The organism is Photobacterium arenosum (assembly GCF_014841115.1).
Taxonomy (GTDB): Bacteria; Pseudomonadota; Gammaproteobacteria; order Enterobacterales; family Vibrionaceae; genus Photobacterium; species Photobacterium arenosum.
On the sequence record NZ_JACYTP010000011.1, the window covers coordinates 57,672 to 173,014 of the forward strand.

At 46.4% G+C, this 115,343-nt stretch carries 74 protein-coding genes and 1 pseudogene (2 of these 75 cut by a window edge); 36 read left to right on the forward strand and 39 right to left on the reverse strand.

Annotated elements, in window-relative coordinates:
* Positions 1-1,151, forward strand: partial view of a GNAT family N-acetyltransferase gene (locus tag IFO68_RS16065; protein WP_192016855.1) — the 3' portion only. Its footprint begins 76 nt before the window's first position; the window shows 1,151 of its 1,227 coding nt (coding positions 77-1,227); its start codon lies beyond the left edge, outside the window; it ends in the stop codon at positions 1,149-1,151.
* Here the strand turns inward: IFO68_RS16065 and IFO68_RS16070 are convergent.
* Positions 1,081-2,619 carry a chondroitinase-B domain-containing protein gene (locus IFO68_RS16070; protein WP_192016856.1) on the reverse strand — a complete coding sequence of 513 codons (1,539 nt, stop codon included), beginning with the start codon at positions 2,617-2,619 and terminating at the stop codon, positions 1,081-1,083. The two genes, IFO68_RS16065 and IFO68_RS16070, sit on opposite strands and share 71 nt — an antisense overlap.
* Positions 2,620-3,143: 524 nt before the next feature.
* On the opposite strand from IFO68_RS16070, the gene IFO68_RS16075 reads away from it, so the two are divergent.
* The 3 genes from IFO68_RS16075 (at position 3,144) to IFO68_RS16085 (ending at position 7,323) form a co-directional block, all read left to right on the forward strand.
* The gene (locus IFO68_RS16075) at positions 3,144-4,103 is read left to right on the forward strand and encodes a polysaccharide deacetylase family protein (RefSeq protein WP_192016857.1); all 960 of its coding nucleotides are present in this window, start codon (positions 3,144-3,146) and stop codon (positions 4,101-4,103) included.
* An 11-nt stretch (positions 4,104-4,114) separates the two neighbouring features.
* Positions 4,115-5,581: an oligosaccharide flippase family protein gene (locus IFO68_RS16080; protein WP_192016858.1), complete on the forward strand. Its 1,467-nt coding sequence runs from the start codon at positions 4,115-4,117 to the stop codon at positions 5,579-5,581.
* 401 nt (positions 5,582-5,982) lie between these two features.
* On the forward strand, positions 5,983-7,323 hold the full coding sequence (locus IFO68_RS16085; RefSeq protein WP_192016859.1) for a putative O-glycosylation ligase, exosortase A system-associated: 1,341 nt from the start codon (positions 5,983-5,985) through the stop codon (positions 7,321-7,323).
* A gap of 56 nt (positions 7,324-7,379) precedes the next feature.
* On the opposite strand, the gene IFO68_RS16090 is transcribed toward IFO68_RS16085, so the two are convergent.
* From IFO68_RS16090 to IFO68_RS16125, 8 genes are read right to left on the reverse strand one after another with little or no spacing between them, the layout of a single operon-like run.
* Positions 7,380-8,543 (reverse strand): glycosyltransferase family 4 protein, encoded by a 1,164-nt coding sequence (locus IFO68_RS16090; protein WP_192016860.1) that lies wholly within the window; start codon positions 8,541-8,543, stop codon positions 7,380-7,382.
* Entirely contained in the window at positions 8,540-9,730 is a 1,191-nt protein-coding gene (locus IFO68_RS16095) for a glycosyltransferase family 4 protein (protein ID WP_192016861.1), read from the reverse strand. Before IFO68_RS16095 ends, IFO68_RS16090 begins: the two co-directional genes overlap by 4 nt.
* The gene (locus tag IFO68_RS16100; protein WP_192016862.1) at positions 9,730-11,613 is read right to left on the reverse strand and encodes an XrtA/PEP-CTERM system amidotransferase; all 1,884 of its coding nucleotides are present in this window, start codon (positions 11,611-11,613) and stop codon (positions 9,730-9,732) included. Before IFO68_RS16100 ends, IFO68_RS16095 begins: the two co-directional genes overlap by 1 nt.
* 25 nt (positions 11,614-11,638) lie before the next feature.
* Entirely contained in the window at positions 11,639-13,084 is a 1,446-nt protein-coding gene (gene xrtA, locus IFO68_RS16105) for an exosortase A (RefSeq protein WP_192016863.1), read from the reverse strand.
* Positions 13,077-14,336 (reverse strand): TIGR03087 family PEP-CTERM/XrtA system glycosyltransferase, encoded by a 1,260-nt coding sequence (locus IFO68_RS16110; protein WP_192016864.1) that lies wholly within the window; start codon positions 14,334-14,336, stop codon positions 13,077-13,079. Before IFO68_RS16110 ends, xrtA begins: the two co-directional genes overlap by 8 nt.
* Positions 14,337-14,355: 19 nt before the next feature.
* Entirely contained in the window at positions 14,356-15,399 is a 1,044-nt protein-coding gene (locus IFO68_RS16115; RefSeq protein WP_192016865.1) for a FemAB family XrtA/PEP-CTERM system-associated protein, read from the reverse strand.
* Entirely contained in the window at positions 15,332-16,267 is a 936-nt protein-coding gene (locus IFO68_RS16120; RefSeq protein ID WP_192016866.1) for an XrtA system polysaccharide deacetylase, read from the reverse strand. Before IFO68_RS16120 ends, IFO68_RS16115 begins: the two co-directional genes overlap by 68 nt.
* A 1-nt stretch (position 16,268) precedes the next feature.
* Complete coding sequence (locus IFO68_RS16125) at positions 16,269-17,669, reverse strand: TIGR03013 family XrtA/PEP-CTERM system glycosyltransferase (RefSeq protein WP_192016867.1); 1,401 nt, start codon at positions 17,667-17,669, stop codon at positions 16,269-16,271.
* 210 nt (positions 17,670-17,879) lie between these two features.
* On the opposite strand from IFO68_RS16125, the gene IFO68_RS16130 reads away from it, so the two are divergent.
* From IFO68_RS16130 to IFO68_RS16160, 7 genes are all read left to right on the forward strand, one after another.
* Positions 17,880-18,524 (forward strand): XrtA/PEP-CTERM system exopolysaccharide export protein, encoded by a 645-nt coding sequence (locus IFO68_RS16130; protein ID WP_218385412.1) that lies wholly within the window; start codon positions 17,880-17,882, stop codon positions 18,522-18,524.
* 11 nt (positions 18,525-18,535) lie between these two features.
* Positions 18,536-20,092, forward strand: a complete 1,557-nt coding sequence (locus IFO68_RS16135) for an XrtA system polysaccharide chain length determinant (protein WP_192016868.1) — start codon at positions 18,536-18,538, stop codon at positions 20,090-20,092.
* The gene (locus IFO68_RS16140) at positions 20,089-21,090 is read left to right on the forward strand and encodes an XrtA-associated tyrosine autokinase (RefSeq protein ID WP_192016869.1); all 1,002 of its coding nucleotides are present in this window, start codon (positions 20,089-20,091) and stop codon (positions 21,088-21,090) included. Before IFO68_RS16135 ends, IFO68_RS16140 begins: the two co-directional genes overlap by 4 nt.
* Positions 21,065-22,519 carry a TIGR03016 family PEP-CTERM system-associated outer membrane protein gene (locus IFO68_RS16145; RefSeq protein WP_192016870.1) on the forward strand — a complete coding sequence of 485 codons (1,455 nt, stop codon included), beginning with the start codon at positions 21,065-21,067 and terminating at the stop codon, positions 22,517-22,519. Before IFO68_RS16140 ends, IFO68_RS16145 begins: the two co-directional genes overlap by 26 nt.
* A 2-nt stretch (positions 22,520-22,521) precedes the next feature.
* Positions 22,522-23,688, forward strand: a complete 1,167-nt coding sequence (locus tag IFO68_RS16150) for an XrtA/PEP-CTERM system-associated ATPase (RefSeq protein ID WP_192016871.1) — start codon at positions 22,522-22,524, stop codon at positions 23,686-23,688.
* 926 nt (positions 23,689-24,614) lie between these two features.
* The gene (locus tag IFO68_RS16155; RefSeq protein ID WP_192016872.1) at positions 24,615-25,055 is read left to right on the forward strand and encodes an immunity 22 family protein; all 441 of its coding nucleotides are present in this window, start codon (positions 24,615-24,617) and stop codon (positions 25,053-25,055) included.
* A 106-nt stretch (positions 25,056-25,161) separates the two neighbouring features.
* The gene (locus IFO68_RS16160; protein WP_192016873.1) at positions 25,162-26,388 is read left to right on the forward strand and encodes a Shedu anti-phage system protein SduA domain-containing protein; all 1,227 of its coding nucleotides are present in this window, start codon (positions 25,162-25,164) and stop codon (positions 26,386-26,388) included.
* Positions 26,389-26,646: 258 nt separating this feature from the next.
* Here the strand turns inward: IFO68_RS16160 and IFO68_RS16165 are convergent.
* Positions 26,647-26,979, reverse strand: a pseudogene (locus IFO68_RS16165) (transposase); the annotation flags it as partial.
* Positions 26,937-27,359: a transposase gene (locus IFO68_RS16170; RefSeq protein ID WP_192016875.1), complete on the reverse strand. Its 423-nt coding sequence runs from the start codon at positions 27,357-27,359 to the stop codon at positions 26,937-26,939. The gene IFO68_RS16170 and the pseudogene IFO68_RS16165, both read right to left, overlap by 43 nt.
* A 424-nt stretch (positions 27,360-27,783) precedes the next feature.
* On the opposite strand from IFO68_RS16170, the gene IFO68_RS16175 reads away from it, so the two are divergent.
* Positions 27,784-28,260: a hypothetical protein gene (locus tag IFO68_RS16175; RefSeq protein WP_192016876.1), complete on the forward strand. Its 477-nt coding sequence runs from the start codon at positions 27,784-27,786 to the stop codon at positions 28,258-28,260.
* Positions 28,261-29,212: 952 nt separating this feature from the next.
* Here IFO68_RS16175 and prsR read toward each other — a convergent pair.
* Positions 29,213-30,559, reverse strand: coding sequence for a PEP-CTERM-box response regulator transcription factor (gene prsR / locus IFO68_RS16180; RefSeq protein ID WP_192016877.1), 1,347 nt, complete (start codon positions 30,557-30,559; stop codon positions 29,213-29,215).
* A 38-nt stretch (positions 30,560-30,597) separates the two neighbouring features.
* The gene (gene prsK, locus IFO68_RS16185; RefSeq protein WP_192016878.1) at positions 30,598-32,637 is read right to left on the reverse strand and encodes an XrtA/PEP-CTERM system histidine kinase PrsK; all 2,040 of its coding nucleotides are present in this window, start codon (positions 32,635-32,637) and stop codon (positions 30,598-30,600) included.
* A gap of 629 nt (positions 32,638-33,266) precedes the next feature.
* On the opposite strand from prsK, the gene IFO68_RS16190 reads away from it, so the two are divergent.
* Positions 33,267-35,066 (forward strand): lysophospholipid acyltransferase family protein, encoded by a 1,800-nt coding sequence (locus IFO68_RS16190; protein ID WP_192016879.1) that lies wholly within the window; start codon positions 33,267-33,269, stop codon positions 35,064-35,066.
* Here the strand turns inward: IFO68_RS16190 and IFO68_RS16195 are convergent, their stop codons facing one another.
* From IFO68_RS16195 to IFO68_RS16245, 11 genes are all read right to left on the reverse strand, one after another.
* On the reverse strand, positions 35,067-35,516 hold the full coding sequence (locus IFO68_RS16195; protein ID WP_027251613.1) for an META domain-containing protein: 450 nt from the start codon (positions 35,514-35,516) through the stop codon (positions 35,067-35,069).
* Positions 35,517-35,572: 56 nt separating this feature from the next.
* On the reverse strand, positions 35,573-35,863 hold the full coding sequence (locus IFO68_RS16200) for a cysteine-rich CWC family protein (protein WP_375713901.1): 291 nt from the start codon (positions 35,861-35,863) through the stop codon (positions 35,573-35,575).
* 116 nt (positions 35,864-35,979) lie between these two features.
* A complete protein-coding gene (ovoA, locus tag IFO68_RS16205) occupies positions 35,980-38,094 on the reverse strand; it encodes a 5-histidylcysteine sulfoxide synthase (protein WP_192016881.1) in 2,115 nt (704 codons plus the stop codon).
* Between the two features lie 168 nt (positions 38,095-38,262).
* A complete protein-coding gene (locus IFO68_RS16210) occupies positions 38,263-38,574 on the reverse strand; it encodes a hypothetical protein (RefSeq protein WP_192016882.1) in 312 nt (103 codons plus the stop codon).
* A gap of 364 nt (positions 38,575-38,938) precedes the next feature.
* A complete protein-coding gene (locus IFO68_RS16215; protein ID WP_192016883.1) occupies positions 38,939-39,481 on the reverse strand; it encodes a GNAT family N-acetyltransferase in 543 nt (180 codons plus the stop codon).
* A 96-nt stretch (positions 39,482-39,577) separates the two neighbouring features.
* On the reverse strand, positions 39,578-40,402 hold the full coding sequence (locus tag IFO68_RS16220; RefSeq protein WP_192016884.1) for a sterol desaturase family protein: 825 nt from the start codon (positions 40,400-40,402) through the stop codon (positions 39,578-39,580).
* Positions 40,390-40,833, reverse strand: a complete 444-nt coding sequence (locus tag IFO68_RS16225) for an SRPBCC family protein (protein WP_192016885.1) — start codon at positions 40,831-40,833, stop codon at positions 40,390-40,392. Before IFO68_RS16225 ends, IFO68_RS16220 begins: the two co-directional genes overlap by 13 nt.
* A gap of 907 nt (positions 40,834-41,740) precedes the next feature.
* Positions 41,741-42,304 carry a hypothetical protein gene (locus tag IFO68_RS16230; protein ID WP_225445291.1) on the reverse strand — a complete coding sequence of 188 codons (564 nt, stop codon included), beginning with the start codon at positions 42,302-42,304 and terminating at the stop codon, positions 41,741-41,743.
* A 165-nt stretch (positions 42,305-42,469) separates the two neighbouring features.
* Positions 42,470-43,342, reverse strand: coding sequence for an NAD(P)-dependent oxidoreductase (locus tag IFO68_RS16235; RefSeq protein WP_192016886.1), 873 nt, complete (start codon positions 43,340-43,342; stop codon positions 42,470-42,472).
* A gap of 135 nt (positions 43,343-43,477) precedes the next feature.
* Entirely contained in the window at positions 43,478-43,777 is a 300-nt protein-coding gene (locus IFO68_RS16240) for a DUF406 family protein (RefSeq protein WP_192016887.1), read from the reverse strand.
* Between the two features lie 207 nt (positions 43,778-43,984).
* Positions 43,985-45,526 (reverse strand): methyl-accepting chemotaxis protein, encoded by a 1,542-nt coding sequence (locus IFO68_RS16245; protein ID WP_192016930.1) that lies wholly within the window; start codon positions 45,524-45,526, stop codon positions 43,985-43,987.
* A 400-nt stretch (positions 45,527-45,926) separates the two neighbouring features.
* Here IFO68_RS16245 and IFO68_RS16250 point away from each other — a divergent pair, with 400 nt between their 5' ends.
* The 3 genes from IFO68_RS16250 (at position 45,927) to IFO68_RS16260 (ending at position 47,768) form a co-directional block, all read left to right on the forward strand.
* A complete protein-coding gene (locus IFO68_RS16250; RefSeq protein ID WP_225445286.1) occupies positions 45,927-46,145 on the forward strand; it encodes a hypothetical protein in 219 nt (72 codons plus the stop codon).
* 94 nt (positions 46,146-46,239) lie between these two features.
* Entirely contained in the window at positions 46,240-46,845 is a 606-nt protein-coding gene (locus IFO68_RS16255) for a TetR/AcrR family transcriptional regulator (protein WP_192016889.1), read from the forward strand.
* Positions 46,846-46,898: 53 nt separating this feature from the next.
* A complete protein-coding gene (locus IFO68_RS16260) occupies positions 46,899-47,768 on the forward strand; it encodes an alpha/beta fold hydrolase (RefSeq protein WP_192016890.1) in 870 nt (289 codons plus the stop codon).
* On the opposite strand, the gene IFO68_RS16265 is transcribed toward IFO68_RS16260, so the two are convergent.
* Positions 47,765-48,520, reverse strand: coding sequence for a 1-acylglycerol-3-phosphate O-acyltransferase (locus tag IFO68_RS16265; RefSeq protein WP_192016891.1), 756 nt, complete (start codon positions 48,518-48,520; stop codon positions 47,765-47,767). The two genes, IFO68_RS16260 and IFO68_RS16265, sit on opposite strands and share 4 nt — an antisense overlap.
* 330 nt (positions 48,521-48,850) lie before the next feature.
* Between IFO68_RS16265 and IFO68_RS16270 the strand changes: the two genes are divergently transcribed.
* Together IFO68_RS16270 and IFO68_RS16275 are read left to right on the forward strand one after the other, a co-directional pair.
* Positions 48,851-49,399 (forward strand): NlpC/P60 family protein, encoded by a 549-nt coding sequence (locus tag IFO68_RS16270; RefSeq protein ID WP_419555449.1) that lies wholly within the window; start codon positions 48,851-48,853, stop codon positions 49,397-49,399.
* 129 nt (positions 49,400-49,528) lie between these two features.
* Positions 49,529-50,047: an aminoacyl-tRNA deacylase gene (locus IFO68_RS16275; RefSeq protein ID WP_192016892.1), complete on the forward strand. Its 519-nt coding sequence runs from the start codon at positions 49,529-49,531 to the stop codon at positions 50,045-50,047.
* A gap of 72 nt (positions 50,048-50,119) precedes the next feature.
* Here IFO68_RS16275 and IFO68_RS16280 read toward each other — a convergent pair whose 3' ends face one another.
* The 3 genes from IFO68_RS16280 to IFO68_RS16290 all read right to left on the reverse strand — a co-directional run bounded on the left by IFO68_RS16280 (position 50,120) and on the right by IFO68_RS16290 (position 53,600).
* A complete protein-coding gene (locus IFO68_RS16280; protein ID WP_192016893.1) occupies positions 50,120-52,108 on the reverse strand; it encodes a flavohemoglobin expression-modulating QEGLA motif protein in 1,989 nt (662 codons plus the stop codon).
* Complete coding sequence (gene gshB, locus IFO68_RS16285; RefSeq protein WP_192016894.1) at positions 52,092-53,120, reverse strand: glutathione synthase; 1,029 nt, start codon at positions 53,118-53,120, stop codon at positions 52,092-52,094. The genes IFO68_RS16280 and gshB overlap by 17 nt, the downstream gene beginning before the upstream one ends.
* Before the next feature lie 111 nt (positions 53,121-53,231).
* Positions 53,232-53,600, reverse strand: a complete 369-nt coding sequence (locus IFO68_RS16290) for a MaoP family protein (RefSeq protein WP_375713902.1) — start codon at positions 53,598-53,600, stop codon at positions 53,232-53,234.
* A gap of 161 nt (positions 53,601-53,761) precedes the next feature.
* Here IFO68_RS16290 and hdfR point away from each other — a divergent pair, with 161 nt between their 5' ends.
* Together hdfR and IFO68_RS16300 are read left to right on the forward strand one after the other, a co-directional pair.
* Complete coding sequence (gene hdfR, locus IFO68_RS16295; protein ID WP_161458713.1) at positions 53,762-54,622, forward strand: HTH-type transcriptional regulator HdfR; 861 nt, start codon at positions 53,762-53,764, stop codon at positions 54,620-54,622.
* 276 nt (positions 54,623-54,898) lie between these two features.
* Positions 54,899-55,063, forward strand: a complete 165-nt coding sequence (locus tag IFO68_RS16300) for a hypothetical protein (protein WP_162836569.1) — start codon at positions 54,899-54,901, stop codon at positions 55,061-55,063.
* 138 nt (positions 55,064-55,201) lie between these two features.
* Here the strand turns inward: IFO68_RS16300 and yjjG are convergent, their stop codons facing one another.
* From yjjG to IFO68_RS16315, 3 genes are all read right to left on the reverse strand, one after another.
* The gene (gene yjjG / locus IFO68_RS16305; protein WP_192016895.1) at positions 55,202-55,876 is read right to left on the reverse strand and encodes a pyrimidine 5'-nucleotidase; all 675 of its coding nucleotides are present in this window, start codon (positions 55,874-55,876) and stop codon (positions 55,202-55,204) included.
* Positions 55,877-55,980: 104 nt separating this feature from the next.
* Positions 55,981-56,286, reverse strand: a complete 306-nt coding sequence (locus IFO68_RS16310; protein ID WP_192016896.1) for a hypothetical protein — start codon at positions 56,284-56,286, stop codon at positions 55,981-55,983.
* A 117-nt stretch (positions 56,287-56,403) separates the two neighbouring features.
* Positions 56,404-57,309 carry a chemotaxis protein gene (locus IFO68_RS16315; protein WP_192016897.1) on the reverse strand — a complete coding sequence of 302 codons (906 nt, stop codon included), beginning with the start codon at positions 57,307-57,309 and terminating at the stop codon, positions 56,404-56,406.
* Positions 57,310-57,613: 304 nt separating this feature from the next.
* Here IFO68_RS16315 and IFO68_RS16320 point away from each other — a divergent pair, with 304 nt between their 5' ends.
* A complete protein-coding gene (locus tag IFO68_RS16320; protein ID WP_192016898.1) occupies positions 57,614-57,790 on the forward strand; it encodes a hypothetical protein in 177 nt (58 codons plus the stop codon).
* 85 nt (positions 57,791-57,875) lie between these two features.
* Here the strand turns inward: IFO68_RS16320 and IFO68_RS16325 are convergent, their stop codons facing one another.
* Positions 57,876-58,862 carry a TauD/TfdA family dioxygenase gene (locus IFO68_RS16325; RefSeq protein WP_192016899.1) on the reverse strand — a complete coding sequence of 329 codons (987 nt, stop codon included), beginning with the start codon at positions 58,860-58,862 and terminating at the stop codon, positions 57,876-57,878.
* Positions 58,863-59,503: 641 nt separating this feature from the next.
* On the opposite strand from IFO68_RS16325, the gene IFO68_RS16330 reads away from it, so the two are divergent.
* The 7 genes from IFO68_RS16330 (at position 59,504) to trpS (ending at position 98,513) form a co-directional block, all read left to right on the forward strand.
* Positions 59,504-60,499, forward strand: a complete 996-nt coding sequence (locus IFO68_RS16330; protein ID WP_192016900.1) for a class I SAM-dependent methyltransferase — start codon at positions 59,504-59,506, stop codon at positions 60,497-60,499.
* Between the two features lie 3 nt (positions 60,500-60,502).
* A complete protein-coding gene (locus IFO68_RS16335; protein WP_192016901.1) occupies positions 60,503-61,552 on the forward strand; it encodes a pyridoxal phosphate-dependent aminotransferase in 1,050 nt (349 codons plus the stop codon).
* A gap of 114 nt (positions 61,553-61,666) precedes the next feature.
* Entirely contained in the window at positions 61,667-78,514 is a 16,848-nt protein-coding gene (locus IFO68_RS16340; protein WP_192016902.1) for a non-ribosomal peptide synthetase, read from the forward strand.
* Positions 78,515-78,516: 2 nt separating this feature from the next.
* Positions 78,517-85,146 carry a non-ribosomal peptide synthetase gene (locus IFO68_RS16345; protein WP_192016903.1) on the forward strand — a complete coding sequence of 2,210 codons (6,630 nt, stop codon included), beginning with the start codon at positions 78,517-78,519 and terminating at the stop codon, positions 85,144-85,146.
* Between the two features lie 3 nt (positions 85,147-85,149).
* Positions 85,150-96,204 (forward strand): non-ribosomal peptide synthetase, encoded by an 11,055-nt coding sequence (locus tag IFO68_RS16350; RefSeq protein WP_192016904.1) that lies wholly within the window; start codon positions 85,150-85,152, stop codon positions 96,202-96,204.
* A 98-nt stretch (positions 96,205-96,302) separates the two neighbouring features.
* The gene (locus IFO68_RS16355) at positions 96,303-97,046 is read left to right on the forward strand and encodes a thioesterase II family protein (RefSeq protein ID WP_192016905.1); all 744 of its coding nucleotides are present in this window, start codon (positions 96,303-96,305) and stop codon (positions 97,044-97,046) included.
* Between the two features lie 468 nt (positions 97,047-97,514).
* On the forward strand, positions 97,515-98,513 hold the full coding sequence (gene trpS, locus IFO68_RS16360) for a tryptophan--tRNA ligase (protein ID WP_192016906.1): 999 nt from the start codon (positions 97,515-97,517) through the stop codon (positions 98,511-98,513).
* A gap of 78 nt (positions 98,514-98,591) precedes the next feature.
* Here the strand turns inward: trpS and IFO68_RS16365 are convergent, their stop codons facing one another.
* The 3 genes from IFO68_RS16365 to IFO68_RS16375 all read right to left on the reverse strand — a co-directional run bounded on the left by IFO68_RS16365 (position 98,592) and on the right by IFO68_RS16375 (position 100,583).
* Complete coding sequence (locus IFO68_RS16365; protein ID WP_192016907.1) at positions 98,592-99,161, reverse strand: YceI family protein; 570 nt, start codon at positions 99,159-99,161, stop codon at positions 98,592-98,594.
* Entirely contained in the window at positions 99,158-99,700 is a 543-nt protein-coding gene (locus IFO68_RS16370; RefSeq protein ID WP_192016908.1) for a cytochrome b, read from the reverse strand. Before IFO68_RS16370 ends, IFO68_RS16365 begins: the two co-directional genes overlap by 4 nt.
* Before the next feature lie 178 nt (positions 99,701-99,878).
* Positions 99,879-100,583, reverse strand: a complete 705-nt coding sequence (locus tag IFO68_RS16375; protein ID WP_225445287.1) for an HAD family hydrolase — start codon at positions 100,581-100,583, stop codon at positions 99,879-99,881.
* Between the two features lie 289 nt (positions 100,584-100,872).
* Here IFO68_RS16375 and IFO68_RS16380 point away from each other — a divergent pair, with 289 nt between their 5' ends.
* A complete protein-coding gene (locus IFO68_RS16380; RefSeq protein ID WP_192016910.1) occupies positions 100,873-101,667 on the forward strand; it encodes an EAL domain-containing protein in 795 nt (264 codons plus the stop codon).
* Between the two features lie 78 nt (positions 101,668-101,745).
* On the opposite strand, the gene IFO68_RS16385 is transcribed toward IFO68_RS16380, so the two are convergent.
* The 4 genes from IFO68_RS16385 to IFO68_RS16400 form a co-directional block, all read right to left on the reverse strand.
* Positions 101,746-103,131 (reverse strand): class II fumarate hydratase, encoded by a 1,386-nt coding sequence (locus tag IFO68_RS16385; protein ID WP_192016911.1) that lies wholly within the window; start codon positions 103,129-103,131, stop codon positions 101,746-101,748.
* Positions 103,132-103,143: 12 nt separating this feature from the next.
* Positions 103,144-103,521 (reverse strand): hypothetical protein, encoded by a 378-nt coding sequence (locus tag IFO68_RS16390; protein WP_027251583.1) that lies wholly within the window; start codon positions 103,519-103,521, stop codon positions 103,144-103,146.
* A gap of 96 nt (positions 103,522-103,617) precedes the next feature.
* Positions 103,618-105,594, reverse strand: a complete 1,977-nt coding sequence (locus tag IFO68_RS16395; RefSeq protein WP_225445294.1) for a glycogen debranching protein — start codon at positions 105,592-105,594, stop codon at positions 103,618-103,620.
* An 83-nt stretch (positions 105,595-105,677) separates the two neighbouring features.
* Positions 105,678-106,916 (reverse strand): maltoporin, encoded by a 1,239-nt coding sequence (locus IFO68_RS16400; RefSeq protein WP_192016933.1) that lies wholly within the window; start codon positions 106,914-106,916, stop codon positions 105,678-105,680.
* Positions 106,917-107,529: 613 nt separating this feature from the next.
* Between IFO68_RS16400 and IFO68_RS16405 the strand changes: the two genes are divergently transcribed.
* The 7 genes from IFO68_RS16405 to IFO68_RS16435 form a co-directional block, all read left to right on the forward strand.
* Complete coding sequence (locus tag IFO68_RS16405; protein ID WP_192016913.1) at positions 107,530-107,925, forward strand: rhodanese-like domain-containing protein; 396 nt, start codon at positions 107,530-107,532, stop codon at positions 107,923-107,925.
* 20 nt (positions 107,926-107,945) lie between these two features.
* Positions 107,946-108,593: a ferric reductase-like transmembrane domain-containing protein gene (locus IFO68_RS16410; RefSeq protein WP_192016914.1), complete on the forward strand. Its 648-nt coding sequence runs from the start codon at positions 107,946-107,948 to the stop codon at positions 108,591-108,593.
* Positions 108,590-109,444 (forward strand): TolB family protein, encoded by an 855-nt coding sequence (locus IFO68_RS16415; protein ID WP_192016915.1) that lies wholly within the window; start codon positions 108,590-108,592, stop codon positions 109,442-109,444. The genes IFO68_RS16410 and IFO68_RS16415 overlap by 4 nt, the downstream gene beginning before the upstream one ends.
* The gene (locus IFO68_RS16420; RefSeq protein WP_192016916.1) at positions 109,441-110,523 is read left to right on the forward strand and encodes a hypothetical protein; all 1,083 of its coding nucleotides are present in this window, start codon (positions 109,441-109,443) and stop codon (positions 110,521-110,523) included. Before IFO68_RS16415 ends, IFO68_RS16420 begins: the two co-directional genes overlap by 4 nt.
* Positions 110,524-110,748: 225 nt before the next feature.
* Positions 110,749-113,166 carry a FlgD immunoglobulin-like domain containing protein gene (locus IFO68_RS16425; protein WP_192016917.1) on the forward strand — a complete coding sequence of 806 codons (2,418 nt, stop codon included), beginning with the start codon at positions 110,749-110,751 and terminating at the stop codon, positions 113,164-113,166.
* 37 nt (positions 113,167-113,203) lie between these two features.
* Complete coding sequence (locus IFO68_RS16430; protein WP_192016918.1) at positions 113,204-113,617, forward strand: hypothetical protein; 414 nt, start codon at positions 113,204-113,206, stop codon at positions 113,615-113,617.
* Positions 113,614-115,343, forward strand: partial view of an RHS repeat-associated core domain-containing protein gene (locus IFO68_RS16435; RefSeq protein WP_192016919.1) — the start only. Its footprint extends 1,834 nt past the window's final position; the window shows 1,730 of its 3,564 coding nt (coding positions 1-1,730); it begins with the start codon at positions 113,614-113,616; its stop codon lies off the right edge, out of view. Before IFO68_RS16430 ends, IFO68_RS16435 begins: the two co-directional genes overlap by 4 nt.

Consider the following 115,343-nt stretch of genomic DNA (forward strand, 5'->3'; position numbering starts at 1 on the left):
GTGCGCTTGAGGAGCAGGCTGAACCGAACCTGTTTTTGTCCTGGCTCTGGATAGGGACATGGCTGGATTGTTTTGTGGACAACTGTTGTGTTGTTCTTGCCCGGCAAGAGGACAAAATTGTCGGCCTGGGCATTATCGTGATTAAAGAGAAAAAGATTGCTGGTTTGTCCTATGGCAGACAGTTTTGCCTTCACCGGACAGGTATTCCTTCACAGGATCAAATCTGGATTGAATATAACGATTTTCTGATGGACAAGACGCTGGCCAATACCGTTCGTCCGTTAATGACAGCCTGTGTGATGTCGCAAATGAACGGGACAGATCTCTTTGAGATTGGCGCCAGTCTGGACGTGGATTTTGTCAGTAACGGACCACAGTCTGTGGCGGCGCATTGTGGTAGCGAAAGGGCAGATAAGCAGGCCGTTTTATCCGGGCTGGCACTTGCAGAAAAACGGGCATTTGCAGAAAAAGAGGTGGTGTGGGAGTCGGTCGGCTTTGCGCTGGATTTTGGCCCGCTGAAGGACAAGCAGCAGACGCTTGATAGCTTTTTGTCGCGAAATGCCAGGTATCAGATAAAGCGCAGCCTGAATAAGTACAATGCGCTGGGCGAAGTGAAAATCACCACGGCTTCTTCTGTCACTCAGGGACTTGAGCTTTTCAATCATGCGGCTGAATATCACCTGAGCCGTTGGGGCAGCAAATCAGAACAAAGTGGTTTTGCAAATCCTGGTTTTCTGCATTTTCACCATGAGCTGATTCGCCGCGGGCTGCCTCAGGGGCGGATTGCCATTCACCACCTGCAGGCCGGGGAAGACGATCTGGGGGTAATTTATAATTTTCACCATGCCAACTGGGTACTGTTCTATTTAAGTGCGCTGAATTATGGCTCGGGCGATAATCACCTGAAACCCGGTTTGGTTGCGCACTATCTGCTGATCCAGGATGCCTGGGAAAATGGGGCGCTGGGGTACGATTTCATGGGCGGGATTGCCCGTTACAAAAAAACCTTCGCCAACCGTGAGTGCCGGTTGGCGATCAGTCAGTTCCGCTATCCGCATTTTACCTATTCAGTGAAGAAAGCTATTCGTGCTTTGAAGCGTCGTGCCCTGAAGCGTCGGGTGTTGTCCGAAAGCAGTTCTGACTGTCCTTAAAGGCGCCGGCAAAGGTGTCTTGCACATTGATCGGGTTGCCACAAAAGTCCGAGATACTGTCCCCTTTGGCCGTCACGGGATACTCAGTGGCACTGCGGGTTAATTTGGCTTTGATAGCATCGTCTTTGGGCGAGAAGTTACCTATTGCTGGCGAGGTAAACCAATCATCCAGTTTTTGTTTTTCGGTCAGATAGTCAGGGGAAAGAATCAGATTGTGGGAGGCCGACGCTTTACCCTGGTCGCGTTCCCGTATTTTGCCGCTCACAATGTTATTAATCAGCTCGGCGCTGGACTGCGCAAACCGGACGTCGATGCCCGAGGTATGATAGAGAATGTTGTTGTTGACCAGTGAATTACTGGATTTATTAATGTAAAGACCCACGTCATTGCAGTGCAGGACGATATTGTTACGTACTGTATGGCTATCCCCTTCGAAAGTCAGCTGTCCCCGCCGATTCTCCTGCTCCATACCGCCGCCACCTAATGACAGGCCAATCTGATAACCATCATATTTCCGGCTGGTGCTGTTACAGATAACCAGGTTGTTTTCTATGATGCCTTGCTCGTTGCCGCCTTTCATGAAAGCGCCATAGCTGACCTGATTGCCGCCGGACTTGATGAAATCACGAATGATGTTGCGATCGATACTCCAGGCATTGCCATGGTCAAGATTAATGGGAGTGACAGATCTCGAGGTGTCTCTTGGCTGAGTATTGTAAAAGTGATTACGACGAATGATGCCGTTATCAGGAAACTTGTTTGCCATCCGGTTGACTTTGATGGCGGCGTTGAAATCGATGAAGACATTGTTCTGCACCAGGCTGTGATCGGCATCGCCAACAATGTGCAGCGCATGATCGCAATCGGAAGGGGTGGGACAAACACCTTTAAAGGTCAGCCCTGATACCGTCCAGTAGGGCTGATTAATCACAATGCCTTCCAGCCCGTCGAGCTGCAGCAGAACGGTACCCGGCTCTTCTGCCCTCAATACTACGGGACGCGATGCAGAGGGTGTAATCTGGCTGATATTAAGGCGCTTGCTGCTGAAAAAGTAGGTGCCTTTTTTCACGACTATGTCCTGGCCGGGTAACACATCTTCCAGTGCTTTTTCAAAGCTTTGTTCATCAGATACCCAGAGGGTACCGAGCGAAGCGGGCTTGATCGGTTCTGGCTCAGGGCCTGATGATGACCAGTCAGGCCCGACTGATGGCCAGTATTTTGTATCAAATTCGCGCCAGAAATAGGAAGGACTGGCGAGGTTGCTGGCCACACTGGCAACGGCCTGATTGACAGGTGCCAGGCTTGGAAACTCTTGTTCAATGTGACTGACTGACTGGCGCAAAGCGGCGGGCAGGGTCTGACTTTGTTCGCTCCAGTGTTTAACCAGATACACACCGGCAACAAGGAGGATCACGTGAGCGAGAACACCGATTGTCGCGAGATATGTTTTTATTCCTTTCGAAATCATCAGTCAGCTCCCGGCTATTATCTGCTTTAAAAGTGTGATTAACGTCAAACAATATTCAAGATCGAGTATAGGTAAGAATGTTGACATCGGGTGAAGCAAGTACCACAAATTCGCCATAGTTAGTCGGTAATACAAGACTGAATGTGGGTAGAGATTGGGTTGCAGCACTGAGATCAGGATTGCAGAAAAACCGAAAATGTAAGTAGTTAGCCAGGCTGCCTGAGGCGAAACCCAGATAGCTGTTTTGAAATTATTCAGGCGGCAGATAAGACAATTTTATGATCTGGCATGGTGGCTCTGTGCTTCATGTGCCATTTTTAACATAGGTATGCCAAGTGACTCAGGCTGCAAGTTACTGAAGTTGATTGTAACGAGCCCCGGAGACTGTCTGGGGAAAGCACGGTTAGCAGAACCCCTAATTATCAGCGTACTGCATCAGCGAAATGCCGCTTTCGGATAAAGCGTTCGGTGAGTTCAGAAATGGTGGCGTTGCAGGCTGGCATTGCAGCGAATCAGGAGAAAAGATGGACGTTAAACTACTGGTAGTGATCCATGCTGAGGAAGAATTTGACTGGGATCAGGGATTTAATAGCCGCAATACTGCCGTTACGCACCATCATGCCCTGATCCCTTTTATGGGGGAACTGATTGAGACTGGCGCTAAGATCACCTTGGCCATGGACTATCCGTTTGTTGAAAGTGCCGGAGGCAGGGAAGTGATAGCCCACTACCAAAGCAACGCAGCGCAGTGTGTTGAATTTGCCGCGCATTTGCACCCCTGGGTGAATCCGCCCAATGTCTCTCATGATCAGTCTGTGACCGACTTTGAGTCTTATCCCTGTAATCTGGCACCGGATCTTGAGTATGAAAAAATAAGCAGGCTGACAGAAAAAATACAGGCGGTGTCAGGGGTATCTCCGGTTACGTATTTGGCGGGACGATACGGTTTTGGCCCTGTTACCAGTGAACATTTGCGCACATTGGGTTATCAGGTCGATCTCAGTATCAGTGCTTACTGTGATTTCAGCCATCAGCAAGGGCCTGATTTCAGTGAATATACCAATGCCCTTTTTGTTGAAAATGCGATTCGGCATATTCCGCATACCAGTTCTTGGCTATCCGTTTCCAAGCGGGTTGCAAAAAAGGCCAATCAGTGTCCGGCCTGGTGCCGCACCTTCAATAGCAAACACCTTACCCGTTTCATTGCAAAGGCTCTTCGTATAAGCAGGCACCGTTTGTCGCCGGAAGGCAATGATCTCTCCCAGCTTCAGGCCATCACGCAAGCTCAGATGGCAATAGGGCAAGACGTGTTTGTACTGTCTTTTCACTCCCCCAGTCTGGTGGCCGGAATGACACCTTATGTGCCCACCACCAAAGATTGCGAGCGACTAAAATACACCACACGGCGCTATATTGAGTGGTTTCTGCGGGAGCTGAACGGTGAAATTGTCCTGGCGAAAGACATGGCAGTCAGCCAGGGATAAGGCAGAAACTTATGGCAGATCAGTATTCCCAGGCGATTTTTTCGGGTGCTAAGTGGTCTATGATCACTATTTGGTATAACCGCTGTATCGGGCTGATCAGCACCCTGGTGCTTGTGCGTTTACTGTCGCCGGAAGATTATGGTATCGCCGGGTTCACTATGTTTTTTGTGTATTTTTTCATCGCACTATCAACGGTGGGGACCAAAAGATATGTGCTGATGGAAGATATGACTGATGAAAATAAATTGCACAGTATTTGGTCTTTGAATCTGCTGTTTCGTATCGTGTCCGCGTTTTTTTTATTTCTGTCGGCAGACTGGGTAGCTGTTTACACCAGTGAGCCAGAGATAGCAGTGGTCATTCGTGTTGTCAGTATTATTCCCGTTATTCTTGCTTTTCATAATGTCGGTATGGATCTGTTCGAAAAAAACTTCAATTTTAAAATGGAAACCATGATGCTAATGGTAGCGAAAACACTCGGCAGTGTGTGTACCATAGCGGTTGCGTTAATTATCGGTAATTACTGGGCTTTAATTGCCGGTGTTATATTGATGGCCGTGATTGAAGTGATCACCAGCTATATTCTTTGTCCTTTTCGGCCCCGCTGGTGCACACAGTACTGGAAAGAACAGTGGGTTATATCTAAATGGCTGTATCTGGTTTCTGTGTCTGGTTATATGCGATCCAGGGTAGATATGCTGCTCTTGGGTAATATTCTTAACAGCCGCAACGTCGGTTTTTATAATATGGGGCAGGAGTTTTCCTGGCTGCCTTTTACTGACTTTCTGGCCCCGATGAATCACGGAGCATTTTCCGTGTTTTCAAAACTGAAAGATCAGGACAGCTTACTGAAAGAAAGATTGTATTCGCAAATGGCATTGTTAATGTTTCTTGCTATGCCTGTGTCTTTTGGGGTATGCGCCATTGCGGAGGATTTTGTCTATGTCGTTCTCGGAGAAAAATGGATTGACGTTATTCCAGTCATGCAGAATTTGTCATTCTTAATGATTGTGATGACTATGTATATGTTAATACAAACGGTATTGATCTTAAAATCCAGGATGCCGCTGTTATTTAAGTGCGATTGTCTGGCAATTTTGTTAGTGATTGGCAGTTTTTATGGTAGCGGCTACGACGATCCTGACAGCCTGTCTTTTGTTCGCTTACTGGTTGGCGGTATATTTCTGGTGTGTGTGACAACTGTGTTCTTGCTTGTGATCAGGCTGCAGGCCAGCCGTTTATTACCCGTTATTTTTGTGCCGTTTTCTGTTTCAGTATTGATGTATTTCAGCGTTATTGCTGTGGTATCTGAAATAGACAGTCATTTCTGGGCTTTACTCCTGGGTATAGTAACAGGTGTATTCGTGTATTCGGTTTCTATGCTGGCATTATTGCCGGTTTCAATCAGAGTGATTCCGGAGTATCGAAGTATACAAGCTAAAATAGGAAAAATAATCAGAACCCCTATGTTTGATTAACGTCAGTGAGGGTAGAAGAGCGGATGGATTTTCTCTATAGCGATTGAGAGTGACTTAATTAGTTGCATAATAATCTACTGCAACTGTTAAGATCTGTTCGGGTCACTGATGACAAATTATTCATAGTCAAAATTTTGTTGGTTCGTTAATCAGGAACTATAGTGAAAGGAGTGGTTAAAAAAGTCACAATATCTGTTAAATATGCCAGCTGGAAGCCCAGACGATCTGAGCTTTTCACACGCTCAGATAAGGAGTTGAACAGTGGAATCAATCCTTTTCTCGATGGGTCTGTTTGTCTTGGTATATCTTTGTGTACGCTCAATAAGGCAGGACAAAGAATACAAAGAATACTTAGCAAAACAGCAAAAAAATTCTAAGCATCGACGTTAGGGAGCTGGAAAATGAGAGATGTCGTCTTAATCAGCGTTTTCCTGATCCTGGCTTGTTTTGCTCTGAGACGCTCTTACATCGCAGTGTCACTTTGGTTGTGGTCGGGCTTATTTGTGCCGGCCTATTGGGTTTACGGGTTTGCCAAGCCGATCAGTTACAACAGTGTGTTTGCCTTGCTGACGCTGATTACTTACCTTTTTTCCAGGAAGAAGCCCGCGGTTATATTTGACGGGGTTGTCTTCATTGCTATTTTGTTTTGGCTTCATACCGGTTTAACCACCTACAACACCATTATTTTTCCTGAACTGGTTTGGCCGGAATGGGAGAAATTTTCCAAGATCTTCCTGTTGTTCATCATGATTGCATTAATCATCCGGCAAAAGCATGAGTTCGAAATGCTGTTGTGGGGGATATTGATGTCAGTGGGCTTCTTTGGTGCCGTGGAAGGGCTGAAGTTCCTGGCCAGTTTAGGCGGACATAAAATCCAGGGGCCAACTGGTCACTTGATTTCAGACAATAACCACCTTGCCGCTGCTTTATGTATGGTGATTCCTTTATGTATCTATCAGTTAAAGTCCGTCCAGGAAAGGTGGATCCGTTTAGGGCTGATAGGTATGTTAGTGCTGTGTGTGTTGTCTGTGCTGGGCACTTATTCCAGAGGAGGCGTGCTTGCTCTGGCTGTGATTGGCTGTTACTTCTGGTTCAGAAGTAACAAAAAAGTTCTGACATTATTTGGCGTGGCAATTATCGTTTCAGTTTCTGTCTTGCTGTTACCGGACAAGTGGTATGACAGGATGGAAACGATAGAAACGGCGACTCAGGATTCTTCTTTCACTAACCGGCTGACTTCGTGGAAAATCCACACTTTGATGGCGCTGGAACGGCCGGTGTTGGGAGCCGGATTTAAAGCCACCTATTTTCAGCCGGTGTGGGACAGGCTCGCACTGGATATCTATAAAATAGATATTATTGAAACGCCGCCCCCCGGAGAAGAAAGCTGGGCCGCGCACAGTATTTATTTTCAGGTTTTGGGTGATCACGGCTTTGTCGGGTTCACTCTGTTCATGCTGGTTATTCTGTTGTTGTTTCTGAAAATGCGCTGGGTCATTGTGACACTGGGGCGACCGCCATGGAATGATACTCACCACTGGCAGATTGATCTGGCGCGCATGATGCAGGTGTCTTTGCTGGGCTATTGCACGGCAGGGGCCGCGCTCTCGCTGGCGTATCTTGAACTTTTCTGGGTATTAGCCGCAGCAATGGCGGCCTTAAGTATGCAGGTGAGAGTGATGGTCAGCCAGCAAGCGCGAAGAAAACCGGTTTCTCAGTTACAGGGCATGTCCTCCACTTAATGCTCTGAATATCCGACCAATCAGTTGTGTTACCTGTGGTGTTTTCCCGGCACCACTCAGGGTTTGACAATCAACGACTCAAAAATACCGACGATTTTTTGTGCATTGTCCGGCCAGGTCAGCTGTTGTCTGGCAATGCTGGCCGCCGCATTGTCACTTAACTGCTGGCGGAGTGCTTCGTCGGACAACAAACGCTTAATCTGCTCCAGCATATCGGCTAAATGACCTGCTTTGAACAGCAGGGCATTGTCGCCATCTGTCAGCAGCTCTTTTATGTTGTCGCTATCGGGCGCGACAATGGCTTTGCCACATGCCAGGTATTCGATCAGCTTGAGCGGTGAACACCAGGGGGTGACGGCCGGCTGCAGGGCGATATCTATCTGAGAGAGCCAGTCCGGTATATGTTGGCGATCAATTAATCCTGTGATGTGAATCTGGTGCTCGGCCCTGAGAGTGCGTGCCTGTTTTCTGAGCTCATCCAGAACCGGGCCGTCACCGACGATCAGGAATTTCACTTCTGGATCGTCAATGTTCCGCTGCCGGTTAAAATCAACGATCAGTGACAAAACGTGCTCTAATTGATGCCATTCGCGGCAGAAGCCGACAAATCCAACCACCAGGCTACCCGAAAATTCAGGTTGTTTCTCCTTGCCGACAACAGGATGAAATAAGCGGCTGTCTATCCCATTGGGAATAACACTGATGGCATGCTCAGGTACGCCTGCGCGCTGAACATAGTCGGCCAGCACATGACTGACCGGCAGAGTATGATCGGCATTACGCCATGTGAACAATTCTGACCAGCGGGCCAGCCAGGTGAGCGACAATCCGCCGTAGGCATTGCGCTCATCGAATAATGGGGCGTTGATCTCTAATACCAGTGGCACATTGAACAGTTGCTTAGCCAGGATCCCGGTGGGAAGAAACAGGTTGTAGCGCTCATAAATGGCATCCGGTTTTTCCCGGTATAAAGTGATGCACAGCTTGGCGAAATCATAAGCACTGTAGCCAAATTCCAGGATTTCACAGCAAAAACGGGGCAGCATCTGGCGCACTTTGCTGACCCAGCCGCCGTTAGCGCCAACGTCGGCCTGATCGGACACAGCCGGTGCGACGACCACCACTTCGTGGCCTTGTTCACGAAGGGCACCAATGATGGCATCAATATGGACATACTGGCCGTCTTTGGAAGCGACCCTGTGGTGATACAGAATTTTCATGATGCGTCCTTAATCAAACGATTAAACAACTGATACTGACCTTCAGAGGTGGCAGACCAGTCGAATTGCTCGGCGTAATGACGAGTGTCAGCGCGGGCAAAAGGCTTGTTCAGCAACTGGCGGATACCCTCGGCGATGGCATTGACATTGCGCTCAACCAATGTGCCTGCCTGGGGTTTACGGACGACTTCAGGTGTCCCCCAGATATTGGTGGCCACAACCGGTGTGCCGCAAGCCATGGCTTCCAGCAGCACATTTGCCCAGCCTTCTCTGTCTGAAGCCAGTGCCAGTAAGTCAGCCGCGCCATAATAGGCGGATAATTCTTCCTGACTGAGCTTGCCCAGAAAGCGTACCCGCTGGGCAACACCCTGTTGTTTGGCCAGGGCGGACAGTGCTTTTGCTTTCGGGCCGGTGCCGGCAATCAGTAACAGGGCATCCGGAATGTGACGCAGGGCTTCGATGACTAAGTGGTGGCCTTTACGCTCTATAAGCAGACCGACGGATAAGATGACAGGTACATTAACCGGCAGGTTCAGTGCCTGCCTGAGTGCGGGTTGCTGGCTTTCGTCGCTGAAACTGAACAGCTCTAGATCGACCCCGTTTCTCAGTGTGCTGACTTTATCCGGTACTGCGCCTAACTCGATCATGCTTTGCCGCAGTGCCTCACACACTGCAAGGTTGTGGTTGCTGACCGATAAAACCTGCTGAATACGTTTTCGGGCTTTGGGGTAGGCGGGGATCAGATTGATGTCTGTCCCTCTTGCCGTCATGGTAAACGGTTTGTTTAAGGTGCTGGCGACCGAAGCAATGGCCACCCCGTCGGGGTAAAAATAGTGGCCATCAATCAGATCAAAGTCGAACCCTTGCTGCATTAAGCGTGCAATCTGTTTGTGCAGGGAATAGGCCAGCGTCGATGGGGTCAGTGACATTCCCAGTTTAGGGATAACCAGATATCTCGGATGATAAATGCGGATGCCATAGCGGCTCTCAGTATAGGGGACAGACGCATAGTCGCTGTATTGTCCAAACACAGGGTGACTGAACGGGAACCAGGGCACAGGTGCTATCACAGTAATGTCTGTCTGCGGGTAATGTTTTTTTAACTGGCGCAGCCGGGTTTCGACAAAAATGCCGTGCCTGGGATTACTCGCGTTCGGGTAGAGTGTTGAAATGGTGAGAATTTTCACTATGCCTGCCTCTCCATAAATTGGGCGAACATCAGTAAACTCCAGAGCACGACACCATGATCGCGCTGGCCGCTTTCGTGCTCAGCCACAATGTTTCGCAGCTGATGCGGATTAAAATAGCCACAGTCCAGCATGACGGGAGATAAGATCTGCGTATGCAGCATCGGCCGGAGCTGGGTACGAAACCAATGGGCCAGCGGCATGCTGAACCCCATTTTAGGGCGATATAAAATATCTTTGGGCAGATAAGGTTCCAGGGCTTTTTTAAAGCAGAATTTGCCTTCCTGTCTGCGGATCAAATCCTGGCTCGGAATTTGAAACGCCCATTCCAGCAGCTGGTGATCGAGCAGGGGGGCACGTACTTCAAGCGAATTGGCCATGCTGGCGCGATCCACCTTGGTCAGAATATCGCCGGGCAGCCAGGTTTTCAGATCGAGGTACTGGATCAATTTCAGCGGATCGTCGGTAGGCGCATTGAGGGCATGCCGGCGAAGAATATCGTTCCCTGTATAGCCATTGAGCTGATGGCGATAGGCCGGACTGAGCAATCGCTGCCTGTCAGCGAACCTGAGTTTTGAGATCGTATTGGCATACGCATCAACACTGTTCATTGCCAGCGACTGGAAGGTCGTTTTGGCCCTGAAGCGCTGTGGCGCCCAGTCGGCTTTGGGGTATATCTGACCCAGCATGCCAAACACCGGTTCACGAATGGAAGAGGGTATCATCCCCCTGACTTTCTGCTCGGCCAGATGAAACCGGTAGCGACGGTAGCCGGCAAAGATTTCGTCTCCCCCGTCGCCGGACAAAGCCACTTTGACCTGTTTCCGGGCCAGCTGGCATACCAGGTAGGTCGGCAGTGCTGAATCGTCTGCAAACGGTTCATCATACAACCGCCCCAGCACCTCCACTAAGCTGACATCTTCTGCGTTGATCTGGCGATCATGATGCCGGGTTTGATACTGCTCAGCAATGCTGCGGGCATAGTGGGTTTCATCGAACTGAGCCTGATCAAACCCTATGGCGCAGGTGTTCACCGGATTGGATTGCAGGCCCGACATCAGGGCCACAATAGCACTGGAATCCACCCCGCCTGACAAGAAGGCCCCGAGAGGCACATCCGACACCATGCGAATTCTGACAGCGTCCAGCAGTTGATCAACCAGTGCCTCCTGCGTATCGTGCCAGCTGAGGACTGTTGCTGGTGCAGAGAGATCCCAGTAGGCACTGGCCGTAATAGCGGCACCCGGCGTCAGTTGAAGATAATGCCCGGCAGGGAGCTTGAATATGTGTTTATAAGCGGTGAACGGGTCTGGAATATAGCCGAACATCAGGTATTCTTCGGCCATTTCGTCGCGCAGAGTGCGGGACACGTCAGGATGTGCTAGCAATACTTTCAGCTCGGAGGCAAAAACCAATTGCCCTTTGGCTGTCAGGCTGTAAAAAAGCGGTTTCTTACCCAGCCTGTCCCGGGCAAGAAAGAGGGTCGAGGTGTTTTTATCCCAGATAGCGAAGGCAAACATGCCACGAAAATGGCTGACGCAGTCTTTCCCCCATTGTTCCCAGGCATGGACTATCACTTCGGTATCACTGACGGTACGAAACTGATGACCCAGATTTTTCAGCTCTTTGATCAGAGCTTTGAAATTGTAAATTTCGCCATTAAAGACAACCGCGACCGTGTTATCTTCGTTAAACAGTGGCTGATGCCCGCCGGACAGGTCGATAATAGACAGACGGCGATGGGCCAGCCCGACAAGATCATCGACGAAATAGCCTTCATCATCCGGGCCTCGATGGTGCTGTATCCGGTTGATGTGCTGCAACAGCCGAGTGTCAATAATGCCTGAATGTTGTACGTTGAAAATACCCGCAATACCGCACATAACCCTCTCCCTGATAATGGTTTCATTACCGCTGGTGGCTGTTTTTTAAGATCACGCTGTGCTTGTTTGTGCCAACATCAATGATGTCTTTTATCTGGTTATCGCTCAGCTCAGTGCTTGCTATTGCAAAGACATCTGAGACGCCTTGCTGCCCGGCCAGGCGATAAGATGCTTTCATCAACTTGATAGCCAGCGGATTACTGCTGCAAAACGCATTCACACAGTACCAATAGATAACCCGCATGCTGTTTCCCTTCGCATTGGATACAGTCATCGACTTGGCATGAATACCGGCGGGTAACGTCACTGATTGGCTATTGTCGACCGACCAGATGTCTTTATTGAACAGCTGATTGGTACTGCTGATTAGCTCGCCATCCCGTTGCCAGATGTTATAGCGGGCGGTATAGAGTTCTGCCTTTCCGTCAGCGGCGCTCTGGCGCTGGCTGCGTTCGGCATGCGGGAATGAGATCCCCCATTCGGTCAGCATGACAGGCTGCGGATTCATGGCGTCAGTTTGCTGGCTGGACAGCAGGGGCTGGCCCTGGTCAAGCTGCTGCTTCCACAAGGCGGTCGCAATAAAAATCAGGGCAACCAAGCCAAGTGCCCCCCATGTTTGGCGAGCTGATAGCGCAGACGGTTGCTGCGGCAATTTGACATATGGGGCTTGCTGATCAGAAAACAGACTGGCGGTAAAAAAGATCACCAGAATGACAACACTGAAAAACAGCCAGCCGTAAACCAGATGATCCGCCCCGGCGGCATATTCCATGTTGCTGAAATACCCAATCATCACAATGCCATAAGCCCGGATACCGTTGGCAATGATCGGGAAGATAAACGAAAAGGCCACAAAGAGTGTGCGCTTGTAGACTTTGGTGAACTGTAAGTAGGCGAATAACGTGCCTAATGCCACGCTGGACATCAGAAAACGGATGCCTGAACAGGCTTCTGCCACGTAAAACCGACCATTGGGAATGGTCAGGTATAAGCCATCCCGGTAGACAGGGATATTGCTGATATTCAGCAGCCAGACTGAAAGATCGGCGGTGATGATCTGCAGTTTGGGAATCAGGCTTTCACCAAAGGGGATGGCAAAGAGTAAATACAGCAAAGGGAACCAAAAACGGCGAATGATGGCGGTGCCCAATACCGCCCACAGCAATAACTGAAGACTCACAATGGCGGCGATATGTTCAAATAACCCGATACTTGCCGCCCGGCCCAATAGCCAAAGAAAGCATGATACGGCAAGTAATGCTACCGCCAGCCAACTGACAGACGGGCGCAATGGCTTAATGACCTTGCGCTCTCGCCATACCAGCCAGAGACAGATTGGCACAACCAGAAAGCAATGCTCATAGGTTTTAGAATTGGCCCAGACATTTACCATATTGCTCAATGACGGCCAGAACAGCCATAACCAGCCGATAACAGGGAGTGCCAGGCGAAACCCGATCCGGTCAGACATGTTTAGCCTCAAGATACGTCAGTACTGGTGATAACTTGGCATCCCAGCTGAAATTGTCTTCAATCCACTGTCTTGACAGTGTGGCCGCACGTACTGGGCGAGCTAATTGTTCGCATACCCAGTCGGTGACATCCTGTGGTTCTTCTGCTACATACAGTGTCTGTTCCGCTACGTTGTCCGCCATTACGCTGTCCTTGGCAGGGTAATTGCCCGGGTAGTGCTCAAGCCCTTCCATACCCTGTGGTGTGGTAAGAACCGGTTTTTCCATCGCCATCGCTTCCAGTATTTTGTTCTGGATACCACGTGCGATTTGCATTGGCGCGATGGCGGCTTTGGCATGCAACAGATACGGACGCACATCATCAACCCGGCCGGTAACAACTATGCCGGGCAGTCGGCTCAGCGCCCTGACGCTGGCCGAAGGCGATGAACCGACGATATAAAACTTACCGTAAGGGTGTTCTTTTAGAACCTTCGGCCAGACTTTGCGGGCAAACCAGGTGACGGCATCCACATTGGCCCAATAGTCCATGGCGCCGGTAAAAACCACATAATTATCGTGCTGCAGCGGATGTTCGGTCACAGGGCTGAAATCGGCCTGCGGAGAGAAATAGCGGCTGTCTATGCCGTTTTCCAGCGTATGAATTTTATTTTGTAAGGCGGGTTCAACCATGGCCGCAAACGACTGCCGCTCTGTTTCAGTGACAAAGCAGCTGACATCAAAATCGGCACAGATCGCTTTTTCAAACTTTGCGAGTGTCCGGTACTCACGCTGGTACAGATAACTGGCAACACCTTGTTTTTTCTGAGCATACTGGCGCCATTTTTCTGAATCCACATCCACGAAATGCATGACTTTGTGCAGCGAGGGACGTGTATTGAGCAGGTACTGAGCCATGCTGCTGGAGAACACCAGGGCACGCTCAATGGGATGCTGATTCAGGGTGTGATTCACCCAGTCGGTCATTGCCGGATGAGAGTAATAGGGCAGCGTAATGGGCTGTCCTTTATACAAAGCCTGTAAGCCTTTGAGGCGGGCCAACGCCGGATGAAGCGTAATGAAACATACATCCCGGCAAAGCGCTTCTACCTTGTGACGATACTGTTGATCATGCCTATCGTCGATAAAACAACCCAGATAGACATCAAAGTGCTGACTGAGAAATTTCAGTAAATGGTAGCTGGCAATTTTATCGCCTTTGTTGGGTGGATATGGAATTCGGTGACAAAGATATAGCACTGCTGGTTTCATTGTCCTGCTCCATTGTCGCTTAGCCAAGGTACTTCGAGATACGTGGTCCGATAAGCTTGCTGATGCCAACAGGCATACTCTGCCAGGCTTTTATGAAATAACGATATTTCGGGTTACTGGGCGACAGATTGGGGGGCCGCTTTGCTTTCACCAGCGCGATACGGTAGTGCAGCGGCTGCTCTTCCATGCCCCAGTGCTTTTTATAGTGGTAGGCGCCTGAGTCAATTTTACTTCTGCCAAAGTCAAACACTTCAGCCCCTTTAGATCGGGCAAGCAGCATCAGCTGGTAGTACATAAAGTCGTTACTTTTTAATTCTCTTGCGGCCTGCGTTCCGCCGCCGTAGTAGGGAAGCACCTGGTTTTTATAGTAAAAACTCAGCACCCCGGAAACAGGAAGCCCGTCAGCATCACGGATAACCAGCGTGTTACAGCGCTGGCCGAAGGTGTGCTGCAGCTTGTTAAACAGCGCGGGATGAAACACAGGCGTACCGAGGTTTCTGACACTCTCTGCGTAAAGATCAAAACATAAGTCCGGGTTATCTTTGTCGTCCCAGCTCAGTTTGTTGTTTATCGCATGGCGGATAACAGCCCTTTGTTTGCGCTTGATGCCAGAGAGAATGGCCTCCGGGTTGTCGGCCAGCGTGTTCCTGAAAGTGGCATGGTGGCAATGACGAAACCAAGTTGTATCACAAGGTTTTTCATCGCGATCCCGCAACTCAATATAATCAACCTCAAGTGAGCAACCCAGCTCGAAGGCCGCCGTTTCTAATAGGTATCTGATGTTTTCATCATCCGATAGCACGCCGCCATAAACACAGAAAGGGGTTGAAATCAGCGCATGACCAAACAGAGCGCTTTTTTGCTCGAATAACGGCAACACCCCAACCAATTTTTCGTGTTGTTGTGCCAGCAAATAGTGCGGTTGATGACCGAACACTTCTTCGATGACATCCAGCCAGCCGGTTAAATGAAAAAAGCTGCCATCCTGGTGCGCATCAACGTAGTGGTCCCAGGCTATGTAGTCGTTCCGGTTCAGCTTGCGGATCGTCAATTCCTGTTTCATCGTCATGTCCATTCAGTTGATAGGCCTGGCTGACAGTGCTCCACTGAAAATCCTGCAGCAAATGGTGAAGCCGTGTTGTCATTTGTTCAAGGTTGAGATAATGCCGGAAGCGCGATTTGAATGATGCCTGAGTCATTCGGGGCTGCTGCGCATCAATTTCCCAAGGATGAAAATAAAAACAGAACGGTTGCTGGTATTGTTCAGTAAAACGCCGGATAAGGTGTTTACTGATTGCATAAGGATACAGCCGGAAATAACCACCACCACCGATTGGCAGATTGGTGCCGAATGCCTGATAGGTTGGAATGGGTATTTCAACCAAACCTTCATTTCGCTGATGAAGAAAGCGTGGCCAGTCAGGGTTGCCATAATGATCGTGCCTGACAGGGTATGTGCTGCTGCTGAAAGTAAAACCAAGGCGATGAAGAATATCGAATGCCCACAGATTAGTGTCGTCAATTGAAAAGCTGGGCGCCCGGTAACCATTGATATATTTACCGGAGAGGTCTTCTATCAAAAACTTACTGCGGCTGACATCCTGGAAAAATTCCTTCTCAGTTTGCTGGTTTGCCTTTACATGATGATAACCATGGCATGCCAGCTCATGACCTTGATCTGCAATGGCTTTTATCAGGGAAGGGCAAGCGTCAGCCACCCAGCCGAGTATAAAAAAGGTCGCTTTAACATCATGTTCAGCGAAAATATCCATTATTTTTCTGGTGTTGTAGTCTACACGCAATGGATAAGATTTCCCCCATTGTTCTTGCTTAATAATGGATGAAAAGGCAGAAACGTGAAAATAATCTTCGACATCAACAGTCATTGCATTGACGAATGAACGGCGAACAGGAGAGTGAGTTTCTTTCATGTCATCGCCCCTTACCAAACAGTACTATTTCAGAGGTTCTGATCAGTATCAATATATCGAGTATTACGCTTTTATGTTTTATGTAATAGAGATCGAACTTAAGCTTCTCAATGGTATCTTCGATATTATCACCATAGGGGTATTTTAACTGGGCCCAGCCTGTTAACCCGGGTTTTACATATAAGCGATGATTATAATAGGGAATTTGCCGTTCAAATTGGCTGGAGAAACTCGGACGTTCAGGACGAGGGCCAACAAAGTTCATATCGCCTTTAAGAATGTTGATCAACTGAGGAAGCTCATCCAGTCGGTATTTCCTGATAACATTGCCAACTCGCGTGATGCGGGGATCCTGACGGCTGGCCATTTGTTCACCTTGCGACTCGGCGTCAATTTTCATACTGCGAAATTTGTAGATTGAGAAGCGCTTCCCTTTCAGCCCGACTCGCTCTTGAGAATAAAGTACCGGGGCGCGGAAACCGTCTTCCCATTTGATCATCACGACGATGGCAATCAGTATGGGCCAGGTGATTAGTAACAGCAGCATGGCAATGGCACAATTAAACAGCCAGTACAGACTTCGCCCAATCTTGTTGCCGGTTGCATGAGGGTTGAAGATCACCCAGGACGGATGAATATGGCTGACGGCGACTTGCCCGGTTTCCCGCTCAATAAAATCAATGATATCTATGACTTGCACCCCTTCCATTTTGCACAGGAAAAGACTGTCGGTGGGCAGGTTACCCCGGCGCTCATCAGCTGCAATAATGATTTCTTTGATATGGTTGGATTGCACGAAGGCTTCCAGCGAGTCCGAAATATCAAGAACGGGTGCCACATTTGATTTTTCGCGATTATCGCCAGGCATAGGCACATAGCCTGTCAGTTCGACATGAACCCGGTCAGATTGTCGTCTCATGCAACGATTGATAAGGCTGGCCCGTTCTCCTGCACCCAGGATGAGCACTTTGAGCCTGCCAAGCATCTGATAGCGGGAACGGATAGCGATAAAGCGTACGATCATCAGGCCCACTAGCGCACTGCCATACATCCACTCACGGGTAAAACCGGCTGGAAAAGGCTGGGGAGTGATCAGGTACAGGCTGGTGGACAGCATGTACGCCAAACTAATGGCTACCAATATTCTGACTGTGATGCCGCTATATGACTCTCTGAGTTTTTCATTGTAAAGCCCAACAGCTAGCAGAGCCAATTGAATAGGAAGTGTATAATAAATGAGATTAAGTACATTTATTATGATCCCTGGATGCGATAAATACTCCGGATTGAAATAAAAAAGAAATAGCTGAGTCCCTGCAAAATTGCCCGAAAGCATTAATATATCTGCAAAAATAAGCACAGCGTTGCTTAAATTTAAATCGTGAAATCTTGAGTAAGTCATAATCACCCTTGTCCCAGGTGTAAATAAATAAAGTGCCCCTTCCTGTATTGAGTATCGGCAAGCATAAAAAATCTGCAAAATAAAAAAATCATATATAGTTAAATTAGTTCAATGACGTTTTTGCCTGCAGTAATTGCAACTTAGTTGGACGCTTCTGAACCTTGGAAAAGGTATGTGAGACACGGACTTATACGCAGGATGGATGCTGATATGACAAGAAGTGGTCACCTATTGAAGTTAACCTGTTTGACGGCTGCCGCTATGGTGCTAGTGACTGGCTGTACGTCAAATTCGTTGCCCTCTTTACCCAAGGCTACCCCTCAGCCTTCTTTGACAAAAAATATCAATCAATACAAATACCTGATAGGCCCAGGAGATACCCTCAACATTTTTGTCTGGGGAAATCCTGAAATATCCGGTGCTTATATTGTCCGTCCGGACGGCATGTTAACAACATCTCTGGTGGACGATATTCCTGCATCGGGGCGTACGCCGACTGAGCTGGCTGGCAGTATTGAGGCCCGCTTGGCGGAATATGTCCGGGATCCCATTGTCAGCGTGATCGTACAAGGTTTTGTCGGGCCTTACAGTGAACAGGTGCGGGTAATTGGGGAAGCTCAACAACCCATGGCCATTAACTACCGGGAAAACATGACGTTACTGGATGTGATGGTTGCCGTTGGCGGACTAACGGATTTCGCAGACGGCAATGATGCTCGTTTGATCCGCGTGGTTAATGGCCAGCAAAGGGCCTATGGACTGAATCTGGGAAATCTGCTGCGTGATGGTGAGATTGGGGACAACGTAGACATACTCCCTGGTGACATCATTATTATTCCGGAAGCCTGGTTCTAATTGGAGGTTACATGCAGGAACAATTTCAGAACCTGATTGAGTATCTGCACAGTGTGTGGCTACGCCGCAAGTGGATCATCATAGCCACCTGGGTAATCTGCCCCCTTGGGTGGGCTGTGGTCACAATCTGGCCAAACCAATACACAGTTGAAGCCAGAGTGTATGCGGACACACGGTCGATACTGCAACCTCTGCTGAAAGGCCTGGCGATACCGAATGATTCGAATCAGGAATTGAGTCTGATGGTGAAAACCCTGCTGAGCCGGCAGAATCTGGAAACCATTGCCCGCTATACCGATGCAGATCTAAAAGCCACCACCAATGAGGAATATGAAGATATTCTTGCTGAATTGAAGGAAAACATTGAGATCAAATCCGCAGGCAGAGAAAACCTGTTCAGTATCAGCTACAGCGGTACCGATCCGGTTTATGTCAAAAATGTCGTGCAGTCGGCTTTGGATGTATTTGTTGAAAATACCTTAGGTAAAAACCGGCAGGATACGGATAAAGCCAGTGCGTTCATTGCGCGTCAGTTATCTGACTATGAAAAGCGGCTGGCAGATGCTGAGCTAAAGCTGGCTGAATTCAAACGCGAGCATGCCGGCTACTTACCCAGTTCCGAAATGGGTTTCAGAGGCCAGCTGGATGCAGTGAATGGCGATATTGAAGACACCCAGCTTGAGCTGCAGGAAAGCCGGACGCAACTGGAAACGGCCAAGCGCAAGCTGAACGAGGAAATGGCACTGGCGGCCAAAAATCAGGGGGCAATACGCACCGAATATGATGACAGACTGGATGCGCTTCAGGTCAGGCTGGATGGCCTGTTATTCCGCTTTACTGACAAACATCCGGATGTGAAAGAAACCAAGCGTCAGATCGCTGAACTGGAACGGCAAAAGCGTGAATGGCTGGCGCTGTCGACGGATGATGGCAACAGTGATTTCAGAAGCACTGAGTTTTTTCAGAATCTGAAATTGCTGATCAGTCAGTTAGAGAATGAAGTTGCCTCGTTGCAGGTTCGCGAAAAAGCACAAACGGATAAAGCACTGTTCTTGCAAGACAAACTTGTGCGGATGCCAGATGTAGAGGCGCAACTTACAGGGTTAACCCGGAGTTACGACATTACCAAAAACAAATTTGAAGAGCTGCTATCTCGCCGTGAATCTGCGCTGATATCCCAGAAAGTGGGCGCGGCTTCGGATGATATTACTTTCAGGGTTGTCGATCCTCCGCGAGCCCCGCTGAAGCCATCCGGGCCAATTCGTCCATTGTTTTTGGTCTTGGTACTGATTGCAGGTTTGGGGGTGGGGGTTGCACTGGCTTTCCTGACCAGCCAGCTCTATCCGGTTGCCACCTCTGCCAACCAATTGTATCAGCTGACAGGATTACCCGTGCTGGGCGGTGTTTCACCGACAGAGCAATCCGGCCTTGCCGCTGTTGCACGTAAAGAAAAATGGCGTTTTGTCTGGGTGAGTACCGCACTTGTCGTGTGTTTCCTGGGTTTCATGGCGTTGAATGTCGTGACTTCAATTCATACGCTAATCATGCAGGAGATGGGTTGGATATGAGTATTATTCAAAAGGCGATGGAGAAAAAGTCGGCCAGTCTGAGCAAAAAAACGGTGAAGTCGTCATCAGATAATGACATGCCTCAGAGTTCAGAGCTGCTGTCTGGTCAGTCAGTCATTCAGGACTTGGTTCATGAAACCGACTCCGCCAACATTCAGAGCCTGAGTCAGAACGTTGAACAGGAAGCTTTCTTTAAACCCGTTCATCAGCCTGTGATGTCAGACGGATTTCCGCAAGCCTGGCGGCGGCCGGCAACCATAGAGATAGATAGCGAACGGCTCAGAGATTTAGGCATGGTTTCGCATACGGATAAACAGGTCAATCCAGGCATCACCAATGAGTTCAGGGCCATTAAACAGAAATTGTTCCACACTGCTTTCGGCAGCGGGGCTCAGTTTCAGCAAAGAGCCAATCTGTTGATGGTGACCAGTGTCTCGCCGCGGGAAGGCAAAACATTTACGGCTGTGAATCTGGCGTTGAGCATGGCATCCGAGAAAGACAAAACGGTATTGCTGGTTGATGCGAATGTGCTGAAACCAGGGGTTAGTGACATGCTGGGCATACAGGCGCAGGCCGGACTGATTGATTTCTTGCAAGGGAGCGTTACTCACCTGTCAGAAATTATTTACCCCACGTCGATTCCCAATCTGCGCCTGATTCCTGCCGGCAAACCGCACCATCTGAGCAATGAGTTGCTGGCCAGTAACAAAATGGAAAAACTGATGAATGAACTGGCGCATCGGTATCCGGATCGTATGGTGATATTTGATTGCCCGCCACTGCTTGGCATAGTCGAAACCATGACCTTGTCTAAGTTATTGGGACAGGCACTAGTGGTGGTGGAGCAGGACAGATCAAGGTTGGACGATGTAGAAGTCGCGGTGTCTCAACTGAATAAGGATATGGCAATCGGATTTGTAATGAACAAAGCCGTGCGCAATGTATTTGGTCAATACAGACATGGACATGAGTATGGCGCTACAGAGGATCAATCCTAGTTTATATTTGCTGGGAAGCCTTTCACTGTTAGGGCAACCCAGTCAGGCGGCGGATGTGAAGTTAACGCCATACGCAGGAACAGAATTTACTTTTACAGACAACGTAGACAGAACCGCCAGCGAGACGCAAAGCAGTTTCATTACTGAGCTGGATGCCGGCATCGAAGGCACCATAGAAGGTAGCCGGGGATTAATCAGCCTGGATTACGCACTGAGGTATCTGTATTACACCGAGGGCGAACAAAGCGATGAGTTGTATCAGGATTTAGACTTTATTGCATACAAAGGCCTGGGGCGTAGTGGGTTTCAGGTAGATGCCAGTGCATCTATCGATAACATTGCCAGCGACATCGCCACCGATGCGAATGCCGATGTGATCAGCGGGGATACGATTCAGAGCAATGAAGCTGAAGTGGGTCTGAGCTACCAAACCAACCCGTTGAGCTCCATGGACTTGCGTTCGAGAGTTTATACCAACGTCATCAATAACGAGGACGACATAGGTAATTACACGGGCTGGGGCGGGAATATTATTTACGCCAATGGCCGTTCAGTACGGGATGCATTCTGGCGGCTAGGGGCTTTTTATGACTACCGTAAAGGCCGTGACGATGGCATTTCTACCGAATTTACCCGGCTGAATGAAATCATAGGGTTGCAGACCATCAGCGGATTCTCACCATTCTTGCGGCTGAATTATGAGAATTACGACGGTGTGACAGATTCCTCAGAGAATGAAATTTTCAACTGGGGTGGGGGTGTGCGCTATTTTATAGACCGCTATTCCTACGGGGAAGTGAGTTACAACTTCTCAGAAGATGATGTGAACAGTGATTTTTGGGCCGGTGCGATCAACCTTAACCCAACAGACAAAACGCGCTTTTATTTTGAGTACGACAAACGAATAAAAGGGGACAGTTACGCCGCTGAAATCCGAAATCGCACACGGCGTTGGACCAATACCCTGACTTACACGGAATCACCAGACAGCTATGAAAGGGATAGATTTGTCGATGGCGGGCGCATTGATGAAATCTATCTGAGAAAAGAAGCACGCTGGCTGTCTGAACTGACGCTTCGTCGCACACTGTACAGCTTTTCTCTCTATCAGATAGACAGGGAAACGCTGGAGTCGTTGTCTGATCTGACAGACGACAACTCCCGGGGTGTCGAGTTGGATGTGGATCACCAGCTGTCCCGTGTGTTATCCGGCCACATTGGCTATGCCTATGAGCGTTATGACTTTACGTATATTTCAACCGGTGATGAAAGTGATGATTATCATTCGTTCAGCCTGGACACGACGTATTTTTTCCGACCTGAGTTGTTCACTCAAACTGGGGTGGAATATTACACGCGTTCCTCGTCGGACTCGGAAAATGATTACGATGAAACCCGGATTTTCATCGATGTAAGGGTGGAGTTTTAGCTATGTATGAAGCGCATTTTGGATTTACGGATAAACCGTTTAAGTTAAGTCCTGACCCACGTTTTTTCTTTGCAAGTCCTCATCATGAGAAAGCGCTGTCTTATCTGCAATACGGGCTGTCTTTAGAAGAAGGCTTTATTGTGGTCTCAGGCCCGATAGGCACAGGGAAAACCATTCTTGTTCATCGGTTAATGTCCAGTCTGGATGAGTCGGTTACTGCGGTTCAAATTGCCACCACCCGGCTTTCTCCAGATGAACTTGTGAAATTGGTTGCCGCTAAATTCAACGTCCCCACGGAAGGGCTGAGTAAAGCCGACATACTGAAGCGGTTTGAACAGCACCTTTATGGGTTGAGACAGCAAGGCAGGCGCGCAGTGCTGCTGGTCGATGAGGCGCAGAACCTGCCCCCGGAAACAATCGAAGAGCTGAGAATGCTGTCTAATTTTCAGTTCAACGACAAGCCGTTATTGCAGAGCTTTCTGTTAGGCCAGGAAGAACTGAAAGGCATTATCCGGCTGCCTGAAATGGAACAACTACGGCAACGTATTATTGCCTCCAGCCATTTACAGCCACTTACACCCGATCAGGTTAAAAGCTACATGCTGCATCGCTTAGAGTGTGTGAACTGGCGGGGAAATCCAACCCTGAGCGACGGCGTATTTGAAGCTATTACCCGATACACCAAAGGCGTACCGAGAAAAATCAACATTCTTGCCGACAGGATTTTTCTTTATGCCTGCATGGAAGGCCTGACGGCCATCAATACCATCAATGTCGAACATGTTATCGCTGAGATGAGTGAAGAATTACCCGGAGAAGCACCAAGAAGCAAAGCATCAGCCAACTTGAACGGTGATCATCCGCCCATTCAGCCTGACTCGTCACGCGGGTATTCTACGCAGTATAAAAATCATTTTGATGCAGACAGACAGCCTGAAACCACGCACGCCTTCCAGGCACTCAATGATATTGAGAAAGTGCTGGATAATGTGATTGAACGTAAGATAGCCACCATCCGTAAGCTGGATCAGCTGTTGATCAACAAGCGGAAAATGCTGTTACAGTCGGGCGAAGAAGGCATTGATGATGAGCTGATCCTGAATGAGGATTATCCGCCAGGGTTGCGGGAGAAGTATTGGGTGAGGAAGTTGATGGAGTCTTCTGACTAGGGGGATTTCATTCAGCGGGTGCCATTTTTGTGGCTGGGGAATCTGGTGCAGCGGAGGTATGTCGCGCATTTAGTTTCGTGGCTCATTTGACATTGCTTGATGCGCGCCAGGTACTCTTTTGAGGCAAAAAGAGTACCCAGAAATGCCTTTGAGTTCTTTGGTGTGGTCCGGGGCGGTTGTTGGCGCTCCCGGCGCCGACAACCTAAAAATTCGTCCTGACTTTTTCCCTGATTTGTACCATCAATGGACTTTATCAAGCCGTCATTCCCGCGACAGGCGGGAATCCATAAAGCGAGTACGTTTTTGGTGGCTGGGTGGGTATGTCGCGCATTGGGTTCTGTGGCTTATTTGGCATTATTTGATGCGCGCCAGGTACTCTTTTGAGGCAAAAAGAGTACCCAGAAATGCCTTGTTGTTCTTTGGTGTGGTTCGGGCCGGTTGTAGGCGATCCCGGCGCCGACAACCTAAAAATTCGTCGTGAATTTTTCCCTGGGGGAGAGGAAAGCATTGAGCTTCTCATTCTCTGTTTTAACAAATACATCCGATAACTCAGCGAGGTTACTTATAATTCAATGCTTTACCGTCATTCCCGCGCAGGCGGGAATCCATGCGGCAAGTGCAATTCTATGGCTTCTCTGTACTGGGTAAGTGACCGATGTCGCTTTTCTCACAAGCGTATGCGTCGCTGATTTTTGGTGTAAGTCATGAAATACAAAAAAACAAATAATATCAATTGGGTAGCATCAGTTGATTGAGTAAGATACACGACATGATGTCGTGTATCTTACTGATATATTTATCTGGTTAAGTGCAGTTGGTTTAATATAATCAGATGGTTAAGTGTTTTTTTTGATTGAAAGAGTTATACGACAGAGTTATGCGACATGGTGTCGTTGAATAAAATGTTATAGCAAACGAGGAATCGAATGAGATACGGTGGCCCAAACTTCGAAAAAAAAGGATTTGTCTCCATTTGGGTAAGTAAAGTTACGCTAGATGAAATTCCTGACGACTATTTTGAAGAAAGGTTTGGAGAGGACTATGAAGATACTCCTCTTAGTCAGTGGTGTGAGAATTTTGGCTTTGGTTATTACGACCATGATCAAATTGAAGATAATGGTGTAGAAATCGGCGCCGATACTTTAGATAGGATCCTAGGCGAATGTTCTTACTCAAAATCATATGTGGAGCAAGCCGTTTCTAAAGCTAAGGAGAAAGGGTTAGGATCAGCGTCGTGGATTAGAAACTTCTTTGATTTTTCATATTCACCAGAAAGTACAGGAATTGACGAAGATCAATTCATGATTTTTCTGGGGGCCTTTGAGTATGACACAAATTCGGAAAGTAAATATGAGTCACAATTTTAGTCACATCAATGCTATAACAAGGCCAAGCAGCATCGCCCTTTCGGGGCTGGACCTCGCTACGCTCGGCCGCTGTTGGCGACGTTATGCCTATAAGAGGAAAAGAATAATGACATCAAAAGACTGCGTAGATATGAAGCAGTTAGTAATGACATTTTTAGAGATGCATATGAAAGAGTACATTAGTCCTATGTATCACTATGTAAAAGAAAATCCAGAATTAATTAAGACGGTTCCTGGGTTCCTTATGAATCCAAGATCGATATCTGTATATCTTGGGCGCACTCATATAGGTGTTGAGTTTGATGGTCCAGAGTTTATTACTGAGTTAGAGTCAGGTTTGAACATTGAGGTTAAATACTTCGATTACTCTGTAGACGAATGTAATTTAGTAGAGAAAATCATTGGCTTTGAATTTGATTCAACAAGACCAATTTCACTACCGTTACCTCCTTACTCTGAAGATATTATATTCCCGACAAATCGTGGTTTTGATAAGTTGAGAGAGTTGAAATGGAATTTTTCAGCGCAAAATTCAATCATGGGACTAAATGTACCGACCCCGTCGGTAATGAACGATCGCTTCACACGAGTAATAAATGCGTTCTTTTTTGATGCTGATGAATCTGGTTTGATAACTAGGCAAATTAAGTGGCTAGACTTAATCCCTATCGAGTTTGACAGTAGTGACCCCGAAATGGATAGTTTTGGTTTTAATCTAAGTATCTATAAGGATCTAGTGAAGCCTGACGCTCATTATATCTATCCTGCTCCAGATGAATTTAAGTATATACAACTGCCTAAGATCAATAGATTTATTGAACTTTGGGGTAACAAGGATTCAAGCGAAGTAGATATAACAAACTTTATCAGTGAAGAAGAGAATCAGTTCATTCTATCTATGAAATTTGGCGCAACAGCAATTCATTCTGAATTGACATGTGATTGGCAAAGTGAAGACCGTAAATCGATCAGACCTGACTTTTTCGTGGTTCAACCTAATGGGTATGCGGATATTGTCGAGTTCAAGTTACCTCATATACCTAAATCATTTGTGGTCGGCTCAGAAAATCGAGAAACATTTTCTGCATGGCTTAACTCGTACATATCTCAAACTAGGGCTTATGTCTCATTTTTTGACGACCCTAATAATCGCAGGTGGTTCGAAGACAAGTATGGCTTCAAGGTTCATAAGCCAAAGCGTTATCTAGTTGTCGGTCGTCGCCATGATTTCAAATCGGATGTGTGGCGTGAGATTCAGTCAGACTTTAGGGACCTAGAAATAATTACCTTTGATGATCTTATCGACGGTGTGAAAGCACAATTTTACCAATAGGCATAACAAATAAGGATACGTGTCGCGCAGCCGACACTTCTATCCGGGAATTGAACAAGCCCGGACAGCCTTATTAAGCAAATTGGTCGATTGGGATTCGGTGGGGGTTGCGCCCGCGGTTTTCTTCAGGGCGAGCGCAGCCGGGAAGTGATCACGGTGTGTTTCACTTCAATGGGTTACCGCCTGAATTCGGTCTTGCGTTGGCTTTCTCCTTGTTGATGATGCTACGCCATTCTCCTTATTGTGTTTGCCTTTCGGCTATCTCGGTCGGGTGATGCCGACGCAGTGCATTGCTTGCTGGCAGCTTGGGCAGTCCCGTGTTGCTTTCAATGGCTCGGTTTTCACAGACAACTGCCATGTTGGCAAGCCGAGCAACATCAGCTGGATGTTCAGCCGCAGTGTTCGTGCACTGCCATGCAGCAAGCCGTAGTCCCGCACCCGTTGCAACCCTTTCGGCAGCACATGCTGCAAGATCAGCCACGAGAACTGCACGACCGGCAGGGTACGTGTTGCCGGTTGCCGGGTCTGGCTGTCGGTGTAACGGAAGGTCACCTGATGGTCATTGATCCGGAGAATATCCTGGTCGGGCAAAGTCCTTCAGTACCGAGGCCGCGCAACGGTGCGGGGACCGTGAAGGTCAGCATGAAATCCCGTCCTTTATCGAACTGTTCACCTCTGCCAATGCTGGCGGTGACGGCTGCCGCTGTAATTGGCCCAATGCCTGCCACTTTCATAATTTTCTTGGCTTGGCGGCTCCGGGAAACCAGCATATCAAAGCACTGTTCTTGATCTGCAATCCGCTGATTCAGATTGAGTAAGTGTTCAAAACAATCAGAAATGATCGCTCTGGCGAGATCAGGTAGTTGATTATCAGCATCTTCAAGCGCATCAGGTATTGCGCGCTGGAGAGCATGGCGGTCGACAGAGACAATGATGCCGAACTCGGCCAGCATGGCACGGATCTGATTCAACAATGCTGTCCATTCATGGACCCAATGATCACGTGCACGGTGCAGGAGCAATATCGCTTGCTGGTCGGCCGATTTGATCCGCACGAAGCGCGTTGATGGACGGGATGTTGGCAAATGTCGAGAGAACTTTCGATCGCGATATTGTTTTGTGGATCAACATCTTGCCTTGGTGATCCTCACCGTGGATACTGAAGCTATGTTTGGGCAAATTCAATGCCATAGACAGATTGTGACATGGTGACCTCCGGCGATTTCGTGTTCAGACTAACCTAGTGTGGCAGAGCCTGATGAGGGGGAGTCCATGTCATTCGTTATGCATTTCCCCCTGAAAAATGCTCAAGTAGCAAAATGACGACTAATTAGTTATACATAAATGTGGCGTTGTATTTTTATATGGTGTGTTTTAAATCTGAAGGTAATCATCATGTCGCAAGAAATTCTACGAAAGTATCAAGTAGAAAGTACAAAGACTTTAATTCAAGAAATGGGTGACGAAGCAACAAAGCTTTCTTCCTTCCTCAAGGATATCGAAGAGCTGTGCCTGTGGCATGGAAAGTTCTTTGATTCACGTACTGGAGACAACAGCCACAGCCATGCTATCAAATTTGGCAACTATGTCCCTGGTTCGAAAGGTGATTGGGCGTTTTCTATAGAACTCCGCCCAACAGGGTGGTTTGTTACGATGCCTTGCAATGGCCGTAATGGGGTTACAAATGAAATGTTTACTAAGTCGGCGATCCCTAATGTCGTAAACTCGACAAACCATACTAGAGTGAAAAGTGAGTTTTGTGATCGTGTCTTGGTTTGGATTGACGAAGGTTTAAAACAAGGTGTTCTAGCTGCAAATAGTGGACGACTGCCTTTTTATCCTGCTAATAACCCGAAGCTTATAAATGCATAACAAATAAGGATAATTGTCGCGCAGCCGACACTTATCCGGGTGTTGGGCAAGCCTGAAGCTGCATTATTAAGGAAATAGCTTGGCTGGTACCAGAAGGCGGCGATGTGGGCTGTTTTTATCAGGATCAGTAAGCCCTTAAGCTATAAGATGACTAATAAACTCAGTTGGTTAAATGATTTTTTTACCTTAAATGTATTTACAGAACAGGGTAAAAATTCAGGACGAAATTTTAGGTTGTCGGCGCTGGGAGCGCCTACAACCGGCCCGGACAACACCAGAGGACAAAAGGCATTTCTGGTTACTGTTTGTGCCAGCAAAGAGTAACTGGCGCGCGTCAGACAATGATGAGAAAAACACCGAACTCAAGCGCGACAAACTTACTCAGCCTTAAGAATCGCATTCGTTGTATGGATTCCCGCCTGTCGCGGGAATGACGGTTTGATAAAGTCCATTGATGACACAACCCCAGGGTAAAAATTCAGGACGAATTTTTAGGTTGTCGGCGCCGGGAGCGCCTACAACCGCCCCGGACAACACCAGAGAACCCAAAGGCATTTCTGGTTACTGTTTGTGCCAGCAAAGAGTAACTGGCGCGCATCTGACAATGCCAAATAAACCACAGAACCCTATGCGCGACATACCCACCCAGCCACCAAACACGCACTCGCTTTATGGATTCCCGCCTGTCGCGGAAATGACGGCATGAAAATGTAGATTGGTGACACTATCCCAGGGTAAAAATACATGGAAGTATTTTTAGGTTGTCGGCGCAGGGAGCGCCTACAACCGGCCCGGGCAACACCAGAGAAACAAAGGCATTTCTGGTGACTATTTGTGCCAGCAAAGAGTCACTGGCGCGCGTCCGACAATGGCGAGAGAATCACTGAACTCAAGCGCGACATACCACCACGCTCAGACACACCATCACACCCAGACATACGATCACACCGATTCACCCATTCTTCACCGTGTACTTATCCATCAGCGAGTACAGTGTTGGCCGCGTAATCCCCAGTATATTGGCGGTGTTAGACATATTACCGTTACTGAGTGACAGCGCTTTCGCTATTGCCTGTTTTTCAGCTGCTTCTCTGACCTGACGTAAATTTAACGCCATGGGTTCGAGGTCATCTTCTGTAGGCTGAAGTGCCAAATCGAGCGAGCTGATGAATTTGTTGTCCGACATGATCACCGCCGATTTCACCTTGTTTTGCAACTCGCGGATATTACCGGGCCAGTTGTGCTGCAGCATTGCGCGTATGGCGTCGTCGGTGAAACCGCTGATTTTTCGCGGTGATTGCTGATTGGCCTGCTGCAAAAAATAGCGGGCCAGAATGAGAATGTCCTGATCACGATCGCGCAGTGGCGGGTTCTGAATGGTAATTTCACTGATGCGGTAGAACAGATCTTCCCGAAACGTTTTATCTGTCATCATTTGTTCGAGATTCTGGTGGGTGGCGCAGATGATTTTCACATCCACTGGAATTTCCTGACGGCCACCGACACGCTCAATCACTTTCTCTTGCAGGAAGCGGAGTATTTTGGCTTGCAGCGGATAGGGCATGTCGCCGATTTCATCAAGGAACAGCGTGCCGCCGTCGGCACATTCGATTTTGCCTGCCGTGGTTTTGTGCGCGCCGGTAAATGCACCTTTTTCAAATCCGAACAGTTCACTTTCAAGCAGATGTTCCGGAATAGAGGCGCAGTTTATGGCAATAAAAGGCTTATCCGCTCTTGGCCCTTTCGTGTGAATGGCGCGGGCGATCACTTCTTTACCTGTGCCGCTTTCACCAAGGATCAGGGTGGTGATCTCAGTAGGCGCGATGCGCTCTATCATCCGGCACACTTGCTGTATTTGCGGGCTGTTTCCGATGAACCCATTGGCTTCAAGTGAAGACTGGCGCAGATTGATGTTTTCCGATTCCAGTTTAGCCACCACAAATGCCCGGTCGATAATCACGGCCAGGATGTCATCATCTATTGGTTTGTGATAGAAATCGTGCGCGCCCAGTTCAATGGCTTTCAGTGCATTGGCTTTGTCATCATTGCCGGTAATGACGATGATTTTAGTGTCAGGTGCCAGTGCCAGCATTTCCTGCAATATGATAAGCCCTTCTGACGCATTGGCTTCATCTGGCGGGAGTCCGAGGTCTAAGGTAATGACTTTTGGCTCGTAACGTCGCAACGCAGTAATGGCCGATTTTCGGTCAGCGGCCATTACGACCTCGTACTGCGGGAAGCACCATTTCAGCTGCTTTTGAATACCTGGATCATCTTCAATGACAAGTAATGTATCCATATCGCTTTCCTTTCTGGCAAATTCTTTGTCCCGGAGGATTAGGCTGGCACACTGACAGGCAGGTGAATATACAGGGTCGTCCCTTTGTCCGGTTCCGATTCCACGTCTATATATCCGCCTAATTGCTCAATCAGGTTTTTTGCGTCATAGGCACCAATCCCCATGCCTGCGTTGCCTTTGGTGGTATCAAAGGGCTTGAATAATCTGTGCTCGATAAAATCGCTGCTCATGCCGCTGCCGTTGTCAGAGATGGTGATCAGGTAGTAGTGATCTTTGCGTGTCGTCGACACATGCACAAAACCGTTTTCACTGGTGGATTCTTGTGCATTCTGAACCAGATGAGAGAGTATGTTGCTGAAGCGTTCTCTGTCTGTTTTAAGGGTAAACGGCAAGCTGGTTTGTTCAATAAATTGTGGTTCAGGCGCTCGGACGGCACGGGTGTCACAGACTTGTCGTATCAGATCTTCAATGTCTATCTCTTCTTCAGACTGACTTTCAACCCGTTTATTATTGAGCTGGTTCAGCACTTTCGTCAGCCGGTGAGCGGCCGAATCGACAGTATCAAAGGCATCACTGATAAAGTCGGGGTTATCCCGGTGTTTGGTCGCATTTTTACTGAGAAGCTGCAGTTGCGCTAACACGTTTTTCAGATCGTGTACCAGAAAGGCAGACATACGGTTGAAGGTATCGAATTGCTGGCTTTCAGCAAGTTTCTGATTGGTTTCAAAAACAGTGAGATAGACAGAAAGCTGACGGCTGATCGCCTTCATTAAATCACGGTCTTCCCAGTTCACTTTTTCTGTCGACGTGGGTCTGGAAAGCAGGCACACGCCCAGGGTTCCGCTGCTGCTCGACAAGGGCACGATATAAAACAGCTCTGCCACAGTGGAAAGAGCGGTGGCATCTAACCGGAAAGGTGCGGGCTCTTTGTCTTGCCTGGCAGCGTCTATGTCAACAATCCACTGATGTTCAATAGCCGGCAGTGCTGCTGAGCTGAGTAACAGCTGAATATCCCGATGCTGGCTGTCAATATTGTGGCAGGCCCGCACTTTCATGTTCGGGCCGTTTCTGGTCGCCAGTACACCGCTGTGACAGCCAAAAGGGTGAAGCATGGCACGCAGTGCTGTGTCGTATTGTGTGCCTTCCGGGTGTTCCAGCGCCGTGGCAAAACGCATCCATTCTTCACGGTATTCGTATTTGTTGGCAAAGAAATGTTTGGTGATAAAGACCATGATGTTTTTGCGAAACGTATCTGACAGAAAGAGGCTGGCCAGCACCAGTGCGCTTAACGCAAAAAACAGGATCTGAACCGTATCGCTCCAGCTTTCGCCCATGGATTTGATATAAAAACCCGCGAGCGCCATCACCAGCAGATACCCTGCTGCAACGAGTAACAGCGTGCTGTGATAAATGATATCCCGCGAGACGTACACCCGGCTTTGCCAGTGCTTGATGCGCCGGGCTGTCAGCAGGATGAAAGGCAGGGACATCAGGGCTATCCAGCCTCTGCCAAGCCAGAAGCCGGAAGCCAGAATATTGGTGAGAAAGGCATCCGCATAAAGCGCAAAGTGGTACGCGAAATAGACTCCTAACCCCAGACAGATAGGCTTGATGGCCCAGCGTTCGTCTTTACGGGTTCGGCGAAAGCGCAGTTCGACAAACCACAGGCCTATGATTGCCTGACATAAGTGCAGAAAAAGGAAAGTACGCTGGCCAAATACAGGCCAGATGAAGCGTGCCAGCTCAAGCACTATGGTCGCGGCGATGAACAGGCAAAGCCAGCGGGGGGCTTTCTCCCGGAGAATGTCTTTCACCTGCCCGGTGTTGGTTAAACTGCTGGACACCAGCAGACACCAGCCCAGCGTCAGTAAACTCTCAGTCAGCAGCACAGGTAAAATAGAGAGCTGGTAGCGATATTGGATAAATGACGTGATGGCCCAGGCTGCGCCAAGGAGGCAGGTGAGCTGTAACAGCCTTTTGGGCATGCTTTTTTCTTTGGTTGTCAGCAACAGCAAAAAAATGAACAGAAAACCGGTTGCGGCTGACAAGTAGCCAATGTTTCCAAGCAAAGTATCCAAATATGCCTTCCTTTATTCAACGAGGAACCCCAGCGCAAGTAACCGCTGAGTAGTGGCTGAGTAATGCCTGTGTCACCGGGAGTGCAGCCTTTCGCTCAGTAGGACATTTTTGCGATTCCTATTGAGAGAATAGTTCAGAATTGTGCAAAGAGGAGGGGGTCAGTACCTGTTAACGTTATTGTTACTGGGTTGCGGTGGATAGCAGAGGGTGTGAAGGGAAACCTGCGGGGCATGATACAGCCAGTTGATCCAGTCCGTCATGCTGATTGAACAGCGCACTGGCATGAAGGCCAACAGCAGAATGAATAATGGCACAAGGTTAAGTACCAGTATTAGCATGAGTTTTTTCACAACCGCTCATCCTCTTTCCCAGCCACCTCCGTCCTTTGGGGGTTAAATAATCTTTTGAGTTATACAGAGAAAGATAGCGTTATTCCCCTCGCTGCTTTGGCTTAATGTTAAGAACGTCGCTCGTTCAGATTTTTGCCCTGTTGCTTCAGAGCCTGTGAAGCCGGTGCCGGTTCATCAAACTGACGTATTTCTCTCATCATTTTGCCGCAGAACTGACACGTTTGAGTCACACATTCTTTTCATACTCGTACCGAACACCAACTTCGGATGGAGACAGTATGGAAACCGTAAGTCCTTTTCGTTTGCCACGGAAAACCCCGTTTGGGGTCGGTGAGAAACTGACTGAGTGGGCGACAGGGTTGCACAGGCTGAGTCGCTTTTATGCTGACAGACCTGTGGGACAGGATACCGAGTCGTTTCTTCGCTATTCCCTTGACGTGCTGGGAATAGATTTTCATGTTGTAAAAGGGAGTTATCAGAATATCCCCGCGCAGGAGGCTGTCGTGGTGGTGGCTAACCATCCTCTTGGTTGTGCAGAGGGCATTATTCTGGCCCAGATACTGCGAGGGATCCGGCCGGACGTAAAAATTCTGGCTAACCATTACCTCAAGACGGTCCCTGAACTGGACTCACTGTTCATTGGTGTTGATGTATTCGAAGGGGAAAGCGCGCTTCGGGCCAATGTTAAAGCCTTGCGCGAAGCCAACCGCCATTTGAGCGACGGGGGATTGCTGCTGGTATTTCCGGCCGGTGAAGTGTCGGCTTATGACAGGCAATCAAGGCAGCTTCGCGACAAAGAGTGGAGTAAATCGGTCAGCCGTTTAATTCACAAACATAAAGCCACCACAGTGCCTGTGTTTATCGGCGGGCGCAATAGCCGTCATTTCTACATGGCGGGGAAAATTCATCCCATGCTGCGCACCCTGATGCTGGGAAGAGAAATGCTGAATAAGCAGCAATCGCCGGTTCCGATTGCAATCGGCGACAGCATTCGGTTCAGCGAAGTGAAAAATATCAATGACGACCAGCACTTAGTCAATTATCTGAAATTCAATACCTATTTGCTGGGCAGTCAGGCCGGCTTGATACCATCAAGTACCCCCGCTTCTGTTGCGGATACGGCAAAAATGGCCTTTTCAGGTGAGCCCATTGATGCGCCTGTCCCCTTATCCTTACTGAAAAAGGATATCGCTAGCCTCGGCGATGACGAGTGGATGCTGAGCAGCGGCGAGTTTGATGTTTACTGTGCCCGGGCCAGTCAGATCCCGGCGATATTGCAAGAGTTGGGGCGCATCCGCGAAATCAATTTCAGGGCGGTGGGAGAAGGCACAGGAAAAGCGAGCGATCTGGATAGCTTCGATGAGAGCTATCTGCACCTGTTTGTTTGGGATCGTCAGGCTGAAAAAATTGTTGGCGCATACCGGTTGGGACTGACGGATGAACTGATTGCCAAACACGGCCTGGAAGGCCTCTATTCCCGTACGCTGTTCCGTTACGACGAGCGTTTTATCAGCCAGTATGGCGCTTCTATTGAGCTGGGGCGCTCAGTGGTGGCAGAAGAGTATCAGCGCAGTCTGAGTGCGTTATTGTTGCTGTGGAAAGGTATATCGGCATTTGTGTGCCGGCATCCGAAATACACGCATCTGTTCGGCCCGGTCAGCATCAGTGATGAGTACAGCCATGAGGCCAGACAGTTGCTCGCCGCCTGCATGTCTGTGCATCATGCCGATGAAAGCAGCGCACGTTTAGTAGCGCCGACACATCCCTTGTCCAGCAATAACCGGGTGTTCTGGCAGCCAGATATGTTATCGGCACTGGCGGATGTCCAGCTGCTTTCCAGGGTGATTTCACGGATGGATGCAGGAAAAAGCGTACCGGTATTATTGCGGCAGTATCTGGGTTTAAACGGTAAGCTGGTGTGCTTTAATGTCGACCCTGAGTTCAACGATGCGCTGGATGGATTGATCGTCGTGGATTTAACCCAGGTTCCGGAAAAGACCTTAGGTAAGTATATGACGCCCGAGAAAGCCTCTGCGTATCTTGCCCATCATGGCAAGGTTGCGGGCTTAACAGGCTAATCAGGGAGTGGCGGAATCAAGCGGCACGGACAAGTCTTTGGGAACAAAGGTCAGTACGTGCTGCTCTGTCGTCAGTGATAAGGTATCGCTTTCAAGTGCTGTGGTATTCCATTGCTGCAATGCGCTGACGATAACCGCCTCGACCGTGGCAACCTCATTCTGGATACAGGCCATCTTAGTGGATACGAGTGAGGTTATACGGAACTGGTTACCGTTTTTAAGCTCCGCCAGGCCCATGAACTGATTGCAGCCACTGAATCCTGTCGCTTTAAACTGGCTGTCCAGGCTCAGGCTGATGGGGGTGCGCGTTTCTATCTGAGTGATCTCTCTGCCATCAATTTTGGTTAATACCCAGTCTTGCTGCAAATCACTGGCAGTAAATCCTGCTTTTGGCGGAGGGTTGCAACCCAAAAGGCTCAATAAGACCATAAACAGTAGCCACTTTTTCATGTGAGCTTCACTCTCAGGTGTACGGCAATGTCACTCTAATAGTAGCAGTTAACCGTTTACAGCAGTGGCAGACTCGCGAGACAAGCACGGCAAACACACTTACCTTCAGGCAGGCTGCTGGTATCGCGTCTGGCCAGTTCAAAGCACCAGCACTGGCTGTTGCCATCCTCAATCGCGCAATAAGCCGGTTGACCACAACGTTCACAGCTATGTGTGGTTTCAGCCCCCTGGATTTGGGCGATAGTCTGGGTGTGCGCGTCATCGTTCATTAATCGCCACTCGCCGATTTCTTTCATGGTTCGCAGGCAACCACTGCAGATCCCTTCCTGATTTTTACACTTCGCCACGCACGGTGTCTTCACTTACCAGTACTCACTTCAAAAAGCGGCTAGTTTACCCCAGACCAAGTGAAATGTATTGGTCCGGGGTTGGCAGGTGAACAGCAAGACACTCCCGCTTGTGGTTAGCGTTTACGCCAGATGGTCATCTCAGACACAGTATGCTGGAATTTCCGTTTCGTCTCGCGGATTACAAACGGAATTTCTTTGACTGCAATCAGTTCAAAATGCGGGATCAGCGTTTCAGTGAGACCGTCTAAGGTGGTGAAATTCTCGCCATTCACCTTGATTCCGCCCAGCCACATGTCTTTGGGCGTATAGTCTTCCAGCCAGGTGTAGGGCGAAGTAATGACCAGATATCCCCCCGGTACAATCCGTTTGGCAATACTGTTAAGAAAGGCCTTGGGATCGGCCAGTCGGTCAATGAGATTGGAGGCGTAGACCAGATCATACTCGGTAAACTGCGGCTTGAGATTACAGGCATCGCCCTGGCTGAAGTGAATACTGCCTTTCAGGTTCTGGTAACCTAGTTCGTCAAGGGTAATGCTTTTAAACTCCACCAGATCGCCTTCAGTTGGAATGGTATAGCGTTTCTCCCCCTGCTCAAGCAGGGCATACGCTTGCTGAATAAAGCGGGCGGAAAAGTCTATGCCGTCAACGTGGTCAAAGCGTTTTGCCAGTTCAAAGCTGGCTCTGCCGACGGAACAGCCGATATCCAGTGCCCGTTGTGTGCTGTGCAATGAGATTTCCTGCAGGCATTGCTTAACCCCGTTGACACAGAAATTAGGCACAGAGAAATACTCATTACCATAGTGGAATTCCAGATACTGCGCGATTAACTCATTGGTTTCATAAATATTCAGATTGGCCATGCTGGCTGGATCCTGTTCAGAGGCGACATACCGAAATCCCGCATGTTGATAGAAATGGCGACGAAAAGCGTAGCGCGATTCGGGGATAGTCTCATTACCGGTTGAAATCCATGAGCCGCCTTTGATCAGATTGTGCTGGCCGTCAAAGGTAGGGGTCGAAAAGTCATCGTACAACGGGTGAACGTTAAACCCTTGGAAGCCATCAATGGCGGATTCAGTCCATTGCCATACATTACCCACTATGTCGCACAGGCCATTATGTTCAAAGCGGTCAACCGGGCATGATGAGGCATAATAGGCCAGCTCGGTATTTCCCGGCGCTTCTTGCCAGGAAGGGGAAGCCGTATCAAGGCATTGTCTCAGAATATACCACTCAGCTTCGGTGGGCAGCCGGATCGACTGCTGATTTTTGTCGGCTTTCCAGTTACAGAATGCTTTGGCTTCAAGTTGATTCACTTCTACCGGCCAGTTCAGTGGCAGCGGGATTTCCTGTGACAGGTTACGCTGTAACAATGTGCCGTCACGCTCAAGCCAGAATCTGGGCATGGTGGCTTTTGTGTAGGCCAGCCAGGCCAGACCTTCGTCCGTCCAGAATCTTTTTTGCTGATACCCGCCGTCCTTTACAAACTCCAGATACTCCTGGTTCGATACCAGGTATTTACTGGTTTTGAAGTCATGTACTTTATATTGCTGGACACCGTATTCATTGTCCCAGCCATAGGTATCGGCATCTTCGGATTTACCCAGTGTGATCGAACGGCCAGTCATTGCAATCAGTTGATTCGAAGGCGCTGGCCCTGTTTCCTGACAGGCCTCCCAGGCAGAAGACGGCGTCAGGTCAGTAACAGGGAGCTGACGCATGATCACAGAAGAGGTTTCAAGGTGGATGCGTTCATGCTCTATGCCCATCAGAATTACCCACGCAGGATCATTATCAGTAATGGGCAGGGTCAGAGGCATGTCATCAATCATCTGGTTGACTGCGTTTTTTATCTGCTGTCGGTAGGCTTTCACCTCATCAACGCTTGGCCAGTCGTAGTGGGCCTCATTGAGATCGTCCCAGGACATTTCATCAACACCAATAGCAAACATAGACTCAAAGTGAGGGTCTATTCTGTTTTCTATGTATTTGCCGAGCTTTAACTTATTGATATAAAAGACCGCTGTGTGGCCGTAATAAAAAATCAGCGGATGCCGGAGGGGCTCGGCTTTCTTGAAATAGGCAGAGTGGTTGTTAATCAGGGAGAAAAGGGATTCGTAAAGCGCCCAGGTTTCATTAAAGGCTGTTTTTAATTCTTGTCGTTTTTGGTGTTCTGATGTGCCTGTCAGTAATACGCTTCTCGTCGCTGCTGTCGAAAAATCAACCATGACTGTTTACTCTCCTGTAACAGTGATTTCTTATTTATTGTGTTTGATTTTATATTCAAAGTGTCTCTCTTATGTTGCAGTGAGATAAGATCAAGTTCAAGTCTCTGTTTTTTGCACGACAAAAACCAGAAGGCTCCCGTTCGGGAGCCTTCTTCTTAGCGACTGTACTTAGTTTTTACGGGAACCAGTAAATGCATAACGAGATGATTTCTGGCCGTTTTCAGTAGTGGCCTGGAATTTCACTGAGCGAGAAGAGTTCAGCTGCAGTGGGATGAATACGCGACCACGTTCATCGGTGGTGTACGTTTTACGTTGTTGAGGTACGTTAGCAACAGATACAGATGCGTTGGCAGCAGGTTGACCGTTCTCGGTCACAGTGACCCAAGCACCGTTATTCGCATCCGTCACACGAATATCAGCAAGAGCTGATGTCGACATTAGCAGTACAGCGGTTGCAGTGAGTACTTTAAAGCTAGTCATAATATTCACCTCATCTATCAGTGGCAAAGCCATCGATTAGGTTGTGCCTAAGTATCTTAGGGGTATCAATAGTTACAGGGCTCTCATTTTTAGACCTACTTGTTTCCAAAAAATTTCACTCTTGTGATAAGTAAACCCCATTTAGGTTACAACTTCCTGTTTTTTGATTGGATAGTATGCCTGCCCCACTTATTACCCTTATGAATATAGTGATTCATAACTTAATCGTTACTTAACCGTCACCATTATTATAGTAACCAATGTATTTTACGGGTGATAATTTCATTACAGCTTGTTGGTGTGGTTAATTATTCTGTGGAAGTTTTTTGCTTTATGGTAGGAATTTGCTACTGAAGGTGAGGGTCTAAATCTCAATGAGGTTGGGATGAGTGGCTTCGTAGTAGGACAGATCTTCGGTGATTCTGTTGACTCGCGTGGCATCAGGCTTGACGCGGACAAAGGAAAGCCCGGCGCGCTCAAGGACTTTTCCCGGTTTGGGATCGAGGCGCCTGTGCTGACCAGATATTCTGCTGAGCTTCAGATCAAAAAAACCAAAATCGACTAATCGGGAGGCTGCTTCTGTGCAATAACCGTGACCCCAGAATGGAACGCCTAACCAGAATCCTAATTGCGCATTGAGTTGCTTGATATTGTGCAATCCAATGCAGCCGATTAATTGCTCTGTGTCCTTTAACGTTATCGCGAAGATGGCCAGTGTACCATTGCCCCAACCGGCTAATGAGCGACCGATCCACTGACCGGCCATACCAGAATCATACGGGTAGGGCACATTCGTGGTGCCCAAAGCAATTTCAGGTTCACCTGCCAGCTTTTGAATCAGGGTTGCATCGGCAAGCTGTAATGGACGCAGCAACAAACGTTCCGTCGATAAAGTTGGTTGTCTCATCTGAACCTCCCTGCCTGATCAGTGAAAGAGAGGTCATATTAGTTCTGTTTCATTACGATTTATTTTATCTGGATCAAACAAAGGTCAGTTATCTGATCATCGGGTGTTAGCCGGAGGGCCGAACAGGCAGTATAAACGCGATTTCAATGACTGGTTGGGAGCCAGTGCGCGACTGAAAATGTGCTGCCAGTGATGGAAGGTCGCCTGAAGCGGCCGCCAGCCAGTGACGTCTTCACGAACCCCATAGCGTATGATGGTACTGTCGTTTTCTGGTACGAAAGTGCCAAAGAGTTTATCCCAGATAATAAGCACCCCAGCAAAGTTCTTATCTATGTATTCAGGGTTACGGGCATGATGCACACGATGGTGAGACGGGGTATTGAAGATGTGCTCCAGCCACCCGAGTCGTTTGATCACTCTGGTATGGACAAAAAACTGGAAGCCAAGATTCACAGAAACAATCAGAACGACGGTGGCTGGTGGATATCCAATTAAAATTAACGGCAGCCAAAAGATCCACATCCCTGAAACAGGATAAGTCAGGCTTTGTCGGAAGGCTGTGGTGAAGTTCATGTGCTGAGATGAATGATGGACTATGTGTGACGCCCACAACCAGTTGATATGGTGTGATGCCCGGTGAAACCAGTAATAGCAGAAATCTTGCAGCAGAAATGCCAGCGCAACGGTGGCCAGAGACATCTGGATATCGAACAGGCGATACTGATAAAGCCAGAGGAAGAAAGGCATAAGCAATAATGTTGCGATGAGATCGGCACTTTGGTGGAGACCTGCGAGGGTGAGGTTGCACGCCAGTTCTTTCCAGTTGTAGTCTTGGCTGCCTTCCTGCCGTAAACGTCTGTACTCCCATAGCATTGAGATAAAGAACAGCGGACTGATGGCCAGTAATATCAGCACTTCCATTTGCTTTCACCATGCTGGGCAAGATTGGCCAGTGCTTTTCGGATGCTTTTCTCCAGTATGAGTTTGATCAGCCAGCCGGTGCCTTTAATTTTGGGTGAAAAGCTGATGCGATACTGAATGTTACTTGTATCAGCATTCAGGCTGTGCACCTGAATCCATCCGCCATGCTCAACAACGGGGCCGCCGTTGATAATACGATAGTGGAGGTGTTCATTTTCTTTGTAATCTATGATTTTTTCATCAAAGGTAAAGGGGCCGGCGGAGACTCTGCGAATGGCGCCAATGCCGTTAGGTTTAGGTTTACCGCTTCTGATCAGATGGTAAGAACCATCAAAAAAGCGCCCCAGGTTTTGATGATCTGTTAATAACTCAAACAAGACTTTCTTCGGTGCCTGGGCAGATTGTTCTATTGTGATTGTGTGCGCTGGCATGATACGCCCCTGTTAATTTAGTAACATTATGTTAACAGTGAATGAGTATCTGTCAAATGGGAAAATATTGATAGAAAGCTTATTTTTCAATGTGTTCTGAGTGATTCGAGTCTGAATCGAAAGTCACACTGCTCAAGTATGGTGCAGAATCACACGATCTGATGTTGCGAATTTGTATTTAATTGTTAAGGGCTTGATTCACAACACTTTGTAACTCTGATGTGTAATGTATGAGAAAAATGTGAGCATAAACTCACAAAAAAGGTCAAAAATGGTATTGAAAAATGTGTCAGAGACTCTTATATTGATTTTTGTTGATGTGGACTAGATGGTGATAACTCTGAAAAAGCGTTGGAAAACCGAACCTCGAGTGAGGTAACTGAATCTAAGGTTAACGTTCCCCAAACGTCAAAAAGTTCAGTGTCGGATCAGAACATTCAGTAACAATCCATCTCGCTTCATGTTTATTATTCTCCAGAATCTGAGCATAAAGGACACAACAGTTTGGTTGATTATGCCGATCAGTATTCGTCATTGGAGATAGTAACGTTAACGATACTTAAATGTCATTCATCTGTAATGAATCTTTGAGTAAAGTTATACGAATTAGGTAGCAAAGGTTTTTAGTAATACTTGGCTTGTTATCTATGTTTTATCGAGAGGTGAATTATGACAAATAAAAGCCGTAGACAATGGTTCTATTATCAGTCACAGTCTTCTAAGTCGAAACTGAAAAGTAAATGAACGCACCTGGTGCGAAAACGACAAAAAAGATAAAAATCAGATTGATAATATAAAAATTAAGTAAGTGAAGTTAGCCAGAGACACTCATACTGTGTTTCTGGCTTAAATATTTTTATCAGGTGGAAAAATTATTTCAATGCGGAAGGGATAATTATCAATAATGCTATTGATAGATTTTTCCGCCAACGCGTAGCTTTTCCGGAATGGATTTCAATTGAATGCCCCCTAAATAAATATCACCTTTTACTGTGATATTGGGAGGAAGCTCAGTAATTTGGGTATGAGCCAGATAGAGATCGCCTCCAACAGACAGATAAGGAGGCAACCGTGTGATTGGCATGCCAATCAAGCTTAAATCCCCTGGTATCTTAAGGTACGGGTTCAGCCTGGTAATTTGGGTGTGGGCCAGATTGAGATACCCCGCAACTTCCAGTTTTTTGGGCAATGAGACTATGTTGCTATAGGCCAGATTGAGATTCCCATCAACACGAACAACGCCAGGTAAATAATTAATATCACTATTTTCGAGGTTCAGGTGTCCTTTCACATGAAGAGGGTTGGGCAGGGTAATGCTCCGTGAATGTCGCAGCGACACATTACCGTAGCTATCGGTGTAATTAAGCAACTTTATTTCTGAAATGAATTGATTAGCGGCAACACCCTGGCTGGATATCAGGAAAAAGCTCAGAACCGCTAACAGGAAAAATGGTTGGAGTTGCTTCTTCATACTTTTCACGACACATGCATGTAATCATTCTATTCCTGAGGAATTGTAATCAGTACCAGAAGAAAAGACAGCATTAGCTGATGAAATGGGAGTAGTATCACCAAACAGTCAGAATAAAATTATGCGCTGATATTACTATCAACGCATAGTTGAATCAGAGTATTGTTATTTATCAAATTGCTTGATTAATACTGATGTGTCTGCGCGGTTAAAGCCTCTGTCCTGAAGTTTCGCATATTCAGCATCGACCTGACGTGCGAGAGGAAGCGGGACGGACAGTTTATCGGCGGCATCAAAGCAGATAGAAAGATCTTTTCGCATCCAGTCGATGGCAAAACCGAAATCAAATTTATCCTCTGCCATAGTGACAGCGCGGTTTTCCATTTGCCATGAACCCGCCGCGCCATGCTTAAGCACATTGGTCATTTTTTCAATATCTAATCCTGCTGCTTTAGCAAGCGTAATGGCTTCTGATAACCCCTGCAGAATACCGGTAATACAGATTTGGTTCGCCATTTTGGTGATTTGACCGAATCCGACATCACCCATCAGGGTAGAGGCTTTCGCATAAGTGTTGAAAATGGGCTGGGCTGACTGAAACGCTTCTTCGCTGCCACCGACCATTATGGTCAGGCAGCCATTTACAGCGCCGGCTTCACCACCAGAGACGGGCGCATCGATGAATGTGGCAGATGCACTGTTTGCCGCTTCAGCCATCTCACGGGCAACGTCGGCAGAGGCTGTTGTGTGATCAACCAGTAATGTGCCCGGACGGATGGTCGACAGGATCCCCTGCTCTCCACAGTAGACTTCACGGATGTCGTTATCATTACCGACGCAGGTCAGAACAACATCGGCCTCTTGTGCGGCCTCAGCCGGCGTCAACGCAAGCTTACCCGGGTAAGTGTTCAGCCATCTCTCTGCGGTGGTTGTCGTGCGGTTGTACACCACGACATTAAACCCTGCAGTGGCTAAGTGCCCGGCCATAGGGAAACCCATAGTGCCTAATCCGATGAAAGCGATAGTTTTGTTGGTCATTACTGCGCATCCTATTGCATTTTTATCTTGGCATAGTTATCTGGCGGGAATCATATCACAGAGGATCGAGGTGAATGGCAGCAAATAGCCATATCGAGCCGGAATTTTTACTCGATATGGCCTTCAATTGAAGAATTATCGCGGAGCCAGTGAGCGGGACTTGAGGTCGAAAATCAGTTTTTCAGCACTGCATTCAAATTGCAGGCTGGCTGTCATTGCAGTTTCGTCGTCACTGTAGATGGTCTGATATTGCACATTGTGATTCACGCTTTTCGCTAATGTCAGGAAAGGCGCAAACTCTGTCTCTATCATGTCTTTGCCCGGACCATTAAATGAAAGCGTTGAAACATCGTCTCCTTCGCGAATGAGAAAGCCAATTTCAGCCGCGACACCACAAGCTTCACAAGGCTTTTCAGTCTGTTGTAAATCAGCCATAGTGTTTCCTTTACTAAAAAAGATACCGTGAATGAGTGTATCTCCGGACCGCCGATTGCGCCATCGGAGTCGGTGGCGATAGCTTGTTACAGATCAAGGTAAGCGCAAGAAACACTTAAAATACCAGGTAGCGATGAAAGATGGGGGCAATGTCGCTGGGGCTGGGTTTCTGACTGGCCTGACAGCCAGACCAGTCAGATAAAGTGGTTATCTTTCCTCGAAGCGTTCGGCCAGTGCTTCAAAGTCGTCGACTTTCGCCCTGAGTCCGGCGCTCGATTCTTCGACCAGCAGCAACTCTTTAAAGTTTTGTTCTGATGCTGCAGCAATCGAGTGGATGTGTTGGCGGGTATGGTCAGTCAGTTGAACCTGGCCCTCTGCAGCCTGGGCCATTTTACGGATTAACAGACTCATTTCAGCCATATTGGCTTCCATGGTTTTCAGGCTCTCAGAGCCTTCAGCGGCTGTTGAAACACACTGGTTGGTCTGATCACGGTTGCACTCAATCACAGAGCGCCATTCGTTGATTGTATTCAACATGTGCTCGATACTGTTTTGGATCTGTTCTGTTGCCGTCTGAGTTCGTGATGACAAAGCCCGTACTTCATCGGCAACTACAGCAAAACCACGACCATGCTCGCCGGCACGAGCAGCTTCTATAGCAGCATTTAAGGCCAGCAGGTTAGTTTGATCGGCAATGCCGCGAATTTCATCCATCACAGAGCTGACTTTTGCCGCTTCGTTACTTAATTGCAATGTTGTGGCCGTTGCCTGCTCTGCTTGCGCAGACAATGTTTGCAGATTTTGCTGAGTGTGATCTAACTGTACTCGGGTCTGATCACTGTAATTCTGAGTGCTCAGTAACAACTGCTCCGATTGATCGGCATGCTGGTTGACTGTTTGTGCTGAGTCAGTCATGTCATCCAGAGCATTGGCAACATTGCGGATATTGTCGTTCTGATACCGGATCGCCTGATTGACACGTGTGGCTGTTTCACTCAGCTCTTCAGCAAGTTCCTGAAGAGGGTGGGCTGCATCTTTCATTCGGCCTAAAACGGTACGAATTCTTGCTGAGGCCATTTTGAGATGATAATCCGCCACAGAAAAAGCACTGTCGCCGGAAAAAATCAGCCGGCTGATGCTGTCATAGCTTTGTTTGAGGTCACTTAACTGTTGCGGGGTCTGAAACAGTTCCTGACGGAAGAGAAGCAGCAGCACAATAAGCGGAAGCAGCGGCAGAAGTGCGGCGACCGAAAATCCGCCCTGTATCAGGCTATAAATAACCGGCAGCAGGATAGCGCCAGCCAATAAGCCGTAACGCAATGAAACCGGTAGCGAAAGCGACACGCTGGTTTTGCCTTCACTCTGGCGTAATGACTTGTAAGCCTGGCTGGCGGTTTTGACCATGTCGGGGGTGGGTTTTACCCGTACCGATTGGTAACCCACGATTTTACTGTGTTCGTAGATAGGCGTGACGTAAGCGTCGACCCAGTAATAGCCGCCATTCTTGGTCTTGTTCTTGACGATACCCCGCCAGGCGTTACCTTTTTTCAAGTGCATCCACATGTCGCCGAATGCAGCCTTGGGCATATCGGCATGGCGAATAACATTATGCGGTTTACCCAGTAACTCGTCCTCGGTATAACCAGCAACCTGACAGAAACAGGGGTTGCAATAGATGATGTTTCCTTTGAGATCAGTGGCTGAAACGAGTTGCTCGCCTGCCGGGAAGGTGACTTCACCGTCCTTCATGGTGTGAATGGATATAGCGGACACGTATAACCCTTGTTTTATTAAGATTTTTTATCTGCGAATAAGAGCATAGATGCATTGGGTTTATCAATACTTGGATAGTGAAATACGCTATAACCGCACAAAAATTAATGGATAACAATATTAACAATAAGCAGCTGAATGCAGTCTTTAACCATCATCTTGTTCTGTACAGCCAGAAACAGGTGTAATGGCATCGTTGCCGGTTCGGGGTTTACCCTGATCAGCCTGAGGTTACCTTTACGCAGAATTAACTATATTTATAGTGATAAGAATCTTAAATGGTGGTGAGAGGATAATTACTTGTTCAATAGAGCTGTTCTCTTAAAGATGTTGAGAGGGTTTAATTATGGTTCTGTCTGAATGCCGGGAAATGTTGATGAAGCACACATTGGTGGAGGCGCGATTAGTCCACGATTTTCTCAGTACGGGTTGGAGTGTGAATTTCAAAGATGAAGCTGGGAATGATTATCCTCTGACTGATGTGTACGGTATACCCTGCAGTTATGATTCGCTGAAGCAGGCGCAGGATGCTGTTCATGAAGCTGGTGACTGTCCTATTAAAGTTGACAACCTGTTCCATTTTTCAGAGCGTTAACGGCGGTTAAAAGCTGTCTGGTTGGACCTGACTTTTCTTGCATGAAAAAGAACGATCGTGCTTTAATCGTGATAATGTAACGAAAGGAAGTGCAATGAGCAAAGGGCGGGTCACCCGGGAACACATACTGAGAACGGCATTTGATCTGGCCAGCCGTGATGGCTTGGACAGTCTGACTGTCGGGCAGCTGGCTAAGGCATCAGGTATGTCGAAAAGCGGGCTGTTTGCGCATTTCAATTCGAAAGAAAATTTACAGGTCGCTGTTTTGCAGTTTGCAGGTGAATACTTTGCTCAGCATGTTATTCAGCCGGCACGGCTTGCAGACTGGGATTCAGTCGAAGAAAAAATCAGGTTATTACTGCAGAACTGGCTAGCCTGGAACCATTCCTTTCAGGGCAGTTGCATGTTTATCGATGCCTGGAAAGAAGGTCGCTGCAGTGACCACCCTGTTCAGCAGGAGCTGGACATTATTACCCGTCGGTGGATGGACTATTTGTGTCGTCAGGTTGAGCAGGGGAAGGCCAGCGGAGAGTTCCGTACGGATTTAGATACCTGGCAATCCGTATTCCGGCTCTATGGTGCTTACCTCAGTAGTCAGCTCTTTCATTCCTTAGGTCTGGAAGCTGATGGTAACCCACGATTCTGGATGGATGTGGATCTTATTCTTGCCAGTTGCCGGTCAGACAGCAAGCAAGACTAATTTTTTAAATTTCAAAAAAAAGCACGAACGTACTTTTTTATACAGGCCATATCATGAGCAGCAAAATATATTTCAATACTAAGGGAGGCGTGAATGTCAGACGCCGTGCAATCAATGTGGCAACCCGTGCCTATCACCGTATTGCCCCGTCTCATGCCCGCAAAACCGCGCGGAACTTATTGTTAACTCCTGAAAGGTTTTCTGCCAAAGCTCAGGCACCTGAGGGCTTACAAAAAAAAGCGATTGAGACGTCCGAAGGTAAAATAATGACCTATTCCCTTGGAAGTGGCCCTACATGGCTGTTGGGGCATGGATGGTCCGGGTCGGCCAGTCAGTTTTATACTCTGATGGAACGTATTGCGGCCTCAGGCTTTACCGCTCTGGCATTCGATAATCCTGCTCATGGTGCGAGCGATGGTCAGCACGGACATTTGCCCGGGTTTGTTAAAGGGCTGGAAGCCGTACTGGAGCAAGAAGTTGATGAGCTTGCCGGTGTTGTTGCGCACAGCATGGGCTGTACCATGGTGCTTGAGAGCAAGCACGCGAAACTGGCGGGTGTGCCCATGCTGCTGGTCGCTCCGATTCTGAATTACAAAGATAACTTGTACCGTGTTGTTGAGGGATCGGGTTTCTCGCTGCGTTTGTTTCAGGATGTGATCCGCGAAGTTGAGCACCAGTATCAGTATCCGATTGATAGTGTGGATAGTCACCAACGGTTGGCTGGCCATCAGGGACACATAGTGATTGTTCACGATAATAGTGATCGTTTTGCGTTATTTGAACAGTCGCGGAAAGCGAATGCCCTGCCACGGGTCAGTTTGATTGAGACCAGTGGTCTGGGGCATAACCGCATTCTCAAAAGTGAGCCATTACTAAGGGCATTTGACGATTTGAGCAAGAATCAGACGACAGAAACCCATTAACCTGTTTTTGCCACCACTGTCGCAGACTGGGTGTTGAGCGTTGCCACTTCAGCATCCAGTTTCGCTATGTGATTCAGCATCATTTCACGACAGCGCTCAGCTAATTCCCTGGCATCCTGCATAGTCATTTCAGACGTATCAATCGGGTCGAGGTACTCTGCAATCACAGTGCCGTTATCCCGCAGATTCAGGTCAATTTTGTTATGGGTACTGCTGACAACCATAGGCACGATTGGCACACCGGCCTCAATGGCCATTCTGAATGCACCGGTTTTAAAAGGCAGCAAACCACGCCCTTTGCTTCTGGTGCCTTCAGGATACATCCATACCGACAGGTTGCGTTCGTGAATGGTATCGGCGACTTGTTTGATGGTATCGCGGGCTTTAGCTTTGTTCTCTCTGTCTATCAGTATATTGCCGGTGATCCAGTACAAAGGGCCAAAGAAGGGAATCCACAGCAGGCTTTTTTTACCGATTGAGACGGTTCTCGGCCGGACCATGCCGGGCGAGGTAACAAAGTCGAAAACGTTCTGGTGATTAGAGATATAGACGGCGCGACCAACTCCTTTGATCCGCTCTTGCCCCCTTTCAATGATATGCACATTGACTATTTTTCTCAGTATCTTGAACCAGCGGCTGAAAAAATAGACATGCTTTGGATCTCTGGGGCTGAAAAGACAGTACACCAGAGCAAACAAACAGGTGAAAACGATAAAAAGGGCAGCCAGTAACAGGCGAATGAAAGCGAGCACAACAACTCCTTAAAAAACACTAACTACTTTCTTAGATTAATTCAGCAGAGAAATTTAGCAAAAGTGACAGAGCCTTTGATATGCAACAAGTCACAAAATTGAAAAGTTAACCAATTGAAAAGTAATATATAAAAAGTTAACGCGCAGGTGCTGAGAGTCAGGCAGTTTGCGCATCTTGATATCCTTGTGAAGAAGTGAATGATGAACAGACGCATTGGGCGTCGCTGAAGGGTGCTTTAAGATTAACCAGGCAGCGCGCCAGACAGTGCATCAGGCTGTGGCTTCATGCATAATCACTTCTTTGTGGTATTTTTTTGCGCAGAGGTTGATATGGCAGGAACAAGAAGGAGTGTGGGTTATCGCCAGCAACGCCTGGTTTTGATGATCGTAACTATGGCTGTTCTTAGCGTGCTTGCAGGCTGCAGTACCACAACACAAGTACCTGCGGAAACCCGGGAAATCCATGCCGCGGTTAATCAGCCTCCCCAGCCCCCACTTTCCATTGCTATCAAACCACCGACCCCCACGTTTCTTGATGTGTACCAAAGCTGGAAAGGCACGCCTTACCGTTTAGGGGGAAGCTCCAGACGGGGAATTGACTGCTCTGCATTTGTTCAGCTGACCTATTCTGAGGTTTATCGTCAGATGCTGCCTCGCACTACCGCAGAGCAGTCGCAGTTGGGTAAGGCTGTTCCTCGTTCTATGGCAAAAAAAGGGGATCTGGTGTTTTTCAGGACAGGGCGGAGCATGCGCCATGTCGGCATCTATATGGGGAATAATGAGTTTCTCCACGCTTCAACATCGCAGGGAGTCGTGGTATCCAGCCTTGACACCCCGTACTGGCAACGGGCATTTTGGCAGATTCGTCGAATCCAGTAAGCTTTGTTCGCCTTCCTTTACAATTACCCATGAAATTTATGGGTGTGAAGTTCGCAAAATTGCCGCACCCCTTTCATACTTTGGCTGTAGGGCGTTAAGCCCGAGCGCTGGATTTCCAGGAGGTGATTTATGGCAATGGCTATGACAGTTGGGCAATTCCTCAACAGCCATAATGTGGATTTCAGTCTGACGCACCACAGGCATACCGATACATCATTCAGTTCGGCGGTCTCTGCACATGTTCCTACTTCCCAAGTGGCGAAAGCCGTTTTGCTTAAGGATCAGCAGGGCGATTATCTGATGGCCGTTGTGCCGTCTAACCGCCGGGTAATGATTGATAAAATTAATCGCATAATGGGCAAGCAGTTCTTTTTGGTGGGTGAGCATGAATTAACCCAGATCTTTCAGGACTGCGAACCCGGTGCGATCCCTTCATTAGGACAGGCATATAAAGTCAATATGCTGGTGGATGATTTGCTGCTTGAACAGGATGAGCTGTATATCGAATCCGGTGATCATGAAAACCTGATCCACCTTGATAACAAGCAGTTCCATAAAGTGATGCGAGATGTGCCACACAGAAACATATCAGGCTATCGGATGTTATTTACTCAGGAGCATGACGGTCGTCATTGGGAGTGGGAATAAATACCGGAATGAAAAGCCTGTAAATAAAGATGCGCTTACCTGTGACGGAAGCGCATCTTTTTTATGAGCCGGTTAGTTGATGCAGCTAAGCATGAAGTTAATGATGGGATCGGTGTCCGTCTTCATGTTGAGTGCTTTTGGCAGGTACTGAGGTGGCTGCAAAATATCCCGCTCAATTAGCTCATCAAGCAATGGTTTAAACTCAAAGCCTGTTTTACCAATGAACAGCGAGGTCAGATCAGTTTCCTTGTGTAACCTGAGGGCATCTTTCAAACCGCGGAGGTACAGATAGTCTTTGGTAAAACCACCGCCACGGTACGCGCGGGTCGTAATGGTAAACGCAGTGTCATTGGACAGGCCGTAATCAAACTTCAGCGTATTGAAGGTTTCATTAAAGCTGCGTTTATTTACCATCATGTCAACTGCAACCACGCGTAACGCCAGCGTCTTCAGCCTGTGCAACGGGAAATTACCCGACAGGTGCTCACACAAAATCGCCAGGCCTTCCTGAGTATGGGTATTGCCCGGTAAACCGAGCTGCAATACTTTGAGTGGCTGGGCTTCAGCGTTGACGCTGGTGACCATATGTACGCCCATTTCGTGATGAATCAGCGCAAACAGATCAGAGGGAGTGAACCGGCTGTTCAGGTTGATTTTTACGGTACGGCCACTCACCATGGCGCGAGCGATCAGCTTGGTCGTGCCCTGAATTTTGCAACTGAAGCCGTAATCGTCGGCGGCTTCATTGAACGCAATGACAGCTTCTTCTGCACTGATGGTTGCGTTTTCTGGCTCTGCATATTCTCTGGCATGCAAAATGAAGTTGGCGTTAGCGATATCGCTTTCATCTGGCCGGCCATAATAGCGCAGAGAGTTGTACAAAAACTCCTCGTGGCCCAGGCTGGTCAGCAGGTCAATACGAACGGCCAGTTGATCGATGACTTTGCGGTACATCGACTGAATACCCGCATCACGAATATCTTCTACCGGCAGCCGGTATAATTGTTCGCGAAACTTATAGGGATCCAGATCTAACTGACGGTAGGTAAACTGCGGATGATACACATCGCGGTTATGTAAAAACCGGCGCTTTTCCTGTTTCAGGTTGATCGGGTTAATGTAACTGAGTGTATTCAGGCCACGGGCAAATTTGTACAGCTGGCGGTCCAGCAGAACAACTTCCTTTGGCAGTTTTGAGTCCAGTACATGGGCATTCTGACGTCGACGGGCAGGTTGCTGTGTACGGCTTTGCATGACAAAAGCAGCATGGCCGGTCAGGGTATCTTTTAATTCTGTTTTCAACTGCTCAATGACTAACGGATAACTTTCACCACCTGTTTCATTCATATACACCTTCTTGATCTCAATGGGTAAGATGAGGGTGCGGGAGAAATTATCTCGAACAAATGTCGCCTGATATCCCATACCCTGAAAAACAAGATTTTCACCCGCTGTAACTGCCTGGTTCGGCAGTTGGATTTGTCCTAGCCTGGTCAGGAGATTACTAATTTCGGCCTGCCATGCTTTGCGATCAATCTGCGCTGTCCCCAAATTAAATGTCGGACATGGCTGGGATATGCGCTCGTGATTATATGAGTGCAAGTCATATATTACACAGTAGCCGAACTTGCGCTCAAGAGACGTGATCAGTGCACGAAAAATGCGGTAATAACAGGCATGCTTTGCCAAAGAGACCTGCTTTTCTGATTCGGTCAGTTTGGCATGCCAGACATCTTTCCCCCAGGCCTGCTGATAAATACAGGCCTCCGGACTGCGGTTAAGATCGTACTCGTACCGCGAGTCTTCACCTTGCAGCACAATCGGCAGGGAAGTGATGAAATCGCCCGTGTAGGGATCTTCCTCATAGTACCTTTCCGTTTCTGAAAGGTGGCACTTAGCCACCAGTTCAGGGCGTAACCGGCTGCCGTTGTGAATGGCAGTGGCGACAATCGGCTGGTACTCGGTGATGCGAATGGTGACACTCCCGTCAGCCAGCTGTCCTTCAAAAGGAATGTGCTGCTGGATGAAGGACAATACATCACGCTCAGTTAGTTGACGCATCTTCGATAACCTGACGGAATTTATTTTTGCGAGCAATGCTGATGTCTTTGGCTTTGACAACACTCTCGACGAAATCAATCACCTCACGCTGAAGCTTGGCGCGGTTCAGACGGTTGATACGCGTAATACCACCAGGGCTCAGTACATTGACTTCAACCAATTTGCCATTGATGACATCCAGACCCACAAAGTAAAGGCCGTCACGTACCAGTTTCGGGCCGATATGGCGGCACAGACGCAACTCCTGTTTCGTCAGGGCGTGTTTGACTTCCTGACCACCGGCGTGAATGTTTGAGCGAACGTCATCTTTGGCCGGCACACGCTTCATCGCGCCAATAGGCTCACCGTTCAGCATCATGATACGTACATCGCCTTTCTCTGCGCCTTCGATGTAGTCTTGCAAAATCACATAGTTGTGATCGTCGCCGATATAAAAGTCCAGCAATGAGCGCACGCTGGATTTGGCACTTTTCTCAACCAGAATAACGCCTTTGCCACCGTAACCGTTCAGCGGCTTCATGATCATGCGGTCATTGGGGTTCTCTTCCAGTACGCGCTCAAGATATTCACGGTTCTTCGACACGTGTGTCACAGGGATGAACTCGCGGTTTGGATCCGGCAAAGACGCGGTATAGAGTTTGTTGTTGGCAACACGCAGGCCGTCGATGTCATTGAAAATGAAAGTATCGTCACGTACTGAATCCAGGAAATTGAGCGCCATGGTATCCAGCGGCGGGTTTGCTCGCATGATGATGGCATCGAATCCAGCCAGCGGCAGTTCTGCTTTGCGGAACTCTGCTTTGCGGTAAAAGCTCGGCACATTGTTAGACACTGTCGACTTTTTAAGTACCCGACAAAAAGCGATTGCCATGCTGTCACGCATAGTCAGGTTACTAGGGGTAGTCAGAGCGACAGTATGGCCGCGACTGGCAACTTCATGGATCAAACGCAGGGTAGAGTCTGTTTCAGGCTCTACTCTGCTCCATGGGTACATTACGAAGCAAATTTTCATTTCAATTAACCAATTTATTGCCCGGTTTATCAGGCAAAAAAGAAAAGAGCCATGCGCGGTTTGCGAATGGCTCGGTAAAGCATGTTGCTATGGCGATAAATGACGGATTAATTAAAAATCCATGTCGTCATCGCTACCGCCGTCATCGCTATCATCGTCAAAGCTGCTTGCTGATGATTTGCGAGGTGAGTTACACAAGGTGTAGCTACGTATTTTTGTAGAAGTTTGTTTCAGGTACTTAACCCAGCATTTAGCAAAGTCTGAAGAGATTTCCTGTTGTCCTGTTATTTCAGCAAAAAACTGCTCTTCTTCCGGTGTTTCAGGCCTGAGCAAACCTTCATGGATGCCACGCATGGTTCTGCCATAACTTTCCAAAATGCTGGCTTCACCCACAGTGAAGACACCGGAGCGGTTAAATCCGCGCGGGAAATTTTTATCGTCGTAAAATTTACCTACATTTCTCATCTGATCACCTGCCATGTGAGATTTTCGCAGATATTCTTTCAGGTTTGTCGAGTTGTAAATCAAAGCTTTTTCGTCGTAACGATAAAACTTTTTGATGATAATGGGGGGAGGGGCAGTGTACTATCGCTAAGGGCATATATGCCCAGAGTCCCACTCTTCATTATGTAGGTTTACTTGTGGACACCGAACTACTCAGAACATTTCTAGAAGTGACGAAAACACGTCACTTTGGCCGTGCTGCCGATAATTTATATCTGACTCAGTCTGCGGTCAGTTTCCGGATACGCCAACTGGAATCCCAGTTAGGTAACGCTTTATTTTCACGTCAACGCGGCAATGTTCATCTGACTGCGGCAGGTGAACGTCTCCAGCCGTATGCAGAAGCCATCTTGCAGACATGGAGCAGGGCGCGTCAGGATGTGGCATTGTCAGACTCACGTAATAACCAGATCACGCTGGGCGCTTCCGCCCTGGTGTGGGAGTTTGATGGTCTGTCAGACTGGATCAGCCGTATTTATGGTGCGATTCCAGAATTGGCGTTGCGTCTGGAAACCGTTCCTCGTCAGGCTCAGGCCAAGCAAATACTGAATAAGAGCGTGGATGTGGTTATCACCAGTGAACCGCCAAAGATTGACGATTTGATGGTGAATAAAGTCAGGGATTATCAGCTGCAACTGGTTTGTCATCAGTCCGACTGTGGCATGTCAGACATCAAAGATTTTCCTTTGATCTATTTGGACTGGGGGACGCGGTTTGCCGTTGATCACAGCCGGATTAATGAACTGCAGAAGACACCTATCTTACACACACATTCCAGTAAGATGGCATTGGAACACTTATTGAACAATGGCGGAGTAGGCTATTTGCCTTCACCTGTTATTGCACACAGTGTTGAGTCCGGTGAGCTGCATTTGGTTAATAACGCCCCCGTCATGGAGCAGTCTTTGTACCTAGTCTGGCGTGATGATAATGAAAAAGTGGAACTGCTTAACGGTTTGCTGGATGTCGCGTTCAGTGAAATAAGTGAGCGTGTCTAGGCGCATTTCATCGAGCAGAATATTTTATTCTCTTGATGAAAATATCTTGTTGTACAGGGATTCAGGCTTTGCATTAGTCTCGCTGCTGAAGGGGTCAGTTCCGTACACTTAATCACTGTTTCGGCTATGTACAGCGATAGAACTGACCACCTGACTGTAACACTAAGCATTAGCGTATGTCTGAATCGTTACCCTATGCTTAGTGGTGATGGTTTGCCACTAATGGCAACCTAATATACTCAATGTTTTTATCTGGTTGTGTGTCAGGAAACAAGCATGGCAAAGTTAGATGAGAAGTTCCGCAAAGGGTCTAAGTCCAAGTTTAAGAGTGACTTTAACGATGACTTTTTAGATTACAATCAGCAGGCGCGGAAGAAGAAACGCCGATCAACGCGTCAGCGTCAGGACAGCGGTGAGTACATCGATTTCGACTACGAATAATTACTGCTTTTTTGACTACATAGCCCCCCAGTTTGGGTAGCCAGACATGAAAAGCGCACTTATCGGTGCGCTTTGTTATATCAGACAGGCTACAACCTTATCGCCGCTTATTTCCCGCCGTTATCTAAAGTCGCAACATTAATTGAATAACAGACTAGTTAGTTCATCCAGATGGCGCACTGTGTAGCTGGGTCTGATTCCCTCTGGTGCTTGTGCATCGTGGTGATTGAGCCAGCAAGTATCCATTCCGGCCTTCATGCCGCCCAGAATATCTGAATGCGGGTTGTCTCCAACCATCAACACTGTACTGGGTGCAGGATTGCCAATCGCATTGATGGCATAGTCAAAGATGATAGGAGACGGTTTGGCGGCGCCCACTTTTTCCGAAATAATCAGAGAAGAAAAATAGTGATCCACGCCGGTTCTCTGCAGGCGAATGTCCTGCAGCTCAGTAAAACCGTTGGTGATGATGCCCATTTTCGCGTGAGGATTGAGGCGTTCAAGCAGAGTGGCTGCACCCGGTAACAAAGAGCAGGTGTCTGCCATTGCTTCGAGAAATGCGCTGTTCAGGGTAACGGTTGTCACGCCAAGTTGCTGAGCCCAGGATTCAAACCGCTGATGCTTCAGCTGCTCTGCGTCTATATCACCGTTTTGGTAGTCAACCCAAAGAGGCTGATTGACACGCTGGTACTCGGAGAAATGCTCTGGCGTGAAATCGACCTCAAAGCGTGAAAACATCAGCTTAAGGCCACGATAAGCGTCAAAGTGAAAAAGAGTCTCGTCGGCGTCAAACAGAATCCACTGGTATTTCATACATTAAGCCTTTGAAGTTGCAGAGGCACACATACTACTCTTTTACCGCTCCACCAACAAAAGGAATTGGGTAAACCAGTGGAAACACATTGTTGGCCGGAAGTTTACGCTGCCAGTTGGTCTTTCATCATGCCTGCAGGCTCATTGTAGAGCTTGATGACCAGCGTCAGTGTTTCTTGTTTGATGTCTTCTTTGATGGTGTCGATGGCATAGAATTGCCCATTTTTATTCTCAAGTGATTTGTCGATAAGCTGGGCTATGCTGTCGTCGATATCGCCTTTTATCTCGATTGTTTCAATGAGTTGAAAATGCCCGAGGTCTGCTTCATCGGGAGAGAGCAGTTCTGGATTGGCGAAAGCGGTGGTGGAGGCGGTTAGGATTATGGCACTGAATACAATGCGCTTGAACATGGTGTTGATCCGTTACTGATAGCTGGAGAAAACTGATTGCGGCAACTGTGCCATAGCTGCCGCAGTGAATGTCAGTTTTTTGTTAGTTCGGACTAAACGATGTAATTTTTTTGAACTTCAGCCAACATTGCTTTCCTGGTGCTGGTGAGCACCGCGAAGCATGGCATGGATTAACTCATTGGCTTCAAATTTAGTCAGCGCTTCATGGGCGCCGACCTGATGCGCCTGAGAGACACTTATCTCACTGGACAGTGAGGTATGAAGAATGATGTAAGTCCCAGTAAGCTTTGAATTATTTTGTACTTCAAAGGCTAATTCGTAGCCATCTAAGCCAGGCATTTCAATGTCGCTGACCAGAATGTCAAATGGCTGGCCTGCATCGGCAGCCTGATTCAGCATTCTCAGTGCATCTGTCCCAGTGGTTGCGATGTGATAGGGGATGCTGACGCTGTCCATTGCCTGACAGAGCTGACGTCGTGCAACAGCCGAATCATCCACCAGAAGGATTTTCAGTGGTCTTAGCGTTTCTCGCTGAACATCCGTCAATACCGGGTGCAGGCTTTCAGGTGAGTCAGGAAAGACTTTAGAAAGTAACAATTCAATATCAAGCAGCTGAACGAGCTGATTCTCTATATTGGTGACGCCGGTGACAAAGATGTTTCTGCCAAGGGATGGCGGAGGTGCATCGATATTATGCCAGTTACATTCAGTGATTTTATCTATGCCACGTACCAGAAAACCCACCAGCTTGCGTCGGCAATCAGTAATAATGATGTAGCATTTCTTCAGTTCTTCCTGAGTCAGCGCCGGGTAGCCGATAGCTTTAGCCATGTCGATGACAGGCAGCGTATCGCCGCGCAGGCTGGCTGCGCCTAACACTGTAGGGTGGGACTGCGGAATGGCTGTCAATGGCGTAAAGGGCACGATTTCTTTTACTTTCAATGTGCCAATTGCAAATAGTTGCCGGGAATTCAGCCTGAACAGCAGCATCCCCTGAGATTGATTCGTTGCGGTTTTGAGCATTGCAGCTTCCCTTAATCCACTCGCCGGATTGCCTCATGTCTGTACAGAGGAAGACAAGAAATGTATTCCGATTATAGTAGCCTGAGCGTCAGGCAAAAGGAATTCATCATATTGATTTTATTCTTAGTACTGGAAGTTAGAGGCCGATCCAGCTTTTACCTGCTGGCTGTGCAGCTGAGTACGTCTGGCTTGAACGCCACGTAATGCTTCTATTGAAGCTATAGTTAAAGTCACAAAGAGGGTTTCAGGGAAAGATACACATCAGGGACGGGTTATCAAGTAGGTTACAGAGATAGGTACGGTTATGGAATTACGTAATAGATCTGGTGATATCGCTCATCTGGCGGATAACCTGACATTGAAAGAAATTGTCGATATGGGGTTCTCTATCGACCTTTGTGATGAAAACTATGATCCTAACGAGCACTGGACAATTAAGCGTTCTCGCCAGAGAAAAGAAAGCGAGTATCCTTCCAGCTAATGGACTGTCAGCCAGAGCGGTGAGCTCTGGCTGACATGTTATTTGATTTTACTAAAGATAGGTGAAGAGGTTTTGAGCTAGCTGTTTAGGAAAGAAAATCGTTTTTTTTGACCATGTTGGCCATGATGACGGATATTTTTCTGTCACCTTCGAATGGATCTCTTCCATGCGCCGTGAGCATATTGTCAAGCATCAAAATATCATTCCTACGCCACTTGAATCTCACTGCGTATTTGTCAAAAGCTTGCTTAACTAAGTTCATATCGGAATCACAGATAACAGAACCATCACCGTAAAAAACATTTCTTGGCATCATGTCTGATCCAAACATTTCTTCCATACTGTCGCGTGTTTTGGTATCTAGGAAGGATACATGATGTAACTGCACTTGGTTGAAAAAGACATTTTCCTGTGTGATGGGGTGAGTGATAGTACCAGGGGAAATTGTACTGATTTGTAACTCCCCGTTATCCAGCCACTTAAAATTGTATCCCTGCTCTATGCATCTTTTTGAGGCTTCGTCTTTATCTGATGTCATGAAAAAGCTTTGCCAGCTTACATCGAGGTAGTCTTTAAAAGTACGAACATATGCTAATTTTTTTATCGTGAACTTATCAACGAGTTTTGCTGGTAGTTCGTTGAGAACTTTTCGGCAGTCTACGATAGGTGTGGCTCCACCTTTTTCTGCGACTTTTAAGCAATGGAAAAATTGATACTGAGGCCAAGACGGCATATGAGCACTTTCATTGTGAAACAGTATGGGTTTGTGGTTTGGATAAGGTGTGGACTTATAGACGCCGGATGAATTTGACTCTTTAGGTAAGTCAGTATAATCGCTATACGGTTTGAAATTCAGAAGCCTAACAAAATCTTCAAATAAATCAGGTGAGGAAATAGGAAAGTTTCTGAAAATAAGAGCTGGGAAGTGATGCAAATCGGATAACACCTCTTCTCTATTGGCTTCAACCCAAAGCTTTATAATAGTGTTGGCCTGATCATTATCTTTGTTGTGACTATTATAACTATAGCCTTTTATACCACTTTCATTATCTATAAAGGAATTGATGCTCATGTACTAAGCCTCTGTGAAATGAAACGAATGCCGTGATTTGTAAGTTAATATATCTCACATTAAATTTTTCTTAAAGAATTAAGTTGATTAAGTTTGCTTTGTTTCCGCTTTCTTTATCTGTTGATTGTCAAAGTTATTTGTTGAAAATTAGGCTTTAGTAACAAAAATGGTAAATAAACTTTTATTTCAAAATGCGTTTATTTGTTGGTTGTTTTATCTGGGTTTTTTATCTTTTGTGTTATTTACTATTTATTTTTCAAATAATTTGAAGTTTTATTTTGAACTCCATGATTGATTTCGTTGTGGGTTGATAGTCTTTTTTTATACTTGTCTTATGATCTTTTATTTTGCTTTTTTGGTTTAAGTGTTTATTTCGGTCTTAAATTTCACTATTTAATGGTGTATTTATCTTTATTTGTTGTCTTTGTTTTTCCTGATGTTAGTAACAGATTTCATTATTTATACTCCACTGCATTATCGATTCTGGTTATGATGATTTTGTAAGCTTTGTTTACGCTACTAAGAATCTTTTATCGTTGATATGTATAACTTCAACCTTGTGTCTGGGTGATTTTGTTAAATGAACAACATTTTATACTGAAAACACTAAAATTTTGGTGAGTGATACTTCGGAGGCGCGGATGGATGCAGCAGACAGTTTCAATGGCTACTTAACAACAAACCTAGCATTTTTATTAACAGAGGTTGATTTCTGGCAGGTCTTTGATGACGAGCTTCGATTTGCCAGTAGTCAAGTAGTACTGGACCATTTAGAACGTTATCAACATTTGCTTCCATTCACAGTTAATGAACTGCTGTCATTTACGGTGAAACTTGGCATCGTCGAAAAGTCGCAGAATACTAAGTTTATGCTCACCGACCTTGGACGTAGCTGGGCAACCTATTCTGCTTTTAGTACATGGTTGGTTGGCGGCTATGGAGACTACATCCGAAGAAGTATTTTGGATGGTACTCAATCGGCTGCACGAGAAGCGATTAATGGACATTATGTTGCGGTAGGCTCGCAAATGGCAAATTCGGCTTTTATGTTGGATGCGTATATCAATGTGCTTAAGGAGTATCAGCCCCGTTATATTGTTGATTTAGGTTGTGGTGTTGGGAAACGCTTGATTCATGCAGTTGAAGAAGTTAGTACTTGTCGTGCAATTGGTGTAGATATTAATGCTGAAGCAATAAAGGCTGCTGCGGAACTGGTTGCACAGCATGGTGTTAGTGCGCAGATAAAACTCATACAGGGAGATGCATTAGCGGTCGCTGATGAAGTGAGAGGTGCTATTGGCAATGATCTTGATGTTGTAATGTCTTTCATGTCTATGCACGATCTTTTTAATATCTATGGTCCTGAGGAAGCTGCCAGAAAAGTGGTCAAAGAGTTTGGCCAGCCAAAATACATCTGGGTTGCAGATACGGTTAAAGCAAAAAATGATGATATACAAGTAAAAGAAATCTTCTCAAATGGATTTGAGATGGTGCATGCAATGCAACAGATAAACATTTTTCCGGAAGAAACATATATTCATGCTTTTAATTTTGCTGGTGCTGAATTAATAGATAAACAGTATCTCAATGTCCCTAATACATATCTAATGATATTTAAGGTACTAGAGAGCAAATAATTTATGACTATTATACGAAATTACAATGAGAATAGTGATGATGTTTTACATCGTTTGCACATGAGCGAAGTTGGAAGCTACCCAACAAAAGACATTGAAAACACGCTATTAAATGCTATTGAAAAGACAGGGTTATACCCTGATCCTACTTCCCGGGAGCTTGTAGAGGTTATTGCGAATTACCATGGATTGCAGTCTGATAATATATTTGTAGGTAATGGTCTTGATGAAGTGATTTTTTTGCTTTGCTGCGCTTATTTAAAACATGGTAAAAAGGCTATGTTCAGCGATGCAACGTACCCAGGCTATGCTATGTCTACCAATATTCATGGTGGGGTGGGAATATCTGTTCCTTTGAGAGATTTTCATATCTGTGTCACAGAATATAGATCCACTCTACAATTGAACCCAGACGTAACACTTGCGTTTATTTGCAACCCTCATAATCCATGTGGAACTGTTCTTGATAGAAGTGCTATTCTCGAGCTTGTTCGTTATTTTAATAAATTTGGTGTAATCGTTGTTGTTGATGAGGCTTATATTGATTTTATTGGTAGTGAAATTTATAGCGTTATAAATGACATCAATGAACATCCTAATTTAATCGTTCTCCGAAGCTTATCAAAAACACATGCTTTATCTGGGTTAAGGTTAGGTTATGCAGTATCAAAAAAAGAAAACCTTTCGGTAATTTTTAATGTCGCAAAAGCGTTACCCTTTAGGGTTAATGCAATAGCACAAAAAGTAGGTGTTATTGCATTGAAAGACAAAGTGAGGCATCAAACTATTATTGATAATTCGAAGGGATATACATCAGAGGTAATGAGTGTTTTTCGAAGTCTTGATATAGATTTTATTCCTTCTGAGACAAATTTTGTACTTTTTAACCACCGATCTGTATGTGATGAATTTATAGATAAGTTACAGGCTATGGGTGTTCATGTAAGAGATTGTGATTTGTTTGGTTTGCCTGGGTGGGCGAGAGTATCTTTTATATCACAAAGTGATGTTGATGTATTTTGTCAGGCTTTGAGGAAATATCACGGTTACTGATTTTCTGTGAACCATTGAATGCGATTATAGTCAGGCGTGTATAGCATAGCCTAATAGGTTGTTAGTTGGCTTGATGCTGCATCGCCTCAAGAATGATGTTTTGAGGAAATTAAGATGTATAATAATTTAAGCAATGAGTACGTATTAAGTGATAATAATACTGATTCATACGTATTGCCAACTGATATAACACCATTTTTTTCTGAGGGGAAGGATGATGAAATATACTCTGGAAAAAGCGAACTGTCCATAGAGTTATCTGGAGATAAACTCAGTGATATTTTATCAATTTGTGGCGGGGACATAAAAAAAGTTAATACTTTTCTAAAAGTGATCTGGCATAAAATATTGCATGTATACTCGCAGGATAACTGCACCGTTACCCTGAATTATGAAAAAAATGATGACTCTAAAGATAATTTTACATGGTGTAGTTATGACTGGGGTGAAAATGAATCATTGCTCACTGTTTCATTGACTGAGAACGTAACTCACTCTAGAGTTATGAGCCAGAATGATATTTTTGGTGATGAATACTGTAAAAATAAAGTCAAACCCTTTTTTGTTATTAGAAATATTTTCGGTAAGTCAGAAAAACCTGATTTTACTGTGTGTCAACCTATTATGGTAGATATAAAAATAGATAATAATAATATTGAGATAACAATGTGTTTTGATAAACGGTATATCTCGCTAATCACAGCAACAAAATTGATTGAACTTTATGAAAGTATTTTAAATCAGATTATTCAATCCCCAGAGAAAAAGCATGCAGAACTTGTATGTTTATCGGAAAAAGATTGTAGCCAACAGTTATTAGACTGGGGCACAGTGAGTCAGGATTTTCCTTTGAATGTCACTGCCCATAAAATTTTCGAAATGAAAGTGGAAGAAAATCCTGAAAAAATAGCTCTCGTTTTTCAAGAAACATCTGTTACTTATAGAGAGCTAAATGAACGAGCTAATATTCTTGCTCATAGAATACAGAACAACTATTTGGCGCGATTTGGTAAAAGTGTATCGGAAGATACATTAATTGGTTTGTACTTTGACCGCAGTATCGAAATGGTTATTTCAATATTGGCAGTATTGAAGGCTGGAGGTGCTTATTTACCTCTTTCAACTGATCACCCTAAAGCTTATTTAGAGCAAATAATTTCTGATGTAAATCTTGATTTAATTATTGCACATGAATTTTTTTCGGAAGACCTTAATTCTATTTTAAATAATTTTGATAATCATGTTGAAGTTATTAATCCGATTTTGTATGGTTGTGAAAATTCAGATTTCATTAATAACCCTGTTTCTTCATCGCATTGTAATAGTCTCGCTTATGTTATTTTTACATCAGGTACCACGGGTAAACCTAAAGGGGTAATGGTTGAGCATAAAAATTTAGTTAATCTTATTTGTGGCCAGATAAATACTTATAATCTGACAGATAATGAAACTGTAATGTGGTGGCCTCCATATCACTTTGATGGTTCTGTTGATGTTCTCTTTATGACACTTCTTCATGGGGCTAGACTGATAATTCCCAGTACTGAGAGTATCCATTCTATTGAGCAGATGAGAACGCTTGTTAAACGTTATCAGGTGACTCATTTTGCTGCCACTCCTACGTATTTATCTGCATTAGGACGGGGCGATTTTGATGCTAGTCTGAAATGGGTTATAAGCGCGGGTGAGCAATGTTCGCAGGCAATAAAAGATAGCTGGAAGGAAAGGTTAGTTAATGTTTATGGGCCTACAGAAACAACTGCTGTTTCTGTAAGGAGTACAGATATTGGCTCATCTGCTGAGGTTAACCGGATTGGTAGACCAGTGGCGAATGCAAAACTGTATGTACTTAATGATAATTTGCAGTTACTGCCGCAAGGTGCAATTGGAGAGTTGTATATAGGTGGCGCTGGTGTATCACGAGGGTATTGGAATCAACCTACGTTAACTGCAGATCGTTTTTTAAACGATCCATTTGCTACGGATGAAGAAATTGCGAAGGGATATAACCGAATGTACCGTACAGGAGATATGGTACGTTGGTTATTTGATGGTAATCTAGAATATGTTTCCCGTAAAGATTTACAGGTAAAGATACGAGGTTATCGTATCGAGTTGAGTGAAATTGAAAGTGCACTTTTGACTTATGAAGGCGTAAAGCAAGCTGCAGTGATTACTCAGGGTCAGGGTGAGATGAAATACCTTTCAGCCTATTTAATAGGTGACGATAACACTAAGTTAAATATAAGTGAAATACGCAATAGCTTATCGGAAATACTACCTGAATATATGTTACCATCTGCTTTTTTACAGCTAGATAGTTTGCCTGTGACTTTGAACGGCAAGTTGGACTGGAGAGCATTGCCTGTTCCTGTTTCAAATGAAAACCATGACATCACCCCGCCAAGAAATGAAAAAGAAAAAATATTATGTGAGTCACTGCAACACTTTCTGGGATATAACAAGGTTGGTATTCATGCAAACTTTTTTGAAATGGGTGGAAACTCAATTATCGCGATTCGTGCTGCAGCAGATTGGCAAGAAAAATTGGGTATAAAAGTTGATGTGGCAACTATAATATCTCAACAGTCTGTTGCCGTTATTGCTGAAAATTTGGGCAGTGAACTATCAGCCAGTATTGTTGCTCAAAATCTATCTTCGTGCCCTCTGTCATCATCGCAAAAAGGGCTGTATTTTTTTGAGCAACTTGAAAATGGGGCGAAGGCGTATCATGTTCCGCAGTTAATAAAATTGAATAAAAGCGTTGATCTCCTGTTACTTCAGGATTGTATTTCAATACTAGTAGAACGGCATGCTATTTTGAGGACATGTTTTGGCACAGTTGACAATGAGGAGGTACAGTATTTAACGGATCAGTGGCCAAGCTTGAATTATACGAATACTCTCACGCAGAAATCGTTCTGGGAACAGGTTAAGAAGGATATTGATGCCCCTTTTAAATTAGCAAGTGAGCCAGGGTTCAGGCTATGTGGGTATGATGTAGAAGGTCAACGTTACTTACTCTTCACCTGGCATCATATTGCCTGTGATGGCTGGTCTACAGAGGTTTTCTTTAATGAACTGAGTCACATCTATAAGTCTTTGATGGATGGGGAGTGCTATCAGTTACCCTCGTTGCCGATTAGCTATTTCGATTATGTTGTCTGGCAGGAAAATCAGCTGACAACGGATGAAAGTAAAATACATAGTGACTATTGGACAGATGCATTAAGTGGTGCACAAGATCTAATCATGCCGTTGACGTATCCTCGCCCTGCTGTATTTGACTACAAAGGGGGTGAAGAGGTCTTTCGGTTGAGTGAGCTTTTGTCTTCCCAGCTAAAAGCGCTAGCGAGAAAGTATAAAGTTTCATTAAACACGGTAATGCTCTCAGGATTTTATATTTTACTCAGCCGTTTATCGGGTCAGTATGATATTACAATTGGTATTCCTTCTGATAACAGGGAGCATAGACAAACCCATGGTGTGATGGGGTTGTTTGTAAATCCGTTACCTATTCGCCTTCAGGCTTCAGCACAGGTTGCAATTTCTGAACTGATTCATTCAGTCCATCAATCGCTTACCCTGGGTAAAGCTCATCAAGATTTACCTTTCGATAAAATTTTAAATGTGGCCCATACAGAGCGAGAAGCATCGAAACATCCTTTGTTTCAGGTTATGTTTAACGGCCATGATTTTTTAAATGGCATTAGTAATAGTGAACCACTTTTCCAGCATATTCCTATGAGTGAGCAAGCCGTACAGCATTATGCACAGTTTGATTTGAATGTCACTGTAGGGTGGGCCGAGAAAGAGATACAAGGTACTTTCAATTTTGCATCCAGCCTTTTTTCTCGTGCTGATATTAAGCGTTACGTCGAAATGTATCGAAGAGTGTTGCAGAAAATCGTAGCGCCGGAATCAGAGTACCTGTCTGATGTCGATATGTTGGAGGTAGGAGAAAGGCAACATTTATTAGGAATAACAAAAGCGCAATACACTAAGGTGTTTGTCGACTCTCAGTTAACGGTTCAGCAACGTTTTCAAGAGCAGGTACGACGTGCTCCTTTAGCAGAAGCGATTGAATTTGATGGGCATATTCTGACTTATCAGGAACTGTACCTTAAAGCTTGCCAGGTCGCGAATTTGTTGCACTCAAAATGTCCATCTCCCCATGTCGGCATTTATATGACCCGTTCCTTAGAGATGGTGATCGCGATATGGGGTACTTTATTCGCGGGTAAAGCCTATGTGCCAATGGAACCGGATCAACCTCACAGTCGGACTGAACTGTTAGCTAATCAAGCCCAGGTCGGATTGTTGTTATGTAATAGTGATACCTATCACCAGGCCATGACGATATCGGTCGAGTCTTTGCTAATTGATGTCAATGCCAATCCGTTATCTGATTCAACACACCTTTCTGACAGGCAATACCAATCTGATAGCCTCGCTTACATCATCTTCACTTCTGGATCAACAGGTCAGCCGAAAGGGGTAATGGTTGCTCATCAGGCTTTAACGAACCGGATTGACTGGATGCAGCGGCAATATTCTTTATTGGCCAGTGATACCGTTTTGCAAAAGACGCCATTTAGTTTTGATGTCTCAGTCTGGGAGTTCATCTGGCCATTAGTGGCTGGAGCAAAGTTGGTGATAGCAAAGCCTGGAGGTCATCGTGATGCGCATTATCTGGCAGAGCTTATACAGGTAAAAAAAATAACAACACTGCATTTCGTGCCATCTATGTTACGTGCCATGTTGGATAGTGGCTGCTGGCAGGGATGTGATTCTGTACAGCGGGTATTCTGCAGTGGCGAGGCTTTATCGCCTGAACTTTGTGACCGATTTTTTCATTCGGGTACTCGAAGTGAATTGCATAACTTGTATGGGCCGACTGAAGCCGCTATTGATGTGTCATTTTGGCAATGCGAACCGTCAAAGACATATAAAACAGTTCCTATTGGCCGTCCTATTCAGAATATTCGGTTGCTGGTGCTTGATCCTGATTTGAATCTTGTTCCAACCGGCTGCCAGGGTGAATTATATATCTCAGGAATTGGTCTGGCGGAAGGCTATTGCGGACAACCGGAACTGACTGCGGCCTCATTTATTGCATCACCATTCGATGAACTACAAGGTGAGCGGCTCTATAAAACAGGCGATTTAGCCAGATGGGTTGCACATTCTGAGTTAGAAACGAATGGGACAGTACGGCCGGCATATCTGGAGTATCTGGGGCGAAAAGATCATCAGGTGAAGCTTCGTGGACATCGAATAGAACTGGGTGAAATAGAACATCAGATAAACAGACTGGATGGTGTTCAAGCATGTGCAGTTGTACTCAAGCAGGTTGGTGATAATGATCAACTGGTTGTTTATCATATCGGAAACGCTGAAAACACATTTATTCAGACCAGATTAGCTGAGATATTGCCTGACTATATGGTTCCTAAGATTTATCAGGCGGTAGATCATTTTCCTTTATCTGCGAATGGCAAGCTGAACAGAAAGGCATTACTTGATGTTGAGATAAATATTGAGACTAGTGCCGTTAGTCCAGAAACACCGGAGCAGGCCATTTTATGCGATATTTGGAAAACGGTGTTAGGGGTTGAATCTGTCAGTATTACGGATAATTTTTTTGCGTTAGGTGGTGATTCCATTCTTTCTATTCAGGTTGTTTCTTTAGCGAAACGACGTCACTTAGAATTTAGTGTGCAGGATTTATTTATTGCACAAACGATTGAAAAACTATCAGAGAAAATAATATCTAAACAAACGAAAGTTATTGAAAGTGAAGTGGATGGTGAGCAAGTATTATTGCCAGCGCAAGCGCACTTTTTCTCATCGGCGCACACTGATCTGACTCATTATAACCAGTCAATGCTACTTGAATTATCTGTACATCTGACGAGTGAGCAGTTGGCATGTATTGTTTCTTATCTCGTATCCAGGCACGATGTTCTTAGGCTTCATTTCCATAAAAAGAATGAACAATGGACCGGAACATATCAAACCTATACAAAAGTCCAGCTTGAGCAAACATGGTCTGTTGTTTCTGTTCAGCCGGATCAGATTTCTTCTTATTGTGAAAACCTTCAAGGCAGCCTCTCATTTTCTGGGCCGCTTTTTCATTTTTCTCTGTTAGAGCATGAAGGTAAACAACTTTTATTTGTGACTTTTCACCATTTGCTCGTAGATGGTGTGTCTTGGCGTGTGTTGTTGGCAGATATAGACGATTTGATCAACCAATTGCCGAATTCGGATCTGCCATTTTCATTGCCGAACAAAACGGATTCACTGCAATCTTGGGGTAAGCAGTTGCAAACCTTTGCCACTGAGCAATTCTTCGCAAAGGAATCAGAATACTGGCAACGACAGTCGTTGGAAAAATTGCCGAAACTACCAACAGACGGTGATGAGCCGTTTGAGGATACGTGGCGTAGTATTAATACTTTCGCTTTCACACTGACCGATGAACAGAGCCGTTCTTTACGAGAGAGGGGAGCAGCACTATACGGGCTAAAAGAAAATGAACTGTTACTGATTGCTGCTTATCTGGGAATAAATCGCTGGCGAGGCGTAAAAGCATTCAGGGTACTGATGGAGGCGCATGGGCGCGAAACAGCGGAAACCAGTTTGTCTCTGACTGAAACTTTGGGTTGGTTTACCTCTTTGTATCCTGTTGTTCTTCGTACATCTTCTTCGCAGTGTGTTGAATCGGTCATGAAAACACTTAAGGAACAGCTACGAGCTGTGCCGGGCAACGGTTTAGGCTATGGAGTACTAAGGTATATCAACAACGCTGCGTCCGCTTTGACTGATATGCCTGCCGATCAACACTATTCGTCCCTGATGTTTAATTACCTTGGACAAGTGGATGGGATTACGGATCAGTTAAACAACATTCGTGCAGTGAGTGGCACTGTTCTGATGTCGTCGCATTCAGAACAAGGGCATCCAACCCGAGGTGATATTGCGCTTTCCAATCGGCGCGAAAGTCAGTTGATGTTAAATGTTCTGCGTCGTGGTCAGCAATATGTGCTTGAACTGGGATACAGCCGTAGTGAATATCGTGACGCCTCTATTAAGCAGTTGGCCGACGACATCCTAGCCAGCGTGGCGCGAATTATTGAACACTGCAATACGAGTAGCAACAGGGTATTAACCCAAAGTGACTTCTCGCTTGCCCATATCATGCAAGATGAAGTCGAGCAATTATCCGCACGTTATCCGGATCTTGCTGATATATACGATGCCACGCCAATGCAGAAAGGTTTGTTCTATCACCACCTCAAAGGAGACGCAGGTGGTGAATATGTAAGTCAGATTTGGATGACGCTGAACGGCAAATGGGATGAATCAGTTTATCGTTCTGTCTGGAGCGATTTAGTGAAGCGTCATGAAGGTTTCAGAACGGCTTTCAGTGATGATGGGCGTTACCAACTGGTGCTTACTCATGCTGATATTCATTGTTACATTGAAGATGTGAAGGATCTGGAACCATCCAGACAGCAGGAAAGACTAAAGGCATATCTGGAAAAAGATAAATTACAGTCGTTTGACTTTGCATGCCCGCCCCTTGTTCGTCTTGCTGTATTCAATTTATCTGATGAAACGCAAGTTTTACAGGTGACTTATCATCACAGTATTTTGGATGGCTGGTCAGTGTCTCTGATGCTGACGGAGCTGCTTACGCTATATAAAGCTAAGTTGGAAGAGCGTTGTATATTGTTGCCAGAACCTGCTTATCCTTCCTATTTACAGTGGCTTGAACGGCAGGATTCACAAAAAGCAATGGCGTACTGGAAGGATGTAATTGGGGATATCAGCTCGGCTACCCCATTAGCCATTGATAAAATTCCTGTTGTCTCGACAACGCAAGGTGCGCGAGAACGCAGATGGCAACTTGATGAACGGGATACGGAGCAGCTAAAGGTTTTTGCCCGCACCCACAACACGACGCTGAGTGTGGTTGTTCAGGCTGCATGGGCCTACCTTTTACACCGCTACAGCGGCGAGCAGCGGGTTATGTTTGGCAGTGCAAATGCTGGCCGTCCTGCAGAGGTTGAAGGTATTGAAAATACCATTGGCTTGATGGTGAATACCTTACCGGTCGTTGTAGACTGTGACAATGATCTGAGGATATCTGAGTGGTTAAAGCAGATCCACGATCTGGGTGTAGAACGGGATCGGCATGGCTTCTTGTCATTGGCTGAAATTCAGTCTTGCTGTGAATTGCCAGAGGGGGAGCCATTATTTGAAACGCTTGTAGGTATACAGAATTACCCGGTTGATAAAGCACTCTTTGGATCCAGAAAAGAAGAGCAAAGCCAGTTATCATCTCAAATATGGATCGATGGCATTCAGTCGAATGAACAAACCAATTATACCGTCACCTTAATGGTGGAGCCGTACGATAATCTTGAGTTTGTCATTGGTTATCGTGCTGAGCAGCTTAACGACAATACAGTGGCTGCTATGGTTGAGCATTTACAGCATATTCTTCGGGTGTTCATGGAACAGCAGCCTGCGACTATAGCTGATCTCACTATGCAATCCGAGCAGGAGCTTGAGCAATTATTAGCAATCAGTCGCGGCCATTCTCAGCCTTATCCTGAGCAGTTACGGATAAACACATTATTTGAGGAATACGTTGAACTGAGCCCGCAGCATAATGCGGTGAAGTTTGGTGATCTCTGTCTGACCTATTCTGAACTGAACAGAAAGGCTAATCAATTAGCGCATTATTTATGCCAGCGCGGGGTGGCACAGGGTGATTGGGTAGGTATTTGTATCACCCCACAAATTGACACTATTATTGCAATTTTAGCGGTTATTAAAGCAGGCGCTGTCTATGTACCCCTCGATCCTGCTTATCCGTCTGGCCGTATTCAGTTTATGCTGGAGGATGCAGGGATCAAACTGTTGATCACTGACAGTGAGTGTGTTTCTTTGCTGACAGCAGCGGCCTCAAAAGGCAGCACCATTATTTTACTGGATGGCGATGATCGGCATGGCATCGACCAATGCAATACGTCGAACTTGCCTGCGCCTGAGAAACAGTCTGCTGCATATGTGAATTACACGTCCGGTTCTACGGGAACCCCGAAGGGAACGGTGGTAGAGCACCACAATGTTATCAGGCTGGTGAAAAACACAAATTACATAGATTTGAAACCGCAAACAATGATGGCCTTTGCCTCAAATACGTCATTCGATGCGGTGACGTTTGAGATATGGGGCGCATTGCTCAATGGCGGCACGCTCATCCATATACCGAAAGATTGCCTGGTTGATCCTCTGGCTTTGGCCGATAAATTAAGACAAGAAAGTGTCACTACTTTGTTTGTGACAACAGCGCTGTTTAATTTGGTCTCTAAAGAGAAACCGGATTGTTTTGCATGCCTGGAGACACTGCTTTTTGGTGGCGAGGCTGTCAGTACGGATGCGGTACAAGCCATCCTTCATCACGGGAAACCCCAGCAATTACTGCATGTTTACGGGCCAACAGAAGGCACCACATTCAGTACATGGTATCCGGTAACAGAGCAGACACTGCGGAGTTACACCACAGTGCCAATTGGGTATGCCCTGTCGAATACATCACTGTATGTGTTAGATGAAAAACAGAGATTAGTACCTGTAGGTGTTCCCGGAGAGTTATACATTGGCGGGGAAGGTATTGTTCAGGGATACCATAATCGCCCTGGCATGAATGAGAAGGCGTTTATCCATACGCAGCACGATCCTTCAGACAGGCTGTACCGCACTGGTGATCTGGTACGACGGTTGGAAGATGGCAGCCTCGTCTTTGTCGGGCGAGCTGACGAACAACTTAAAATACGGGGCTACCGTATTGAGTTGGGAGAAGTTCAGTCTTGTTTGACTGAACTAAAAGGTGTCAGTGATGCGGTTGTTCTGGCGCAAACGAAAGACGGTCCCGATGCGCAGGAAAAAGAACTTGTTGCGTATATGGTTCTTAATGAAATGCTAGAGACTAATCCGTTACCCAAAGCGGAAAAGACTGAGCAATTGCTGGATTCATGGCAGGCATTGTATGACAACTTATATCGTCACTCTGATGCCGAAAATATGTTTGATACAACAGGGTGGAACAGCAGCTATACCGGACAACCACTGTCTGCTGATGAAATGAAAGAATGGCAGCGCCACACTGTGAGCCGCATTCTGTCATTATCACCGCAGCGTATTTATGAGATAGGTGTTGGAACCGGGTTGTTACTGCTTCAGTTACATTCTCATTGTCAGCACTATAGCGGCATAGACTTATCGGGTCAGGCGGTCGAGCGTCTGCGCCATCTCATGTCGAAAAATGGGATATCACATGTCGACCTACGTCAGGCGGAGGCTTGTAATGATTCCCAACGCCCCATAATGGCTGTCGACACCGTGATTATTAACTCTGTCTGTCAGTACTTCCCTAGTATTCATTACTTCTATGATGTTATTCAAAGTGCGATCAAAGCCATGGATAGCACAGGGTGTATCTTCATTGGTGACGTGCTGAATTATCGTTTAATGGATGTGTTTCATGTTGAGTTAGCACATCACCGCTTGGGGAGTGATGCGACGTTAGAGGAACTATACAGCAAAGCCTCTTCATCAATGGCGGCGGATAACGAGCTTTATGTCAGCCCGGAATTTTTTACCGCACTTATTGATCACTGCCCTGAGGTTGTTGACATTAAAGTCCAACTGAAAACGGGGTTTGCAAATAACGAAATGAACCAGTTTCGTTATGATGTGTGTATTTATATCGATAAAGCCTATTCCGGTGATAACTCAGAGTCAGTTATCGCTGAACATGACTGGCAACAGGAACCACTGCCACTGAATGCCCTGCAAAGCATGATTCAATCGCCGAACGACAGTGATTGTCTGGTTATACGGGGTATCCGTAATTCCCGTTTAATGGCTATGCCTTATTTAGCGGACATTGAACGTGAACTGGTATCGACGGGTGACATCAATTTAGCGGAGCAATCTGCTGCAGAAAACGCAGTTTCTGCCATTCATCCGGGGGAACTTGCACAGATGTGTGAGGCCATAGTCAGTAATGCTTCACATTGGGCAGATTATCAAATCACATGGTCTGTCACGCATGGGATGAAATCTGTCGATCTCTGGTTGTATAAACATCCGGAGAAAGGCTATTTCCATGACCGCAATTTGCATAACCGACATGTTACGTTTTCTGTGCTGGCGAGCAATCCGGGACAGAGTAATAACAGCAGCGAGCAGGCTAAACATATCCAGCAACAGCTAGCGGTTTTGCTGCCATCTTACATGCAACCCGTTCGCTTTAATGTGGTAGACAAATTACCACTGACACCGAACGGTAAAGTGAATAAACAGGCTTTGCTGAGTCATGATCTTCATCGTGTTCCATCAGGACTGTATGTTGCCCCGCAAACCAACACGGAACAAAAACTGGCCGAGATCTGGCAAGATTTGTTGCAGCTTAACAGAGTGGGTTGCCAGGATAACTTTTTTGAGCTTGGCGGACATTCGCTGCTGGCGACGCGGCTTATTTCTGCAATCAGAAAGTTATGGCAGGTGGATATCGCGATTAAAGCAATATTCGAAGCGCCAACCGTGGGGGAGTTAGCTGCACTGATTCAGCAGTCCGGAACGTCAGAATTGCCCGCAATAACAGCGATGCCACGAGAAGGGCTGTTAGAACTGTCATTCTCTCAGCAGCGATTATGTTTTATTGATCAGCTAGGAAATGCCCGTGAGCAGTATAACGTTCCTTTGGCCTTCCGTATTGAGGGTAACCTTAACATTCAGGCGATGAAATACAGTTTAGAACGTATTGTTGAACGCCATGAAGTATTGAGAACCAATATTGAAATTGTTGATGGGAAACCGTATCAACGGATCCGGCCTGCTGGTTGTTTTGAATTGGATGTTATTGACTTATCGGAGCTAGCCGCGCAACAGCAGCAGATATCGCTGGAGGCTATCCAGAAAGAAAATAACGTTCGTCGCTTTGTACTGGCGAGTGAACTGAAACTTCGAGCAAAAATCATTAAGCTGAGCGACACCTCGCATCTGATGTTGATTACTTTGCATCATATTGCTGCTGATGGCTGGTCTATCGGGATTGTGATTGATGAAATTAATGCTTGGTATCGCAATTACACAACCCCTCAAGCGAGTGCGTTACCACCGCTGCCAGTTCAGTATGCGGATTTCAGCCAGTGGCAACGAAAATGGCTACAAGGAGAAGTGCTGGATGAGCAACTGAGTTACTGGCGTCATCAGTTACGTGGTCTTCCCGATGTTCATCAATTACCTACCGATTTCTCACGCCAGAAGACACAGAGCTACCATGGTGGTTCGATCAATCAGACACTGGGCCGGCAGCAATTGCAAGGGCTGAAGCAGCTTGCCGCAGATCAGGGTGTTAGTTTGTTTATGGTACTGCATGCCGCTTATGTATTGCTGATGCACAGATACAGTGGTGAGCAGGATATCGTGATCGGAACACCAGTGGCAGGACGCGAGCAGCACGAATTATCCCCATTAATTGGCTTTTTTGTGAATAACCTGGTTTTGCGCTCACGTCTGGATAGCGTGTCAGATTTCACTACATTGATTCAGCAAAGTAAGCAGGTGCTGCTGGAAGCGTATGAGCATCAGCAAACACCATTTGAAATGTTGGTAGAGCAACTCAAACCAAATCGAAGCCTGAGCCATAATCCATTGTTCCAGGTGGTGCTGTCACTGCAAAACATGCAGAAGTCAGAATTAATGCTGCAAGACTGTCAGGTCACCCCTGTTGAGACATCCTTGTCCAGAGTCAGCTATGACTTAGTGTTACATGTGTCAGAAGAAGAGGACAATTTACACCTGCGCTGGGAGTTTTCAACTGATCTGTTTAAAGCCAGTCGCATCCGCAAAATGGCGGGACACTTCGATGAGATAGTCAATGAAGTAACCAAACAAGCGGTGGTGCCTGTCAGTTCCGTCGCCACCTCGCGTTGGCAACAGGATCATTTACATCAGCAAAATATCCAGAAAAGCATGCAGTTCTGGAAAAGCCAACTGACAGATGCTGCTCACGGGCGATTATATCAAGACAAATTGATTACCCCGACAACGATGACTCAGGCTGTGAAAGTAAGTATTGATTCTGATATGACAACAGAGTTACAGATGCATGCAGAGCAGCTTAATCTGTCATCGGCTGTTATTTTGCAGGCGTGTCTTGGTATTGCACTGTCTTGTGTAACTCAACAAAGTAACGTGTTGTTTGGCGTTTACAGAGGGGACAATTCTTCGCACGGAGAAAAACTGGCCTATTTGCCTGCTAAGTTATCCGTGAAAGCCCATTCCCCATTCAATGAATTACTCGACGAATACAGCCAGTGGCTCCATCTTGCGCAGCAACATCAGGGCCTCAGTTTTTCGGCGCTGAAAGAAGGCCTGAATGAAGGGGATGAGCTATATCAGGTCGGTATGAGTGCATTGCAGAATGTAACCATTGAGTCGTTGCCTGAAGAAGGACGGCCAGACATTATTTTGCAATTAGAACCTGAAGGGCAGGCAATACAAGGGCAATTGGTGTTCTCAGGTAGCCAACTGGCTGTAACCAGTGCGCAAAGGCTGGCCACTTTGTTTGAACGTGTGGTGAAGGCGGTATCGGAAAACGTGAATGTCATGCCTTCTGATATCCCTCTGATGAATGGCCAGGAAAGGGATCTATGCCTGAATGTCTGGAATGCTACCGATACCGTCTGGCCAGACTCCCTGACTTTGGCTGAAGTGTTTGAACGTCATGTGAGGACTAACCCGGATGCCCTGGCTGTGACCTGGGATGGCGGGTCGTTGACTTACGCGCAACTGAACAACCGTGCTAATCAGTTGGCATCTGTATTAATGGCACAACATTTAGCACAGACAAAAACAGGGCTTGCACCAGATACTTGTATTGCTTTGGTTGTCGAACGTAGCCCAGAGATGATCATAAGCATGCTTGGCGTATTAAAAGCTGGAGCCGCTTATGTGCCGATTGACCCGACGATACCGGCAGACCGACTTCGTTTCATTCTGGACGACACTCAGGCACCGTTGATGATTACTCAGTCTGCACTCCTCAATGCGGTGACAGAATGCTTGAACGGTACAGATTGTTCGTTAGTCAATGTGGATGACGTCATTGCAGAAGATATATTGACAGGTAATCCTGAATCGATGGCATCTTCCAGAAATTTGGCATACGTCATTTATACCTCAGGGACTACAGGACAGCCTAAGGGCGTTATGGTTGAGCAGTTCAGTGTTGTCAATCATGCTTACGGGCTTGCTGCCAAGCTCGGTGATGCTTTTAGTCGTGTTGATTTTTCAACCAATTACAGCTTCGATTTGTCGGTTGCCACCAACCTTTGTCCGTTGTTGACGGGGGCTACTGTTGCCATCTATCAAGGTGATCAACGTAATATTCATGATTATCACCAGCATTTATTGCAGCAGAAAGTAACGCTAGTTAAGTCAACCCCAAGTCTTGCGGAAGCGGCATTTACTTCGATTCCTATGCCGGAATGTACATTGTTACTGGGCGGTGAAGCATTACATCCGAGCTTACTTAATGTGTTAATAGTCAATTTCAGGCAGGTCTTCAATGAATATGGTCCGACGGAGGCAACCGTCGCAGCAACCATTACAACTATATCGGATAAAGAGGCAGTTACTATTGGCCAGGCTTTTCCAAATGTCCGTCTGTATTGCCTGAATGAAGAGTTAGAGCCTGCCCCGATTGGTGTTCCGGGTGAGTTATACATTGGTGGAGCGGGTGTTGCCAGAGGGTATTTAAATCGTCCGGCATTAACAGCGCAACGCTTTATTGATAATCCGTTTGTCAGTCTGTCGGATATTCAGAAGGGTTATACGCGTTTATACCGAACCGGTGATTTTGTGCGTTGGACGGATACCGGACACTTGGATTTCATCGGGCGAAATGATGAACAAGTGAAAGTACGTGGATTCAGGGTTGAATTAGGAGAAATTGAAAGCGCACTCCGATCATTACCGGCGATAAATCAGGCTACAGTGGTCGTGCGAGACACAGGCAAGTCGTCGCAGCTGGTGGCTTATGTTGTCGTAAACAGCGGTGAAGAGGCCAGTGAGGCGTATTTACTGGGTTTACTGACATCAATCTTACCCGGACACATGTTGCCTTCAGCAATCATTCGTCTGGAACACATGCCTCTTACTGCTAATGGCAAGATCGACAAAAGGGCGCTACCTGCGTCTGATGCGGAGTTTAGTGAAAACTTTATTGCACCGACACAGCATCTGGAACAGGTGTTATGTCATATCTGGCAAGAGGTGCTGGGTGTGGAGAAAGTCGGTGTGCACGATAATTTCTTCCGTATCGGTGGGGAATCTATTCTGTGCATTCAACTTGTTGCCAGGCTGCGGCGAGAGGGGTTCCAACTTCAGGTAAAAGATGTCTTTGAATCCCCGACTGTAGCTGGGCTGGCTGCCTTGCTCAATCAGGACGCAGAAGAGGCTGAGATTTTGAGCGAACAGGGTGTGCTAGCCGGTGAGTTTGATCTATTGCCAGTCCAGGCTTGGTTCTTTGACCGACAGTTGGCCAATCCACATCATTTTAATCAGTCTTTTACTGTCAATCTTCCCGCCGGTGTCACACAGAAGTCCCTTGAAGAAGCACTTTATGCGTTAACTGAGCATCATGACATGCTCCGGAGCCGCTTCGTGCAGCAAAATGATGGTTCTTACCGGCAGTTTTATAGTTCTGATGTTTCCGCGTCTGTCCCCACACTGCAACACTGGAGTCTCTCCGGTTTATCGACCGAGGAGCAAGAAGAGCGGGCAACTGCGTTTCAGTCCGGCCTGAATATCGAAATTGGCCCGCTGTGGCAAGCGGCGATAGTTTCGGATTATGACGATGGCACGACCCGTTTGTTGTTCACTTTCCACCACCTGGTCATAGATGCAGTGTCCTGCCGGACTGTGGGTGAGCATATGAAGTTGTTACTCACAGGGCAGTCTTTACCTTCTAAAGGTTCAAGTTACCGGCAATGGGTTGAAGCGGTTAAGCAATATGCACGCGATAATGAAAATGAGATTTCATACTGGCAAGACGTGCTTGCCGATCAGGCTGCTTATCAACTTCCGGAAGCACGTAAACATCGTAAATTATCTTTAACTCAGCAGGAAACAAGTCAGCTTTTACACATCGCCAACAAAGGTTTTAACACTGAAATTAATGACTTGCTGCTCTCTGCCCTGGCGCTTTCGCTTTCTCATGCGTTTAAGCGGGAAGCTAACCTTATTACGCTTGAAGGTCATGGGCGGGAAAGTATCCATGACCAGATTGATGTTACTCAGGCCGTTGGCTGGTTTACGACACATTTCCCAGTCAGATTGACAGCATACGACACAATTGCCGAGACGATTATCAGAACGAAAGAGTCCTTACGGACAATCCCTAAAAAAGGATTGGGGTTCAGCTCGCTCAATTATCAGGGAAGCGTGGCGAATGCCAGCCTGCCAGCGGTTGGTTTTAATTATCTGGGTCAATTAGATACAGGAACCACAGCAGAGCCATCGCAAGACTGGCAAATGAAAGCTGAAGGCCTGGGGATGATTATCGATAAGGCTAATCAGGAAGCTTTACAACTGACTATCTATGGTGGTGTCCAGCAAGGTGTGCTGACATTTGAATGTATTTCCCTGATGAGTAATGAAACGACCGACAGTGTAATTCAGTATTTCGAACAATATCTGCAACAGGTTATCAGTGAGGCATCAGCAAAAGCCTATGAGGGAGGTCAGCTGACACCCAGCGATGTTTCAGCTGATATTTCCTTGGCTCATCTGCGTCATCTGCAAGGAAAGTTTAATGTGGATGAAGATACGACAATAGAACCTGACGCTGCTCCGAGCAAAACGATAAGGATATAACCATGATTGAACTATTGAAAGAACTCACAGCGCAGGGCATTGCAATATGGGCTGATGGTGCAGATCTTGAGCTCAGTTTTGAGGAGCAGATTTCGCCTCAGTGGGTTGAAACGCTGACCAATAAAAAGGGTGATCTGGTTAGCTGGCTGAACAGTCAAGGGATCACGAATAAAAAAGCGTATCAAGATTTGATGGTACGCGTTGAGTTTCAAAGTGACCCTGAAGAAGATAGTCAGCATGTGCAGAAAAACAAAATTGAGGCGATATTTCCGGCAACCGGATTGCAACAAGGATTCATTTATCATTCGCTTCGGCAGCCAGATGATGATGCTTACCAGACGCAGATCCTGATTGATTACCATCTCGCTCTGGATATTAAGTGTTATAAACAGGCGTGGCGTTATGCTTCTTTGACGTATCCCGCTTTACGCATAGCTTTTGATTGGCAAGAATCTCCGGTGCAAATAATCACATCGGCGGCGAGTATCACTGACCGTCATTTCACCGTGCTTGACTTGTCTCATCTTACAGAGGCAGAGAGAGGGAAAAGCATTCAAGGGCTGCAAAGTGAGGATCAACGTAAACGCTTCGACTTGTCGCAACCAGGTTTGCTGCGTTTTACTGTGATCAAACAGAGCGAGCAACATTTTACTGTAATGAGGACTCAGCATCATGCGATTGCTGATGGCTGGAGTGGCCCTGTTTTATTACAGGAAGTTCATCGTATTTATCAACAATTACGTCTTGCTAACTTCACTGAAGTTAAGGCTGAAACCGCTTATATAGATACACAGGCTTACTGGCGTAAAATGTTGCCCAAAGCTGAGTCTTACTGGAAGGTGGAGAAAGAACGCTGGAAACATACAAATGATATCAACGTGTTGCTGGATAAACCGATTGATTTAACTGCTCCTTGTCAGATTGAACAGCCCGCCTTAGTGACTTTTCGCATTAGCGGTGAAGCTTATCAATCCTTGAAAGCTATGTGTCGTCAGCAAGGGGTGACACTCAATGCCGCCGTACAATTTGGCTGGCATAAAGTATTACAAGTCTATACTCGTGACGAGCAAACCATTGTCGGAACCACGGTATCGGGGCGGGATATTCCAGTAAGTGGTATTGAAAATAGTGTTGGATTATTTATTAACACTTTACCCTTGTCTGTCGATTGGGAGAGCGCAGAAACAGCAGGAAATGTGCTTCAACGCCTTCAGAAAAACATTGCCAGCCTCAATACATACAGTGCGGTGCCGTTAGCATCATTGCAGGGAAGTGAAGGTAAACTTTTTCATAGTTTATTTGTTTTTGAAAATTACCCTGTACCAGCATTGAGTCATGAACTGTGCGCAGACTCAATTGAAACCAGTTTTCGGTTTCGTGATGCAAGAATAAAAAATGATGTGCCATTAACTCTGATCGCGCAAGAAATTGAACAGAAATTATTATTGACACTGTATTTCAACCACAGTTGGATTTCATCTGAAAAAGCGGAACGGCTTCTTGCTCAGGTTGCTGTGGTTTTAGCGCAGATCTCAGAAAATCCGGCAGTTGAACATCAGTCGATCAGCCTGTTAACCAAGTCTGATCGAGAGAACAAAATAACAAAAATCAATAATGCTCTTGATGATGACGCTGGATATTATTCAGGAACATTACATGGTCTGGTAGATGAGGTAATACAGCATGCACCAGAGAAAATCGCCGTTGTTTGTGGTGATCGCCAGTTAAGCTATTGTGCGCTTGATACACAGTCGACCAAATTAGCGCGGCACATCAGAGTATCGTATTTTAAACGTTATGGGCTATCTATGCCGCCAGAAACCTTGGTGTCGTTGTTGCTTGAGCGAAATGAAGACATGATTGTTGCGATACTGGCCGTATTGAAAGCTGGTGGAGCTTATGTTCCCATTTCTCCGCAAGCCCCCGAAAAACGAATTGCTCAATTACTAACGCATACTCAAGCTCCCTTACTTTTATTCAGTGATGAAAGTTGTCTCTCTGTTCAAAATGAATTTTGGAAAAATATTGAGCAGGATATCCAGTGTATTAACCTCAGTCAGCCAATCGTTATTGATGATAAATATGAAACTGAAGGGTATTTGCCCATAGTCAGCCCAAGTAACTTAAGTTACGTCATTTATACATCAGGTACTACCGGTAAACCAAAGGGAGTGATGCTTGAGCATCGTCAGGCTCTAAATACTATTCAGGCCCTTCATGATGTATACGATATTAATTCTTCGCACAATCGGGTAACGTTTTTCAGTGATTATACCTTTGATGTATCTGTATCAGAAATATTCAACACATTGGGCTGGGGAGGAGAGTTGCATATTCTGCAAGACAGAGAAAGGAAAGATATCGAAGCTCTGTCCTGTTATCTTGATGAGCAGGATATCCATTACGCATTCTTACCTCCTGCAATATTGGGCCTCATGCCAAAGCGTCGTTATTCATCACTTCGCAGGATTATTTTTGCTGGTGAACCTTGTGATCCTGTCGCTTGTCGGTACTGGGCTGAAAACTACAGTCTATATAATTATTATGGCCCTACAGAAGCTGCTATCTATGCCACAGGTGGACAAGTCACCCCGGAGACACTGAATGTTATTGGCCAGGCGATCAAGGGGGGACAGTGTTATATTCTTGACCCGGCAGGTAACCTGTTACCTGATGGCGTACCCGGCGAGTTGTATCTGGCAGGGAAAGGCATTGCCAGAGGATACTATGACGATCCAGCACTCACGGCAGAAGCTTTCACTTCCCCTATTATAGAACACCCATATATTGCCAAAAGCGAGCTATGGTATCGGACAGGCGATCTTGTCAAGCGTTTAGACAATGGAGCTATCCAGTACCTTGGTCGTGTTGACCGTCAGATTAAGCTGAGAGGATTTCGGATCGAATTAAATGAGATCGAATCTGTATTGACCTCTCATGAATCTATTGATCAGGCTGTTGTTGTTTTGGCAGAACAAAGCGGTAATAAATACCTGATTGCTTATGTTGTCAGTGCTCAAACTCATAATGTTAAAGAGCCTGTGTTGGAGCATTTTCTCTCTGAGCGCTTACCTTACTACATGCTTCCCGCACGCTATATTACACTGACGTCTATCCCATTGAGCCTGAGCGGGAAAGTGGATCGTAACGCTTTGCCAACCCCTGATATAAAGTTTGAAAATAAACGGGGTCCGCGTACCGAGCTGGAAGCCAGTCTGTGCCGGCTCTGGCAAAATGCACTTGGAGCAGAGTGTGTCGGAGTTGACGATGACTATTTCACGCTGGGGGGCAATTCAATTACTGCGATAAAACTGCAGGCCCTAGTATCACGAGAGCTAGGTTATCACTTTAGTCTGGATACGTTATTCAGGGAAAGAACGGTGTCGAAGCTGGTGAAAGTGCTTTCAAGTGAATCTTTCCAGCCCATTATTTCAGCCGGTAAAAGTCAAGTACCTGTCCTGTCTTATGCGCAAGAAAGGTTGTATTTCATTCATGAACTAGAGCAGGGAAACACCAGTTTCCACATTCCTCATCTTTTCCATTTGTCGCCGCAAACCGATAGGAAAAAATTGATTCGCGCATTTCAGACTGTAGCCCTTAAACATACAGTTTTATTGCAGGGATTTGAAATGACGGATCTGGGCGCGAAATCCTTTCTTGCATCTGGCGAATTGCCTGTGACTGAAGAGCAGGTTGATCAAGCGGGGCTGCGTGCTTGCGTGGAGCATGCAATCCAACAGCCTTTCCGGCTGGAGTCAGAGCCACCGGCTCGGCTGCATAGTATTAATGTTTGCGGACAGTATTATCTGTTAGTCGTTTTTCATCATATTTGCTTCGACGGCTGGTCGTACGACGTGCTGAAGCAGGATGTTGAGAATGTGTATCATCAACACGATACTGATAACAGCCAACTGCAGCCCGCAATAGTAGACTATTCTGATTATGCCAGATGGCAACGAGGGTCACTTGTTGGTGAGACGGGGCAACAGTTGGAACGTTTCTGGCGAACGTATCTGGAAGGGGCAGAAACATTAAATCTGCCACATGATTATAAAAGGCCACAGAAAGCGAATTATTGCGGTCAGAATATACCGTTTACATTGTCATCAACTCTGGTGGAAAGTGTCCGAGAAAGAGCCCAACAGTTGGGTGTAACACTGCATACGTTCTTATTGTCTGCTTTTCAATTATCACTGGCAAAACTTACTGGCCAGAGTGATGTTGTGATTGGTGTTCCCTCTGACAATCGTGATCACCCTCAAACACAGGACATGATTGGCTGTTTTATCAATGTGCTGCCGATTCGTGTGTCTATATCAGCAAAGCAAAGTATTGTTTCAATGGTAGCGTCAGTTCAGAAAGCACTGCTGTTAGCTAAAAAACATCAAGCTTTGCCATTTGAGCGCATTGTGGAGGTACTTAATGTGCCAAGGGAAGCAGCGCGACATCCTGTCTTTCAAGTTATGTTCAGCTTGCAGCATGCATCGGAAGATCAGCAAGAAAACGGTGTATTACGGTCCGTTAAACCAGAAATGCTGCAAGCGTTGTATTCTCCGGCTAAATACGATGTGAATTTACAGCTAATCGACAATGGACAATCTGTACAAGGTACATTGAACTACGCATCGTATTTGTTTGAGCAAGAGACTGTTTGCCGCATTGCCCGTATTTACCAACGGGTGCTCCAAGAGATGTGTGACAACCCCAGTCGACGTACCGGAGATATTAACACCCTCACGACAGAAGAACGTCAGATGTTACTTTCGACCTGGAGTAGCACACCCGCAACTGCTTGTTCACACATACCGCTGCATCAGCAGTTTGAAGCTCAGGTAAGCGATACGCCTGATGCAGATGCTGTTACTTACCAGGGCAAAACAATTACATACAGCCAGCTCAATAGCCTGGCAAATCGTCTGGCAAGAAAAATACGTAATTGTTATGAAGCACAGCATAAAGCACCCATGCAGGCAGATACACCTGTAGGACTTTATATTGAGCGCGGTACAGACATGGTGGTGGCTATACTGGCCACGTTGAAAGCAGGAGGTGCATTTGTTCCGCTTTCTACGACTATGCCCCCTGCTAGAATCCGACATATGGTGCAGGATTGTACTTGCTCCATTGTTCTGACAGAACCACATTTAGCTCATCAGTTTTCTGACCTTCTTACGGGTCTGGTATCTCCTCCAGTGACGCTTGTGGTTTCGGGTGATAATAGTCTTGAAGCCTTGCCTGATCATAATCTCAATTATGCAGTGAAAGCACAGGATCTGGCTTATATCATGTATACATCGGGAACAACGGGTGAACCCAAAGGTGTCATGCTTGAACATCAGGCATGGTGGCATTTACTTGCAGCTGTGCGTGAAAAATTGGGATGGGAAGTTAAGCACGTACTGAGTCTGACAAATTACACCTTTGATATCTTTGGTCTTGAGCTGGGGCTCGCTCTGGTCTCTGGCGGCCATTTGGTATTGTCTGATATTGAGCATGCACATGATGAATTGAGGAGCAGACATCAGGAAATTAACTTTATTCAGAATACGCCGTCGTTATGGCAGCGTTTTCTTTCTGAAGTATCGATTGATTATCCAACCAGCCATATACAAGTGCTTTGTGGAGGAGAGAGTAGTTCAGGTCAGTTATTCAGTTCGCTGAAAAGGCTTTTTGGCCAGGTATTCCAAGTTTACGGTCCGACTGAAACCTGTATTTGGAGCACGTTAAGTGAGGCTGACCCTTTGCATCAGGCAGTCATAGGTAAGCCGCTCTCCGGTGAGCGTTGTTATGTGCTGGATGTGTTGGGTAATCCTGTTCCAGTAGGCTCGCAAGGTGAACTGTATATTGGTGGTTTTGGTTTGGCGAGAGGCTACTTTAATCAAACGACGCTGACTAACGAGCGTTTTATCCGGAATCCTTTTCTTCCTGGTGATATGCCGGAAGAACGTATTTATAAAACGGGTGATCTGGCTCGCTGGTTACCATCTGGTCATCTTGAGTTTCTTGGTCGAAATGATGATCAAATTAAAATCCGAGGTTTACGGATTGAGTTGGGCGAAATTCAAAGTGCTTTGATTGGTATTGATCAAATAGAACAGGCGGCGGTTATTTTAGGAAGTTATCAATCACGACCTATGTTGCTGGCCTATGTTGTAATGAAAAGGCATTGCCAATTTGAACGAGACAGCATTGAAGCAATGCTTAGCACCAAGCTGCCAGAATATATGTTACCGGCTAGCTATAGTTGTGTTGCGTCATTACCGGTTAATAGTAATGGCAAGCTGGATATAAAGTGTTTACCGGAACCCAGGTTCGATGACGAAATTACCCATGTTTCACCACGAACACCTATCGAAACCCAGTTATGCGAACTTTGGCAGCAAGTCTTAAACAGACCTAAAGTTGGTATCTTCGATAACTACTTCCGTATTGGTGGAGATTCTCTCCAGGCTGCACGTCTTGTTGCTTTATGTAATCAGTCTTTTAATTCCACCCTGACGATTGCTGAGTTCTTTGAGTGTAAATCTGTTGCTTTACTCGCTGAGCGTATTAGCCACTGCCAACCGCGGGGTATAGAACAACGCCATGAAGCAGACACTCATTCCACGTCAACAGAGATTATTGGACTATAAGCTATGTATTTACTTATTCAGCAGATCATTAATCACAACATGGCTATCTGGCTTGATCGTGATGAAATTAAACTGGCAATGCGAGGTCAACAGCCGGATCAGACACTGGTGACACAACTGCGGTCATTAAAGCCTCAAATTACAGCTTATCTTGCAGAGCAAGGTATTTTCTCTCAGGCAGACTTTGAGCAATGGTCAGATTTACAGCCTACTCCCGTTTCGTATGGGCAGGAGCAGTTACTGTTTATTGAGCATTTAGATGCGGGTGCTGCAGCATATCATATACCATTGTTTGTTAGCGTGAAGCGTGGGGCGAGTGTTAGCAGAATTAAAGCAGCTTTGGATCATGTGGTGGAAAGGCACAAATTACTCAATGCTGTTTACCAGGTGGGTGAGCATTCAACAATGCGGTTACTGCAGGAACCTATCTCTATGTCTTCGCAGTCTGTTGAAAGCGCAGATCTGCTGAAAGAAAGAGTACAGCAAGCCGTTTTGCGTCCTTTTGCTCTGAATGAGGAGCCGCCATTTCGCTGTCATCACTTTCATTGTGAAAGTGATGAATATTTACTTTTTATCTGGCACCACATTGCTTTTGATGGCTGGTCTCAGAATATTTTTCTTCATGAACTGAAAGCTTTCTATACGGCGCTGTCTGAGGGCAGAGAGGCTGCTTTACCAGAATTGACTTCAGGTTATGCTGACTTTGCCCGTCAGCAACGATCAGGAAGTATCGCAGATAAAAATGCTGAAAGTTTAGCGTACTGGAAATCAGTATTAGCCGATGCTGAAACTCTGTGTTTACCCTTGGATTATACGCGTCCAGTGCAATTCAAGTCAGAAGGTGATCATGTTGACTTTAGCCTGAGCGAAATGCTGACAGAGCAGTTAAAGCAGCTTGCCAGAGAACAGGAAACCACTTTGTATACCATTTTGTTGTCTGCATTGTACGTTTCATTGGAATGTTTATCTGGCCAGCGTGATGTGGTGGTGGGAACACCTGCAGAAAACCGTCCTACAACTGACACTCAGGCATTGATCGGGTACTTTGTAAATGCGTTACCCCTGAGATTAGAGCTTGATAAAGCCTGGACGACCGCTGAACTGATTCATCACGTTCATCAACTTGTCCTTAATGCAAGAAAACATCAGGAAGTGCCATTTGAATGTATAGTCGATGAATTGGCTGTGGAACGGGATTTGTCGCAGCACCCGTTGTTTCAGGTAATGTTTGCCTTTCATTCATTCGACGGTACTTTTGTAGATGATCTTCCTTTTGATTTTGTGCCCAGTGAAAATGATCCTACGAAAGCCTATCATCCCGCAAAATTTGATCTGCATGTTTCCGTGCAAAATACGGATAATCAGCTTACAGGCAGCATAGTTTTTGCAAAAGCTTTGTTTAACAAGGAAACGGTGACCCGTCTGGTGGCTCTGTATCAACAAGTTCTTAAGAACATGCTACAAAGCCAATATCGCTCGCTCGCTGAATACAATTTACTATCGGCTGCTGATCAGCACTCAATTGACTTTTGGAATCGGCAATCATCAGTGACGCTGTCACATTCCACTCTTTGCCAGGCTTTTGAGCACCAAGCAGAATGTTTTCCTCATCGTATTGCTCTTCAAATAGCTGAAGCCAAGCTTACTTATGCTCAGCTCGATCAGGCGTCAGATCAGTTAGCACAGCAAATTAGGACTCGTTATCAGCAATTGGTAGGAAAACATCTTTCACCGGATACGTTAATTGCGGTGTATATGGACCGTTCGTTTGAAATGGTGCTTAGTCTCTTAGCTATTTTAAAGGCAGGGGGGGCTTATTTACCATTAACTCCAGAGTCACCGGACGACAGAGTTCAGTTTATTGTAGACGATGCCAAGCCTGTTATGCTTCTCACGCAGGAGGAGTACATTGGAAAAATGGACTTTGTGCTTGGTAAGACGCACCAGCAACCAGTAATTCAGACCGTTTGTTTGCCCGCTTTATTAGCAACTTCTTCTCCCAGTAAACTTAATATTATAAACGATCCACAAGATCTGGCTTATGTTATATATACATCTGGCACTACTGGGAAACCTAAAGGTGTTATGCAGACGCACTGTAATGTCTTACGACTATTTTCTGCCAGTGAGGAAGGCTTTAAGTTTAATGAGAGTGATACCTGGTTGCTGTATCACTCTTTTTCTTTTGATTTTAGTGTGTGGGAAATCTTTGGCGCCCTGTTATTTGGCGGGCGACTGGTCATTCCTGAGAAAGCGTGTATTCGAGACTTTTCGCGCCTGGCTCAGCTTTGCGCACAGGAAGAAATTACTGTATTGAATCAAACACCGGAAGCATTCTATGCTTTCTCGGATGTTGTGCTGTCAGAGTCGATTGTTTTTCCATCGTTACGCTATGTTATTTTTGGTGGGGATAAATTAAATATTCATCAGCTGAAACCCTGGTGGAATAGATTTGGTGATGAAGTGCCCAAACTCATCAACATGTATGGTATTACGGAAACCACAGTTCATGTGACTTATAAATCACTTTCCCGACAAGATTTAACTGCTCAGTCATTAATTGGAAAACCACTTTCTGATATGACAACCCATGTTCTTGATGAAAGAGGAAGACCTTTGCCTATTAATGCGGTAGGCGAACTTTTCATTGGTGGAGGAGGCCTGGCAAGGGGATACTTGAACCGTGATAGCTTAACGCGTGAGCGTTTTATTGATACTTCTCAATACGGTAGGTTGTATAAGACTGGGGATTTGGCCCGCTGGCTACCCAATGGTGAGTTGGCTTATGTGGGGCGTAATGACCACCAAGTTAAAATTCGGGGCCACCGTATTGAGTTGGGTGAAGTTGAGCAGGCATTATTAGCCATTGATGGTATAAAATTATCAGTCGTTATTGCACTTCAGCGAGCTGGAAAACAAGTTTTGGCTGCTTACGTTGTGATGGAAGACGGTTGCGTGTTTATCGCTCAGAAAATCGCAGATGCGCTAAATCAGAGTCTACCAGAATACATGCAGCCAGCGAGTATAAATGTGTTAAATGCGATTCCATTGACGGTAAATGGTAAGCTCGATAGGGTAGCATTACCCGAGCCGTGTTTTAGTGCACCGGATCAATTTCATCCACCCCGAGACAATCTGGAAAAGCAGCTTTGTGAAATATGGCAGTCAGTGCTTGGAGTAAATCGAGTCGGTATTCAAGATAATTTCTTTCAGGTTGGTGGTGATTCTATTCTTGCAATACGACTGTTGGGTCGTCTTTCATTAATAGGGCTACAGTTGCCATTAAATGTTTTCTACGCAAACCCCACGATTTCAGGCATTACAAGTGGTGTTAATCAATCAGATGTGAAAAGCGACTATCAAGCGTTTAGTCTTCTTTCAGATGATAAAAAGAAAAATTTGATTAATAATATTTCAGATAATTTGACTGATGCTTATCCAGCAACACAGCTTCAGCAAGGTATGTTATTGGAATCGTCATTAAGCCGAGGTGTTTACCATGATGTTTTCCGTTATTCCATCAATATCCCATTTGATTACAAACGGTTCAGAAAAACACTTTTTGACCTGATACATCGTCATGAAACGTTACGAACTGCGTTTATTGAAGATGATGAACATGGGTATATCGGTGTGGTTCATCAGCATGTTGACCTCGTGATAGACATTGTTGAATCTCAAGACTGGAGCACATTACTTGATACGCAACATGATAAGCCATTTGATACGACTCAGCCTCAACTGCTCCGCTGTATTATTAGCGACATAACAACAGGCGGCTTTGAATTAAACCTGGCTATCCATCACGTCATTTTAGATGGCTGGAGTTTGGCAAGTTTAGTGACCGAACTACTGAATATTTATAGCAGTCATTGCGTCACTGAGCTAGTGTCAAATCCGCCAATGGGAATGTATGCTGAGTCGGAATTGGCTGCCATGTCGGATGAAGAGTCAGTGTCTTTCTGGAAACAGTATTTAGCTGGCTATGAGATGCCGGATTTTCCTATTGTGTCGCAGGATTGTCCACAACACTCTGAACTGGACAAAGCGGTCTATGAGCTTTCTGATGCCGAAAGTAGCGCGATACTAACATTGTCTTCAACATTGAATATTTCAGTTGATACTCTCTTTTTGGCTATTTATCACCATACAATTTCTAAAATACAAAACTGTGATGATACTGTTATTGGATTGATTGCTAATAACAGGCTGGAAATACCTGGTGGCGATAAAATGTTAGGCGTTTTCCTGAATGTTTTGCCCTTCAGACCCCAAATTTCATCGGACATGGGTACCATCGCTGACTGGTTAAAAAGTTATTCATATGAGAAAGACAGAGTTTTGCGACACAAACGAATTCCTTACACCAAAATAAAGGAATCTTCATTAAAAACAAATGTCACTTTAAGCATCTCGTTTAACTACACCCATTTCCATGTTTACGATGAAGTCAGCCAAGATAAACGGATTCTTCAGAAGGGGCAGGGGTATGATAAAAATGATATTCCCCTGACGCTGAATGTTGTTCGGCATCAGGACCGTTTTATTCTTTCATTGCAAGCACATAAGCAGTCAGTCAGCAAGGTTGTTTTTCAGCAATTACATCAATATTTAGGAATGATGGTCAATGAGATGAGCAAAGTGTCAGCTCAACATCCATTTCATCATTTATCAAGATTAACTATTGAAGACCAAAAAAGACTAAGAGATTGGCAGTATGGAACGCGTTCCAAAGTAGTTTCTGATAGCTTGAGTGATTTATTTGAACGTCAGGTGGCTCGTTCTCCAGAACATATCGCATTGGTGTTCGGTAATAAAGTAATAACGTATAAGACGTTAGATGAAAAAGCAAATCAACTCGCATGCTTGATATCTGAACAGTATCAACAACAATGTGGTCAGCCCTTTGAGGCGGGAACCATGGTTGGGCTTTTTTATGACCGTGGCATTGAAATGGTTATTGCGATGCTGGCAGTGTTAAAAGCAGGCGGTGTCTATGTGCCAATCTCACCGTCTTACCCGGATGACAGAGTTGGATTTATTGTATCAGATATTCAGTCACCTGTTCTGCTGACACAGCCGGCTTTGAAAACGAAATTAGTAAAATGTCTGCAAGATCCCGGCAGCTATTCGTTACTGACTCTGGAACAATCAGCGCAAAGTGAAAAATATCCACACCATAGACAAGTAACAGAGAGTGATTTGGCATATGTCATATATACATCAGGTACAACGGGAAAACCGAAAGGGGTTAAAGTTACCTCATCAAGCGTATTGAACTTACTTAACAGTGAACATTTCAATACCAGTTACGCAAGGTGTTGTTGCTGGACAAACTATGTGTTTGATATCTCGGTGGTTGAAATATTCTCATCCCTGCTTAATGGCAGTACATTGCATATTCTGAACGATGATACTCGTTCAGATCAGCAACGCTATTTCGATTACTTACAGGATCATTCTATTGAATCTGCCTATGTTCCACCGTTTTATATCGGGGCACTGTCGAGGTGGTTAGAAGAAAATACTGGTCAACTGCATTTGAAACGCGTACTGACAGGGGTGGATAAAATCTTGCCTGAGCATGCAGCAGGCCTGCTTAAGCAGGGCGTTGTTCTGATTAATTCGTATGGTCCGACGGAAACAACCGTAGCCAGCACTGCTTTGCATGTCACCGCAATAAATCCGGAGTGGTCAGTGATACCAATCGGGAAACCCACGGACAATGAAATCTGTTATGTACTTGATAAACAATTGCTGCCTGTTCCAGTCGGTACGGTCGGGGAACTTTATATTGGCGGAGCAGGTGTCGCGCAAGGTTACGTAAATCGACCTGAGTTGACCTGCGAACGTTTTTTACCCGATCCTTACGCAACATTGGCTGAGAAGGAAAATGGCTGGACACGAATATATAAAACCGGTGACTGGGTTCGGTGGCTGCCAGATGGGAACCTTGAGTATCTGGGGCGTACTGACGGACAGGTAAAAATTCGTGGGCATCGTATCGAATTGGCTGAGATCAGGGCAGTATTGGCAGAGTTGCCACAGGTTGCTGATACGACTGTCATATTACAGACTGTGGCGAATGAGCCGGCCATAGTGGCATACGTGGTGCCAAAGCCGGATTGTATTTTGGAGTCTGGCTCGTTGGCTGCGTGGGTGGCAGAGAAATTGCCTGTGTATATGCTGCCGCAATACTATGTAGTGATGAAATTACTGCCATTAACGATAAACGGTAAGCTGGACAAGCAGGCATTACCTATACCAGAAGTGACGGAAAGCCAATCACATCACTTACCTCAAACTGATCTTGAAATTAGCCTTGCTCAGATTTGGCAATCGGTTCTTGGGATTAAGTCGATCGGCTTAACGGATAATTTTTTCTATATTGGCGGGCATTCACTACATGCCATACGTGTGCTGGCCAAGATAAAAGAAGACTTGCAATTGGAAGCCACTATAGGATTAATGTTCTCTTATCCTACCATTGCGGAAATTATTCCTCATTTGCAGCCACTTGCCAAGTTATCTGCGGTAATCATGCCGTTGGGTATGTCAAAATACCCCCTCTCATACGCACAGGAACGAATGCTGTTTCTAGATGCTTATGGTGCCGCGGGAAGCGCTTATAACGTGCCATATTTATTGATGCTGGATGAAGATGTGGGTGTAAACTGTCTTCAGCAGGTGCTCAATATTGTAGTTAAGCGTCATACAGTGTTGCACTCAGTGTTTAACATTGATGAGAATGGAAACACGTATCAGCAAATAGTAGAGGCCGCCCCTGAGCTTATTTGCCATCATTGTGAAAGCCAACAGGAAATCAGAGAGTATACTGAGAAGCAGTCTGCGATTCCTTTTGTACTCTCAAAGGAAATTCCGATTCGAGTATCATTGATCGATAGTCCCGACGGTTGCTATGTCTTTTTTCTTTGGCACCACATCGCCATTGACGGTTGGTCTGTTGATATTTTTATCAATGACTTTATGTCGTGTTATCAGGCGATGAAAGCGCATCAAATATGGCATGTTCCAGAACTAACCATAAACTATGGTGACTATGCTTACTGGCAGCGTCAGCAAGAGAAAAAGGAACGGTATGCAGTAACTCAAGCGTTCTGGTTTGATGCCCTAAAAAATCTCACCCAACTGGAATTGCCAACCGATCACCAACGTCCTTCTCAAATCGATTACACTGGTAATAATGTCAGTATCAACTTATCTGAGGAACAGGCTGAAAATCTTCTTTTACTGGCTCAGGAAGAAGGCGTTACTCTGCATTCTTTATTATTAAGTGGATTCATGCTGACATTGTCTGTGCTGAGTCGACAGGAAGACATTGTGGTTGGTATTCCTGCTGAGTTGCGGGATATGGCAGAGGTTCAGTCTCTGGTTGGCCTTTTCGTTAACAGTCTGCCAATCAGGGTATCGGTAGACCAGACATGCAAGGGTTCTGAGTTTATTCATCAGGTTCATAATAATGTCGTACAGGCTAAATCTCAGCAGAACCTGCCATTTGAAAAGCTTCTGGATGTTTTACAAATTCCTCGTGATCCTTCAAGACATCCTATATTCCAGGTAATGTTTACTTTGGAACAGCAGCAAGAGAGAAACACAGCGAATATACCTGAGGGGGAGCAGAGAGAGATATCGGGCTTTAACTCAGCGAAGTTTGACTTGAGTATGCATTGGCAAGCATCGCCAGGCAGCTTACAAGGGACAATGAACTTTGCATCCCGGCTATTTGACAAGGAAACTATCGAGAGTTGGAGTAAGCTTTATATCCACGTACTAGATCAATGGATAACCAAGTCAGAGCAACCAATGACAGCGCTGACTTGGCTATCAGCGAGAGATCATCAGGATCTGATAACCCGCGATATCTTTCAGTCTGAACAAATACCGTATTCTTCGTTGCCAGCGGCGTTTGAAGCGCAAGTTAGCCGGTATCCTGAGCGTGTTTCGCTTGAATTTGGCGATAAGAAACTGACATACCGGGAGCTGAACAATAAAGTCAATCAGATGGCTGTTTATTTGAGTCATTGTGGTGTGCAGCGAGGCAATTTCGTTGGTTTACTGTTACATCGCTCTATGGAACAAGTCATTACTCTGTTGGCTGTCCTTAAAATCGGGGCAAGCTATGTTCCTATTGACCCAGTTAATCCTTTAAATCGTATAAAGTATATTATAAATAATGCAAAGCTTTCATATTTGCTGACTCATGATGAGTACTCTGATGCTCTTCTGGGTGTTGTGCTGTCAGTGATTGACGTGGATAAAGTACTGGAGGAGAGTTCGTTTTGTTCTCAAGTGTTCGACTTAAAAGAAACTGAAGTGACTGGGGATGATACGGCCTATGTGATTTATACATCAGGTTCAACAGGGGAGCCTAAAGGAGTAGCAGTCAGCCACCATAATGTTCTTAGATTGTTTCGGGCTTGCGCAGAATATTTTGAATTTTCTTACCGTGATACTTGGACGCTTTTTCATTCTTATGCTTTCGATTTTTCGGTATGGGAGATATGGGGGGCCCTACTGAAAGGAGGACGCTTGGTGATTGTGCCTGATGAAATCGTGAAATCGGCTGAGGCAATGGTGCAACTGGTGAGCACAAAACAGGTTACTGTACTCAGCCAGACACCATCTGCCTTTAATCTATTTTCTACAGAAGCGGTCAAAGCCGGTATTCGAAACTTCTGTCTGAGGTACGTGATCTTTGGGGGTGAGGCCCTTAAGCTGAAAAAACTACAGCCCTGGATAGAGACATACGGTGATGAAACACCGCAACTGGTGAACATGTATGGTATTACAGAAACGACTGTGCATGTTACGCATCGTGTTATCCGACATAGCGACATGGAACGTTCAGCGAGTATTATTGGCAAGTCATTATCTGATCTATATACCTATGTATGTGACGATCAGGGTAGGCTACTTCCACAAGGTGCAGTTGGAGAATTGTATGTCGGTGGCGATGGGGTGACTACAGGGTATTTACATTTACCAGAATTAACCGTGCAGCGATTTATACCTGATCCTTTCTCTGAGGGGAAAGGACGAGTTTATCGAAGCGGTGATTTGGTGCGGCGAATTCATGATGGAGAACTTGAATACTTGGGGAGAATGGATCATCAGACCAAGTTAAGAGGTTATCGTATTGAGTTAGGCGAAATTGAGCAGGTTATTTTACGCAGTAAACTGGTAAAAGATTGCGTTGTATTGCTGAAATCTCATGGTATAGGTGAGCCTCAACTTATCGCATTTATTGTGAATACATCGAAGGAAACCCAAGAAATAGCATCGAGTATAAGATCTTTTCTTCTGACCCTGTTACCCGATTACATGATTCCGGCTCACTACGCAGTTATTCCTGAGATACCGTTGACAGTAAATGGTAAAGTCGACCGCCAACGGTTGCTTAGTGCTACAGAAATACAGGTTGCAAGTGCAGCTTACGTAGAGCCTGGCGACGAAGTTGAATCAAAGCTTTGCAGTATCTGGCAAAGCTTACTGGGTCTTGAACGTGTTGGAATCCATGATAATTTCTTTGCGATTGGTGGTGACTCAATGAGCGTAGTCAAGCTGGTGATGCAATCCAGCAGACAAGGTCTTCACTTTTCAATCAAGGAGTTATTTGAACATCAGACTGTTGCTCAGATAGCAAAGGTAGTCCGTGTTAATAGCAATGATCTCTCTAGCACGTTAAAACCAGCTCCGATGGCCTTGCTAAGTGCTAAGTTGTCTGCTGATGATAGGTACCTGGCTCACCAGGTTGGTGCTGAAGATATTTACCCTGTAAGCAGTATGCAGGCGTTAATGATCCATCACCATAAAGCTTCCTCTGATATCGGCATCTATCAGCCGCAGGTTCTATTTAGCCTCAGTGGCTTACATGTTAACGTCTCCGCCGTCACACATGCTATGAAAGAAATGCTAGAGAAGCATCCTACGCTTCGGACTATCTTTATTCGCAGTGACAACAGTGAGTACAGGCAGTTGGTAATGCCAGCTGATGTTGTGGAAATATCGGTGAACGATGCTGATCATATCCCTCATTCGGAAAGAAATGCATTTTCACTGGCCATTTGTAAACAGGAGCAGGTCCAAAAGTTTGAGCTAGGTAGTGCAAATACGAGAGTGAAAATTCTTCGCTACGATGACTCTCGAGTAGACTTCATGATGACCACGCACCATGCAATTGAAGACGGCTGGGGCCTTGTTGAACTGTTAAACGCATTATTCTCAGAAATAGAGAATAATGGAAAAGGCATAATTCAACCGAAAAATACGTCAGTGGTCAATGTGTTTAAAGAAGCCGTAGCCTTGGAGTTGGAAGCTGCTTCAAATAACACTTTTAAGTCGCAATGGACAGAATTATTGTGTGACTATTCACCTATGCCTCATTTACCAACCAATACTCAATCGACGGGTTATCAGAAAGTGACTCGTTCTATTGATACCCTTCGCTGGCAGAAAGTATCAAGAGTGGCTAATCATCTTGGTGTACCGGTAAAAACACTCTTTCTCTATGCTTATCATAAAGCGCTGGGGAACGTACTGAATACCTCTTTGGTAACCGTTGATGTGGTGTCAAATGGGCGTTCCGAGCGTTTAAGCAACCCGCTTGATGGCGTTGGTCTTTACTGGCGATTTTTGCCACTTACTCTCAACGTAGGCTTGCCTGTTGAACAAGCAATAGAAAAATTGGCAAAAAAGCAGATCCAAGCTGAAATGTGTGCATTGTACCCAGTTGATGGTATTGCAGGGCTTGTTGGAGAAAAGTCGTTAACATATGCTGCGTTTAACTTCATGCATTTTTCAAATATCGCTAGCAGGAAGAACGATAATGAAATGGATGTACGTTGTTTATATTCGGCGGATAGGTTTCATCATGCAATCAAGCTCAGCCTTAATGTTGACCCAGTTTCCAAGCAAATTAATGCTGAGGTTGATTACAATTCTTGTCATGTATCATCATTGCAATCCGAATGCATTATGACGATGTTTGAGGGTCTGCTGAAACAGATTATATCAATGTATGAAACTCAAACGACATAGGTGTTATGATCACAAAATAACAGTATTTTATTAACCTGACTTCACTGAGTATGATAACCTCATGAAGTCAGCTATGAACGGTGAAGATAAAGAATAATATGAGTGTTAATGGAAGATTTGTTTGTTATAAACCTAACGCCACCGCCAAAGTAAATTTAATTTGTTTTCCGTTTGCGGGCGGAAGTGCGTCTGTATTTTACCCATGGGCAGCCAGACTGCCTGCTCATATTCAGCTACTGGCGTACCAACCGCCAGGAAGAGCACAACGTATGGCTGAACCTGCGTGTATGAACATACAAGATTATATGGATGATATTTGGCAGGACATTAAGAGTATTACTGATAAACCTTTTATTCTATTCGGCCATAGTATGGGCGCACTACTTGCTTATGAAGTAATTAAAAAATTGGATGCCCATAAGATATGCATGCCTGTGAAAGCTGTATTCTCTGCCGCAAAGTCACCTTGGAAAAACAACAGGGCAAAACTCATCAGCCATCTTCGCGATAATGATTTTATCAATGAGTTGAAAATAAAAGGTGGCTTTCCTGAACAAATCCTTAACAACAAAGAGTTGATGGAGTTGTGCACTCCCTATATTAAATCTGATTACAGTATAGTTGAGGATTATTGTTCTGAGAAAAAGTATAAACTATCTGTGTCATCAATAGTTCTTTCTGGAATGGATGATGAAATTTCTGATAATGAGTTAGCCGAGTGGGGAGATGTTTTTTCGCAAGTGCCAGAAATTCACAGTTTCCCTGGCGGTCACTTTTTTATTAACAATGATAATGTATTAGATGATATTATTTCTCTAATAACGAAACAACCTTGTGAGTAAAGATATCTGCATTCACCCACTTAATTGAGGATGTTTAGTTGCAGTATGTTACTTTAAATTGAGTTTGAGTAGGGGGACATTCTAATAATCTTAATAATCGATATGGCTACCACAGAAATGGTTTTCTCACAAAGCTGATACTAGTTCTGTGTTAACAGAAAGGCCTTCTTTAAGATGTTTTTATTTCAAACAGGTTAAGAAACAGCCTAGGTTTATAGATATAGATATAGATATAGATATAGATATAGATTAGGTTGTTGCATTTTATTGCATGTGCAGATATCATTTATGAATGATAACTAGTGATTCCCTGAAAGTCCTTTCAATTTTTTGGTGGCGTTCTTCTTAGAACGGCACTGAATTTTCACGTTCATTTGCCGTCATTTGGCTGCTGATGAACGCACTACATTTCTTTCGAATGAATGTTTCCTTAGTAGCCACTGGCGTTTACTACACTGAGGAAAACAGATGAAAGAACAAGTACTGACTGGTGACAGACCGACCGGCCCCTTGCATTTAGGGCACTTTGCCGGTTCACTTCAGCAACGGGTCGCGCTTCAGCATACCCATCAACAGACCATACTGGTCGCTGACTTACAGGCGTTAACCGATAACGGTCATAATCCGGGAAAGGTGGCAGAAAACATTTTGAATGTAGTGGCTGATTATCTTGCCGTGGGTATTGAGCCGGGTAAGACCACCATCTGCCTTCAATCTTCGCTACCGGCTCTGCCTGAGCTCGCCATGTATTATGCCAACCTTGTGTCTATTGCGCGCTTAGAGCGTAATCCGACGGTAAAAAATGAAATCCATGCCAGAGGATTTGGCAGGGCAATCCCGGCAGGTTTTCTTACCTATCCAATCAGTCAGGCTGCTGATATTACAGCATTTCGGGCTGGTCTTGTTCCTGTGGGTGACGATCAATTGCCTATGATTGAACAGACGAATGAGATTGTTCGGCGTTTTAATCATGTTACTGGGCAACGCATTCTTGAGGAGTGCAGCCCTTTGATCAGCAATGTACCCAGATTGCCAGGGCTGGACGGTAAAGCGAAGATGTCCAAGTCACAGGGGACGGCCATCACGCTTGGTGCAAGTGCAAAAGAGATACGTGCGGCTGTGAAAGCAATGTATACCGACCCAAACCACTTAAGGGTTGAGGATCCCGGGCAAGTCGAAGGCAATGTGGTGTTTACCTACCTGGATGCATTTCATCCGGATACCGCTTACGTAAGAGCACTGAAGCAAAAGTACCGTCAGGGCGGATTGGGTGATGGTAAAACGAAACAGATACTGGAAGAGTGCTTACAAACGCTGCTGGCACCCATCAGGCAGGAGAGAGAGCGGTTACTGTCAGATAAAACCATGCTGACTGATGTACTGAGAAAAGGGACGGAGAAAGCCAATTTAGTCAGTCAGGATGTGCTGCATGATGTGAAGCGTGCGTTAGGGATAGCCATGTTCTGAAGAACACAGAATGCTGAAATACAAAATCAAAAATCCGGCATAAAAAGCCGGATTTTTGAAGTAACAGTGAAGTCTGGATTACAGACGAACCCCTTCCACATGCAGCTCCATGTCTGCGTAGCTGGAAGTGCCCATCACCTGGATACCAAAGTCAGCCAGCTCAACACGGGTTGTGCCCATGAAACCAGCGCGGTAACCACCCCATGGGTCTTTGCCTTCACCGACTAACTCAGCATCAATCGTGATAGGTTTTGTCTGGCCGTGTAGTGTCAGGTTGCCATCGATGGCCAGTTTACCGTTACCTTTGTCAGTGACTTTGGTGCTGGTAAAGGTGGCTTTTGGATACTTGCTCACTTCCAGGAAATCTTCGCTGCGAACGTGCTTATCACGATCCGCGTGATTGGAATCAAAGCTGGTGGTATCAATGTTCACAGCCACTTTTGACGCGGCAATGTTTTCAGGGTCATAGCTGAAAGTACCATCAAAGGTATTGAAACGTCCTTTAATCCAGCTGTAGCCGAGGTGGCTGATTTTCAGGTTAACTGAGGCGTGAGCGCCTTTGTTATCAATGGCATAATCGGCAGCATTTGCAATGCCAGGTAAAACTAGGGCCGCAGCCAGGCTCAACGCGGTAAGATGCTTCTTCATTTTTCCTTAACTCCCAACATTTTCTTTAAGGTATTATCTTTATTAACAAAGTGGTGTTTCAATGCAGCCACCGCATGTAGGGTAGCTAATCCGATTAAGGCGTAGGCGAGGTACTCATGAATTTCGCCTGCCACGTCGGATTGATCCGGAAAGAGTTCACCCATTGAAGGAACGGTTAACCAGTCAAATACATCTATGCCACGTCCGTCCGACGTTGAAATGAGATAACCACTGACGAATAAACCGAACAACAGAACATAAATGACCAGGTGTGCCAGCTTGGCGAGTGCTTTTTCCCAAGTAGCTCCTTCAATAGCGGGTTGTTGCTTCACTGTTTTCCATAGCAGTCGGAACAAGGTCACAGCTGCCAGTGTTAAACCTACTGACTTATGCCAGTGGGGCGCAACTGTGTACCAGGATGAATAGTAATTGAGATCCACCATCCACAGGCCAACAGCAAATAGCCCAATGATGACAACAGCACTTGCCCAGTGGAGGGTTACTGAAACCCAATCATAATGATTGACTGCTTTTTTCATGTACTTGGGTACCCTGATTAAAAACTACCTACCTATTCTAGTGGTAAATATTTCAAAAATCAGTGTATTAACTTGAACAACCTGGTCAAAGAAATTGAACAAGCTCGAAAAAGAGTAAGAAGATATTTCAGCCCTCTGTATTTAAGGGCTGAATAGCAAAAACAGGCTTACAGAAGGGTTATCGTTGAATGTCGTTTTCGTGATGCCAGTTCATTATGGTCCATTCCTGCATTTGTGCATGCAATGCAAGAGCCGGGTCAGGATTCACAGCAAAAGGATGATCAACAGCCTGGAGCAGAGGCAGATCGTTAATCGAGTCGGTATAACAATACAGCGCATTAAACGAGCTGGCGTGCGCTTCCAGCCAGGCTTCCAACCGAACCACTTTGCCTTCTCTGTAGCTTAAGGTGCCGACTGTATTCCCTGTCAGGGTGTTGTTTTGGGTTTCAAGGTTGATAGCCAGTACGTCATCGACCAGCAGCAGTTCAGCAATCGGATTGACCAGATGTTCGCCGGTTGCAGAAATAATAATGACGGTATCACCGCGGCGTTTATGCCAGTCAATTCGTTCAATTGCGGCCGGAAACAGTGCAGGGCGAATGCATGTCTGAACGAATTCTTCGATTAACGGTGTCAGCTCATCGGTGCTCATACCTGCAATGGGCGCTAATGTCGCAATCATGTATGACTGCATATCCATGCTGCCTTTCGCGTAATCTTTCATCAGGTTTTGTTCTTGCTCAATAAGAAGCGGCGATGCCAGTCCTTTATTGACAATAAACCTGACCCACAGTGAAGCTGAATCAGCGGCAATAAGCGTTTCATCTAAGTCGAAGATGGCAAGGTTAGGCAATTTAGTTATGGGTTGTGTGTTGGATAGCAACGTGTTTTTCCTTTTCATTGGATCTAGTGGCACAGGTTAGGTGTAAATAATGACACTAATGTTTCAGGCAGGTGTCGTTTTGAAGTCAGAAACATGCGTGGAATACATAGATTTAACTTTTTTGTGACATTTTCCTGAGGAATATCGCATAAAATTATTCTGTCTCAACGTTAAGACAGTTTCTGGTCGTTAATATCTATATATTCGGCATTTTTTATTTAGCGGCGCAGGCCATAACATGCGATCCGCTAAGTGTATGCCTTCCCGTTTTCATATGAAGAGATGACGTGTGAGTGAGATTATTGCCACATTGGATGAGATTAACAGGTACTTAACTACAGAGGCTGATGGCAGTTACAGTGCTGTGTATGATACTTATCATTTGAAGACGGCTTTCCAGCCCATTCACCAGGTGAATGGTGACCTTTTTGGGTTTGAAGCGCTGGTAAGGGTGTTTAATGAATGCGGCGACGAGTTAAACACTGAACCTTTTTTCGCCCCTGAATACTACGATGAAATCGATCAGGTCAATATGGACAGGTTGGCCAGAGTGATTCATGTGAAAAACTTTGCTCAGTTTTTCGCGTCTTACACCTTGTTTATCAATATGGTGCCAGATGCCTTGCTGATACACAGCAAAAATGTGCCGGCAGCACTGCTTCATCAGCGCCTGAAAGCGTTAGGATTGAAATCTGAACAGGTGTTTTTTGAGTTACTGGAACACGACTGCACCAGCAATATAGAGCTGTTAGATATATTGCAGCAAATGCGGGCACAAGGTATGAAGGTCGCTCTGGATGATTATGGCGTTAAAGCATCATCTGAATGCCGTGCTCGCTTTTTACGGCCCGACATCATTAAAGTGGATCGTTCACTGCTGGCGGATTTTCTCTCTGGTCAAGAGTCACCTTTACGTAAAGTGGTAGGACTTGGCCGGGAGCTTGGCGCAAAGCTGCTGATTGAAGGGGTAGAAAACGCAGCAGGTTTGAAAGTGGCCAGAATGCTTAATGCTGATTATATCCAGGGCTTTTATCTGGGGCGGCCACAGCTGCTTTCAGAGATCTTATTGTCAAGGGTCAGCTGAGGCTAACCCTTGACAATTATGATGCTGAACGCCGTTTTGTGACGATAAGGCATTAATGCTTAATGCTTAATGCTTGTGTTAATGAGCAACACCGCCTGTGGTGAGTTTTTGCGGGTCAAGCAAACGTTCAAGTTCCTGCCGCGACAAATCGGTTTCCTCTTCCGCGACATCCAGAATATCTCTGTTCTCTTTGTAGGCTTTCTTGGCAATCTCAGCCGCTTTCAAATAGCCAATAACCGGGTTGAGCGCCGTTACCAGAATCGGGTTTTTCGCCAGAGCTTCCTGCAGTTTATCTTCCCGTACATTGAAACTGGCAATGGCTTTATCGGCCAGCAGGTTGAAAGTATTCGACAAAAGTTCAATGCTTTGCAGCAGGTTATAGGCAATAACAGGTAACATCACATTGAGCTGAAAATTCCCGGACTGACCGGCCACTGTGATAGTGCTGTCGTTGCCAATCACCTGGGCGGAAACCATAGCCGCGGCTTCAGGTATCACAGGGTTCACTTTACCCGGCATGATGGATGAACCTGGCTGCAGCGCTTCGAGTTCGATTTCTCCCAGGCCAGCCAGAGGGCCTGAATTCATCCAGCGCAGATCATTGGCAATTTTCATCATAGCTACAGCGGCGGTTTTCAACTGACCCGACAGGCTCACGATAGCGTCCTGGCTGCTGAGATTGTAGAAAAAGTTATCGCTGCTGGTAAACGGAATTTCTGCCGACACTGAGAGGTTATTGGCAAACACGGCCGCAAATGCCGGATCGGCGTTTATCCCGGTGCCGACTGCCGTTCCCCCCTGAGCCAATGCTGAAACATTGTCCAGACTATGCAGTATGCCCAGGCGTGCTTTTTCGAGCTGCGTCTTCCAGCCAAGCAACTCTTGCGCCAGCGTGACCGGCATGGCATCCATCAGGTGTGTCCGGCCGGTTTTGACGATATGGCCGACAGCAGAGGCTTTCTCATCTAGGGTATGACAGATATGCGCCATCGCTGGCAGCAATTGCTCGTGGCATGCCAGCGCAGCGCTGACCTGAATCGTAGTTGGGATCACATCGTTACTGCTCTGTCCCATGTTGACGTGATCATTCGGGCTGACAACTTGACCCGCACGCTTTGACGCGAGCGTGGCGATGACTTCGTTGGCATTCATATTGGAGCTGGTTCCTGAGCCGGTCTGGAACACATCGATCGGGAACTGGTCAAGGTGGTGACCATCAATGATTTCCTGACAGCTGTCGATAATGGCATGGGCGATGTCTGAATCCAGCAGCTCAAGGTCGAGATTGCTTCTTGCGGCTGCTTGTTTCACAAATGCCAGGGCTTTAATGAACTGGACAGGCATTGTCAGCCCGCTGACGGGAAAGTTGTTCACGGCTCGCTGGGTTTGCGCCTGATAAAGTGCATCTTTCGGGACGTTCACTTCGCCCATGCTGTCTTTTTCAATGCGGTAGGATATCGTCATTTCCGTGGTTCCTTATAATCCGGAGGAATGATGTAACTGTAGAAGGCTTTGTTTCAGAGACAGGAATTTACTGACGTGATTGTCGCCATAACATTTTTTCAGAGCGAGCAAGGGACAATGCAGATAATCCAGGCAAATACGGCGAAAAACACGGGACTGGTGTTTATCTTCAACACTGTTGCACAAATGAAAGAAGACGCGCCTCAGAAACAGCTCCTGAAGCAGAGGGTTGCGCAATGCGTTCTGTTGCCCGTAGTACGCTGCCAGATTCATTCCGGCCTGCGTCATGTCAACGATGACATCCTGTTCGAACCCTGGGATAAGAGGGTGATTCAGAAAACGCTCTTCTGCCAGAAAGAACTGTCGGTACAGCGTACTGGATCTGCTCATCAATCGCTCCACACTTAATAAACTTTAATGATAATTATTATCATTGTTGTGGCAGGGTTACAAGTCTGTGCCTGAAGTTTATACAAGACCCTAAGTTTAGGAGATAAGACGACTGCCTGTGTTTTCGGATGCCGGAATGAGGATCACCATAGAAACGGGCCGGACCAGGCAGTCTGACTGGTGAATATTCCGAGCAGCCAGCTGATCCTCGGCGGTATCAACCAGGCAAGTCCAGCTGTGCAGTGACGATGGCAAGCAGAAGCGTACCGGATAATCATCAGGGTTGAACAGATAAAACAGGGCGTTATTTTCGTCGGCCTGAATCAGACAGGAATAAGGCTGGCGCATGGCCCAATTCTGGTCATCCATAGGTGTTCCTGTGGGAGTCAGCCAGCTAATCGTGGCTGGTGCAGACGTCTTGCCTGTCATTGCTTTCATGATAACTGGCATGACAGTCTGACGTTGCTGAATCAGTGACTGCAGCCAACTTCTGAAATTGTACTCTTCACTGGAGAGTGCCCAGTTTACCCAACTGGTGTCATTGTCCTGACAATAAGCATTGTTATTTCCATGCTGGCTGTGCGAGTGCAGGTCAGCACCTAACAGATGGGGAATACCCAGGCTGAACAATAAGCTGGTCATCAGGTTGCGTTTTTGCTTTCCCCGTCTTTTTTGAATGGCGGCTGTTGCAGCTAAACCTTCTGTCCCCTGATTATTGGATCGGTTATCAGGATGGCCGTCCCGATTATTTTCGCCATTGGCATGATTATGCCTGTCATTGAATGACACCGAATCCTGCAGGGTGAATCCGTCGTGATAACAGATGTAATTAATACTGTATTTTTGCGGCCAGTGTTGGGCAGGAAACTGTGCTTGCGAGCCCAACAGGTGAGGGGCAACCGCAGAAACAGGGGCGTTATGCAACCAGAAGCTTCGCCAATTGTCCCGGAACTGGTCGTTACATTCATGCCAGCCGGCCGGAAAAGCGCCTGACTGATAGCCATCCGGCCCTATGTCCCAGGGCTCGGCAATCAGTTTTACGCTGCTGAGCACCGGATCATTATGTATGGCAGTAAAGAAAGCAGACTCTGACGAAAAATGACTCTGGCGTCGGCCCAGTGTCGTCGCAAGATCAAACCGAAACCCATCTACCTGATAATTCAGTACCCAGCTACGCAATGACTGCAATATCGCCTGCAACATGGGCGGGTGGCTGACATCCAGAGTATTGCCACAGCCGGTATAGTTTTTGAACTGCCCCAGCTCATCCTTTAAATAGCTATGGCTGTCGAGTGTTTTAAAGTGAAATACCGGGCCGCCATCCCCTTCTTCGGCGGTATGGTTGTACACCACATCGAGAATGACTTCTATGCCATGGGCATGCAGGGTGCGAATCATGGTTTTACACTCTCGCACCGGATCGGTTGAGGCAAAGCGTTCGTCCGGTGCAGACCATGCGATAGGGTTGTAGCCCCAGAAATTGGTCAGACTCTTGGCAGAGAGGTGCGTTTCATCCGCTTTTGCGGCAATTGGCATTAGCTGTAGGCAAGTGATGCCTGATTGTCTGAAATGGGCCAAAGTTGCAGGGTGGCACAGACCTGAATAAGTGCCGCGCAGATTGGCGGGAAGATCCGGGTTGGCCTTGGTATAGCCTTTCACATGCACTTCGCACAGAATGGTTTTCTCCGGAGCAATTGCAGGCCGCTCACACCCTTGCCAGTCGAAATCATGGCAAGTGGTGTAGGCTATCCATTCAGGATTAGTAACCAGATCATAGCCCGGATGGGATGCTGGTTGGTGCTGCACCCTGTGTGCATGGGGATCAAGCAGCCATTGCGCTGAAGGGCCAGTTGCTGTAGTCACAAGAAAGGCATAGCCGGTATTTTCACCGATACCCCGAATGAAAACATGCCAACTATTACTCTCTTGGCGCTCAAGACTATGACGCGCAGTGGGAATGCCTTCCTTGTCGAATAACACCACCTCTAAAGTAATAATATCCGGGCTATGTAAACGAAAATGGCACCCTTCGCTGGTGAGTGTGGAGCCAAAGCCAATGTCGGTATGTTGCATGAAAGACAAGTTTGTAATTCCCTGAAAAGCAACAGCCAGTCAATAGCGACTGGCTGTTTTTAACACACGGTATCAGTGTTTGATTACCACCAGGCTTCAACCTGAGCACCAATGTTGTACTCAGTATCGTTACCAGTGCCGAAGGCATTGTCGTTATCGTAATCAGACAGGTAGCTGGCGTAGAAACGCAGTTCAGGACGTGCCCAGAAGCTTGGTCCTGCCGTTAAAGCCTGAGCGATAGTCAGCTTGCTGCCAGATTTGTCGACGCCAGAATTGTCTTCGTCATAGTAACCGGCTTCGAAGATAGTCTTTACGTTGTCGTTCCACTTGTACTCAGGGCGGATAACGGCACTAATGATAGTGTGGTCATCCTTGCTGTCGTAGCTGGTGTTTGCGTAAATCAGCTGGTGGCCAATTTCCCAGGTTGAAGAGGGTGCAATAACGCCCCAGTTGATCAGACGGTAACCCTGCGCACCATCATTTGAGGTGGCATTGAAGTAGTGACCCGCACCCAGGCCGGCCATTTGCTCACCGTAACCTTCGGTACCAAACTGCAGCACAGTTTTATTGAAACCGTCCAGGAATCCGCCCTGAGTCAGCTCTGCTGTCAGCATTACACCGTCGTTGAAATCACTGGCTGCATCTTGAGCGTCAGTTGCGTTGACCAAGCCGTAGTTCACGCCCAGCTCCAGGCTGGCATCGTTCCACAGACTCAGACCGGCATAACGCAGATCAAAGTTGTTGACGTTCACCTCGCCGGAATCATCACGAATCACAGCCACAGACATTTTACCCGGACCTACACTCAGGTTTTCCAGACCGGCACCGGCGCCTGAAGTGTCCCAGTAGTAGAAGTCAGAAATATGGATATCGTGGCGCTGGTAGAAACGCTTACCTGCCCAAACAGCGGCATCCTGATCGCCTGCAATGAAACCTTTCGCCACCACATTGAACTGGCGCAGTGCAGCAGTGAAATCATCTTTACAATTTACTTTCGATGGGTCATTACTATCGACTTCGCAAGAAGGTGATGTCCCTTCCCAGTCATTTGAGCCATTGGAGGTGACTGCCAGCATTGAGTCTAGATAAAAACTTTTACCATTCTCGTTGTACACTTCCTTGCCAAGACCCAGTTCGCCATAAACGTCATTTTCATTGCCCAGACGACCGACTTTATTTTTCTCATAAGCGACAGTTGAACCGTTTTCACCGCTCACACCAACACCCGCACGCATATAACCGTGAAAGTCCACTTCTGCATAAGCAGCGGCAGACATCAGTGCCGCGGAGACGGCAGCAGCTGTCAGGCAGATTTTGTTCAGTTTCATTGCTTAACTCCTTGATGGATGCGTTTTTATTATCATGTTTGCTTTCGGCTCCGCCGAATGCAGTAATCAGAATGCTCAGGTACAGGTAATGCTCACCCTGATTAGCGCGCCCTTCAGTCAACTTTCACACTGCTGAAATTAATCCTAGTGCTTTTTTGAGAAGGATTGCGTCCGTAACGGATGTTTTTATTTTGCGCCTGCAATAAAGGCGTAACATCCTCCCTGAAGCTACTGATTTATGGAGTAGCAGGGGGGCTGAGTGTGTGGATCACACTTTGTAGGGGGGGATTCAAAAAAATAGGATCAAGAGTAATTTTTTGATTATTGGATCACGAAATTTCACCAATGCGCTGTTAGCCAAGTTGAAAATGGATAGTGAGATCACGTTTTGTCCGGGAGGAGAACAATAGTTCGTCAATCATGATCTGTGAACAAACACATGAACGCTGTTTGTAACTGATTTGTTTGTTATCACTCCATGATTTAGAGGGTGCCCACAGTTTAATAGTTCAACTGCCGGCCAGGCCGAACTTTGTTGGTTGTAATCAGCAGAGTTGCATATCTTTTTCTATGTTCTTCAATAATGATTTTGTGCAAAGGATTGGCAATGCGGTTTTTTGTATGTTTATTCGGGTTACTGGCTTTTCAGGTGCAGGCAAACTGGTTCAGCGCTGAATATGCGCATGGTGTGACTCAGGAAAAGGTTGAGGTGCTGGCTAAAGCACAACGTGAAGGGGCTGTACTGTTTATTGATACCCGAGAACCGGATGAATATGCAGAGTCGCACATTCCGGGCGCAATAAATATTCCACTGCGAGAAATCAATGAGCTTAATGTTTCATATATGGAAGGCTATGGCTATGTTGTCCCGTATTGTTTGAAAGACTTCCGTGGTTTTGAAACAGCAAAAGCACTGCGGAATAAAGGGCTTAAGAATGTTGTTTTAATGGAACCTGCGGGTTTAAACGGCTGGCGTTCCGCCGGACTCCCAACTGAAAATTAACCATGAGCCAGGGAGCGGTGATGTTGAAAATCAATCGGGTGCAATGCCTCTTTGTAACGTTGTTTGTCGTGTTTCTGCCACTGATCGTATGGAGCAAAAATACAGGCGATCCGTTGCTGTATTTCACTGATGTCGTCCCTGCTGGTCAGGGGTTTTACGTCCTGTCTAAACTGGCGGCGTTGATTTCTATGCTCCTTTTTGGTGTTCAGGCGCTCATCGGACTATTTCACGTCAAATTCAGTTTTGCAAACAAGCAACGGGTGCATCGTTGGGTCGGGGCAAGTGTGCTCCTGATGATCTTGCTGCATGTCAGTGGCTTTATTGCGGCAACCTCACTCAGAAGCGGTCATTTTACAGGCCATTTTTTACTGCCGGATATTGACGATTATTACCACGCGCGAATTACGGTAGGGCTGGTTGCGCTGATTCTGATTTTGTCGGCTGTTCTTGCCAGAATCTGGCTGTCCGGGACATTGCAAAAATGGGGTCACCGGTTTGCGATTCCAGCGTTTTATCTGGCGGCCTGGCATGCGTTGACGATCGGGACGGAGTCGCGTCATCCCATCATACAGATGGTGTTGATTGTGCTGATGATACTGATTGGTATCGGTATTCTCCGAAGGTTATTGCTTCGTCCGAAACCGATGCGAAGGGCCAGTACAGGATGAAGGCATGGCTCATCTTCCTTGTTGCTTTGTGGTTGCCGTCGTTGAGCCTGGCACAGGATTTACCCCGCGGAATGTCGTTTATTGGTCTGACAGCCGAAGGCTGGCGGGCATTTACTGTGGATGAAAATGGTCTGCCTGAACGAGTCAGTGACTTAACCGAACCCCGGGAATTCACCTGGTCGCCGTCAGCAAATCGCATGGTATTTATTCGTGCGGACGGCACGATATCGGACAGACAAAACGCCGTCACGAACACTTTAGTACCCAGTGATGCTGCGGATGCTTTTACGCAAATCCGGCTTGGTGAACAAGGTCAGTCGCTGATTGCCATTCGGTTGTTTGAGCGGAAAAGTGAACGGACAGCGTTGACTGTATGGCAATCCCGGCAGCAGCGTTTTTTCGATATTCATCAGCAGCTTGGCAAAATTTTTGATCCCGATTTTAATGATGAAAATTTCCTGTTCAGTGTGGTGAGCTGCATGCTGGACTGCGGCGGTATTGTTCAGGAAGCCTGGCTCAAAAATCGGGTCACACACCGCGCAAAGCAACTGACGCTGCACAATGGGATCGTCAGATATCCGGTTTGGGATACACAACAGCAACGCACTGTGTATAGCTTCAGAGCGTCAACTCATTTTCAGTTGTGGCAAACGGATTCATCCGGCCGGTCGACGCAGTTAACCCATTCCGAAGGCACGGATCTCTGGCCATCGCTGTCCCCATCCGGAGTGCTCTATTTCGTGCGCCGGGCCGAAGGCCGGGGCCGGTTGATGCGATTGGGGGCGAGCGGGGCTGTTGAAATCAAGCTGGAACATATTCTTGATATCCGGGATTTGGAGATTACACAGTGAAAATAGTGGAAAGTCGTTATGCTTGGTTAGTGATTGTCATGATGACAGTGTTTCCATGGTTTGCTCAGGCTGATTCGCATCCTTTTGTAATAGAATCCTTTACTTCTCATACGTTTGATATTACACGCGGTCAGCAATTTCCGGTCATGATTCGTGTGACTGAGGCAACTGAGCTTCAGGTTGATATTGTCTCGCCTGATGGTGATTTGGCGAAGACGTTATATCCGATGCAATCTACAAATGCAGGTGTACTCAAGCTGTCCTGGAACGGGACGGACATGCGGGATCAGCCAGTGCCAAACGAAGCCTGGTTCCCTGTGGTGCGATACCGGCAAAATAACACCCAGATTTCGGTGTCTCCGCGAGACAGTTCCGGTGGGGAAGTGATCGCGCATGTACCGCTCTCTATCGAGTCTCCCTATCGATTGAAAATCACGCTTGAGAAACCAGCGCGCGTATTAATGCGGGCAGGTATTCAATCCGGGGCAATGTTAAGAACGATTGTGAACTGGCAGCCGAAAGCTGCCGGGACGCATGTGATTCAATGGAACGGGCGTGATCGTTCTGATGTATTTCCATTTACCGGGCTGGCGAATTTTGCGGTGATGGCCACGGCCTATCAGCTTCCCGAACACAGTATCCTGACCTGGCAGAATGAATCCATCAGCTACACGCAGTGGCGTCGGTCGCTGGGGTATCCGGAACAGTCAGCGGATCAGCGAGCCAGTATTCAGGAAACAAGAAAGGGACAAGTACTCTCAAAGGTATTTTTCAAACCCAAGTACCTCCCTTTAGATCCCCGGGTTCAACTGGCGCTTCAACAAAATCCGGACAGTCAGCTGACCACCGTTGAAGTGGATATTCCTCTCGCGGATCGGGGGCTGGTTGAAGAGAGTTTATATGAAGTCGGCTTTTTCATTGACGGTGAATTCGTTTCGGAAGAAGAACAGGGTTATGTCCCTTTTACCTGGCAATTTAAGCCTTCGAATTATTCAAAGGGCGTGCATTATCTGACCGTCAACATTACCGGATTCGACGGGCAAGTGGGTGTTTCGTCCGTCAAATTTGTGAATGAATAATTGTTGATCAGGGCAAATTGCCAGCACGTTTCCTGATATTTCACTGACCGTCATACTGCGCACAAATCAAACAAGCCTCTGAAAGAAACTGATGGAGTTGTCATTTTCATAGCAAATTGCTGCTTCTCACCTTTCTGATAATCCACATTAAAAAGTAAACAAACAGCGGCTCTCGTTGTCTAGGCTTTTTCTATTCATTTATCCTCAGGTTCATTCTAAGGAAGCATGATGAAAGCTTTTCATTATGTCGCTTTGGCAATTGTATTTTTTACGAGTTGTCAGGCGGTAGCCGTTGAATTATTTGATGCTCCCCCATGGCAGGAAACCCAGATTTACCGCGGAAAGGATCTGGTGGTCTATGACGAGCATTTATATCTGGCGAAGTTCTGGAACCGGGGCGAACAACCGGACGTGTCTCCGCATGTTTGGACGCCGGTTTCTATCAATGGTCTGCCGCCTGCCTGGTCTCGCCATGAAGTGTATCGCCACGGGGATGCCGTATTTTTCCATGGGAAGATTTATCTCGCAGCCTGGTGGACGATTTGGCTGGAACCAGGCAGTTTATCGCCCTGGGGGCCATGGGTCTATCTGGGCGAGGCAGACTTGACCGGGCCAGAGGTAGCGCTTATCAGCCCCGAGCCAGGTGAACCGCTGACGAATGAATATAAGCCAGTGATTGTACAGGTGACAGATGCACATCTGTCTCAGGAACCTGCAGACTATAGAGTTACATCAACAAAGAATACTGAATTTGCGTTGGAATGGCTGGAAGATAATTTAATCATCAAGCCGCTTTCTCCCTGGGCGGATGGTGAATTTACTCTGGTTGTGAAAGCGAAAGATACCTGGGGTAATCAGTCAGAAGCACAGTTTTCTTTGCTCGCTGAAATTTCGGTGCCGATTCAATCGGAAATTATCGCCATGCCGGCTTCCGGTGAAGCACCGCTGAAAGTCTTGTTCAGTCCGAATATCACGACAGATAAAGCGATCAATCATTATCGCTGGGACTTCAATGGTGATGGTATTTATGACAGGCAGGATACGGTGGGCAGAAGTCAGAGTTATACCTTCGATATGCCGGGTACCTATCTTGCAGCGCTGGAAATTACGGACTCCATCGGCCGGACAGATACCGGGTATCTTGCTGTCGAAGTAGAAAATGCAGCACCTGCTGTTACAGCAAGCGTCAGCCAAACCAATGGTCCGGTGCCACTGACGGTGCAATTTACAGCAAACGCAACCGACAACGAGGGCATTGCGAGTGTCGCGTGGGACTTTGACGGTGACGGGCTGGTGGATGTGACCAGTGATACTGCCGGAACCGTGAGCTTTACTTTTGAGCAAGTCGGCAATTTTCAGGCGTCCGTGTCTGTGACCGATACGCTGGGCAAACAAACCCGGGTTGCGTTACCGAATATTGAAATTCGCGCTGTGGATCCGGACTCACCGACGGCCCGTGTTTCACTAGATAACCCGGCAGGGGATGCTCCGCTGACGGTGACTTTGACACCGGCGGTAACCAACAGGGATTTAGTGGCTGTTCAGGATTTGCTCTGGGATTTCGATGGCGATGGGCTCACCGATGAAATCACTTCTACCCTGGATCCGGTTCAGTGGGTTTACAAAAGTGCCGGAACCTTTTTCCCCACGCTGACGGTGCAGTTCAGTGACGGCAGCAGTGCCAAAGATGTTCAGCAGGTCACTGTGCAGGAAAGTCTGAGTCTGAGCATTATTGGCAACAGTATCGATCCGACAGCCGGGCAGGCCGCTCGGGTGAAAACCGTCATCAGTGCCAATCTGTACCTCACGGTGCAAATTGAAGATCGCCTGGGTCAGATCGTCCGTACGCTTGTTCCCTGGCAGGAGAGGGAGGCAGGCACTTATGAAGATATCTGGAATGGACTGGATGCTCAGGGACAGCCACTGCCACAGGGCGATTATTATGCCGTGCTGAACTATCGCAAAGACGGCAGGGTTGTGCGTTTTGATTTACGTCCTTCAACCAGTGGCGCGGCCTATAACCCCAGTCGCAGCCGGATCCCCAGCACTTTTGAGCCCTATAACAACAAACCTTTGGTGATTGAGTTTACGCTGAACAAGCCTTCTGAGGTGACGGCGTTTATGGGGTTATTCAATACTAATACCCGCTTGGTGACCTTTAAAAACCGCGAACCGTTGGGTAAAGGCAAGCACCGCATCGTGTGGAGTGGCTTGGGGGATGATGGCAAGCCGGTTGTGACGACCTCTTCGAACAAGTTCCTGTTTGGGATTTGGGGATATTCGATGGGGGATAATACCATCTTTTTGTCCTCCGGCCCGGTGCTGAACAGCTTTAAGGCACAGCCTTCTATCGTGGTACCGAATACCCATACCGAAACCGGCGATGGCAACAGTCATCTGTCTTTCTCACTGAATAAACCTGCCGATATTGAACTTCGCGTCAGCGATATCGATACCGGTGCACTGGTTCGGCGGCAACTATTCAGCAATGTGGCTGCGGGGAGTCAGCAACTGGTGTGGGACGCAAAAGCCGACGACGGCAATAGTGTTGCCCCCGGGAAATATCGCCTCGGCATCCGTGCTATTGACCCGCAAGGGTATGTCAGCCCGTACCTCTATACCGTCCAGCGGGTGTATTACTAATGATCGTTCGTCTTATCAAATTACAGGTAAGCAGACTATGAAATTTCTTATTGCCGTATTGTTCGCATGGGTAACAGCGCCCGTTATGGCCGCATGCAATCTGAGTATTGAGCAGTATGTTTCCATTGAAATTGAGTCACGCCAGCATACGGTGGATGGGATGGCGCAACGCCTGATCTTGCTACAGCAACAGGCCAATGTGGATTTGATGTATGAAGCCGACTCGGAGATTGCGCAGAAAGTGAATGCAGCCTTCGCACGTTATGATTGTTCACCGGCAGAACATGCGCGTTTTGGCGTTGTGCATGAAGGGGATATTGCCGTTTACTTGCTGTCTCATCCGGAAAAACAGGCAAAGCTGGAGCAGATAAAGACACGATTCAATCAGTACACGCAATCTATTCGCGCTATCCAGCCTGAAACGGTTCCCGCAGAGGAGAATGCATCATGAAGATCAGACTCGCAGCGGTGACGGCATTTTTCAGTGCGCTGTTATTCAGTTCTCCGTTACTGGCGTATCACTACCCGTGGGATCAGGGGCACGATACGACGCTGAACAATAATCCGAAAAATGAACCGGGGCCCGGAGAATCGGAAAGTGAAGACAGCAACTGCGAGCAAGGGTCTCCCGTTTATCTGAAGACCGGACATTTTGTCTGGCATGACGTGGATCTGGTCGTTGGTCATGCGACGCCTTTGTCGATTCGACGTGTCTTTAATTCGAATGATCCGAAGGATGGTCCCTTCGGAAAAGGCTGGACGTTCAATTGCGAAATTTCTCTGTTGAAAGTCACGGACACACAGGAAACCGCTGATGGCGGCGTTGAAACCCTCGCGAAATTTATCTATCGCGTTGGCAATGGTCGCCGGATGACTTTCCTGCCGGATGGACAAGGCGGCTATCAGTCGCCGGATCGCGTGAAAGCAACCCTGATTGATGGTGAAACACCAACCCTTGCCTTTGAACAAGGCCACTCGGTGACCTTTTCTTCGTCAGGGCTGGTGCTGCGAAAAACCGACCGCAACAACAATCAGGTGCAGTATGAATACGATGAAAATCATCGCCTGATCAAATTGAGTAATGGCTTTTCTCAGTCGCTCACACTGGCTTATAACGCGAGCGGCCGTGTGCAGGCCGTGACTGATCAGGCCGGACGCCAGTGGCTGTATGATTACAATGCGGATGGTGAACTGGTTTCTGTGACTGATCCTATGGGCCAGAGCCAGATCTATCAGTATGGCCGGTATCAACCCAGTGGTGATGCTTTTGTTTACAGTCAACTGAAAGAAATCCGCGATGAAGCCGGCATTGTAGTGACCTCGGTCACTTACAACGGCGCCCGCGTGAAATCTTACACCGAGGGCAGTAATACCTTCAATTACGACTACAGTGCCGACTGGGTGACCAAAACGGACAGCACCGGCGCGAACTGGCGTTTTAAACTCAGTGCGGGTGGTCAGCGCATCGAAGATATTGATCCACTGGGTTACAAAACCGTGTATACGCGGGATGAAAAAGGCTATGCGACTTCTGTGACCGATCCCATGGGTTACAGCCAGACGGTGAGCCGGGATGATGCCGATCGCGTGACGCAGCAGCACCACGGTTATCTCATCACGCAGTACCAGTATCCGGGAGAAAGCCGGTATCCGAATGCCATGGTTTATCTGCCTGCCAATGGCAGTCTTGAAACCTCAGACAGTGGCGCATCCCGAACCATCTCGCTGACTTATGATGCCAGCCACAACCTGACCTCAGTCACCACGCCGAAAGGGGATACGACGCATCGCAGTTATCTGGCAAATGGTTTGCTTGCCAGCAGCACAGACCCGGAAGGCAATGTCACTTCCTTCACATACAACAATCAGGGGCAGCTTGTTGCTGTCGTGAATGCACTGGGGCAAACCCAAACCCTGAGTTATGACGGCAATGGCTACTTAACGCAAGTGACGGATGCCGCCGGGCAAAGCTGGCGTTATCAGTACGATGCATTAGGCCGTAAACTCAGCGAGCGGGACCCGGCAGGTCTTGAAACCCGCTATACCTACGACGAAGCCGGAAAGCTGACGGCTGTGATTGCACCCAATGGCGCCACGGAAACTTATAGCTACGACAGCTATGGTCGTTTGAGTGTGCTGACCCGCTATGACGGCAGCAAAGAAAGCTATACCTACCG

Coding starts and splice junctions, on each gene's coding strand:
- gshB (WP_192016894.1), bottom strand. CDS start 53,120: ATGAAAATTTGCTTCGTAATGTACCCATGGAGCAGAGTAGAGCCTGAA.
- IFO68_RS16315 (WP_192016897.1), bottom strand. CDS start 57,309: ATGCTCAAAACCGCAACGAATCAATCTCAGGGGATGCTGCTGTTCAGG.
- IFO68_RS16415 (WP_192016915.1), top strand. CDS start 108,590: ATGAAGGCATGGCTCATCTTCCTTGTTGCTTTGTGGTTGCCGTCGTTG.
- IFO68_RS16085 (WP_192016859.1), top strand. CDS start 5,983: ATGAGAGATGTCGTCTTAATCAGCGTTTTCCTGATCCTGGCTTGTTTT.
- IFO68_RS16145 (WP_192016870.1), top strand. CDS start 21,065: ATGGCGCTACAGAGGATCAATCCTAGTTTATATTTGCTGGGAAGCCTT.
- yjjG (WP_192016895.1), bottom strand. CDS start 55,876: ATGAAATACCAGTGGATTCTGTTTGACGCCGACGAGACTCTTTTTCAC.
- IFO68_RS16425 (WP_192016917.1), top strand. CDS start 110,749: ATGATGAAAGCTTTTCATTATGTCGCTTTGGCAATTGTATTTTTTACG.
- IFO68_RS16225 (WP_192016885.1), bottom strand. CDS start 40,833: ATGCCAGCGCACACAATCACAATAGAACAATCTGCCCAGGCACCGAAG.
- IFO68_RS16300 (WP_162836569.1), top strand. CDS start 54,899: ATGGCAAAGTTAGATGAGAAGTTCCGCAAAGGGTCTAAGTCCAAGTTT.
- IFO68_RS16260 (WP_192016890.1), top strand. CDS start 46,899: ATGAGCAGCAAAATATATTTCAATACTAAGGGAGGCGTGAATGTCAGA.
- IFO68_RS16325 (WP_192016899.1), bottom strand. CDS start 58,862: ATGAGCATCAATTCCTTTATAGATAATGAAAGTGGTATAAAAGGCTAT.
- IFO68_RS16410 (WP_192016914.1), top strand. CDS start 107,946: ATGTTGAAAATCAATCGGGTGCAATGCCTCTTTGTAACGTTGTTTGTC.
- IFO68_RS16235 (WP_192016886.1), bottom strand. CDS start 43,342: ATGACCAACAAAACTATCGCTTTCATCGGATTAGGCACTATGGGTTTC.
- IFO68_RS16075 (WP_192016857.1), top strand. CDS start 3,144: ATGGACGTTAAACTACTGGTAGTGATCCATGCTGAGGAAGAATTTGAC.
- IFO68_RS16430 (WP_192016918.1), top strand. CDS start 113,204: ATGAAATTTCTTATTGCCGTATTGTTCGCATGGGTAACAGCGCCCGTT.
- IFO68_RS16280 (WP_192016893.1), bottom strand. CDS start 52,108: ATGCGTCAACTAACTGAGCGTGATGTATTGTCCTTCATCCAGCAGCAC.
- IFO68_RS16150 (WP_192016871.1), top strand. CDS start 22,522: ATGTATGAAGCGCATTTTGGATTTACGGATAAACCGTTTAAGTTAAGT.
- IFO68_RS16135 (WP_192016868.1), top strand. CDS start 18,536: ATGCAGGAACAATTTCAGAACCTGATTGAGTATCTGCACAGTGTGTGG.
- IFO68_RS16175 (WP_192016876.1), top strand. CDS start 27,784: ATGTCGCAAGAAATTCTACGAAAGTATCAAGTAGAAAGTACAAAGACT.
- IFO68_RS16130 (WP_218385412.1), top strand. CDS start 17,880: ATGACAAGAAGTGGTCACCTATTGAAGTTAACCTGTTTGACGGCTGCC.
- IFO68_RS16195 (WP_027251613.1), bottom strand. CDS start 35,516: ATGAAAAAGTGGCTACTGTTTATGGTCTTATTGAGCCTTTTGGGTTGC.
- IFO68_RS16100 (WP_192016862.1), bottom strand. CDS start 11,613: ATGTGCGGTATTGCGGGTATTTTCAACGTACAACATTCAGGCATTATT.
- IFO68_RS16250 (WP_225445286.1), top strand. CDS start 45,927: ATGAAGCACACATTGGTGGAGGCGCGATTAGTCCACGATTTTCTCAGT.
- IFO68_RS16190 (WP_192016879.1), top strand. CDS start 33,267: ATGGAAACCGTAAGTCCTTTTCGTTTGCCACGGAAAACCCCGTTTGGG.
- IFO68_RS16240 (WP_192016887.1), bottom strand. CDS start 43,777: ATGGCTGATTTACAACAGACTGAAAAGCCTTGTGAAGCTTGTGGTGTC.
- IFO68_RS16080 (WP_192016858.1), top strand. CDS start 4,115: ATGGCAGATCAGTATTCCCAGGCGATTTTTTCGGGTGCTAAGTGGTCT.
- IFO68_RS16255 (WP_192016889.1), top strand. CDS start 46,240: ATGAGCAAAGGGCGGGTCACCCGGGAACACATACTGAGAACGGCATTT.
- IFO68_RS16290 (WP_375713902.1), bottom strand. CDS start 53,600: ATGGCAGGTGATCAGATGAGAAATGTAGGTAAATTTTACGACGATAAA.
- IFO68_RS16245 (WP_192016930.1), bottom strand. CDS start 45,526: ATGAAGGACGGTGAAGTCACCTTCCCGGCAGGCGAGCAACTCGTTTCA.
- IFO68_RS16385 (WP_192016911.1), bottom strand. CDS start 103,131: ATGACGATATCCTACCGCATTGAAAAAGACAGCATGGGCGAAGTGAAC.
- IFO68_RS16370 (WP_192016908.1), bottom strand. CDS start 99,700: ATGAAAAAAGCAGTCAATCATTATGATTGGGTTTCAGTAACCCTCCAC.
- IFO68_RS16395 (WP_225445294.1), bottom strand. CDS start 105,594: ATGCAACATACCGACATTGGCTTTGGCTCCACACTCACCAGCGAAGGG.
- IFO68_RS16220 (WP_192016884.1), bottom strand. CDS start 40,402: ATGGAAGTGCTGATATTACTGGCCATCAGTCCGCTGTTCTTTATCTCA.
- xrtA (WP_192016863.1), bottom strand. CDS start 13,084: ATGTCTGACCGGATCGGGTTTCGCCTGGCACTCCCTGTTATCGGCTGG.
- IFO68_RS16160 (WP_192016873.1), top strand. CDS start 25,162: ATGACATCAAAAGACTGCGTAGATATGAAGCAGTTAGTAATGACATTT.
- IFO68_RS16355 (WP_192016905.1), top strand. CDS start 96,303: ATGAGTGTTAATGGAAGATTTGTTTGTTATAAACCTAACGCCACCGCC.
- IFO68_RS16405 (WP_192016913.1), top strand. CDS start 107,530: ATGCGGTTTTTTGTATGTTTATTCGGGTTACTGGCTTTTCAGGTGCAG.
- IFO68_RS16140 (WP_192016869.1), top strand. CDS start 20,089: ATGAGTATTATTCAAAAGGCGATGGAGAAAAAGTCGGCCAGTCTGAGC.
- trpS (WP_192016906.1), top strand. CDS start 97,515: ATGAAAGAACAAGTACTGACTGGTGACAGACCGACCGGCCCCTTGCAT.
- IFO68_RS16110 (WP_192016864.1), bottom strand. CDS start 14,336: ATGAAACCAGCAGTGCTATATCTTTGTCACCGAATTCCATATCCACCC.
- IFO68_RS16335 (WP_192016901.1), top strand. CDS start 60,503: ATGACTATTATACGAAATTACAATGAGAATAGTGATGATGTTTTACAT.
- IFO68_RS16215 (WP_192016883.1), bottom strand. CDS start 39,481: ATGAGACAACCAACTTTATCGACGGAACGTTTGTTGCTGCGTCCATTA.
- IFO68_RS16345 (WP_192016903.1), top strand. CDS start 78,517: ATGATTGAACTATTGAAAGAACTCACAGCGCAGGGCATTGCAATATGG.
- IFO68_RS16310 (WP_192016896.1), bottom strand. CDS start 56,286: ATGTTCAAGCGCATTGTATTCAGTGCCATAATCCTAACCGCCTCCACC.
- IFO68_RS16340 (WP_192016902.1), top strand. CDS start 61,667: ATGTATAATAATTTAAGCAATGAGTACGTATTAAGTGATAATAATACT.
- IFO68_RS16365 (WP_192016907.1), bottom strand. CDS start 99,161: ATGAAGAAGCATCTTACCGCGTTGAGCCTGGCTGCGGCCCTAGTTTTA.
- IFO68_RS16155 (WP_192016872.1), top strand. CDS start 24,615: ATGAGATACGGTGGCCCAAACTTCGAAAAAAAAGGATTTGTCTCCATT.
- IFO68_RS16090 (WP_192016860.1), bottom strand. CDS start 8,543: ATGAAAATTCTGTATCACCACAGGGTCGCTTCCAAAGACGGCCAGTAT.
- ovoA (WP_192016881.1), bottom strand. CDS start 38,094: ATGGTTGATTTTTCGACAGCAGCGACGAGAAGCGTATTACTGACAGGC.
- IFO68_RS16230 (WP_225445291.1), bottom strand. CDS start 42,304: ATGAAGAAGCAACTCCAACCATTTTTCCTGTTAGCGGTTCTGAGCTTT.
- IFO68_RS16270 (WP_419555449.1), top strand. CDS start 48,851: ATGGCAGGAACAAGAAGGAGTGTGGGTTATCGCCAGCAACGCCTGGTT.
- prsR (WP_192016877.1), bottom strand. CDS start 30,559: ATGGATACATTACTTGTCATTGAAGATGATCCAGGTATTCAAAAGCAG.
- IFO68_RS16390 (WP_027251583.1), bottom strand. CDS start 103,521: ATGAGCAGATCCAGTACGCTGTACCGACAGTTCTTTCTGGCAGAAGAG.
- IFO68_RS16210 (WP_192016882.1), bottom strand. CDS start 38,574: ATGACTAGCTTTAAAGTACTCACTGCAACCGCTGTACTGCTAATGTCG.
- IFO68_RS16330 (WP_192016900.1), top strand. CDS start 59,504: ATGGATGCAGCAGACAGTTTCAATGGCTACTTAACAACAAACCTAGCA.
- IFO68_RS16275 (WP_192016892.1), top strand. CDS start 49,529: ATGGCAATGGCTATGACAGTTGGGCAATTCCTCAACAGCCATAATGTG.
- IFO68_RS16070 (WP_192016856.1), bottom strand. CDS start 2,619: ATGATTTCGAAAGGAATAAAAACATATCTCGCGACAATCGGTGTTCTC.
- IFO68_RS16115 (WP_192016865.1), bottom strand. CDS start 15,399: ATGAAACAGGAATTGACGATCCGCAAGCTGAACCGGAACGACTACATA.
- IFO68_RS16320 (WP_192016898.1), top strand. CDS start 57,614: ATGGAATTACGTAATAGATCTGGTGATATCGCTCATCTGGCGGATAAC.
- IFO68_RS16350 (WP_192016904.1), top strand. CDS start 85,150: ATGTATTTACTTATTCAGCAGATCATTAATCACAACATGGCTATCTGG.
- IFO68_RS16120 (WP_192016866.1), bottom strand. CDS start 16,267: ATGAAAGAAACTCACTCTCCTGTTCGCCGTTCATTCGTCAATGCAATG.
- IFO68_RS16125 (WP_192016867.1), bottom strand. CDS start 17,669: ATGACTTACTCAAGATTTCACGATTTAAATTTAAGCAACGCTGTGCTT.